This is a genomic window from Pseudomonas sediminis (assembly GCF_039555755.1).
GTDB classification, from domain to species: Bacteria; Pseudomonadota; Gammaproteobacteria; order Pseudomonadales; family Pseudomonadaceae; genus Aquipseudomonas; species Aquipseudomonas mendocina_D.
Map to the genome: position 1 here is coordinate 4,075,887 of NZ_CP154631.1, position 110,924 is coordinate 4,186,810.

Here is a 110,924-nt window from a genome sequence, read left to right on the forward strand (position 1 = left end):
GATACAGGTGGGTCTGCTCAGCGCCGAGCGTGATCCCGGCATGCTGTTCGAGCTGACGCGCGGCCGTCTGGAACATCAGCAGCTACCAGCCCCGGTGCTGGCCGTGCGGCTGGAGGCGCGTGAATTGCCGACCTTCGCGCCGCAGCATCAGCAACTGTTCGACGAGCGTCCACAGCAGAACCAGCCCTGGGAGCAATTACGCGAGCGGCTAAGGGCGCGCCTCGGTGATGACGCCCTGCATGGCCTCGGTGCCAGAGCCGATCACCGTCCCGAGCGTGCCTGGATGAACGACTCGACCAGCCCCTTGCTGCCTCCCAACGGCCCGCGGCCGGGCTGGCTGTTGAGCGAACCCCAGCCGTTGCGCGAAGGCTCACTGCGCATCCTCTCCGGCCCGGAGCGCATCGAGTCCGGCTGGTGGGATGGCGAGGATGTGCGCCGCGACTATTACGTGGTGCAGACCCGTGCTGGGCAGCGCGGCTGGGCGTATCGGCCAGTCGGCAGTGATGGGCCGTTGCTGCTGCACGGCTGGTTCGCATGAGCGATTACGCCGAGCTGCATTGCCTGTCGAACTTCAGCTTCCAGCGCGGCGCGTCCAGTGCGCAGGAATTGTTCGAGCGTGCGGCAAGGCTGAACTATCGCGCCTTGGCGATCACCGATGAATGCACCCTGGCCGGTATCGTGCGCGCCTGGGAGGCATCGAAGAAAACCGGGGTAAAGCTGATAGTGGGCAGCGAAGTGCAGATCGAGAAAGGCCCGAAGCTGGTGCTGCTGGCCGAGAGCCTGGTGGGCTATCAGGCGCTATGCGGCCTGATCACCCGGGCGCGACGCAGGGCGACAAAGGGCACCTATCGGCTGTTGCACGAGGATTTCGTGGTACCGCTCGATGGTCTTTTGGCCATCTGGCTCAGCGAAGGCGAAGCCACCGCCCTGCCCTGGCTTCGCTCGGTGTTCCCCGAGCGGCTGTGGCTGGGCGTCGAGCTGCATCGCGGTGCGGACGATAGCGCGCGTCTGCAGCGCCTGCTCGAACTGGCCGCCGTCCATGACTTGCCGGCGGTGGCCTGTGGCGATGTACACATGCATGCCCGTGGCCGCCGCGCCCTGCAGGACTGCATGACCGCCATCCGTCATCATCTACCCGTGGCCGAGGCCGGTGCCCATCTATTCGCCAATGGCGAGCGGCATCTACGCCGGCTTGAGGAACTGGGCGAGCTGTATCCGCCCGAGCTGCTTGCGCAATCGCTGTGCATCGCCGAGCGCTGCAGTTTCGATCTCAGCCAACTGAATTATCACTACCCGCACGAGCTGGTGCCTGCAGAGCATAATCCCACCTCCTGGCTACGCGTTCTGGTGGAGCGCGGCGCTGACGAGCGCTGGCCTGATGGAGTGCCGGATAGGGCCCGCACACAGATCGAGCACGAGCTGGCGCTGATCGCCGAGCTGGAATACGAAAGCTACTTTCTGACCGTTCACGACATCGTCCGCTTCGCCCGCGAGCAGCACATCCTCTGCCAGGGCCGGGGTTCGGCGGCCAACTCCAGCGTCTGCTTCGCGCTCGGCATCACCGAGCTAGACCCTACCGAAAGCAGGCTGTTGTTCGAGCGCTTTCTCTCCCGCGAGCGCAACGAGCCGCCGGATATCGACGTCGATTTCGAGCACGAACGGCGCGAGGAAGTCATCCAGTACGTGTTTCGTCGCTACGGTCGAACGCGTGCGGCGCTCACCGCCGTGGTCAACACCTATCACGGCGCCGGGGCGATACGTGATGTCGCCAAGGCCCTTGGCTTGCCGCCGGATCAGGTCAATGCGCTGGCCGATTGCTGTGGCCGCTGGAGCAGTGGCCCACCAACGCCGGAACGCCTACAGGAGGCGGGTTTCGATCCGGAGAATCCGCTGCTCAGACGCGTGCTGATCCTGACCGGCGAGCTGATCGGTTTCCCCCGGCACCTGTCGCAGCATCCGGGCGGCTTCGTCATTTCCGAGCACGCGCTCGACACCCTGGTGCCGGTGGAGAACGCGACCATGGCCGAGCGCACCGTCATCCAGTGGGACAAGGACGATCTGGACAGGGTCGGCCTGCTCAAGGTCGACGTCCTGGCCCTGGGCATGCTCAGCGCCCTGCGCCGTTGTTTCGGCCTGATCGAGCGCTACCGCGGCACGCAGTGGACGCTGGCCACTTTGCCCAAGGAAGACCCGGCCACCTACGCCATGATCAGCCGCGCAGATACCATCGGCGCCTTCCAGATCGAGTCACGCGCGCAGATGGCAATGCTGCCGCGCCTGCGCCCAAACACTTTCTACGACCTGGTGATTCAGGTGGCCATCGTCCGTCCGGGGCCGATCCAGGGTGACATGGTGCACCCGTACCTGCGTCGGCGAAACGGCGAAGAACCCATCGACTATCCCTCGGATGAACTCAAGCCGGTCTTCGCGCGCACGCTCGGCGTGCCGCTGTTTCAGGAGCAGGTCATGGAGCTGGCCATCGTCGCCGCCGACTACACGCCCGGCGAGGCGGATGAACTACGCCGCAGCATGGCTGCCTGGAAACGTCATGGCGGGCTCGAACCACATCGTCAGCGACTCACTTCGCGCATGCTGGAAAAGGGTTACACGCAGGCGTTCACCGAGCGGATCTTCCGCCAGATCGAGGGCTTCGGTAGTTACGGTTTTCCCGAGTCGCACGCAGCCAGCTTCGCCCTGCTCGCCTATGCCAGTTGCTGGCTGAAGTGCCACGAGCCCGCTGCCTATGCCTGCGCTCTGGTCAACAGCTGGCCGATGGGCTTCTACAGCCCCGATCAGGTGTTGCAGGACGCACGGAGGCATGATGTCGAGGTGCGCCCCGTGGACGTACGCTACAGCGACTGGGATTGCAGCCTGGAGCCCGATGAACATGGCGAGCCGGCCATCCGCCTGGGCCTGAGGATGATTCGTGGCATGCGCGAAGACGACGCGCGCCGTATCGAACAGTCGCGCCAGTGCGGCGCATTCCGAGATGTCGAAGACCTCAGCATACGTGCAAGCCTGGATGTATCGGCGCGCGAGCGCCTGGCCGATGCAGGCGCACTCGGCGGCCTGGTTGGCCACCGCTATCAGGCGCGCTGGGCGATGGCTGGCGTCGAGGAACAATTACCGCTGTTCGCCGGTGTATCTACGCCGAATGAAGCCGCTCCGGGCCTGCCTGCCCCATCGCAGGGGGAAGATCTGTTGACCGACTATGCGACGCTCGGCACCACCCTCGGCCCGCACCCTCTGGCCCTGCTGCGCCAAACTCTACGGGCACGGCGCTGCCGGAGCTCGCGTGAATTGCAGACCGTCGAGCATGGCCGTCCTGTCAGCGTGGCCGGTCTGGTGATAGGCAGGCAAAGGCCGCAAACCGCCAGCGGGGTCATTTTCGTCACGCTCGAAGATGAGTTCGGCCTGGTCAATGTGGTCGTCTGGCATGACCTGGCCGAGCGCCAGCGGCGAGTCTTGGTGCAGTCGCAGATGCTGCGCATCGACGGTCATCTGGAGGCGGAAGATGGCGTCCGCCATGTGATCGCGGGGCGTCTGACGGATATGACGGAGCTGCTGACCGGGTTGGACATACGCAGCCGCGACTTTCATTGAATCACTCGTCTGGCCAGCACTCACCGCAGGCCAAGAAGATAAAAAAAAGGCCGCACTGGATCACCAGGCGGCCACAAGTCGTCTTAACCAAAGGAGATGAAGTGGAGCCAAGGCGACGGCTTTCGGGAGTGATGCAAAACCGCCGCCCCTGGAATCTTCATCGGGGTGAAGCCTATCGTCGATCGACTGCAACAGCGCATCGAAGTCATTGATAGTGATCATCAATCAGCTCGAATAGTGCATCGGCAGACGGGGTGATAACTCTAAGCGCGCCCTCTGGGCCGGGCCTTACCTCGCTGTGAGGCGCGTTTAGAACAGCACACAACACCGGGAGCACCCATGCACAAGAAGCACTGTCTCGCGCTGGCTTGCAGCCTCGCGTTGGGCGGGCAGTTGGCGCACGCCAGCAGCCAGTCCGAGTCCAACGGTTTCGTCGAAGACGCCAGCCTCAATCTGTTGCTGCGCAACGCCTACTTCAACCGTGATTACAAAGACAATACCAACGACGCCAAGACCTGGGGTCAGGGCTTCATCGCCACCTTCGAGTCCGGTTTTACCCAAGGTACCGTCGGCTTCGGCGTCGATGCCTTCGGTCTGCTCGGGGTCAAGCTCGACAGCGGCCGCGGCCGCAACTATCGCGCCTTCTTCGACACCGATAGCGAAGGCCGTCCGGTGGACGACCTGTCCCAGGCCGGCGGCGCGGTGAAGCTGCGCGTCTCCAATACCGTGATCAAGTACGGCAACCAGTTCCCTTCCCTGCCGGTTCTGGCCCATGACGACAGCCGTCTGCTGCCACAGACCTTCACCGGCACGCTGGTTACCAGCAACGAGATCGAAGGCCTGGAGCTGAACGCCGGTCGTTTCACCGCTGACAGCCCGATGGGCGACTCGGCGCGCGATCCTAATCGCCTCAAGAGTATCGACGTGCTCGGCGGCAGCTACGCCGTCAGCGATGACCTGAGCCTGGCGATGTATCACGCCGATCTCGAGGACATGTACAAACGCTACTACGCCAACGTCAATTACAACCTGGCGCTGGCGGCCGATCAGGCGCTGAACTTCGACTTCAACATCTACCGCACCAAGTACGACACCGGCTCGGTGGCCGCAATCGATCTCGGCGGTGACGGCCAGGGTGATCGCAACACCATCTGGAGTCTGGCGGCCAAGTACAGCATCGGCGCTCATGCCTTCATCGTCGCGCATCAGCGCAACAGCGGCGATGCCGGCTTCGCCTATGACTACGGCGATGGCGGTTCCAGTATCTACCTGGCCAACTCCTACTACTCGGACTTCAACTTGAAGGACGAGCGCTCCTGGCAGGCCAGCTACGAGCTGGATTTCACCGAGTATGGCGTGCCGGGTCTGCGTTACAAGTTCGCTTATGTACGCGGTGACAACATCGATACCGGCAACGACAACAACGGCACCGAGCGCGAGATCTTCAACCAGATCGGCTACACCATCCAGAGTGGGGCCGCCAAGGATCTGCACCTGCGCTTGCGTAACTCCATCTACCGTTCCAGCACCGATGTTGGGCCAGATCTCAACGAGATTCGCGCTTTCGTCGAATACCCGCTGAGCATCCTCTGATGGTCGCTGCCCCGGCCTTGGCCGGGGCAGTTCTCAACCACGCAGAGCTTGCGCAACGGCCCTCGCGGCATCCTCGATAGCCCGTTCCTCATAGGGCGCAAACCCCATTACCAGTCCCGGCCATCGCGGATTGACGCAGTAACTCGCCAGTGGCTGCGCGTCGATACCGGCAGCCTGCAAACGCGCGATTGCGCGCCAACTGGGCCAACCCGCCCTGCAACTCACCGGGTTTGTTGCGAAACCCCGTCAGCGATATGCCACCGTAACGGCCAATACCTCCAATCGTGCTCATGCTGTGCTCCTTGACTGAGTTGCAATTGCCAGGCGCACTTAACCAATTGAAGGTATTGAATATTTAGATAGATAAGGATGACGAGGCAAGCCCTTGCCGCTGGTGGCAAGGGCTTGCAGGGGCAGGCTTAGTGCTGACCGCTCATTTGCCGGAAGGCATCGAGCAGTGCCTGACTGAGATCGACCGAGGAGAACTTGGTCAGCACCGCGTTGGCACCGACCGAGCGTGCTTTCTCGGTATTCATGGTGCTGTCCAGCGAGGTGTGTAGTAGCACGTAGGTATCGGCGATATCGGGGCTGCGACGAATTTCCTGAACCAGGCTGTAGCCGTCCATCTCCGGCATCTCGATGTCCGAGACCAGCAGCTCGAATGGCATGCCGGCCTGATGGTATTCATGCAGTTGTTGCAGGGCAGCCTGGGCGCTGCGCACTGCGGTGCAGTCGAGCCCCAGTTGGCGCAGCACGTTAAGGGTCTGTTGCAGCGCAACTTGCGAGTCGTCGACCAACAGCACGCGGCGGCCTTGTAACAAGCGCGCGTCCTGGCCATCGAGCAGTTGCCCAACTGGCGCCTCTTCCAGTGCTGGGGCGATATCGTGCAGCACCTTCTCGATATCGAGAATCTGCACGATGGCGCCATCGATCTGGGTCACGCCAGTGATGAAGGCCCGATTACCGGCCCCGGCAGGTGGAGGACGCACGTCGCGGGTGGAGCACTGCACGATACGCTCCACACTTTTCACATGCAGGCCCTGACGCGAGCGACTCAGCTCGGTAACAATCAGGCAGCCGTCGTCTTCGTCAGCCGCACCGCGCTCGCCGATGGCGCGCGCCAGGTCGATCACCGTCATCGCGGCGCCGCGCAAAGTGGCGATGCCGCGAACATTGGGGTGACGATTAGGCAGTTTGGTCAAGGCCGGACAGGGAATGATCTCATTGACCTTGAGCAGGTTGATCCCCAGCAGGCGGCCGCTATGCAAACGAAACAACAACAGCGATAGCGCGTCGCCGATGACCATACTCATGCCACTTTCCTTGAAAGAACGATTAGACCTACCGGATATAGCGACCGGGTGGCCACGGACTTTAATCCGTGGCCAGTTTCAGGGCCACTCGCCCGCGATTAGGGCAGGTTTCCATGTAGCGATGCGCTTCGACGAAGTCTTCGAAATCGAACACCTTATCGATCACCGGCGTCAGCAAACGGTCCGCCGTCATCTGGTTGATGTGCGTAAGTGCGCGCTGCACAGCATCATTGTTCGGCTCGATCCCCAGTTCCGGGCAGCCAGTGAAATCCAGCACGCAGTGACGGAAAAACTGCAGGTGCTTCTTGAAGGCTGCGCAGGCAGGAAATGCCGTGTCGTTGCCGCCATTAATACCGTACAGGATCAACTTGCCGCGCGGTGCAGCGATATCACCCAGTAGCTTCATCTGCGGGCCGGCACACTGGTCGAGAATCACCTCGACACCCTTGCCCTCGGTGTAGCGCTCGACTTCCAGGACCAGGTCCTGCTCTTCGGTCGCGATCACCTTGTCCGCACCCAGGCCACGCAGGAACTCGCGATCCTCCGAGGAACTGGTGGAGGCGATGACCTTGGCACCCAGTGCCTTGGCCAGTTGCACGGTTTGCGGCGCCATGCAGTGGCTAGCCTCGGTGATCAGTACATGCTGGCCGGGCTTCAGATGCGCGAGGTCGATCAGCGCCAGATAGCCGAACAGCAGGCTGGTGTAATGCACGCTGGCCTCGACCGGGCTGAGCACGTCGGGATAACGGGTCAGGGCGTGGCTGGGCATCAGCACCAGATCGCCCCAGGTCGGATAACGATTCGGCGTGCCCGCCGGGAAGCCGGCAACGGCGGCGCCGACGTCGAAGTTGCTCACGCCGTCACCCAGCGCGGCCACTGTACCGGCCAATTCAAAACCGGTGCCGGCCGGGAGCTTGGCCTGTTCGGACGCCAGGTTCTGCCGCCACAGCACGTCCTTCCAGCCCAGGCCGACTGCCTGCACACGCACCAAGACTTCGCCAGGGCCGGGCACAGGGGTCGGAACCTCTTCGTACTGGAGCACATCGGCATCGCCGAACTTATGAAAACGGATCATGCGGGACATCGCTTACCTCGAGCTTGATCGCGGATTAACACTTCAATGACTGTGGACTCTATCCGCTGTGCGGCGGCGACACTATCAGACTCTATCGATAGTCTTCATGCCTGTCAGTGATTCAGCAGCTTTCAATCCGCTGCACACTGCCCGTACTATTGCCTGGGCAAAGGCTCTCATTTGCAGCGCCGCGCTGACAAGGCCCGTATCCCTCGAATGGTACCCGGATGAACCGCAACGACCTGCGCCGCCTCGATCTGAACCTGTTGATTGTCTTCGAGACCTTGATGCACGAGCGCAGCGTGACGCGAGCAGCGGAGAAGCTGTTTCTCGGCCAGCCCGCCATCAGTGCGGCGCTGGCTCGTCTGCGTACCCTGTTCGATGACCCACTGTTCGTGCGTACCGGGCGCAGCATGGAACCGACACCGCGCGCGCAGGAGATCTTCGCCCTGCTCTCGCCGGCGCTGGACTCGATCTCCACTGCTGTCAGCCGCGCCGCCGACTTCGATCCTGCCACCAGCAAAGCGATATTTCGCATCGGCCTGTCCGATGACGTCGAGTTCGCCCTGCTGCCCGCCCTCCTGCGCCGTCTGCGCGCTGAAGCCCCCGGCGTGGTGCTGGTGATTCGCCGCACCAACTACCTGATGATGCCGGGGCTGTTGGCTTCAGGCGAAATCTCGGTGGGCGTCGCCTACACCGAGGAACTTCCGGCCAACGCCAAGCGCAAGATTCTCCGCCGCAGCAAGGCCAAACTGCTGCGTGCCGACACCGTACCCGGTGCGCTCAGCCTTGATGATTATTGCGCGCGCCCGCATGCGCTGGTGTCCTTCGCCGGCGACCTCACCGGCTTCATCGACGATGAACTGGCCAAGGTCGGGCGTGAGCGCCACATCGTACTGGCCGTTCCGCAGTTCAACGGTCTGGCCACCCTGCTGGCGGAAACCGATATCGTCGCCAGCGTGCCGGATTACACCGCCGCTGCCTTGACCGCAGCCGGCGGCCTGCGCGCCGAGGATCTGCCGCTGGAAACGCAGACCTTCGAGCTGCACATGGCCTGGCGCGGCGCCCAAGACAATGACCCGGCCGAGCGCTGGCTACGTTCGCGTATTCAGATGTTCTGCGGCGACCCGGATAGCCTTTGATAAATATCTGGAAACGCACCATCCAAGTGTCTCCAGGAACCTTGGTGCACCCTCATAGATCAAAATTGATATAAGTCCGTCTTTATCATTCCCGATGATGTTCAAATTCATGGCATTCGATTCGTAGCCCTCCAAGTCTCGTCGCAGACTCCGCCAATCCACAAATCCGACTGGCGGAGTCACCCATGGAACAGCAGCACAAGTACATCTGGATATTCCCCCTGGCCCTCGCCGGCGTCCTCGCACTCAGCGGCTGCGAACAGGCTGAGCAGAGTCAGGCGCAAATGCCCGCACCCAAGGTCAGCGTTGCCGAAGTGATCGAGCAGCCGATCAACGAATGGGACGAGTTCACCGGGCGCCTCGAAGCACCGCAGTCCGTCGAAATCCGCCCACGCGTCTCCGGTTACATCGACAAGGTCGCCTTCGACGAAGGCACGCTGGTGAAGAAAGGCAATCTGCTGTTCCAGATCGACCCGCGTCCGTTCCAGGCCGAGGTCAAACGCCTCGAAGCCCAACTGCAACAGGCCCGCGCCAGCCAGGCCCGTGCCGCCAACGAAGCCCGCCGCGGCGAACGCCTGCGCCAGAGCAACGCCATCTCCGCAGAATTGGCCGATGCTCGCGCCAGCGCCGCCACCGAAGCTCAGGCTCAGGTCGCCGCAATCGCCGCCGAGTTGGAAAACGCCCGCCTCAACCTCAGTTTCACCCGCATCACTGCGCCCATCGACGGTCGCGTAAGCCGCGCCGAAATCACCGAAGGCAACCTGGTCGGTGCCGGCGAGAGCCTGCTGACCTCGGTGGTCTCCACCGACAAGGTCTACGCCTACTTCGATGCCGATGAGCGCGCCTTCCTCAAGTATGTCGAGCTGGCCCGTCAGTCCGGCTCCGACGCCCGTGGTGCCAGCCCGGTATACCTCGGTCTGTCCGATGAAGCCGGCCACCCGCATCTGGGCCAGCTGGACTTTCTCGACAACCAGGTCAACCCGCGTACCGGCACCATTCGTGGTCGCGCCGTATTCGACAATCAGGACGGCCGTTTTACCCCGGGCCTGTACGCGCGCCTGAAGCTGGTGGGCAGCAAGCCCTACGCCGCCACTCTGATCAAGGACGAAGCCGTCGGCACCGACCTGGGCAAGAAGTACGTGTTGGTGCTGGGCGACAATAACGCCGTGGCCTATCGCACCATCGAGCTGGGTTCGAAGCTCGAAGGCCTGCGCATCGTCCGCAGCGGCCTGAGCAAGGGCGAGAAGATCGTGGTCAACGGTCTGCAGCGCGCCATGCCCGGCGCCACCGTCGACCCGCAACCCGTGGCCATGGCCGATGACAGCACCCTCGAGCAACTGGCGCGCCTGCGTCAGGCCGTCGATGCAAGCCAGGCCCCGCGTATCGCCGCCGACCACATCGACGCTCGCGCGCCGCGCGGCTGATAACGCCTGCGCGACTTGAGGAACCCCCATGAATTTCTCGCAATTCTTTATCCAGCGGCCGATCTTCGCCGCCGTGCTGTCGCTGCTGATCCTGATTGGCGGCGCCATCTCGCTGTTTCAACTGCCGATAAGTGAATACCCGGAGGTGGTGCCGCCGACCGTGGTGGTGCGTGCCGACTTCCCCGGTGCCAACCCCAAGGTGATCGGTGAAACTGTTGCCTCGCCGCTGGAACAGGCCATCGTCGGCGTCGAGGGCATGCTCTACATGTCGTCACAATCGACCATCGATGGCCGCCTGACGCTGACCGTGACCTTCGCTCTGGGTACCGATCTGGACAACGCCCAGGTGCAGGTACAGAACCGCGTCACCCGCACCATGCCGACCCTGCCTACCGAGGTGCAGCGTCTCGGTGTGACCGTGGATAAGGCCTCCCCGGACCTGACCATGGTGGTGCACCTGACCTCACCGGATCAGCGCTACGACATGCTCTACCTGTCCAACTACGCCGCGCTCAACGTCAAGGACGAGCTGGCGCGCCTGGATGGTGTGGGCGACGTGCAGCTGTTCGGCATGGGCAACTACTCGCTGCGCGTCTGGCTGGATCCGAACAAGGTGGCCTCGCGTGGCCTGACCGCTACCGATGTGGTCACCGCCATTCGTGAGCAGAACCGCCAGGTCGCCGCTGGTGCCCTCGGCGCGCCGCCTTCCGATGCCGGCAACAGCTTCCAGCTGTCGATCAACGCCCAAGGCCGCCTGGTCAGCGAGGAAGAGTTCGAGAACATCATCATCCGCGTCGGTGACAACGGCGAGATTACCCGTCTGCGCGACATTGCCCGCGTCGAGCTGGGCTCCAACCAGTACGCCCTGCGCTCGTTGCTGGACAACCAGCCGGCGGTCGCCATCCCGGTGTTCCAACGTCCCGGCTCCAACGCCATCGATATTTCCGACTCGGTGCGCGAACGCATGGCCGAGCTGAAACAAAGCTTTCCGCAGGGCATGGACTACGAGATCGTCTACGACCCGACCATCTTCGTGCGTGGTTCCATCGAAGCGGTGGTGCATACCCTGCTCGAAGCCATCGTGCTGGTGGTGCTGGTGGTGATCCTGTTCCTGCAAACCTGGCGCGCTTCGATCATCCCGCTGGCCGCCGTGCCGGTCTCGCTGATCGGCACCTTCGCGGTGATGCACCTGTTCGGCTTCTCGCTCAACGCCCTGTCACTGTTCGGTCTGGTGCTGGCCATCGGCATCGTGGTGGACGATGCCATCGTCGTGGTGGAGAACGTCGAACGCAATATCGCCCTGGGCAAGTCGCCGGTAGACGCTACCCGGCAGGCGATGAAGGAGGTGACCGGCCCTATCGTCGCCACCGCCCTGGTGCTGTGCGCCGTGTTCATCCCGACGGCCTTCATTTCCGGCCTTACCGGGCAGTTCTACCAGCAGTTCGCGCTGACCATCGCCATTTCCACGGTGATCTCGGCAATCAACTCGCTGACCCTGTCGCCAGCACTCGCTGCCATCCTGCTCAAGGATCACCACGCGCCGAAAGATGCCTTCTCGCGTGGGCTCGACAACCTATTCGGTGGTTGGCTGTTCGCCCCGTTCAACCGCATGTTCGAGCGCGCCAGCAACCGTTACGTCGGCACCGTGCGTCGCGTGCTGCGTGGTAGCAGCATCGCCATGCTGATTTATGGTGGCCTGCTGGTACTCGGCTACCTGGGTTTCTCCAGCACTCCGGCCGGCTTCGTGCCGCAGCAGGACAAGCAGTACCTGGTGGCCTTCGCCCAACTGCCGGACGCCGCGACGCTGGATCGCACCGAAACAGTCATCAAGCGCATGAGCGAGATCGCCGGCCAGCATCCGGGGGTGGAAAACACCGTGGCTTTCCCTGGCCTGTCGATCAACGGCTTCACCAACAGCCCCAACAGCGGCATCGTTTTCACCCCGCTCAAGCCTTTTGATGAACGCACCGATCCGTCGTTGAGCGCCACGGCTATCGCCGCCGAACTCAATGCGCAGTTCGCCGATATTCAGGACGCCTACATCGCCATCTTCCCGCCGCCACCGGTACAGGGGCTGGGCACCATCGGCGGCTTCCGCCTGCAGATTCAGGATCGCGGCAACCTGGGCTACGAAGAGCTGTATACGCAGACCCAGAACATCCTCAACAAGGCCCGGCAGTTGCCGGAGCTGAACCCGATGTCGGTGTTCACCAGCTATCAGGTCAACGTGCCGCCGGTCGATGCCGCCATCGACCGGGAGAAGGCCAAGACCCATGGCGTGGCCATCAGCGACATCTTCGACACCTTGCAGGTGTACCTGGGCTCGCTGTATGCCAACGACTTCAACCGCTTCGGCCGTACCTACCAGGTCAACGTCCAGGCTGACCAGCAGTTCCGCCTGGAGCCGGAGCAGATCGGCCAGCTCAAGGTGCGCAACAACCGTGGCGAGATGGTGCCGCTGTCGACCTTCGTCAAGGTCGATGACAGCGCAGGCCCGGATCGGGTGATGCACTACAACGGCTTCCTCACTGCCGAGATCAACGGTGCCGCCGCGCCGGGCTACAGCTCGGGCCAGGCCGAGGCGGCCATAGCCAAATTGCTGGAAGAAGAACTGCCAATCGGCATGACCTTCGAGTGGACCGATCTGACCTACCAGCAGATTCTCGCCGGCAATACCGCGATCTTCATCTTCCCGCTCTGCGTGCTGCTGGCGTTCCTGGTGCTGGCGGCTCAGTACGAAAGCTGGAGTCTGCCGCTGGCGGTGATCCTGATCGTACCGACCGTACTGCTCGCCGCCATCACCGGCGTAATTATGGCCGGCATCGACAACAACATCTTCACCCAGATCGGCCTGATCGTGCTGGTGGGCCTGGCCTGCAAGAACGCCATTCTGCTGGTGGAGTTCGCCAAGGACAAACAGGAAGAAGGCATGGATCGCGTCGCTGCCGTGCTGGAAGCCTGCCGCCTGCGTCTGCGCCCGATCCTGATGACCTCCATCGCCTTCATCATGGGCGTGGTGCCACTGGTTCTCTCCTCCGGTGCCGGAGCCGAGATGCGCCATGCCATGGGCGTGGCGGTGTTCAGCGGGATGATCGGCGTGACCTTCTTCGGCCTGCTGCTGACGCCGGTGTTCTATGTCCTGATCCGTGGTTTCGTGGAAAAACGCGCAGCCCGCAAAGCCGTCAGCCTGCGGGAGTCGCATGCATGAAAGCCTTTGCCCCCGCTCTGCTGACCCTGGCGCTATCGGCCTGCGCCGTCGGCCCTGACTACCGGGCACCTGCTACCGAGCCCGCGCGCTTCAAGGCGCTGGAGGCGGCCGAGTACGACCGCAGCCGCTTCGAAGCCACCTGGTGGCAGCAGTTCGACGACCCGACGCTGAACCAACTGGTGCAGCGCTCGCTTGCGGACAACCGCGAGTTGCGCGTGGCGTTCAACCGCCTGCGTGCAGCGCGGGCGATTCGTGATGACGTGGCCAACGACCGCCTGCCCACCGTTACCAGCCGCGCCAGTGGTGAGTTCGGCAAGGCCCAGCAGCCCCCGACCACGGACGAGCGCGTTCGTCAGGAACGCTACGACCTGGGCCTGGACATGGCCTGGGAAGTGGATCTGTTCGGTCGCATCCAGCGCCAGTTGGAAGCCAGCGAGGCGCGCCTCGAAGTGGCCGAAGCCGACTATTACCAGTTGCAGGTCAGCCTGATCGCCGAGTTGGTCGATGCCTACGGCACCCTGCGCGGTGCGCAACTGCGCGAGCGCATCGCCCGCGACAACCTGAAGAACCAGCAGCACTCACGCGCCATCACCGAGCAGTTGCGCGATGCCGGGGTCGGCACCGAGCTCGATGTGCTACGTGCCGACGCACGCCTGGCCGACACCGAGGCCAGCCTGCCGCAACTGCAGGCGCAACAGGTACGGGCGCAGAACCGTATCGCCACCCTGCTCGGCCAACGCCCGGAGCAATTGCAGATCGATCTGTCGCCCAAACCGCTACCGGTGATTGCCAAGGCGTTGCCCATCGGCAACCCGGGCGAACTGTTGCGCCGCCGCCCGGATATCCAGGCGGCTGAACGACAGCTGGCAGCGGCGACCGCTGAGGTGGGTGTGGCGACGGCAGACCTGTTCCCGCGGGTCAGCCTCTCCGGCTTTCTAGGCTTCACCGCTGGTCGTGGCTCGCTACTGGGCGCCTCGGCGGCGCGGGCCTGGGGCGTAGCGCCGAGCATCAGCTGGGCGGCGTTCGATCTGGGCAGCGTGCGCGCCCGTCTGCGGGGAGCCGAAGCCGAAGCCGACGGTGCTCTGGCGCAATACGAGCAGCAGGTACTGCTGGCCCTGGAAGAATCGGAAAACGCCTTCAGCGATTACGGTAAACGCCAGCAACGTCTGATCGCCCTGGTTCGCCAGGCTGAAGCCAGCCGTGCGGCAGCGGATCAGGCCGCGATTCGCTATCGCGAAGGCACAACGGATTTTCTCGTGTTGCTAGATGCCGAACGCGAACGCCTGGCTGCCGAAGATGCCCAGGCAGTGGCCGAAGTCGAGCTGTACAGCGGCATCGTCGCTATCTACAAGGCGCTCGGCGGTGGCTGGCAACCGCCGGCCTGAACCCTCTCTCCAGGGAGCGGCCCAGCTCCGCTGCTCCTTTAGCCCTGGTCGCGCCTGGCGTGTCCGGGGCTTTTTTATGCGACGCCGTGAAGCCCTTTCACGCGCTCTGGTCGCACTCGACGCGGTTACGTCCACCTTGTTTGGCCCGGTACAGGGCTGCATCGGCCCGTTGCAGAAGCTGCTGCGGATCCCCTCCCGCAGTGGTCTGCATCGCGGCCACGCCAATGCTCAGGGTGACGCGAGCGTAGGGCGAGCCGCTATGGGCAAGGTTCAGACTAGCCATGGCGGCGATCAGTTTTTCGGCCCGTTGCAGCGCGCCGGCCAACGCGGTGCCCGGCGCCAGGAAGACGAACTCCTCCCCTCCGTAGCGGGCAACGAAATCCGTCGAGCGCGCCAGCGTCGCCGCCAGTGTCTGCGCGTTCTGACGCAAACAAGCATCGCCTGCCGGGTGCCCGTAGAGGTCGTTGTAGGCCTTGAACCAATCCACATCCATGATGGCCAGCGCCCGCGGCGCAGCATTGCGTTGCCCCTGTCACCATTGTCGCGTGAGTTCGGCATCGAACTGCCGGCGGTTGCCGATATTCGTCAATGCGTCGGTCACGCTGAGATTTTCCAGGCGTTGATTGAGTCGCTGCAGTTCCTGCGTGCGTTCCTGCACACGCTGCCCCAGTTCACGCTCGGAGCGCTGCAGGGTCTCTACCAGTTGTGCCTGGGTTTGCAGCAGTTGCGCCTGGGTGCGCGTCTTTTCCTGACGCATGACGTTGATGCGGTCGGCCAGGGCAAAGGCCAGCAGGAGCATCTCCAGCGATGAGCCCAACTGCAGACCATCGACGGTGAATACGTTGTTCGGTAGCACGCCCATGACACGCAGCGTGGTGGTGGCGCCACCGAGTATCAGCAGGCCAAAGGCTGCAAGGAAAAAATAGGCGCTGCGCTGACGAGTGCGATGGCGAATATCGCCAACGCCGTGAGCAGGTTGAACATTCGGGTGTTTTCCGTGGCCGGCAACAAGATGTTCGCCATTATCGATTCACTCGGTGAGGGGCTGGCCTTCAAGGTCGATGCTGACCTGTTTCTCGGCTATATCGACCGCCCCGGCATCCGCCCTGCCCCTTACCTGGCTCGCGCTCGCTGGATCAGCATGAATGCGCGGCAATTGCCGCTCGGCGACGACGAGCTGCGCCAACTGCTGACGCGCTCGCATCAACTGGTGGTTCGCAAACTGCCAAAACGTCTGCAGCCGGGGTTGCTGCTATAAGGGCGCAGCCATTTGCAGATGGATCACGCGGCGCTGCTGCAGGCTGATCGGTGGCTCGAAAATCTGGCGATAGTGTTCTCTGGCCAGGCGGCGTATCAGCCCACTGCGCTGCGCCTGTGGCAGCAGCGTCTGCAGCAGGCTGTGCAGCTCAGGGTATGCCGGCGAGACGTAGAGGACATGATCCTGTGGGTAGCTGAACAGCAGGTGGCGCTCCACCTCCAGATCGGTATGCTGCGTCCACTCATGCGCCATTTCATGGGCGCCACGGGGCAGGTAATCGATCAGGCGCGTCGTCGAGGCCACCATGCGGTACAGTCGTTTCCAGTCGCCCTCGATGGTCTCCACCGGCAGATCATTGGCCACCCAGATGGCCCTATCCGCCCAGGCCGCTCCCATGCCAGCCACCTGCTGCAGGCGGCGAAAGTCCTCCAGGCTGTGCACGTTGTCATACAAGGCCTGCCTGCCCTTGGGGATGAACAAAATGCGCTGGTTGACCAGGTTGTCGGTCATGCCCACCCGCACCGGCAAGAACCTGCGCTCACGCGCCTGCGTCGGGCCAAGGATCAGGGCGCTGATATCCCCACGCTGCAGCATGACCTCCAGGCGCGTCATGGGAGGGTTGCCACGCTCGCGTACCGTGACGCCATGGCCTCCGAGAGCCAGAGTCTGCTCGAGCACTTGTCGGATATAGGCAACTGACTCAGGCGTCCCGCCCAGCGTCAGCTGCACCTCGGTAGAGGCGTACACGGGCCCAAGCAGGCAACACAGCAGCCACAGACCCGCTACCCGAATACGGGGCCTCAGATGCGGTGCAGCAGCGGGTTTGCCGGTTCTTTTCATTCTTGTTGTCATAGCCACGTTGTGCTCGCCAGGCAGGCGGGGTCCCTCTCTGGCAGGCTTGGAGCGCCAACATAGCCGCTTGGCACACTGCAATGCCAGTTCCGCAGCAAGCTGTCCCTAGCGCACCAATGAGGGCAGGTGGTGTAGTACGTAGGCGCCATCGAACAGCAGCAGGTCGATCCAGAGTAGCTGGTGCAAGCCGACGATCAGCCAGAAAACCGTCTGATAGGAGGCCTTGCGCGTCTTGTGACGGAAGACTTGTTGAGCGATTAGCGCGCCTGGCCAGCCACCAAGCAGTTCGACCAGATGCAGGGTGTTCTCCGGCGTACGCTGAGCACCGATCTGGGCGTTGCGTTTGTCCAGCCAGTACTGCACGAAGCTCAGCAGGCTGGCCGACAGGTACAGCGGCGCCAGCCACCAGAGCCCCTTGCCGAACAGCTGCAGGGCAGCGAGCACTGGCAATACGCAGAGCAAGGCAAACAGGACGATCTTGCTGCCTGGACTGTGGGTGCCTCCCGACTGTGTCGCCGCTCTGCGTGCAGGTTTGGCAGCGGGTTTTGGCCGCGCCGGCGCAGCATTGTCCGGCGTTTTCGGCTTGCGCCGGATGGCCTGACGGTCGAGGCTCAGTTCGCCGGCCAGACGCAGGTGCGCGGCACGTGGCCGACCACGCTCGTCGCGCCCTTCGATGAACAGCACATCGTCCCCTGGCTGCGGGCGGCGATCACCGCGCATGACGGAAATGTGCGCGAAAACGTCAGCACCGCCGTTTGCCGGCTGGATGAAGCCAAAGCCCTTGGCGTCATCCCAGCTTTTCAGGCGTCCCTTGCGCTCGTTGTCCATCACGGCTGAGCGGTGCTCCAGTCGATCAGGTGCAACTGCCAGGTCGCCAGAATCACCAGGCCGAAGGCAATGCGATACCAAGCGAATACCGCATAGCTGTGGTTGGTGATGAACTTGAGCAAGGCACGCACGGTGATCATCGCCACGATGAAGGTGCTGACGAAGCCAATGGCGAAGATTGGCAAGTCGCTCATCTGCAGAATGTCGCGGTACTTGAACAGCGAATAGACCGTGGCCGCCACCATAGTCGGCATGGCAAGGAAGAAGGAAAACTCGGTCGCGGCCTTGCGCGACAACCCGAAGACCAGGCCGCCGATGATGGTAGCGCCCGAACGCGACGTACCTGGAATCAGCGCCAGGCACTGGGCGAAACCGACCTTCAGGGCCAGCTTCCAGTCCATGTCGTCGACCGTTTCGGCCTGGATGGTATGATCGCGTTTCTCTGCCCAGAGCATGATGATGCCGCCGATGATCAGCGCCATGGCCACGGTAATGGGGTTGAACAGCCAGTGCTCGATGAGATCGGCGAAGGCCAGGCCGAAGATCACGGCCGGAATGAACGCCAACAGCAGATTGAAGGTGAAACGCTGGGCCTTGGGCTCATTGGGCAGCCCGACCACCACACCGAGCACCTTGGCCCGGAACTCCCAGATCACCGCCAGAATGGCGCCAAGCTGGATAATGATCTTAAACGCGGTTGCCGTTTGGCCATTGAAACCTAGCAAGTCTCCGACCACGATCAGGTGTCCGGTACTGGAAATCGGCAGGAACTCGGTCAGGCCTTCCACAATGCCCAGAATCAGAGCCTGAAAGGCCATCCAGATATCCATCAACTCCCCCAAAGCACGACGACTTCGCCGTGCGTAAACTCGAATATGCAATACAGCCCGCCGTGGGACATAAACACGCTACGCAGGTTCCTGCGCGTGCGTCCCGGCAGAAACAGCGCCTGGCTCGCCAATCACTCAGGTTTTGCGCCTGGCGGCCGAAATGCTATCAGACAACTGGCGTGAATAATGCTCCGATGCGACAGTATCGCCAGTACTGCTCGGGGTTGCCCTGACGCTGACAATTACAACAATCCGGTATTCGCCCATGAACCATTTACGCAGTCTCCCCATCAGCCGTCGCCTGTGGTTGATTCTGGCGCTTGCCCTCCTGACGCTGATCCTCCAGGGCGCTTATATGTTGCGCCAGATACACAGCGATCTTTACCTCGCCAAATCGGAAAAAACCGAGCATGTGGTGCAGAGCGTGGCGGGCATCCTCAAGTATTTCCATGATCTGGAAAGCGCCGGCAGCCTTGACCGTGAACAGGCCCAGAAACAGGCGATGGAGGTCATACGCGGGCTGCGTTATGCCGGCCAGGAGTATTTCTGGATCAATGACCAGACGCCGGTGATGGTCATGCACCCGACCAATCCCAAGCTCGAAGGTCAGAACCTGTCCAGCTTCAAGGATCCGGACGGCAAGGCGCTGTTCAACGAGATGGTCGCCATCACCCGCAGCCAGGGTGCCGGCCAGGTCGATTACCGCTGGCCGAAGCCAGGCGCCAGTGACCCGGTACCGAAGATTTCCTATGTCGAGCTGTTCCAGCCCTGGGGCTGGATCATTGGCTCCGGTGTCTATGTCGATGATGTACAGACAGAGTTCAAGGCTCAGGCACTGAAAGCCATCACCATCGGCTTTCTGATCGCCGTGCTGCTGACGGGGCTGGTGGTCGTCATTACCCGCAGTATCGTGCAACCGCTGCAGGCAGCGGTCGACGCCATGGCCAACATCGCCAGCGGCGAAGGCGACCTGACCCGTAATCTCGATACTCATGGCCGCGATGAACTCACCGCACTGGCCGCCCACTTCAATGCCTTCACCGACAAGCTGCGGCACGTTATCCGTCAGATGCTCGAGTCGGCCGGCTCGCTGGATCAGGCCGCGGGCAATCTCGGCGATATTTCCAGCGAAGCTCAGCACCATAGCCAGCAGCAGGCCCAGCAGATGGAGCTGGTCGCGACCGCCGTCAACGAGGTGACCTACGGTGTGCAGGACGTGGCGAAGAACGCCGAGCACGCCTCCAGCGAGATGCACACCGCCGAGGACCAGGCCAGACAAGGCCAGCAGAACATCGAAGCGAGCCTGCGCCAGATCGATCAGTTGTCGGGCACCATCGACAAGGCCGTCGAGGTGATCCAGTCACTGGCCAGCGAGAGCACGCAGATAGGCAGCGTGCTGGAGGTGATCCGCTCCATCGCCGAGCAAACCAACCTGCTCGCCCTCAACGCTGCCATCGAGGCTGCCCGCGCTGGTGAGCAGGGTCGCGGTTTCGCTGTGGTTGCCGACGAAGTGAGGCTGCTGGCGCAACGCACGCAAACCTCCACCGCAGAAATTCAGGGCATGATCGAGCGTCTTCAGGGCAACTCCGAGGCCGCGGTCAAGGTGATCAACGAAAGCAGTCGCGCCTCCCAACTGACTGTGGAACAAGCCAGCCAGGCCGGCGAAAGCCTCGCCCAGATCGCCCAGTCGCTACGCAACCTGACCGGGCTCAATGCCTCGATCGCCAGCGCCACCCTGCAGCAATCCCACGTGGTGGAGGACATCAATCAGAACGTCACGCAGACGGCAGCGCTGGCCCACAACACCGCCGAGGCTGCCGAGCAGTCGAGCGCGGCCAGCCAGCACCTGAAACAGCTGGCCGACCAGCTCAGTCGTCTGCTTGGGCAATTCCGCGTATGAGTCGACCATGAGCAGCATGCAGCATCAGGAGGTCGATTTCAGTCGACCACAGAACCAGGACCTGATCTGGGACCTGGACAGCATGGCCCGCCGCGAGCTGGCCGAGCGTTTCATCAAGCTGTTCGAGAACCGCTTGTGCGTCTATTCCGAGTCGGTGGGGCAGTTATACACCAACTACAGCCTGCACTTCCCCACCGACCTCGGGCGCAAGATGGTGGTGCTGCCCAATCCCTACGCCTTCCACGACACCCTGCACGGCATCGATAGCCAGGCCATCCGCAAGACGGGCCTGTGCGTGTTGCCGGGCAAGGTTCTGGGTAAGCCGGGGCTGCTGCTCAGTACCCAGATCAAGGATGGCGGGCCGGCGCCCAAGACCATGCCCTTTAAACCGGCCCTGGCGCAGATCATCAGCAACCAGAAGAAAATCGGTGATCTGTTCCTGCCGGTGCTGATGAAGGGCGACCTGCGCGAGTTCGACCAGCAGATGCCCTATATCCACCTGCATCGCCTGCAGCTGGCACGTCTGGAGCGACTGTCGAGCTTCGAGCGTGACGACATCCAGCAAACCATCACCCGCAAGCTGCTGATGCTCTATCGACAAGCCGACAGCCTGGTGTGCTGAGCCGCCTGCATCAGTACAATCGCCACCCTTTCCTGATTTGAGGGCGCCAGATGTCCTGGCTCGAACTCGTTGCTGCCGGGCTCGGCATCGTCGCGGTGTGGCTGACGGTCAGACAGAACCTCTGGTGCTGGCCCATCGGCCTGATCATGGTGCTGCTCTACGCCTGGCTGTTCTATGACTGGCGGCTGTATTCCAACTTGCTCTTGCAACTGTTGTTCGCCGCGCTGCAGCTCTACGGTTGGTGGCAGTGGACCCGTGGTGGAGACCGCCACAATGGGCGCAAGGTCAGCCGCCTGGGTGTGGTCGCAGTTCTGAGCGGATTGCTGATCGGTGCGCTCGGTGCCGGGTTGCTCGGCTACCTTATGGCCACTTACACCGATGCCAGCTCGCCCTGGCTGGATTCGGCACTGACCGCCTTCAGCCTAGTGGCGCAGCTGTGGATGGCGCAGAAACGCCTGCAGTGCTGGGCGCTCTGGGTAATGGTCGATATCTGCTACGTGGCCTTCTTCCTGTATAGCGAGCTGTACCTGACTGCAGGTCTCTACGCGGCCTTCACCGCCCTGGCCATAAATGGCTGGCTCACCTGGCGCCGTGACCCGGCGTTGCAGCACGTGTCATGAAAGTCCTGGTGCTGACCGGTCCCGAGTCCAGCGGCAAGAGCTGGCTGGCAGCGCAAATACAGGCGCGCTTCGGTGGCGTGGTGGTGGGCGAGTACGTGCGCCACTTCATCGACGAACAACAGCGCGATACCTGCTATGCCGACATCGCCGAGATCGCGCGCGGCCAATTGGCCTGGGAGGATGCCGCACGAGCAACCAGGCCGCCGCTACTGATTCTCGACACGCACCTGCTGAGCAACATGCTCTGGAGCCAATTCCTGTTCGGCGATTGTCCGCACTGGTTGGAGGCCGAGTTGCTGGCGCGTCACTACGACCAGCATCTGTTACTCGACCCCGCAGGCGTACCCTGGGTCGAAGACGGCCAGCGTTGCCAGCCTCAGTTGGTCGAGCGTCAGGCCTTTCATCAGGCCTGTCGGGATTGGCTGCTGGGTAACGGGCAGCGTTTCTGCGAACTGTCAGGTGGCTGGGATGAGCGGCGCCAGGCTGCGCTGGCGCAGGTCGCGACGCTGCTCGGCTTAGCGAATCAACACGCTGGCCCAGGCCACTAGCAGGCTCAGGCAGACCACCAGGGTCAGCGGCGTACGCAGGGCCGGATACCATTGCGGCGCCAGCCCTACGCGTACCGCGTGCATGTCTGCCAGGTACAGGCCGATAAAGGCAAAAAGGAAAATCGGCAGGGACAAGCCAATCGGCAGTCCACCTGCCAATGCGGCCCAGCCCAGCAAGGGCGGAATTACCGACAGCCCCAGTTGCAGCTTGGCCTTTTCATCGGTTTCCTCCGCCCGCATCGCCAAACCCCAGTGAATGGCGCCCATAAAGGCCAGAATCACTGCAGCAAAATCCAGCAGCGCGTCCAGCACGAAAGGCCGCCAGCCCAGGGGAATCACCCAGATTCCCAATGCACCACCAACGAATGGCACCAGCCCGGCATAACCCAGCAACACGGCCAGTTTCGGTGGCTTCGCGGCGTCGAACGGGTGCATGAAAATCTCCTTGTCGATAGGTTCGACGGGCACCTTAGCAGTGTTTCTCGAGCGTTACAGCATGCGTCTCAGCGCAGACGATGCTTGTGCAGCAAGCGATAGAAGGTTGGCCGCGAAATCCCGAGCGTGCGCGCGGCCTGGCTCATGTTGTTGGCGTAGCGGCCCAGCACGTCGTTGAGCGCCTGGCGTTCGGCCCGCCGTATGTAGTCCTCCAGCGTGACCGGAGCATCGATGTTCGCTTGTGCCGGGCGCAAACCAAGATCGGCTGCAAGAATCTGCCTACCTTGAGCCAACACCAGGGCGCGTACCACGTGATTGCGCAGCTCACGCACATTGCCCGGCCAAGGATGGCTGATCATTGCATCCATCGCTTCCTCGCTGAAATGCCGATGATGCCGTCCGATCACCGCCCCGTGTTGTTTGGCAAAGTGCTCGGCCAGCAGCACCAGATCACCAGGATGTTCGCGTAGATTCGGCGTTTGCAGTTGCTGCGCCGCTAATAGATGAAACAGATCCGATCTGAAGCGCCCCTGCTGCAGGGCCTGTACCAGCTCGCCTCGGTCCAGGGTCAACAGATGTGCTCGAGGATTACACTGCAGGTAGTCCAACAACTTTTGCTGGTCGACCGCAGAGAGCCGAGATGCGTTTTCGAGCCGCACGTTGGTGAAGCTCGACACTGCGAGAGACTCGGCGTCGAGAGACTCGTTGCAATCGATAGCGCGCATGGCCTGCGCAGCAAAAGATGAACGCTGGTGGAGCAAGCGCGCCAGCAGATGCTTGCCACTACCGCGCTCCCCACTGATAAACAGCGGACCATCGATACGGCTGAGGCGATCCAGCCGCCGTCGCAGGCTACGCGCTGCGGCACAGTTGCCGAGAAACTGCGGTGCCTGTCGTGCGCTTTTTAATCTGCGCAAGCGGGTGCCTGTCTGCGCCTGTTGCAAGGTTTCCAGTAACTGGGGCAATTCCACCGGCAATGTCAGCGCGGCGAAGCACCATTCGCCGACCAACTCTTCGCTATTGATCTGCTGCACTCGCTCGGCATCCATCAGCACGATGCAACCAAGCCCTGTCAGTTGCAGTTGCCTGAGCAGCGCATGACTAGGCTGCTGATTGAGGTAAAGCAGGAGTGCATCACCTGCATGGCCGTTGAGCGTTTGTGGCGTGCAGCGCTGCACGCTCCAGCCAGCAGCCTGCAATGGCTGAAACAGCGCTTCACACGCCTCGAATGGATCGAGCACCAGTAGTTGCCGGGGTGCGACGGAAACAGCCTCCAACATACTCCATCCTTGGCGCCATTATTTTGTAACCCCAATAAAAACAACAATTTGGCGCTCGCAAACGTAAAGCTAGCAAGAACTTTGACGCTTAATGGATCATTTCGCTATATGCGTCGTTCCTGCTGGTTATTGCAGCGTTTTCATAACTACCGCGATGGCATCTTGCCAACTGCCTGCAGTGTTGGCATAACAGGCCGGCTAATAAGAACGCTACAAGGAAGTCTCTGATGCGTCTGCTCCGCCGCACCTTGAAACTCGTCATATTGCTGGCACTGATCGGTCTGGCGGTGGTGCTGTACTACATCGCCAACCCCAATCTTCCCACCTATCAGCAGCCCAGCGACTTGCACTACCTGGACCAGTGGAGCGAAGAGCAGCGCCAGACTTATTACTACACGCCGCAGGGCACGACGGTAAAAGGCCTGCGTTATGACTGGGTCAGCGCGCTGGAGATGCCGTTCGGCACCGAGAAATTCGCCCGCCTCGATTATCTGGCCCGCTTCGGCTTTCTTACTGACCCCAAGCAGCAGCCAAGCGCTCTGAACCCGGCCAATCTGCCGGTCGGCTTTACCCGCCATCAGGACAGCGAAAGCGGCGAGCATTTTCTCGATATCAGTTGCGCCGCCTGCCATACCGGCGAACTGCGCTACAAAGGCCAGGCCGTGCGAATCGATGGCGGTGCCGCCCTGCACTCCCTCGCCTCTACCGTACCGACCTTGCGCGGTGGCGGCTTCGGCCAGGCGCTGGGCATGAGCATGGCCTTCACCTATTACAACCCGCTGAAATTCCGTCGCTTTGCCCAGGAGGTCCTGGGCGACCAGTACCCGCAAGGTCGCGACCAACTGCGCGAGGATTTCAAGCAAGTGCTCGACCGGCTGCTGGCGACTGCCTTCAACGACTGGCACCGTGGCCTGTATCCGACCGAAGAAGGCTTTGGCCGTACCGATGCATTCGGTCGTATCGCCAATACCGTATTCGGCGATGTTCTCGATGACGCCAACTACCGCGTCGCCAATGCCCCGGTCAGCTACCCGCAACTCTGGGACATCTGGAAATTCGACTGGGTGCAATGGAATGGCTCGGCCATGCAGCCGATGGCGCGCAACGTTGGCGAAGCCCTTGGCGTAGGCGCCAGCCTGCATCTGCTCGACGAACACGGCAAAGGCGTCGCCGAGGCTGATCGCTACGCCTCCAGCGTGCGCTTGCATGATCTCTACACCCTCGAGGAAACCCTGAAACAACTGCAGCCACCCAAGTGGCCAGAAGCCGTATTCGGCAAGGTGGACCTACCCCTGGCAAGCCGTGGCAAAGCGCTCTACACCGAGAATTGCGCCTATTGCCATGCCCCCGATCCCAAGCCGCGTGATCAGCGCATGGCGCCGTCGCGCGATCCTGAATGGAAGATGCGCGTGGTACCGATCAGCATCGTCGGCACCGACCCAGCCACCGCCGACAACATCGCTGACCACCGTTTCGACATCAGTCGCCTGGGCTGGACCAAAGCAGAGCTATCCAAGCTGGACGTGCGTCTGTACGGCGGGGTTCTACCCCGTTAACACGGACACTTTCGAGTAAGCTCATATTGAGCAGAAGGAGTGTTCATGAAACGCAAGAAATACAGTCCCGAATTCAAGCGGGAAGCCGTTGAACTGGCTCGTCGTTCAGAGACCAGTTGCCGCCAAATTGCCCAAGAGATTGGAGTGGCCCCGAGCTTGCTAAACCGCTGGGTTCGGGAAGCACAACCGGGTATGGAGAAAGCCTTCCCAGGAACGGGAAGTCCGCGGGATGAGGAGCTTGCCCGCCTCAAGCGCGAGCTGGCCCGAGTGACCAAGGAACGTGATTTTTTAAGAGACGCGGCAGCGTACTTTGCCAGGGAGTCATCGAGCGGTACACGGTGATCCAGCGCTGCCGCAACGAGTACCCGGTACGCCTGATGTGCCGTTGCCTTAAGGTTTCTGCCAGTGGCTATTACGCCTGGCAGGATCGTGATCCAAGCCCCCGCGCTCGAGAGAATGCGCGCTTGGTGAAGCGCATTCGAGAGATTCACGAGGACAGTCGTGGTGTGATCGGAGCGCCACGTATGCACGAGGATCTGCTCGACGAGGGCGAAACTGTGAGCCTGAACCGCGTTGCTCGCCTGATGGCGGCTGAGCGAATTCAAGGCTGGCCACGCCGGAAGAGGCGTGGGTTTGGAAGAGCCGCCAGCGGCCGTCCAGCAGGTGTGAAAAATCTGCTGGAGCGCGATTTCACTGCGCAGGAGCCGGAGCGCAAGTGGGTCACGGACATCACGGAAATAGCCACACTGGAAGGCAAACTCTTCCTATGCGTGGTGCTCGACTTGTACAGCAAGCTGGTGATCGGTTGGTCGATGCACCACCGCCAAGATCGGCTGATGGTGATTCGAGCGGTGGAGATGGCGATCTGGCAGCGCCAAGGTGACTGGTCAGTGATCCTGCATTCGGATCGCGGTAGCCAATTCACCAGTGCGGACTATCAGCGCTTTTTGAATCGCAACACGCTGATCTGCAGCATGAGTGCCGTCGGTCATTGCGGCGACAACGCCGCCTGTGAGGGCTTCTTCGGTCAGCTCAAACGGGAGCGTGTTGCTCACCAGTCGTATCGGACTCGCGATGAGGCCCGGGCGGATTTATTCGATTACATCGAGCGGTTTCATAACCCACGTATGCGTCGTAGAGTCGCCCGGCAAGATCTGAAGTTTTCAGCCCTTTTCAAGCCGTCCGTGGAAATGGGGTAGAACCCACTCCGCCCTTCCTGCACAACGGTTCGGTGCCCAACCTGTTCGAGTTGCTCTCTCCCGCATACGAGCGGCAGGCCCAGTTCTGGGTCGGTAACTTCGAATTCGATCCGGAACGCGTGGGTTATCGCAGCGACAAGTTCCCAGGCGGCTTCCTGCTCGATACCCGTGTGACCGGCAACGGCAATGGCGGTCATGAGTTCCGCGATGGTTGCCGTCAGGAGGGCGTCATAGGCCGTGCCCTGTCGCCGGACGAGCGCCTGGCACTGATCGAATACCTGAAAGTGCTGGGTAACGCTGATCTGGAAACTCAGCTCACTGACGTGCCGGTACAAGCCTGGACGCCCGGCCCGAACTGCGAAGGCTGATTTCAACCGATACCTAGAACAAGGATTGCAACGATGTTGAAGCGCTTCTGGCTCTGGCTCGGTCGCCTGCTCGGCAAACTGCTGCTCACCGTCGCCCTTGTAGGCCTGGTTGGCTGGGGCCTGGGCGAAGCCTATTACGCCTGGAAATTCTCCGGCCCGGTCTCTACGCAAGAACAGATCGAGCCGGATGAGGCCGCGCTCACCAGGCTGATCATCGAAGACGCTGTACGCATCGTCGAGCAACACCGCGATAACACCCGCGTACTGCGTGACGCCCACGCCAAGGCCCACGGCTGCGTGAAAGCCGAAGTACAGGTGCTGGATACGCTGGATGAGTCACTGCGCCATGGCGTCTTCAGCGAACCCGGGCATACCTGGCAGGCCTGGATGCGCCTGTCCAACGGCAATGCCTACCCGCAGTTTGATCGTGCCCGCGATGCACGTGGTATGGCCATAAAGCTGCTCGACGTACCGGGCGAGAAACTCATGAAGAGCCCTGCGCATGCTGGCGAGCAGGACTTCGTGATGTTCAACCATCCGGCTTTCTTCGTTCGCGACGTGGCCGAGTACCGCACCAATTTCGCAGCTCAGGCAGATGGCAAGAAGGTCCAGGCCTTCTTCCCCAGCTTGGACCCGCGCACCTGGGAGGTGCGTCATCTGGTCATCGCCCTGAAAACGCTGGCTCCGGCACCAGAAAGCCCCGTGGCCACCACCTACAACTCCATTGCACCGTTCAAGCTCGGCGAGTCGAACATCAAATACCGCGTGGTACCGGCACCGCAGAATTGCCCGCCCTACGAATTGCCGGAACAAAATAACGCCCTACCCAACTTCCTGCGCAATGCGCTTTACCAGCAGCTGTCACTGGACCGTGCGCCGGCGTGCTTTGAATTGCAGGTACAAAAACAGAACGCGCAGTACTACATGCCCATCGAAGATCCGAGTGTCGAGTGGAGCGAAAAGATATCGCCCTTCGAAAGCGTTGCCCGTATTACCGTGCAGCCTCAGGACTTCGATAGCCGGGAACAAAACCTGTTCTGCGACAATTTGTCCTTCAACCCTTGGCATGCACTTCCCGAACACCGCCCTATCGGCGGTATAAACCGTTTGCGCAAGTCGGTATATGAGGCAGTAAGTGCCTATCGCCATCAGCGAAACGCTCCAGCCCCCGCTAGCGTTGCGCCGCAGCCGACCCAGCAGGAAACAGAGGCGGAACTTTCGCAGTAGAAAGTTGTTGCCGGCGAGACGCCAGAAGTTATCATCAGGGCACACTGTGCCAGTAATAAAACTTTTTTCAGCCATGTGTGACTTATGGATCTACTGAGTTCATCAACACTATTGAAAGGCCGACACCAATAACCTGTTGGCCGCAATTAATTGTTGGGATCAACTCGGAGAAACCGACCCCATGAACACACCGCTGCGTTTCAACGAAGCCCTGCTGATTGCCGATCGCGCCTTCCGCCCGTTTCAGTGCGTAGCCTGGGCTCCGCAGGACGGCACCGGCGTCGTCAGCATCAGCGTTATCGACCGTACCAACACTCGCCTGCTCGGCCGCCAGCTTTCCAGCGCCACTTACAGCGACCCGCAACAACTGGAAGACGCGCTGCAGCGTTCCCGTGATGAGCTGAGCAGCCAAGGTTTCGACCTGGCCCCGTGGAGCATGCCGGAGTAAATCCTGTCGGGGCGCCTTGCGCGCCCCAGGATGTGCCCGTTGCGCCTGGCCTGCGGCGACTGCAGACTACTGCGATCGCCACTGAGCCGAGCCTAGCGCCATGCTTGAACTGCGCCCTAATTGCGAGAACTGCGACTGCGACCTGCCTGCCGCCAGTAGCGACGCCTTGATCTGCTCCTTCGAGTGCACCTTCTGCCGGTCCTGCGCCGAATCCGTGCTGGCGCTACGCTGCCCGAACTGCAGCGGCGAATTGGTGAAGCGCCCCATTCGCCCGGCCGAGAAGCTCGAACGCTTCCCCGCTTCCAGCAAACGCGTGCTCAAAGCCTGAAATGAAAACGGGGCGACCTGGTCGCCCCGTTTTCCTGTGCGCTGCGCCTGTCAGTAATAGGCGTTCTCGCGATTGCTGTGGTCAGTCACGTCGCGCACACCCTTGAGCTCCGGAATGCGCTCGAGCAGGGTTTTCTCGATGCCTTCCTTGAGGGTGTAATCGGCTTGGCCACAACCCTGGCAGCCGCCACCGAACTGCAGGACAGCGATGCCCTCTTCGACCACGTCGATCAGTGTCACCTGGCCGCCGTGGCTGGCCAGGCCGGGGTTGATCTCGGTCTGCAGGTAGTAATTGATGCGCTCGTTCAGCGGGCTGTCTTCGTTGACCATCGGCACCTTGGCGTTCGGTGCCTTGATGGTCAGCTGGCCGCCCATACGATCAGTGGCGTAGTCGACGACAGCGTCATCCAGGAAAGGCTCGCTGACGCCATCGATCCAGGCGGTGAAGCTGGCCAGGCCAACGGCGGTGTCTTCAGGTTTTTGCTCACCCGGTTTGCAGTAGGCAATGCAGGTTTCCGCATAAGGCGTACCTGGCTGGGTGATGAAAACGCGGATGCCAATACCCGGTGTGTCCTGCTTGCTCAGCAGCTCGGCCAGGTAGTCTTCGGCAGCTTGAGTAATGATGATAGCGCTCATGGCAACTCCTCACGGTCATGCGGCGAATTGTACGCCAAGTGGCGGCCTGAATATAGTCCTACTAATTTACTCAGGATAACGACTGCAGCTTTCCCGAGTCGGTTCGCTGCCCTATCCAGAGCTTGGCGCGCACGAAAAAGCGCTTTTCGATCAACTCGTAGCTGCCCCAGGCGGCCAACGCGATCACCGGTATGCAGGCAGCGATGACCAGGGCCGGGGCAAGCCCCAGACGGGCCTGCAGGTACCAGCCCAGTGACAGCACGATCACGTGCAGCAGATACACCGAATAGGAGCAATCGCCCATATGACTGAGCAGGCGATTGCCCCGGAAACAAGGCTCCATCGCAATGCAGGCGGCTACGATCAGCGCACTCGGCACGCCCCAGTGCAGCAGGCGCATGGAGTTGTCGAAGTGGTAGATGGTCAGCAGCGATGCGGCGATGACCAACAGTGGCAACCAGAAGCCCTGACGAATCCAGCCACGTGTGTAGATCACGCCCAGTCCTATGCCGAAGACGAACTCATAGACGATGCTGTTGCGGTAGAAGTCGCTCATCCATGGCTGCGTGGCCAGCAGGCCGAACACCGTCAGACTGAGGACGATGAACACCAGGCGCAAGCGCTCGGTGAAGATGAAAGTCAGGGCGAATAGCAGGTAGAAAAACATCTCGTAATTCAACGTCCAGCCGACATTGAGCGTGGGATAGAGACCGAACCCTCCCGGGTTCTCGGCGGGAATGAAGAACAGCGAGAGCAGCAGATGATGCAGGTCGAATTCCTGCACCGGCATCACCGGGTTGGCAAAGGCGATGATCAGCGCAGCCATCAGCGAGTAGAGCCAATAGGCGGGGACGATACGCAGTGCGCGATTGAGCATGAAGCGCCAGGGCGTGATGCGCTTGCCTTGAGTGGAGAGATAGATCACCAGGCCGCTGATGACGAAGAAGATGTCGACACCAACGGCGCCCCGCTCAGCAAACAGACGACCGACGAAGCTGTCGGCCTGAAAATCGAAGAACACCTGCATGACATGATGAAAAACCACAACCCAGGCTGCCAGCGCCCGTAAAGCCTGTACTGAAACCAGCATGGAACCGCTATTCCCCCCTGTCGCCAAGATCGAAACCGAGCGGCCTGGAATCAGGCAGCCTCAGCGTCCGACCGCAGCGGCATGCGAAAGGTCGATGGCACCTAACCGGGATCGACGGGCGGGCCCTAAGCAGCGCCGCAGAGAGATCAACCCTTGCCGCGCCTGGCTTTCGGGGCGCGACTAGAAGTTCTGGTAGCGATTCATGTCCAGCACCCCGGCCTCCAGCGGCTGGGTTTCGCGGATGTGCTCGGCCAGGTCATGGAAATAGCGCCAGAACTCCGGATGGCTACGCCGCACACCCCAGCGCTCGACGATACGCTCGAAGGATTTTGCGTCGCTGACACCTTCCATCTGCTTGACGAAGGCATCCACTTCACTCGCTTTGACCGTGAACAGGAAATTCGGATAGCTGCTGAGCACTTCCGGGTAGATGGTCAGGGTGTCCAGGCGTGGCTGATAACGCAGCTCCTCTCCCAACATGAACGCCACGTTGCTGTGCGCACGGTTGCGCAGCAGGCTGTAGATCTCACGCGAGCCGTCGCTCAGCTCCACCCGCAGCATGGTCGCTTCCGGCAGTTGATCGATCACCCGCAAACCACCAGCTGGGCGACTGGCCAGGCGCGCCAACGACTGTTCGGCATGTTGCAACTCCTTGGGCAAACCGTCGCGATAACAATGTGCACCTGTACAGCGGTTGATTGGGTCAGGGCGTGCATTGAGCTTGGCGTAGCGCTGCAGTAGCTGCTCGGCGAACTGCTTCTTCGGATCATTGCCGCTCAGGCCAATGGCGCTCGGCGAACGATGGTCGACCGAGGTGTAGTCCAGCAGCATCTTCAACTTGCCGCTGTTCTGATACCAGTCATCCAGGTAAGCCTCACGCGAGCGTGCCGGCAGCAGACGCAGGAAGTTCACTTCGGCGCCATTGCGGATCAGATCGAAGTACAACCGAGTCTGCGCCTGGTGCGAGACGTTGCCGAACACGTCGAAATTGACCACCAACTGGTAGTAGGTGCGCTCCAGCAGCGGATAGTCCAGCCACCAGAGGGTTTGCGGAATCTCTCCGAGCAGGCCTTTGCGTACCGAAGCGCTGTCGTGTTGACGGAAGATCGACAGCAACGCGTTGTCGTTGCCGCTCCAGATATGCGCCCAATCGGCAGCAGGCGCGTCGGCGTAGGCATCCTTGCGCAGGTCCTCGTAATCATTGCGCTTGTTGCGGTAGTCGCGCCAAAGGCCCAGCAGATCGCCGACATCATCGAACTGACCCGGCATGGCCAATAGCGGCGTGGCCTCGCGCTGGTACTCGGCATCGGTGATGTAGAGATCGTGCTCCGGCGCCTGGAACACGGCCCAGAAGTTGTCGCGAATCACGTCAGTAGCGATCTGCCCGCGGCACACAGGGCCGCGGATGAAGGTGCGCACGAAGTACTCGGCGTTATCCAGCATGAACTGATAGCGCGCGCGCGCCGGAATCGCGGCGAAGGTTTCGAAGGGGTTGGCGCGGCGTTGTGCGCCATAACCGGGGACAGCATCCAGCGTCCAGTCCTCACCGAAGAACATCTCCTTCACCCGCGCCAGCTTGGCGTCGCCCAGCGGATAGGTGATGTGCGTCTTGTGCACGATCACACCCTGGATCGGCCATAGCCGGTAATAGAACTCGGTGCCCGGATCATCATTGGGACGGCGCGTGGCGATGGGGTCGATAGGCTTGCCGCTGGGGGTACGCGAACGCACCATCTGGAAGAAATGCCCCGGCTCACCGCCCTCGAAATGCAGGTGGGCAAGGAACAGGTGCTCGTACAACCAGCGCGAAACCAGGTCCTCACGGGCCCCCGGAGCGTTGAAGAAGTTCTCCCACTGCTCGACCTGATGCAACTCGGTGGCGCTGGGTTTCAGGGGCTGCTCGGCGACCGGTGCACCCTGCGCCAGCCACTGTTCAAGGGTGGCGTATTCAGCATCGTCTAGGCCCGTCACAGCGAACGGCATGCCGCCATGGGGATTCTTCTGCGCGTAGGCGGCGAACTCACCCGGCAATGGGCAGCTGTTGCTGCGGGTGATGGCGATATCGAGCGTGTCTGGGAGCTTGGCATTGGGCTCCAATGGCTGACTGCGGCCCAGTTCCAGCATGCGCTTGATCAGTGCTGCCTGGCCGTTCTCGCCATCGAGCACCGAATGAAAGTCGCGCTTACGCCAGGCCGCCTCGCCCTGCGCGTCCAGATAAAGTCGGGTAGTCGCTTGCGCCTGGCTGCGCGTGCCATCGTAGACCGGCTGTTTACTGGCACCGCGCAGGATGCCTTCAGCACTGCCGAGATTGAGCTGGCAGGGCGCGTCGTAGCAGGTGTGGCAGGCTACGCACTTGTGGGTGAGGATCGGCTGAACATCGTCGATATAGGAAATCGCTTCCGCGCGGGCTAGGCCGGCTGCGAAAGAAAGGAGAAACAGAGCAGCGGGCTTGAGCATGGCCACGTCCTTGATTGCAATGCTGGCAATTCTAACGAGACGGCCAGCCTAGCAACATGAATGAAATTCATGGAAAGCCCGCTGACGCTCCAAAACCCTGCAGCTTTGCTATCATCGTGCACCTTTGTTTCCGCTTTGCTCAGGTAGTTCTCATGTCCGATCGCAGCGCCCGCCTCCAAGCCCTCCAGCAAGCCCTGAAGGAGCGCATCCTGATCCTCGACGGCGGCATGGGCACCATGATCCAGAGCTACAAGCTGGAAGAGGCCGACTACCGTGGCGAGCGCTTTGCCGACTGGCCGAGCGACGTCAAGGGCAACAACGACCTGCTGCTGCTCAGTCAGCCGCAGATCATTGCCGCCATCGAGAAGGCTTATCTGGATGCCGGCGCCGACATTCTGGAAACCAATACCTTCAACGCCACCCAGGTGTCGCAGGCCGATTACGGCATGGAGTCGTTGGCCTATGAGCTGAACCTGGCCGGTGCCCGCGTGGCCCGTGAAGTGGCCGACGCCAAGACCCTGGAAACCCCGGATCGCCCACGCTTCGTCGCCGGCGTCCTGGGCCCGACCAGCCGTACCTGCTCGATCTCCCCGGACGTCAACGATCCTGGCTACCGCAACGTCACCTTCGATGAACTGGTGGAAAACTACACCGAGGCCACTCGCGGCCTGATCGCTGGCGGCGCCGACCTGATCCTGATCGAAACCATCTTCGACACCCTAAACGCCAAGGCAGCGATCTTCGCCGTGCAGCAGGTGTTCGATGAAGACGCCGTCGAGTTGCCGATCATGATCTCCGGCACCATCACCGATGCCTCTGGCCGCACCCTGTCTGGCCAGACCACCGAAGCGTTCTGGAACTCGGTACGCCACGCCAACCCTATCTCCGTCGGCCTGAACTGCGCGCTTGGCGCCAAAGACCTGCGCCCGTACCTGGAAGAGTTGTCGAACAAGGCCGACACCCATGTGTCCGCCCACCCCAACGCCGGCCTGCCCAACGCTTTCGGTGAATACGACGAGAGCCCGGCCGAAATGGCCGCAGTGGTCGAAGAGTTCGCCGCCAGCGGCTTTCTCAACATCATCGGCGGTTGCTGCGGCACCACCCCGGCGCATATCCAGGCGATTGCCGAAGCCGTGGCCAAGTACCAGCCCCGCGCCATTCCAGAGATTCCCAAGGCCTGCCGTCTGTCGGGCCTGGAGCCCTTCACCATCGACCGCAAGTCGCTGTTCGTGAACGTCGGTGAACGCACCAACATCACCGGCTCGGCCAAGTTCGCCCGCCTGATCCGCGAGGAGAACTACACCGAGGCCCTGGAAGTCGCCCTGCAGCAGGTGGAAGCCGGCGCCCAGGTGATCGACATCAACATGGACGAGGGCATGCTCGATTCCAAGGCGGCCATGGTTCGCTTCCTCAACCTGATCGCCGGAGAGCCGGACATCTCGCGCGTGCCAATCATGATCGACTCCTCCAAGTGGGAAGTGATCGAGGCGGGCCTGAAGTGCATTCAGGGCAAGGGCATCGTCAACTCGATTTCCATGAAGGAAGGCGTCGAGCAGTTCAAGCACCACGCCAAGCTCTGCAAGCGCTACGGCGCCGCCGTGGTGGTGATGGCCTTCGACGAAGTCGGCCAGGCCGACACCGCCGCGCGCAAGAAGGAAATCTGCCAGCGCAGCTACGACATTCTGGTCAATGAAGTGGGCTTCCCGCCGGAAGACATCATTTTCGACCCGAACATCTTCGCCGTCGCTACCGGCATCGAGGAACACAACAACTACGCCGTCGACTTCATCGAAGCCTGCGCCTTCATTCGCGACAACCTGCCCTACGCCTTGAGCTCAGGCGGCGTGTCCAACGTGTCGTTCTCCTTCCGTGGCAACAACCCGGTGCGCGAGGCGATCCACTCAGTGTTCCTCTACTACGCGATCCAGAACGGCCTGACCATGGGCATCGTCAACGCCGGCCAGTTGGAAATCTACGACGAGATTCCCAAGGAGCTGCGCGACCGCGTCGAGGATGTGGTGCTCAACCGCACGCCAGGCGGTACCGACGCCCTGCTGGCCATCGCCGACAATTACCGTGGCGGCGGCGCGACCAAGGAAGTCGAGAACGAAGAGTGGCGCACGCTGCCAGTCGACAAGCGTCTGGAGCACGCGCTGGTAAAAGGCATCACCGCCTTTATCGTCGAAGACACCGAGGAGTGCCGCCAGCAGTGCGCGCGGCCCATCGAGGTTATCGAAGGGCCACTGATGAGCGGCATGAACGTGGTCGGCGACCTGTTCGGCTCGGGCAAGATGTTCCTGCCCCAAGTAGTCAAATCTGCGCGAGTGATGAAGCAAGCAGTTGCGCACCTGATCCCGTTCATCGAAGCCGAAAAAGGCGATAAGCCGGAAGCCAAGGGCAAGATCCTGATGGCCACCGTGAAAGGCGACGTGCACGACATCGGCAAGAACATCGTCGGCGTGGTGCTGGGCTGTAACGGCTACGACATCGTCGACCTCGGCGTGATGGTGCCAGCGGAGAAAATCCTGCAGACCGCCATCGCCGAGAAGTGCGACATCATTGGCCTGTCTGGGCTGATCACCCCGTCGCTGGACGAGATGGTCCACGTCGCCAAGGAAATGCAGCGCCAGGGCTTTACCCTGCCCCTGATGATCGGCGGCGCGACCACCTCCAAGGCCCACACCGCGGTGAAGATCGACCCTCAATACAGCAACGATGCCGTGGTCTACGTCACCGACGCCTCGCGCGCCGTGGGCGTGGCCACCCAGCTGCTGTCCAAGGAGTTGAAGGCCGATTTCGTGCAGAAGACCCGCGACGAGTATGTAGTGGTACGTGAGCGCACCGCCGCCCGCGCGACCCGCACCGAGCGCTTGAGCTACGAAAACGCCGTCGCCAACAAGCCGACGTTCGACTGGACCGGTTATAGCGCACCGAAACCGAGCTTCACCGGCGTCAAGGTGCTCGACGATATCGACCTCAACGTACTGGCCGAGTACATCGACTGGACGCCGTTCTTCATCTCCTGGGACCTGGCCGGAAAATACCCGCGCATTCTCACCGACGAAGTGGTCGGCGAAGCAGCCACCACCTTGTTTGCCGATGCCCAGGAACTGCTGAAAAAACTGATCGACGAGAAGCTGATCAAGGCCCGCGCGGTGCTGGGCTTCTGGCCTGCCAATCAGGTGCGTGACGACGATATCGAGGTTTACGGCGACAACGGCGAACAGCTCGCCACCCTGCACCACTTGCGCCAGCAGACCATCAAGCCGGACGGCAAGCCGAACCTGTCCCTAGCCGACTTCGTTGCGCCGAAAAGCAGCGGCGTGACGGACTACGTGGGCGGCTTTATCACCACCGCTGGCATCGGCGCCGAGGAAGTAGCCAAGGCCTACGAGGCAAAGGGCGACGACTACAACGCAATCATGGTCAAGGCCCTGGCCGACCGTCTGGCCGAAGCCTGCGCCGAATGGCTGCACGAACAGGTGCGTAAAGAGCACTGGGGCTATCAGCCGGACGAGCACCTGAGTAACGAGGAGCTGATCAAGGAAGCCTACAAGGGCATCCGCCCTGCGCCTGGCTACCCGGCCTGCCCGGACCACACCGAGAAAGGCACGCTGTTCAAGCTGCTCGATCCCGAGGCGGACTACAACAAGGCCGGCCGTAGCGGCGTGTTCCTCACCGAGCACTACGCCATGTTCCCAGCAGCAGCGGTCAGCGGCTGGTACTTCGCCCACCCTGAGGCGCAGTACTTCGCTGTCGGCAAGGTCGACAAGGACCAGATCGAAAGCTATAGCGAGCGTAAGGCGCAGGACATCAGTGTCAGCGAACGCTGGTTGATGCCCAACCTGGGCTACGACGACTGACGCAAAAGAGCCCGCAATCGCGGGCTCTTTTCATTCATACGGCAGCGAACGCGAGTCGACTCGCGCCGATTGTCAAAAAACACGAACTCCCAAGCCCGATCAATGCTCCAAGACTTACCGAGCAACTTTGGCTCGTTCGACGGAGCGATGACATGTACAAGCACAGCCTTGCAGTACTGGCAGTGGCAGCCGTGATGAGCGGTTGCTCGACTATCGAGAACCCAGCCGATTACGTGACCTTTCGTAATGAGCCACTGGTCAAGCAGGTCGACCATGGCATGACTCAGGAGCAGGTACTCACTCTCGGCGGGCCACCCTCTTCGGACGTGCGCAATAGCGTCACAGGCGGCACCTGCAACAACTATGTGCTGAATGTCGACGGCCTGGAGCAGCCCTATTACGTGGACTTCGACGTCAACGGCCGGGTCGACAGCAAGGGCTTCATGACCTGCGAACAGCACCAGGGCAACCTGCGCAAGCGGCTCTGAATACGATCAGCCCCGCTGCGCGCAGCGGGGCTGACAACTGCCTAGAAGATCAGTGAGAGCAATCCCACCACACGATCAGGCCGATGATGAAAATGATACCGACGGTGCCTCCGAGAAACTTCAGCATGCTGACTCTCCTTCTTGTCGGTTCATCAGCTCTGACCTCTTCCGGCTTGGCCGCGTTTAGTCTTTTTCTTCAGCGTCTCGCCTGACATGAGGTGCGCATCGGAATCAGGCGCCCGGGCGACGGACAATCTTGATGCTGTATTCCATCTGCGGCTTGCGCGTCACGCTCACCGCACGACGGCTGACGGTATCCAGCGTGATGTTCCAGAAACCACCGGAGGGTACGCGGATTTTCGCTGGGAACTTGATAAAGGCGCCGCCGTGATAACTGTGACGGCCACGGTTTCTGAACGCGCGGAAGTTGGTATCGTTCATCAGGCGGATGTTGCAGGGTTGCGAACACTGGATGACCACCAGATCGCCCTCTTCCAGATGCTCACGTTGATGGATGAATTTCATCGTTTTCGGACTCGGTGGTGAAACGGGGGCGCAATAGTGCCGCAAGCGGCCCGGCACCGCCAGCGCAGCTGACGACTCGCTTGCAGCCAAGGCTCGGGCTACCTAGGATGCGCGCCCAACACAGCCATTTGCTACTGCCATGAAAGTCGTACTTGACCGCATCCCCATGCTGATCGCCCTGCTGCGCCGTTACCCAGGCCTGGTCGCCCTGTTCGGCTTCTGCTCGGGCGTGGCCAGTTTTCTTCTGGTGGACCGCCAGGCGCATCTGGCCAAGGTGCTCGGTGTGGTATTGCTGGTCAGTTGGGTCTGGCTGATTCTCGAGAACCTGCTGCGCGAACGCATTGCCCGGCGCTTCGGCTTCGAGCTACCGTTGCCGCTGCTGCGCTACGGCACGCAGATGATCCACCAGGAAAGTCTGTTCTTCGTCTTGCCGTTCTTCTTCATCACCACCACCTGGAACAGCGGGCAGTTGCTGTTCAGCGGACTGCTGGCGGTCGCCGCACTGGCCTCGATCACCGACCCGATCTATTACCGCTGGCTGGCGCCGCGGCGCTGGCTGCTGCTGATCCTTCACAGCCTGGCGCTGTTCGCGGTGCTGCTTACCGCGCTGCCGATCATCTTTCACCTCAGCACACCGCAGAGCTACCGGATCGCCCTGGCGGTTGCCACGGTACTGGCACTACCAAGTTTGCCCGGCTTGATCGGGTTCGCTGGTTGGCGACGCATTGTGTTGCTGGCTGCCCTGCCTCTGGCGATGGCCAGCGCCGGCTGGATGGCGCGAGTCTGGGTGCCGCCGGCAACGCTGTGGCTGACCGAGGTAGCGATCAGCGATCACTTCGATGGCGCGCAGCGCACGCCAGGCGAAAGCCTGCGGCAGATCAGCCCTGAGCAATTGCTCAATGATGGGCTCTACGCCTACACCTCGATCAATGCTCCACGTGGCCTCAACGAGCGCATCTACCACGTCTGGCAGCACAACGGTCAGGAAGTCGACCGCATTGCGTTGGATATCAACGGCGGGCGCAAGGAGGGCTATCGCGCCTGGACGCACAAACTCAACTTCCCCGCTTCGCCGGAAGGCCGCTGGCAGGTGCGGGTCGTCACCGAAGCCGGGCAGATGATCGGCACGCTGCGCTTCGACGTGGTCGCCCTCACGGCCAAGTGATAGCATGCGCGCCCCATGCAGCTCACCGAACTCAACCAACGCCTCGCCGACCTTGGCGCCAAACCCCAGCATATCGGGCGGATTATCCGTGCCTGGCTGCAGGGCAAGCCGTTGGACACCGGCACCAAGCATCAGAAGACCGAAAACTTCCTGCCGCTGACGGTGCGTGAAGGGCTGCCAGCTATCGCCAGCGAACTGGACGCACTGGCCCGCCTGCGTTCCGAACACCCTGGCACCGACGGCTCGGCCCGCTTGCTGGTGGAGCTGGCGGATAAACAGATGGTGGAAAGCGTACTGCTGCCGCGCGATGGCCTGTGCATCTCCAGCCAGGTCGGCTGCGCCGTGGCCTGTGTGTTCTGCATGACGGGCAAGAGCGGCCTGCTGCGCCAGCTCAGCAGCGCCGAGATGGTCGCTCAGGTCGCCCTGGGTCGACGCTTTCGTCCAGTGAAGAAAGTGGTGTTCATGGGCATGGGCGAGCCGGCGCACAACCTCGACAACGTGCTTGAGGCCATCGATCTGCTCGGCACCGAGGGCGGTATCGGTCAGCGCAACCTGGTGTTTTCCACCGTAGGCGACCCGCGGGTATTCGAGCGCCTGCCCAAGCAACGCGTGCGCCCTGCCCTGGCGCTGTCGCTACACACCACTGATGCCGAACTGCGCCAGCGCCTGCTGCCCAAGGCGCCGCGCATCGATCCTGAAGAGCTGGTAGAGCTGGGCGAGGCCTATGCCCGCACCATCGACTACCCGATTCAGTATCAGTGGACGCTGCTCAAAGGCATCAACGACAGCCAGGAAGAAATGGATAACATCCTGCGCCTGTTCAAGGGCAAGTTCGCCGTGCTCAACCTGATCCCCTACAACAGCCTGGAAGCCGACGACTACCAGCGCCCCGACGGCGAGCGCATCGTCGAGATGGTGCGCTACCTGCACAGCCGTGGCGTGCTGACCAAAGTGCGCAACTCGGCTGGCCAGGATGTCGACGGTGGCTGCGGCCAACTGCGCGCTCGCGCGGTGGATGTGATCAACACCAGCCGCCTGCACAGAAAGCTTCAGAACGGCACCTGAGCGCCGATACAAAAACGTACAGAGAGACCACGCGTCCCGCTGGCGAAAAGCCGGCACTGTATTTGCTCGTAGACAACTGCCTTGCATGGATGCAGCCCCGTCGTCTGGGTGCCTAGCAGCCCATTCATGAAAATCGCCCACAAGGTCGGTATCGCGGCCGCTATCGTGCTGTTCCTTACCACCAGCCTGCTGTCGCTATCCCAGGTCAGCCAGGTTCGCGACACCTTGCGCAATCAGATTCAGTCTGGTGGTGCTGGGTCTGCTGATGAACAGCCTGCTCAAGCCGCTGAGCCTGCTGAGCACCTCGCTGCGTGAGATCAACAGCGGCGAAGGTAACCTGACGCGCCGCCTGACGATCACCAGCGATGACGAGATCGGCGAGCTATCGCAGGAATTCAACCGCTTCCTGCAAACCCTGCAGGAACGGCTGGCATTCACTCAGCCCATCAGGCTTTCCATACGCGCCGCAACCGCTTGCGCCAGACGCCGGCGCCAGGCCGGGCTGCGCGGGTTGGCGAGGACTTCGTCCTCATGCACGAAGCTGCGGATGATCGCGTTGTAACCGAGCCAGCGGCAGGGTTCGGGCTCCCAGCGCCTCAGGCTGGAAATCGGGCTGTCGCTCAATACCCAGGGCTGGCGCAGCAATTCGCTGTCACGCCCGAGAATCAGGTCGGCCAGGGTGCGCCCGCCGAGGTTGGTGGCACCCACGCCCTCGCCGCCATAACCGCCAGACAGCGCGATGCGGCTGCGCGTGTCGCGCAACATGTGCGGCTGGAAACGCCGCGCCATGCCCAGATTGCCGCCCCAGGAATGGGTAAAACGCACATTGCGCAACTGCGGGAAGATTTCCCCCATCAGGTAGCGACGCAGACCCAGTTCGTCGTCGGTAAGGTTGAAATCGCTGCGCAGGCGCCCGCCAAAGCGGTAGCCACCGCGCGCACCGAAGATCAGACGGTCATCGAGGCTGCGCTGGCCGTAGGTGACCTGGCGGCTGAATTCGCTGAAGGCCTGTCCTCGCTCCAGTCCGATACTGGCCCAGACATCCGCCGGCAGTGGCTCGGTGGCAACGATCAGGCTCTGCACCGGCAACTGGTGAGTGCCCAACGGCGGCAAAGTGGCGGCGTAGCCCTCGATGGCCGGCACCACCCAATCAGCCGTGACCCGGCCTTGAACCGTACGCACCAGGCCGGGCTGCCAGTCGATCACCGGGCTGCGCTCGTAGAGTTCGACGCCCAGACCCTCGACGCAACGTGCCAGGCCCCGCACCAGCTTGGCCGGCTGGATCGTCGCGCAATGCGGGCTATACAGCGCGCCGTAGGCATTGGCCAGGCGCAGCTGCGTAGCCAGTTCGCTCGGCGGCAGCCAGCGGTAGTCGTCCTCGTTCAGGCCCAGTGCACGCAGTTCCTTGAGATAGTCCCGTAGGCGCAACTCCTGCTCCGGATAACGCGCTGCGCAATACAGCACCCCACCCTTGCGCAGGTCGCAATCGATCCCCTCACGGGCGACGACCTCAGCCACTTCATCGGGAATGGCGTGCAGCAGTTCGAACGAGGCCTTGCGGACGGTCGCCGGCAAGCCGGCCAGCAACCGGTCTTCGCCAAGCAGGTTGCCCATCAGCCAGCCACCATTGCGACCGGAGGCACCGAAGCCGGCGGTCTCGGCCTCCACGATCACCACCCGCAGCTGCGGCGCCTGGCGCTTGAGGTAATAGGCCGTCCACAAGCCGGTATAGCCGGCGCCGATGATGGCCACGTCCGCCTGAATATCGTGCTGCAGGCTGGGCCGCGCCTGCAGCGGATCATCGAGCTGATCCATCCACAGACTGATGTTGCGCCAGTGATTCATCCACGCCTCCGTCATCAATCGATGGCCCAAGGCTAGTCGTGGCGATCAGTGATTGTCTTGTGTGCGTGCCCGCGCGGAAATCTGCTTGAGGTAGGCCGTTGGCGACAGCCCGGTGTGGCGTTTGAAGCAGCTATAGAACGCCGACAAGGAATTGAAACCCGAGGCAAAGGCCAACTCGTCGATGCGCTTCAGGTCACTGCCGGCCTGCATGCCGTCGAGCAGGTACTGCAGACGCGCGCGATTGACGTAGCGATAGAAGCTTTCGCCAAGCACCTGGTTGAGCAGGTGGGAAATCTGGTTGCGACTGTAACCGGTCGCCGCGGCCACCTGCTGCAGGTCCAGCTCCGGGTCCAGAAAAGGCTGGCTGCGCTGGAAATAATCCTGAAGATCCTGCGCCAACTGCCCGAGCTGACGCGTCGACAACCCCAGGCGACTGATCGCCGGGCGTGAAGTGGCGGTTGCGCCAGCTCCACGAATCTCGTGCACCAAGGTGGCGTACTCGTTGATGCGCCAGATCAGCCCGTCACGCACGGTGATGGCCTCGCCGGTGCGAAACGACACCAGCCCTTCCCCGCCCTGCAGGCTGGTGCGGTACTGGATGAAGGCGGTATGACCATCGATGCGAATACGATCGACGTGCTCCAGCAACTCGCCTGGGCGGCGCGGCAGGTTGGCCTCGACATACTCACGCAACTCGGCCAGGCCCATGCAACGTTGCTGATAGAAATCGTTGTATTCGATATCGGGGTGATACAGCGCCAGCACCGCTTCGAGGTCGCCATACTTCCAACTCAGGTGGTAGCGCAAGATGGTTTCGCGAGTGCGCTCGGTCTGCGCGGCATCGTCGGCAAAAAGGTCGTCAGGCATGGCTAGCATCGTTGGTCAGGCACGGGCAGATTGCCTGATTCGCCGAAGCCGGCCTAGCCCCTCGTGCCGCCTCGCCGGTTGCGGACTATGCTTGCAGGACCGAAGGAGAGACCGACCATGACTGATCAGGACAAAGACCCCCAGGCCCCTCTGACGCTGCGCGAGATGCTACAGAGCGTGCTGGCGGCGGCGCTGGGGGTACAGAGCGGCAAGAACCGCAGTCGCGACTTCAGCCGCGGCAAGCCCACTCACTTTATTCTGCTCGGGGTACTGTTCACTGCCCTGTTCGTGGTCGTATTGCTGGGCGCGGTGAAACTGATCCTGCACTTGGCGGCCGGCTGAATCAGTCCAGCAGCGATGCGATCGAGCAGTCGTAGCCTTGCCGTTGTGGCTGCGAGACAGCGCTGAACCGGCGGAAGTCCATTTCCAGATCCGCCTGACCAAGACGCCTGAGCAACTGTTGCGATTGGCGGCCATCGACCGTACGCAACAATCGCGCAATCTGGTCCTTGCCGCCTCGCTCGATGAAGTCCAGGCCGCGTGCGTGATCACCAAGCATCACCATCGCGCAGGCCCCCAGGAGAAAATGCCCGCTCACCAGGACCTCGATCTGCCCGTCCATTCGCGCTTGCAGCACACGGGCCGAGTTGTTCACGGCGGAATAGTGCAACTTTCGATTCTGTTCGGCCGCCACCTGCATGACACCGAACGCCATGGCGTCGTTGGCGGACCAGACCAGGCTGACCTCCGGGTAGCGCGGCAACAGACTAACGGCCTGCTCATAGGCGCGTTGTTCCAGCCATTCACCATGCACCGCCTGCACCAGGCGCACGTGCGGCGCCTCGTTCAGCGCGCGTTGCAGGCCGGCCAGGCGTAATACTGAAGAAGGTGTTTGCTTGACTCCGGCGAACGCCAGCAAGTCGGCCGGCTTGCCGTGGCTGAGCGCGATAAGCTCGCGGCCCATCAGGTAGCCGGCCTCTTCGTCATTGGGTACCAGGCTGCCCAGCCAATTGCGATACCGTTCACGGCTGCCTCCGATCAGGGCCTGCTGCTCCTCGGTGAGCGTGCTGTGCAGGGCGAAAAGACCAACCTGAGTGCCTTCGAACAAACGCAGCAGCACCGGCCCCTGGAACTGCTCGTTGGTGAAGATCAGGTAATCGGGATGTTCGCCTTCCAGAACCTGCCGGGCATTGCTCAACATACGCGTCAGGTCACGCTCGCCATAGAGCACCGTCAGCTCGATACCGAGATCGCCTGCGGCGTCCTGCATGTAGCGGTAGTAGTCGATCCAGAACGGTTCGTCGGAAAAACCGGGATTGAGAAACACCACCGAAGGCGCACGCGATTGCGCTGCCGCCAGCGCGCAGCACATCAGTATCCCGACGCCCAACACCCACCTGATCACGACGCCCCTCCCCGATTGACGGGGCGCAGTATAGGGTGCAAACGGAAAAAGGCCGACCGCTAATGCGCGTCGACCCTTGCGTTCACTGCCCGCTGACCCAGAAAACCGCCGTGCCCACTGCAATCAGGATCAGGCAGAAGATCGCCCAGGCGTCGATAACGCTGTCGGAATTGTCCATATCGGTGTGTTCGCTCATGGCTCCCCCTCTTCTTGTGATTGTGGGTGACGCACACTGTATTTAAGACCAGCCTCGGCATTGGCTCAAACCATCTGGTTATGCTTTAGAGCGGTCTTATTCCTTAAAGCTAGGTTTATATATTCAAACATCACTTTTACGCATAAACCTGAGCTGGTATCGTGCCCCGGCTCCTCGGGGAGTGCGCGGCCGTGCGCGCTGATTGGCAGTAAGTAGCCTGAAAACAGGACCCTTCATGTACGTATATGACCAGTACGATAAACAGATCGTCGAGGATCGCGTCAAGCAGTTCCGCGATCAAACCCGCCGCTATCTCGCCGGAGAGCTGAGCGGCGAGGAATTCCGTCCGCTGCGCCTGCAGAACGGTCTGTATATCCAGCGCTACGCGCCCATGCTGCGCGTCGCCGTGCCTTATGGCCTGCTGTCGTCCACCCAGGTGCGCATGCTGGCGAAGATCGCCCGCGACTACGACAAGGGTTACGCGCACATCAGTACCCGGCAGAACGTGCAGTTCAACTGGCCGGACCTGGAAGACGTGCCGGAGATCCTTGCCGAGCTGGCCACCGTGCAGATGCACGCCATCCAGACCAGCGGCAACTGCATCCGCAACACCACCACCGACCAGTTCGCCGGCGTGGCCAAGGACGAGATCGTCGATCCGCGCCCCTGGTGCGAGATCATCCGCCAGTGGTCGACCTTCCACCCCGAATTTTCGCACCTGCCGCGCAAGTTCAAGATCGCCGTCAACGGCGCCGTGAGCGATCGCGCCGCCATCGAAGTGCATGACATCGGCCTGGAAGCGGTGAAGACAGCCGGCGAGCTGGGCTTCCGCGTTTCCGTCGGCGGCGGCCTGGGCCGTACCCCGATCGTCGGCAGCTTCATCAACGAATTCCTGCCCTGGCAGCACCTGATCAGCTACCTCGACGCCATCCTGCGTGTGTACAACCGCTATGGCCGTCGCGACAACAAGTACAAGGCGCGCATCAAGATCCTGGTCAAGGCGCTGACCCCTGAGGTATTCGCCGAGCGCGTCAACGCCGAGTGGGCGCACCTCAAGGATGGGCCAACCACCCTCACCGAAGCCGAAGTCGCCCGCGTTGCCGCACATTTCGTCGACCCGGCCTATCTGGCCCTGGAGGACGAAGACGCCCTGCTCGCCCAGCAGGACGCCGAGCACCCGGGCTTTGCCCGCTGGCGCCAGCGCAACACCTTCGCCCACAAGAAGCCTGGCTACGTCGCCGTGACCCTGTCGCTCAAGCCGACTGGCGTAGCGCCGGGGGACGTCACCGACAAGCAGCTCGATGCCATCGCCGACCTGGCTGATCGCTACGCCTTCGGTGAAGTGCGCAACAGCCACAATCAGAACATCATCCTCGCCGACGTCGAACAGCGTCAGCTGCTGACCCTGTGGGGCGAGCTGCGTGAGCAAGGCTTCGCCACGCCGAACGTGGGCCTGCTGACCGACATCATCTGCTGCCCGGGCGGTGATTTCTGCTCGCTGGCCAATGCCAAGTCGATTCCGGTGGCCGAAGCCATCCAGCGTCGTTTCGACGATCTCGACTACCTGTTCGACATCGGCGACATCGACCTGAACATTTCCGGCTGCATGAACGCCTGCGGTCACCATCACGTCGGCCATATCGGCATCCTCGGCGTCGACAAGAAGGGCCAGGAGTTCTATCAGGTCTCGCTGGGCGGCAGCGCCGGTCGCGAAGCCAGCCTGGCGCAGATTCTCGGCCCGTCCTTCGCTCAGGACGACATGCCGGACGTGATCGACAAGATCATCAACGTCTACGTCGAACAACGCACCGAAGAAGAAAGCTTCCTCGATACCTACCGCCGCATCGGTATCGACCCGTTCAAGGAGCGCGTCTATGCAGCGAATCATTAAGAACGGTCAGGTGGTCGACGAAACCTGGCACCTGCTGGCCAAGGACGTGACCCTGGACGTCATTCCCAACTGCGATGACATCATCGTGCCGCTGGCCCTGTGGCGCGAGCATGCTCATGCCCTCAAGGCCCGCGATGGCGGCCTCGGCGTGTGGCTGGAAGCCGGCGACGAGATCGAGGAAATCGCCGATGACCTGGCGCATTTCCAGGTCATCGCCCTGGAGTTTCCTGCCTTCACCGACGGCCGCCACTCTTCCACCGCCTACCTGCTGCGTACCCGCTACGGCTACAAAGGTGAAGTCCGCGCCATCGGCGACGTCCTGCGCGACCAGCTGTTCGCCCTGCGCCGCGTCGGCTTCGACGCCTTCGCCGTGCGTGCCGACAAGGACCCGTACGATGCGCTGAAGGCCTTCGAGGACTACAGCGAGGTTTACCAGGCTTCGGCCGACCAGCCGCAACCGCTGTTCCGTCGCCGCGCCTGATCACCGCAACTGAAACACCCAAAACGCCCCGACTGCTTCGGGGCGTTTTGCTTTGTGCATCTGCGCTCGATCAATTCAGGTCGAACCGCGGCCCGTCTCTGGAGTCGGACCCTATAAGTCCATCGCATAGGGAGAGACAGCCATGAAGCATGATTGGGACCTGATCGAACGCCTGCTGCATGAGGCGCAAAATTCCGCTGGCAAGCCATTCGCCCCGCGTCGCTACGCCGAAGACCTGGCTGCGGAACAAGAGAATGCGGGCGACCCCGTGCAGGACCTCGATCACCTGCGCGCGGAGGCCGCTCGCTACGAAGCACGGCTGCTGGAAAACGGCTTTATCGAGCCGCGCCCAGAAGATAAAGGCGGCAACGGCGAAAACTTCGTGCTGACCGCGCGAGGCGCGCAACTGCTGAGCATGCTCGATAGCAGCATCCCCGGTAGCGAGCACCCGCGTGAAGTGCTCGACGAAGCCGGCGAAGCGGCGTTGACGCCCGAGGTTTTCGAGCGCCTGGCGGCCAAGGCAAATCTTAGTGAAACCAGCTAACCAGTCATCGCGCAAATAAAAACGCCGCACCCTGTAAAGGGCGCGGCGTTTTGCTGATCCTGTGACAAGGCATCAAGCCTGGCGGATCAATCCTCGCGGTAGCGACGCAGTTTCAGCGCCTTGCCAGCAACGCGGGTGTCTTTCAGCTTGCCCAGCAGACGGTCCAGACCGTCTTCCGGCAGCTCGACCAGGCTGAAGGTTTCGCGGATCTGGATACGACCGATCGCTTCGCGAGCCAAGCCACCTTCGTTGAGGATGGCGCCGAGCAGGTTCTTCGCAGCGATACCGTCGCGAGTACCCAGCGCAGTACGGCAACGCACGCGACCTTCGGTCAGCGGTACCGGCGCACGGCGCTCGCGGTATTCGCCGCGCTCACCACCACGCTCGCCGTCACGCTCACGACGCTCACGCGGAGCACCACCAACGCCCGGCACGAGCGGCTGCTCGCGCTCGACGGTAGCCAGATCCAGAGCCTGACCATTGGTGGCCTTCTTCAGCAGCGCAGCGGCCAAAGCGCGCGGGCTGCAACCGATGTCGGCAGTCAGACGGTCGAGCAGATCACCATGACTGGCTTCGGCATCGGCCACCAGCGGCGCCAGGCTGCTGGTCAGTTTCTTGATACGGGCATCGAGCACTTGCTGGGCGTTCGGCAGCTTGACCTCACCGACCTTCTGCCCGGTGACACGCTCGATCACCTGCAGCATGCGACGCTCACGCGGGGTGACCAGCAGCAGCGCACGACCATCGCGACCGGCGCGGCCGGTACGGCCGATACGGTGCACGTAGGATTCCGGGTCGTACGGCATGTCGACGTTGAACACGTGGGTGATGCGCGGCACGTCGATACCACGAGCAGCAACGTCAGTCGCGACGACGATGTCCAGACGGCCATCCTTGAGCGACTCGATCACGCGCTCACGCTGGTTCTGGGCGATGTCGCCGTTCAGCGCAGCGGCCTTGAAGCCTTTGGCTTCCAGGGCAGCAGCCAGATCCAGAGTGGCCTGCTTGGTGCGTACGAAAGCGATCAGTGCGTCAAAGTCTTCGACTTCCAGCAGGCGCAACACGGCGTTGGTCTTCTGATCGGCGTGGATCATCAGGTGCGCCTGCTCGATACGCGAGACGGTCTGGGTCTTGGCAGCGATCTTGACGTGTTGCGGCTCGCGCAGGTGCTTTTCGGCGATGGCACGGATCGAGTGCGGCAGCGTGGCGGAGAACAGCACGCTCTGGCGGCTTTCCGGCATGGCTTCGAAGATCACTTCGAGGTCATCCATGAAGCCCAGCTTGAGCATTTCGTCAGCTTCGTCGAGTACCAGATGCTGAATGGTGGACAGCACTTTCTCGTCACGACGCAGGTGGTCGACCAGACGACCAGGCGTGGCAACGATTACCTGCGCGCCCTGGCGAATGGCCTTGAGCTGCGGGCCCATGGGCGCGCCGCCGTATACGGCAACGACGTTCAGGCCAGGCATCTGTTTGGAGTAGGTTTCGAAGGCGGTGGCAACCTGCAGGGCCAGCTCACGAGTCGGCGCCAGAATCAGCACCTGCGGCTCGCGCTTGGCCGGGTCGATCTTCGACAGCAGCGGCAGCGCGAAGGCTGCGGTTTTACCGGTACCGGTCTGCGCCTGACCGATCATGTCGTGGCCGGCGAGAATCACCGGAATGGCCTGCGACTGGATCGGAGACGGCTCTTCGTAACCAACGGCGGTCAGAGCGGCGAGAATATTGGGGTGAAGTCCGAGCGCGGCGAAGCCGCCGATTTCCTGGGTCATGGGTCTGCCTCAAGTGCATCCGCAAAGACCCATGTTCCAAAGCTGCGCATGCCGTGTAAGACCTTTTGGGTCACCCTGGCAGCCTGGTCGGCGGGGATTTGCGAAAACGTGATGAAAGTGAATCGTCAAGGATAGTCCGCTGGGGACTGGCTGCCGGGTTTAATTTCCCGGGCGAGTTGCGCTACCTGAACGTGGCCAGAAAATTGGCCGGCGCGCATCATACCGGAAATTCCTGACCAAGGTGCTGTTTTTTATCCTTACATGTCACCCGGCAGGGGCTTTTCTAGAGCTTTGCGCAGTTTTTACGCCGGGCGGCGCATCAGGTAGCCGGGCGCAAGGCCGTGATCAGCGGCTGCAGCGAATAACCCAGACGCGGTGCCAGCTCGCCGGCACGCATCTGCAGGCGTCCCAGGTCGAGCCTCTGCTCGAGGTCGGCCGGGATCAGCAGCACCACGTTGCCCTCCTTCACCGGGCACTCCCAATAGTGGCGATGGTAGAGACCGCGCAGCAGCGCCGCGCCAAGCGGCTTGCCGTCGTTGCCTGCCCATTGGTTGATGATCAGCCAGCCACCCGGGTTGAGTTTTTCGCGGCAGCGCTCGAGAAAGCGCCAGGCCAGATGCCCGGCGCCCGGCCCCTGGTCGGTGTACAGGTCGAGAAAGATCAGGTCGGCGGTTTCTACGCTGTCGAGCAGCTCGGTAGCATCGCCGATGCGAATGGTCAGCCGTGGGTCGTCGTCGAGCCCGAGAAACTCCATGGCCAGGCGCGGCACGTCCGGTCGTAGCTCGATGGCCTCGACATCCTCCAGCGGCAGGAACTTCAGGCAGGCCTGGGTCAGGTTGCCGGCACCCAGCCCCAGGAACAGCGCGGTTTCCGGCTCATCGTGGCACAGCGCGCCCAGCAGCATGGCGCGGGTGTAGTCGTACTCCAGCCAACTGGGATCGCCCTGGAACACGCAGCTCTGCTCGATGGCATCGCCGAACTCGAGAAAGCGATAGGCGCCAATCTGCACCACACGGATCACCCCGAAGGCATCACGCACTTCGGCCAGCAGAACCTCGTCCTGCAGTTGCAACTCGTCGTCCGGCGGCAACCCTGGCATCGAAATCTCCCCACAGTGACATCCCGTACCACAACAACCGGGCTAAAGGCGCCGATTGTCATTGAAGCAACCGCCCCCGGTCACGCAATAATTCCAACACTTGCGCTGCACTCATAACAATAACGAGGTTCGCCATGTACGCCATCATAGGTGCCGGCCCCATGGGCCTGTGCACGGCACGGCAATTGAAGAAGTACGGCATCGATTTCGTCGGCTTCGGGCTGCACAGCGACGTTGGCGGGCTGTGACCCGCAAAGCAGCATGTACCAATCGGCGTACCTGATCTCCTCCAAGGGCACCACCGAATTTCGTGAATTCCCCATGCGCGCCGAGGTGGCGCCCTACCCGCACCACAGCAAAATGCGCCGCTACTTTCGCGACTACGCCAGACAGTTTCGTCTCTACGAGCATTACCAGTTCGACACCCGTGTGCTGCAGGTGCAGCGCGAGCGGCATGGCTGGAAGCTGATCAGCGAGCGCAACGGCGAGCAGGGCGAATGGCAGCAGATCAACCGCCACCTGCTGCTTGGCACCCTGTTGCCCGGCATGCTCATCGGCACGTTACTCGGCTATTGGCTGCTGCCTTATCTGGACACCCAGGCGCTGAAGGTCGGCTTCGGTGCGCTGATCATCTGGTTCGCCGGTCGCGAACTATGGCGCCTGCGCCGGGCGAGCGCACTGCCGCAACGCCCGAGCAGGCTGACGCGCGTCATTACCATCGCCGCCAGCCTCAGTCATGGCCTGTTCGCCTCGGGTGGTCCGCTGCTGGTGTACGGCCTGGCTGGCACTCAACTGGACAAGACGCGGCTGCGCGCCACCTTGGTCACTGTGTGGTTCACCCTCAACAGCCTGCTTACCCTCGCCTTTCTGCTCGACGGCCGCCTGCTGCCGGCGCTGCCTCAGGCGCTCACCTACGCCCCGCTTCTACTGCTCGGCGTGTGGCTGGGCGAACGCCTGCACCGACGCTTCGACGAGCGTCATTTCCGCCTCGCCATCTACATCCTGCTGTTGGTCACCGGCATCCTGCTGCTGGCGCCCTGGAGGCTGCCATGAGCTACGACATCATCATCAACAGCGGCCTGTACTTTGATGGCACCGGCGCGCCGGGCGCAATCCGCCATATCGGTATCCGTGAGGGCAAGGTCGAGGCACTCAGCCTCAGCCCACTGGACGAGGCCAGTTGCCCTGAGGTGATCGATGCCAAGGGCCAGTGGCTTACCTCCGGCTTCCTGGAGATCCACTCGCACTACGATGCCGAGGTGATCGCCGCCCCCGGCACTGAAGGAGTCGGTGCGCCACGGCGTCACCAGCGTGACCATCGGCTCCTGCTCCATAAGCATGGTGCTGGCCGACGCCGAGGACTGCTCCGACCTGTTCACCCGCGTCGAAGCGGTGCCGCGCGAGTACGTGCTGCCGATCCTCAAGGAAAAGAAAACCTGGCGCGACGCCGCCGGTTATCGCGCCTTCTACGACCAGTTGCCGCTGGGGCCGAACGTCAATTCCTTCCTCGGCCATTCCGAACTGCGTGTGGCGGTGATGGGCCTGGAGCGCGCCGCCAACCGGGTGACTCCGAGCGACGCCGAACTTACGCGCATGGAGCAACTGCTCGAAGAAGCGCTGGACGCTGGCTGTATCGGCCTGTCGGTGATGACCACGCGGCTGGACAAGATGGACGGCGACCGCGCCTGGTCCAGCCCGTTGCCGTCGACCTTCGCCAGTTGGAGGGAGTTCTCTCGCCTGTTCTGCTGCGGCGGCGCGGCGCGGTGCTACAGGGCGCGCCAAACGCGGTGACCAAGGTCAACGGCCGCATCTACTACCGACGCGGCCAGGAATACCCGGATGACCTGGGCAAGGCGCAGCGCTACGGACGCTTCCTGCCAGCGCGTGATGTATCGCCGCGCACGCTACCTGAGCGGACATTCGAACCGGCACCGGCGTCATGAGCCAATACACGTAGGGGCCGCGGGGCTTATCGGTTACCATGCGCCTCCGCCTGATCAACCGCTAGAGACGCAGCATGTCCAACGCCTGGAGCCCCGAAAGCTGGAGGGCCAAGCCCATCCAGCAGCAGCCTGAATACCCTGATGCCGCGCACCTGACCCGCGTCGAGCAAACCCTGGCTGGCTACCCGCCGCTGGTATTCGCTGGCGAGGCGCGCGAGCTGCGCCGCCAGTTCGCCGAGGTCACCCAAGGCCGCGCATTCCTGCTGCAGGGCGGCGACTGCGCCGAGAGCTTCGCCGAATTTTCCGCCGCGAAAATCCGCGACACCTTCAAGGTGCTGCTGCAGATGGCTATCGTCATGACCTTCGCCGCGGGCTGTCCGGTGGTCAAGGTCGGGCGCATGGCCGGCCAGTTCGCCAAGCCGCGCTCGTCTGGCAGCGAAACGATCGATGGCGTCACCCTGCCCGCTTACCGTGGCGACATCGTCAACGGCATCGGTTTCGACGTCGCCAGTCGCGTACCCGATCCGGAACGCCTGATGCAGGCCTACCACCAGGCCACCGCCAGCCTCAACCTGCTGCGCGCCTTCGCCCAGGGCGGCTTCGCCGATCTGCACCAGGTGCACCAGTGGAACCTCGACTTCATCGCCAACTCGGCGCTGGCCGAGAAATACCACCAGCTCGCCGGTCGCATCGACGAAACCCTGGCCTTCATGCGCGCCGTGGGCATGGACAGCGCCCCGCAACTGCGCGAAACCAGCTTCTTCACCGCCCACGAAGCGTTGCTGCTGAACTACGAAGAAGCCTTCGTCCGTCGCGACAGTCTCACCGGCCGCTGGTACGACTGCTCCGCGCACATGCTGTGGATCGGCGACCGTACCCGTCAGTTGGACGGCGCCCACGTCGAGTTCATGCGCGGCATCGAGAACCCCATCGGCGTCAAGGTCGGCCCGAGCATGGACCCGGACGACCTTATCCGCCTGATCGACACCCTCAACCCGGACAACGATCCGGGTCGCCTCAACCTGATCGTGCGCATGGGCGCGGACAAGGTCGAAGCACACTTCCCGCGCCTGCTACGCAAGGTCAAGGAAGAGGGTCGCCAGGTGCTATGGAGCTCCGACCCGATGCACGGCAACACCATCAAGGCCAGCAGTGGCTACAAAACCCGCGATTTCGCGCAGATTCTCAGCGAAGTGCGGCAGTTTTTCGCCGTGCACCAGGCCGAAGGCACCTACGCCGGCGGCATCCATATCGAGATGACCGGGCAGAACGTCACCGAGTGCATCGGCGGCTCACGCCCGATAACCGAGGACGGCCTGTCCGACCGTTACCACACGCACTGTGACCCGCGCATGAATGCCGACCAGTCCCTGGAACTGGCCTTCATGATCGCCGAAACGCTGAAGCAGGTACGCCGCTGACCCTCAGCGCCCTGGCCACTGGCCAGGGCGCTAACCGGCTCGCACATCTTCTGTGCGCTATCCGGCATAATGCCGCCCCAACGCGAGCACCGTGCAGGTGCCAAAGATGCTACCCAGCCGGAAAGGACTCGCGGCCAACACCCCCCAACAAGGACGATGAACCATACAACTGCGCACCACCCTCTCCGCTCTCGCCCTGTCCAGCGCCGCTCTGCTGACTGGCTGCCAGAACATGTCTCCCGACGCCATGCTGCAATCGGGCCTGATGGCCGTACAGGCCGCGACTCTCAGTGACGCCGAAGTACGCAGCATGTCCGACCAGGGCTGCGCCGAAATGGATGCCGAAGCCACTATCGCTGGCCCGAACAGCCCATACAGCAAGCGTCTGGACAAGATCGCCAACAACCTCGGCCATCAGATCAACGGCACGCCGATCACCTACAAGGTGTACCAGGCCGACGAGGTCAACGCCTGGGCCATGGCCAACGGTTGCGTACGTGTCTACAGCGGCCTGATGGACCTGATGACCGACAACGAAGTGGAAGGCGTGCTCGGCCGCGAGATTGGCCGCGTCGCCCTTGGCCACAGCAAGAAGGCCATGCAGAACGCCTACGCCACCACCGCCGCACGCAATGCTGCAGCCGCTTCGGGCAATGCCTCCGTCGCCGCCCTGTCCGCCTCGCAGCTCGGCGCCCTGGGTGAGCAGCTGGTTAACGCGCAGTTCTCGCAAAGCCAGGAAAACGCCGCCGACAACTTTTCCTTCGACCTGCTGACCCAGCGCAACATCCCGCACGACGGCCTGGTCACCGCGTTCGAGAAGCTGGCCAAGCTGGGCGGCGGCGAAAGCAGCATGTTCTCCTCGCACCCGGGCTTCAGCGACCGCGCCGCCAACATGCGCACCCGCTTGGCGGCCAAGTAAAGATCAGGTTCAGGGGCTGCAGTGCAGCCCCTGTCTCATTGGAAGATTGCCATGTCGATACTGCGTAAAGGCCTCCTGCCGCTTACTCTGCTGCTGCCGCTCGGCGCCTGGGGTGATTACGACAAGCAGTACCAGGCCTGCCTGGACGCCAGCGGAATGATCAACAACGCCAGCGTCGCCGGCTGCGCCGAAGGTGTATCGGAAACGGTGAAGAAGGAAATGAACCGCGTCTACCAGCAGCTGTTCCTCAAGCTGCAGGAAAGCCAGCCAGCGGACGCCGAACAATTGGAAACGGCGCAGAAGGCCTGGCTGGTCTACCGCAACGGCCAGTGCGATCTGCAGGGCAAGCACATTGGCTCGCCGATGTACTACACCTGCCCGATGGAGCTGAATATCCAGCGCGTCGGAGAACTGAAGTTCCTGCTGGAAAACGGGGGCTAATCGAGCAAGTTCCGCAGATTGACGCTCGGCGCCAGCCACACCTCTTCCAGGCCCAGCCAATGCGCCAGCGCGCGCAGCGAATCGGCCAGCGCCAGACGCGCCTCCTCACTCAACACTGCTTCCTCCAGGTGCACAGCATGCACTGCCAGGCGCCCGGAAGCGCGCTCGCTGCGCAGATCCACCCGCGCCAGCAGGCGTTCGTGGTGCAGAAACGGCAGCACGTAGTAGCCATACACGCGCTTGGCTTGCGGAGTGTAGATCTCCAGCCGATAGCGAAAGCCGAACAGCCGCTCGGTGCGCTCGCGTTCCCAGATCAGAGAATGGAACGGCGACAGCAACGCACTATGGCGAATACGCCGGGGAATGCGCGGGTCGCCCCGGCAATAGGCCGCCTGCCGCCACTCCAGCACCGTGACGGGCAACAGCTCGCCCGCCTCCACCAGTTCAGCGATACGTCGCTTGCTGTCACTGACGTCCAACCGGTAGTAGTCGCGCAAATCGCGCTCGGTCGCCACGCCCAGTGCATCGGCCGAACGCAGCAACAGGCGGCGCTGCGCTTCGGCCTCATCCAGGTCCGGGTGGTTCAGCACCTCCACAGGAATGACCCGCTCCGACAGGTCGTACAACCGCTCGAAGCCACGCCGCCCAGCCACAGTCACCTCACCTGCGGCGAACAGCCACTCCAGCGCCGTCTTCTCCGCGCTCCAATCCCACCAGGGGCCGGCCTTCTCGGTACGCGAGGACAGGCTGCCGGCGCCCAATGCACCGCGCTCGCGCACGGCCTGAAGCACGCTATCTAAAACGTCGCGCCGCTCGACACCGAACTTCGCCAACTCGCGATAGATGCCCTGCCCATCCGCGGCTCGGCGCATACGCCAGCGCAGCAGCGGGTAAAGCTCAAGCGGCAACAATGACGCCTCATGCCCCCAGTACTCGAACAAACGCCGGCGCCGCGCGCGGCCCCAGGACAGTTCATCGAGGTGCTCGGCTGGTAATGGCCGAGGCGGGAAAAAGCCGGCAAGTAGTGGGAGCGCACCAGGGCATTGACCGAATCGATCTGCAACACGCCCAAACGCTCGACCTGCGCCTGCAGGTGCTTGTGGCCAACGGCGCCGCGTGGCGTACGGCCGAAACCCTGGGCAGTCAGGGCCAGACGGCGCGCTTCAGCGAGAGAAAGAGAAAGGGTCATGGCGACTCAGCCTATCAGGCTGGCGCCGCGAACGCATGACGGAAGGTAAAGGCCTGCGCCGTCGCGCCATGCTCGCGCAGATGAGCCAGGCGTTCGGCAGCCTCGGTCACGCTTGGTCGATGCCCCGCCGGCACCCACCACAGCACCTGATGCGCCTGCTCGACGCGCTCGAACCATTCGCGACGGCGCTTGAGCATCTCGGTATGCGCCGATTTGTAGACGTAGTCACTGAGCGACTGCACATCCTGCCAAAGCGACATGTTCACCAACACCTCGTCACCGAACGGACGAATCGCCGTGGCATCGCCCGCCTCGTCCTGCAAACGCCAGACATAGCCGGGCGAACCCTCTGCCAGCGCATTGATACGCTCCAGATTGGCGACGAAGTCAGCCATATCCGGAGACTCCAGCGGCGCCTTCATCCAGGCGATGTTCAGTTGAGCCAAGTGATAAGCGGGCAATTTCAGCCTCCTTGCGTCAGGGTTGTTGCGGCAGGCCACGCCAACCGGCCAGGCGACGGCGCAACCAGGCCTCGCTACTGACCAGGGTGATGCCCGACAGCACCAGCGCCGCGCCGATGATGAAGTTCAGAGTCAGCGGTTCGTCCAGCACCAGCACGCCGAAGGTGACGCCAAACAGCGGGGTCATGAAGGAGAACACTGCCATGTTCGAAGCCAGGTAGCGGCGCAGCAGCCAGAACCAGGTCAGGTAGGTGAAGAACGACACCACCACGCCCTGCAGCAGAATGCTGGCGATGGCCACAGGCGTCCAACGCAGCTGGGACAGGTCCACCACCATCAGTGCATAGGCCAGCAGCAACACGAACGCCACTGCCAACTGATAGAACAGGGTCAACCCGGCCGGCGCTTCGGACAGGCGCGAACCCCGCACGACGACCGTGGTCGCGCCCCAGGCCATGCCAGCGCACAGCCCCAACGCATCACCCAGTAACATACCGGCATCGACCTCAGCCCAATTGCCACCGACACCAAATGCCATCACTACCCCGCCGAAACACAAGGTGATACCCAGCCACTGCAGGCGTCGCAAGCGCTCGCTGGGCAACAGAAAGTGCAGCCCAAGCGCCGAGAAGATCGGTGCGGTATAAAGAAATACCGCCATATGCGAAGCCGTGGTGTAGCGCAGGCCAAGGGCGATGAAGAAGAACTCCAGTGCGAACAACACGCCTGCCAGCAGTCCAGCCAGCCACGTCGAGCTGACCCATTCGCGCCATCCGCGCAGCCACAGCAAGAGCAAGCCGACCAGCACGGCGGCGATGCCGGAGCGCAAGGCCACCTGCAGCATGGGCGCGATATCGTCCGCGGCCAGCTTGATCGCCACCTGCTGACTGCCCCAGATGGCGCATAACAACATCATCAGCTGGAACAGGAAAAAATCAGAACCCTTGCGCACCGCGGTCATTCAACAACTCCTGTCATGTACTACTCACTTTTTCAGCGGGTCATCCCAGAACGGCCGCTCGGCCTCCTGCAACACATCAGCTCGGGACAGTCCCAGGTCCTTCAATGCAGCATCATTCAGTTGCGCCAGCTGTGCCCGCTCGCGAGCCAATTGACGCCAGCGCCGCAGCACATGCCATACACCGCCAAGCGACGGCAACCGTTCGAAGTGGATGGCCTGAGCCAACGCATAACCTTTCTGACCTTTCATCTTTTCGCCCTCCCTGTGGGGTTGGCGTCAGTGTCGGGCTCAGCTTAAGATCAATCCAACGAATGTTTCTTATGGCATCCATCTCGAGGATTGATGAATGGCCTTCCACCCCAGTATTGATACCGAATTGCTGCGCAGCTTCGTTGCCATCGCCGACACCGGCGGTTTCACCCGCGCCGCAGAAACGGTCAATCGCACCCAGTCAGCCGTGAGCATGCAGATGAAACGGCTGGAGGAAGACGTGGTGCAACGCCCGTTGTTCGAACGCGATGGCCGCCAGGTGCGGCTGACGCCCGAGGGCCAGGTGCTGCTGGGTTATGCGCGGCGCATTCTCAAGCTGCATGGCGAGGTACTCAACACCCTGCGCGAACCGCATATGGTGGGTGCCGTGCGCATCGGTACGCCGGACGACTACGTGATGCGCTTTCTGCCGGAGATTCTCTCGCGCTTCGCTCAGGCCTATCCGCTGGTGCAAGTAGAGGTGCATTGCGAGCCGTCGGGACAACTGCTGCTGCGCCAGGATCTGGACCTGACCATCGTCACCCGTCAACCCGGTAAGGAGATCGGCCAACTGCTGCGCCAGGAGCGCTTTGCCTGGGCCGTGGCCCAGGGCTTCTGCCCGCACGAGCAGAATCCCATGCCGCTAGCCATGTTCAATGCCGACTGCTTCTGCCGCGAATGGGCCTGCAACGCGCTGGACACGATGGGGCGCCCCTATCGCATCGCCTACACCAGCCCCAGCCTGTCGGCGATCTTCGCCGTGGTGCGCGCTGGCCTGGCCGTTACCGCGCAGCTTCAAAGCCTGATCACCCCCGACCTGCGCATGCTCGGCGAAGCCGAAAGCCTGCCGCTGCTGCCACTGACCAGCATCGTGCTGCTGCGCAACGAAAGTAGCCAGTCACCCGTGACCGAGTGCCTGGCCGATCACATCGTCGAAGGTTTTCGCTTATAGGCTGCCGCTCGACTCCAGCGCCAACATCAGCGCACAGAGCAGCAGGAAGCCGCAGAACAGGGTGCGCAGCAGGCGCTCCGGCAGCGAATGCGCCAGGCGCACGCCCCAACTGATGCTGAGCAGGCCACCGACGGCCAGCGGCACGCCCATCCACCAGTTGACTTGGTGGTGCGCGGCGTAGGTGAGTAGGGTCACCCCAGTACTGGGTAGTGCCAACGACAGCGAAAGTCCCTGCGCCACTACCTGCGTGGTGCCGAACACACTGGTCAACACCGGTGTCGCCACCACGGCGCCACCCACCCCGAACAGACCGCCCATGGCACCGGACACGCCGCCCAGCACACCCAGCCATCCCCAGGGATAACGTAGCTCAGCCCTGGCTGGCACCTGAGCCATCAGCATACGCAGCAGGTTGTAGGCCGCCAAAGCCAATAGAAAACCGACGAAGGCCCAGCGCATGGTGCGCGAATCCACCTCCACCGCATACAGTGAGGCCAGCCAGGCGCAGAAGAAACTGGTAACGCCGAGCAGCAGGGCATAGCGCAGATCGATGCGATTGCGTTGATGGTAACGCCAGATCGCCAGCATCACGTTCGGCACTACCATGACCAGCGCAGTCCCTTGAGCAAGCTGCTGATCCAGCCCAAAGACAATGCCCAGCACCGGAATGGCGATCAACCCACCGCCGATGCCGAACAAGCCGCCCAATGTTCCCAGGCCCAGACCCAGCAATAGATTCAGCAACAGGTCGAACAGATTCATGACACCTCCAGATAGAGGACGCATGTTAGCCAGTCACGGCTAGCGCGGAAACGCACAGCAACGCACAATGGCTTTGCTTAATACGCACAAGCAGGCTGCCATGAACCCCGATACCCTGACCGACCAACTGGAACTCTTTCTCGACGTGCTGGAGACCGGTAGCTTCTCCGCAGCCGCCAGACGTCACCCTCTCACACCCTCGGCGGTGGCACGGCGCATCGACGCCCTGGAGCGCGCCATGGGCAGCAACCTGTTCAATCGCAACACCCATGCAGTGCGCGTCACACCGGCGGGTCTGGCGTTCGCCGAACGTGCCCGGCGCATCCTCGCCGAGCTACACCTTGCGCGCGCCGAAGCGGTCTCCTTGAGCAGCGCACCCGAAGGCATGATCCGTATCGATGCCCCCTCGCCTTTCGGCAGACGCCACCTGGCCCCGGCGATTGCCGAGTTCCTACGCGCCAACCCCGGCCTGGACGTGCAACTGCGGCTGATCGACAGCTTCATCGACCTGCAGGGCGAGCACCTGGGCGAGGTGGATATCGTCGTGCGCATCGGCCCGCTACCGGACAGCCGACTGGTCGCCACGCCCCTGGCATCGATGACCCGCATCGTTTGCGCCAGCCCGGACTACCTGCGTCGACGCGGCATCCCACGCAGCCCGCTGGAGCTGGAGCAACACGACGGCCTCGACTGGGACAGCCTCGCCCCACCCTACGCCTGGCGCTTCGAAGTCGACGGCAAATTGCAGCTGTGCAAACCCAAGCGTTTGCGTCAGACCAGCAACAATGCTGAGACCTTGCTGTTCAGCGCCCTCGCTGGCCTTGGCGTGGCACACCTGCCCACCTGGATGAGCAGCGATCATCTACAGCGCGGCGAGCTGATCCCGCTGTTCTGCGAACAGGGCTTGCCGCCCGTCGAGCCGGTTAGCATTTACGCCCTGCGCCTGGAACGCGAAGCCAGCCCACGGACGCGGCTGCTGCTGAGCTTTCTGAAGCAGCGCTTCGGCTTTCCACCGCCCTGGGATCAGGCGCTGCAAGCCAGCCTGGCCATGCCGCAGCAGTAAGGCTTGTGTGGGAACGGCTTCAGCCGCGATAGCGCCCTGAAAATCAGGCACAAAAAACCCGGCACCTGGGCCGGGTTTCTCGTGCAGCTTACGCTCAGGCCGGAGCCTGGGTGCGGCCCTTGTAGGAGCCGTCACGGGTATCGATCTCGATCCAGTCGTCGATGTCGACGAACTCGGCAACCTTGATCTCGGTACCGTTGCGCAGCTTGGCAGGCTTCATCACCTTACCGGAGGTGTCGCCACGAGCAGCGTTCTCGGTGTAGACAACCTGACGCACGATGGTGGTCGGCAGGTCAACGGAGATCACTTTGCCTTCGAAGAACACGGCTTCGCAGACGTCGCTCATGCCTTCTTCGATGAACGGCAGAACGCTTTCCAGATCTTCGGAACGCAGCTCGTAAGAGTTGTATTCCGGATCCATGAACACGTAGTCCTCACCGCTGATGTAGGACAGGTTCACTTCCTTGCGCTCGAGAATCACCGGCTCCATCTTGTCGTCGGCTTTGTAGACGGTCTCGGTCTTGGAACCGTTGAGCAGGTTCTTCAGCTTCATCTTGACGATGGCGCTGTTACGACCGGACTTGGTGAACTCGGCCTTCTGGATCAGCCACGGCTGGCCATCGATCAGGGCCACGCTGTTGACTCTCATTTCTTGTGCAGTTTTCATGCGGATATCCGAAATATGCGGGAGGTACAGAAATCTAGGCCGCGTATGATAGCCAATTTAAGTAAAACTGTTCCAGCGCCGTGGCAAGATCCGACCGAGCGGCCTGCTGATCGCACCACTGCTCGGCGTGTCGCTGCAGTGTCGGCAATACCGCGAGAAGCGCAGGCCAGGCCGCTTCCATCCCCTCGCCGGCGTTCCACGCACGCCAGAATCCAGCCTGAGCGGCGGCAGCTTCCGGCATCAGATCGGCGCTGTATATCGCCAGAAACGCCTCAAGTTTGTCCCAGTGCGCCCTCTCCTCTTGCGGGTAAATGTGCCAGAGCAGCGGCCGACCGGCCCATTGCGCACGAATGAAGGAGTCCTCGCCGCGCACCGCATTCAAATCGCAGCACCACAATAGGCGGTCGTAGTCGTCCTGGGCCACGAAAGGCAGTACATGAATCAGCAGATTACCGCGCCTGCTGTGATCGCCTGGCGTCAACGGCGCTTCACCTAGCCAGGTCTGCAAATCGGCAAGAATCTTGCCCTGCGGCACCAGCAAATGCGTCGGCTGCGGATCGGCTGCCAGTGCATCCAGCCATCCTGCCAGGCCTGCGTTCTCATAGGCGAATAGGGAAATCAGCCGCACCCCGGGCTCACGCACCACGCCGAGTGACAGCAGGAACGCCTGCTGCGCCTGCGCATCAGCCTGAAAGGCACGCCGCCGCGCCAGCAAATCGGCTTCGCGCAGCAAACCGCCCGTGCCCTCCACGAATCCAGGGAAGAAAAAGAACTTCTGCAAGCCTCCAGGCTGCGGCGATGGCAGGCCATGGCAGCCCGCGACCCAGTCCTCGGCGCTGAGATACTCAAGATTCAGCCACAAACGGCGCGTGCCGCTGACAGCAATCGCCTCGATATAAGACGCAGGCAACTGGCAGGCGAAGGCCTCGATCACCACTTGCGCGGGCTCAACCACTGGGAACGGCTCCGCCCACTGGCGCACCTCGACACCACTCCAATGCTGACATTGAGCATCAAGGCTGGCCTCGGGGCACAAGCGCACGAACGCCCCCAACTCGTCGACCCACAGACGCACCGCATGCCCCTGCTCGGCCGCCAGTTGCCGAGCCAGCCGCCAAGTCACGCCGATATCACCGTAGTTGTCGACCACGCTGCAGAAGATGTCCCACCTGGCCACACTGCGCCCCTTCGGAAAATGATCGCCATTCTAACCGGCGAACAAGAAAAAGCCCGCCAGAGGCGGGCCAAGGGGAGCGCTGGAGCGCGCGCGGGGTAAAACAGTGAATCAGGCCAGCAGCGAATCGCCCTCACGACGAATAGCGCTGCTGAGCATCCAGACCGCCTGGCAAGCCAACGCAGCCTCGCGAGAAGCGAAGGGACCGGCTTTGGGCTGGCCGTCCACCATCACCAGCCAGCACGCCATATGACCGTCGGAGCGGAGCTCAGCCGGCACGGCACTACCAACCAGGGAAACCACATCGATACGGGACATCATGACCTCCAATCCAACTCAAGCTCTGTTGGGCTCAACATTAGGCCTATGTCTCGTCAGACAGAAATCAGTGCTCTCGATAGTCACCATGGATATTGCCAATGGCAGCAGCGCAGGCGCCGACACAAGCTGCGCCATGCACCTGACAGGCAAGAGTGGCTACGCAAAGAACGAAGCCCTCAAGGCCGAAACCTTGAGGGCTCAGAAGCACGTCTAGATGCATGCGGGAACATACGGGCACAAAAAAACCGGCTAAAGAGGCCGGTTTAATTGGGTTTCAGGTCCACTAGGGAATATCTGAAATCATGTCAATGGCGCCGAAGCCGGACTAGAACACAGCACTTGCAAGCACCGTAAACACTGAAAACAGAACAATAAGAAAGCGATTCGTACCCCTAAACGTACCCCTAAACCCGAAAGTACCCCCTAAAACCGGCCTTGGCCTTCGTGTTTTCAAAACCGTTATTTTGGGGAAACAGAAAAGCGGCTCCCCCGTCGTTCGGGCGCCTCATGCGTCTGGACTTTTGGCCACCCCTCCCCCTACTCCTTGTTGGTGTATCAAGGCTCGGCAAGCCTTCTCATGCTTGCGTTCGGCTCGAATGACGAAACAACAACCAACCACGGGAAAACGCTCACACATAGCAAACGGGCGGGGTTCGAATTACCCGCGACGGTGCCGGGGCGGGGGGAGAACCTAACGGGGGTGGGGTAGCGCCGTCCGTGGCGCCATCGATCAAACCACGCGCAGCACGGGCGGCAGCTTCGGCCCGAAAGGTGCGCCGGGTGCGAACGGATCGGGTAGTGCTCCCTCTGGTGCGTTGCGGATAAAGTCAGCCATAGCCAGCAGGCAGGCTTGATACAAAGGCCCGCCATTGTCCCAGGCTGCGCCGTGCCCCGTTGCGCTGTCCTCCAGGCAGGCAATAAAGACCAGCGCCGTAATGTTGGTGTCGCCGTCGCGGATCGCTTGTGCTCGATGCGCTGGGTTCACGCTAAGCAGATCGCACAGCCGATCAAATCCAAGTGCCGCCGTGGTACTGGTGCTTTGCAGGATGACGGCCCGGCCTATCCCGATCAGCGCCCGGTTCATTCCCTCCAGCGATTCGGCTTCGTGCTCCCTGGCTTGCTGCTCCAGGTCGGCAACGGCTGCGGCAGTGAATGGCAGAAAGGCTTTCAGCTTGGCGGCTTTGCGTCGCAATGTGCGGCGCTCTTGGTGGATCGTTGCGCGCTCATGACAAAAAAGGCGACATATACGGCGCGTGGCGATTAGTTGCGTGTTAACGCTGGCGCCTGGCTTGTCGGCTATGTTGGCGAGCGCTCGAATCTGGCTGGCTTTCATGGGTTCGGCTCCTTTGGTGCGCCGTCTAGTTCGGCATCAGCCCAGCGCCAGCGAGCGGCGGCCAGGGCTTCGGAATAGGTCATTGGCTGGCCGACCATGTAGCCAATCGGCTGGCCTGCTCGGGTGATCCTCCAGGCGGCGCGCTTCGGATCGCTGGTGGCCTCTGGCGTCCGTAGCGGCTCCGGCGCGGCCCGCGCGTCATTGGCCGCGTTAAGTTCGGCCAGCAGCTCGGCACGGTGGTCGCGCACGAAATGGCGCACGGCATCGGTGATGCGATCAGCGGGACGCAGGCGCAAGCGGTCGCCGTTGGCTTCGACGGCCAAGCCAGCCCGGCGCAGGTAGTCCAGGGCGGCCACGGTCAAACGTCCTCCCAGTCGTCTTCCCCGGCCTGTACCCCTTTTTGATCCGCTACAACGCTACAAGCCCCGTGGCTGCTGGGTTTCAGCCTGTTTTGATCCGCAACAGCGGCGGCCTGTGTAGCGTTCAAAAAATCGCTGTAAGCCCCGTGGTTGTTGGGCTGTAGCGATGTAGCGCATCTGTCGGGGGTGCCAGCGGGAAGGTAGCGTTTCCACGCCTCGTCAAAGTCGCCACGCTCGAAGCCCTTTTTCACGCCAAGCCCGATACGCACGTCTTTGGACTTGATACCGAACCCCTCTAGCCTGGCGGTTAGCTGGCGCCGGGTCATGGGGCGGCCACGGTTCCAGGTTGCCCACGGCGCTTCCTCGTCAGCCAGCAGGGCGGCTAGAAGGTCCTCGCCAAAAAGTTTGCTTGCGTGCTTGTCGGTGAAGGCCGTTCGAATGTCGGCCAGCAGCTCAGCATCCGCGCTCGGGGATTCTTCCTCCAAGCCGTGAAGGGTCGCGGCAGCGATGCGGGCAAGACGCGGCCAGTTCCCGCCAGCTACTTCCGCAACAGCTAGCAGCGGCTCCCAGCAGTCATTGGCGCGATCATTCAGCCCTTCCACCTCGGCAGGTCTGGCCGTGCGGATGGCTTCCCGGTTGTCGATAGCGAAGCGCGCCAGCTTGCCTACCAGCTCGGCAAAGGCGGCGGGGTCGGCGTGGCGAATCTTTGTCGTGCGCTCTCCCGCCAGCTTGCGGCGCAGCCGTAGGGGGATACTGCGGTCGGCCAGGGTGTCGGCAATCTTGCCGATACCGCACAGCGCCTTGGCACCCCATACGTTGAACCGGGTGGGCATGTGGTCATCGCCCACGCAGCGAATCACGAAAGCCGTATCACGGGTGAAGCCCGCATTCAGGATGCCGCGTGCTTCGTCGTGCTCGGCCAGGAAGGCGTCCACCTCGTCAATCAACAGGGTCGGCGTCCACAGCTCCAGGGCACGGAACAGCGCAGCCGGGGCGATGTTGGAGACGGCCAGCGGACGGCAGGCCAGACGCGCCAGCACGCCCAGCATTACCGTTTTCCCGCAACGCTTCTCCGGGGCGGTGATGTTGGCAATGGGCGCCACGTTCACCACGTCCACAAACCATGTGAAGGCAGCCCACAGGGCGGCAGCGTGAACGGTCGCCGGGTCGGCTATCACATGGCGGCGGATGATGCCGGCCAGGTCTTCCAGCAGGTCGGCCCCATCCACAGGGTCAGGCCATAGCACCACTTCGGGGAATAGCTCATCGGTGCCGGCTGCGGCCTCGCTGGCGCTACTGGTCAGCTTGTCCAGATCGGCCAGGCTTACCGTCTTCGCTTCCTTGATGCCATGGCGAATGCGTGCCCAACGGGCCGGGTCGGTTTCCCGTACTTGGCGCAGCAGCGCCAGCGCCTCGGGTTCGAAGATGGCGCCGGGGTCTTCCTTGATCTTTGCGAGTGCGTCCGCGATGGGGTCGGGCGCCGGTATTGCCTCGGGGATCAACTCGGCAAGGTTGCTCATTGGTTCGCCTCCCGCCATTGGCGCAGGTCGTTGAAGTCGGAAAGCTCGATAGGTGCGCCAGCGGGGAAGGGCGGCAGCACCAGCCCACAGCCCAGGGCAGCGGCTGCCTTGATGGCGCTGGTGCGGCCTGGGTTGCCCTCGGTCTGGCGGTCATCGTCGCCGGCCACGATCAGCGGGTTTTCCGGGTAGGCGCGGCGCAGGTAGTCGCCGGCTTCCAGCAGGTTGCCGGCATTCATGGCGCAGGCCACGGCAGCGCCCTTGGCTTCGTGGATGGTGGCGCCGGTTGCCCAGCCCTCGCAGACGTAGAGCGGTTGCCCAGGCTCCAGGCGGCCAATGGGCGAATAGCATCCCTTTACCCTCCCGCCCGGCATGAATCGCTTGGTGCTGTCTGGGTAGATTCGTTGCAGGTTCACCAACTGGCGCCCTAGGTACAGCGGGATCAGCAGCACGCCACCCAACTGGCGCAGGCCGTGCGGCTGGCAGCCCTTGGCGATCAGGTAGGGGGGACGCGGATCAGCCGGCGCGCTGGCGTCCCACTGCCGTTGCGCCTCGATGGCGGCGGCTTGCTGGCGCTGGTGCTGCTCGGCTTCCCGCTGGCGCCGGGCCTGCTCGATGCGCTGGCGCACCTGCTCGGCCTCCAGCGGGTTGGCCGGCTCCCGGCTGCTCCAGGTGTGCGAGCCGCCAGCCTTCCAGCTCCCGAAGGCACCAGACGCGATGCCGTCCAGGTGTAGGACATACCAGCCATTGAGCGTACCGGCCTTGTCGCCTGGGACGTGGAAGCGGCGAATGGTGCCGTCTGCTACTGGCAGCCAATCCAGCGGGCCATAGCTGGCTTGCAGGGCGTCACGAAAGGCGCTTACGCAGTCCATAGCAGCACCTCCAGTCCGGTCAGTAGCACCAGGTCGGCGCCAGCCGGTTGCAGCGCCAGCAGCAGGGCGCGGGCTTTTTTCAGGCAAGCCGAACCCATCGGCGCATGGGCGCCGTTTTTCGTATGCATGGTGGTTACTCCTGCTTGGCGGTTGGCCAGAAGCCGGTGGCGGCCAGGAAAGCGTGGCCGGGATGCTCGGCTTCGCGCGCCTCGATCACCTGGCGCTTGATGGCGTGCGTTTGCTGCTCGGCCTGCTCGAGATCAGTCGGGCGCAGACCGACACGAACTATGCAGACCAGGGCGTCGGGCAGTGCGTCGCGGATCATGCCGGCCAGCTCAAGCGCCAGACCCCCGATTGTCAGCGGGGGCAGTTCGCGGCGTCGCCCGGTACCGGAATGGCAGACGGTGACCACATGGCCCAGGGTGGTGCTGTTTGGCATGGTGCTCATGTCCATTGCTCCCGGTCTAACGCGGCATAGCCCCACGCCTCGTTGGCAGTGGCGAAGATCATGGCGCCCATCGCTGCGACCGCATGAGCAAGGCCCATCTGGTCATCGGCGGTCAGGTGATGCTCTGAGGCGTCAGCGCCCATCAGGTTGCCGATGGCTTCCAGCCCCTTGCCGGCGTTGGCCAGTATCTCGACACGCTGCTGGATCAGATCGAATGCTTGGCGATCAGTTAGATGGCTCATTGGGCACCCCCTGCTGCTTCTTGTCCGCTTGGCGTGCGGACAGATTGCGGACGCTCAGCTACCTCCTGGGCGTAATCGAGCTGGGCGGCCAGCTCGCTGGCTTGCTCGGCCAGGTATTCGCGCCAGTCGGTCGCAGCGCCTATCCCGAGGTAGGACAAGTGCCGGGTATCCATCAGGCCGGTGCGAATGCTGTCGCTCAGCTCAGCGAATGCAGCCGGGTATGCGGCGTTAATGGCGCGCAGGGTGGCGGCGAGCATGTCCATCTGCTCGCAGGTGGCCGTCAGCAGATCGATGGCATCCTGTGCCACGTTGGCGGCGGTTGGGGCTTGGCTCATTGCACACCCCCTACGGCTTCCAGGGCAGCCAGGCTCTGGCAGGCAGCGCGGTAGCTGGCAGCGAAGGCCAGCACGGCGTCACCTTGGCAAACGCGCCACATGCCGCCAGCAGGGCGAATCTGCAAGGCGTCGGCATTAGCACGGGCCTCGATTTCACGGGCACGGGCCATCGCTGCGTTGTAGCGAGCCAGGCGAACGGACAGGGAACAGTCGGCGCGCAGGGCGGCCAGGGCGCGGGCCTTCCAGGCGGCGGCATGGGTGGACGGATTGCGGGTAGGTTGCATGGGTGGTGCTCCGTGTGTGTTGTCGGAGCCATCACCGCCAGCGGCCAAGCTGGGAATGGTGACGGCTGTACGCGGGTTGGCCGACCGGGACACACGGAACCCGGCACACCCGAAGGTGTCCCACGCACAGCCGCCATGACGCAGCATTGCGGGCACAAAAAAAGCGCCTGCAATGGTCATCGGGGCGCTTGTGCGCCGTGTGGTGTTCGACCGGCCAAGGTCGGCCACGGGATTGACCGTGACGGGCGAACGATAGCGCCAGGGCTGGTGCTGTGCAAGGGCGATCATGCTGCCACCTTCCCCACCGGATCGGCGCTCAGGTAGTAGGTGGCCACGTTCGGATGGGCGCGGCCTTGGTCATCCGCCAGCGTGGCCAGGTGGGTGCGGATGTCGTGGCCCTGGGCGCGCAATTCAGCGATGCGGGCACCAGGGCGCAAGATATTCAGCAGACGGATAGCCTCGAAGGTGTTTATCGAACCATGCTGGCGCAGGTAGGCCAGCAGGCGGGCACGCTGGGCATTGCCGCTGGTATCATCAAGGCGCGAACCATTCCCGAGCCTGCCCTTAGCGGTGGGCTTCTTTTTGTCCATGATTAAGCGGCCTCCACGCGGGCGGCCAGCTTGCCAGCCAAATAGGCTTCCACTTCCTGGCGCACGAAATAGACCCGGCTGCGGCGGTTGTCGCCATCCTTGAGCGGCTTCGGGAAGCTCGGGTCGCGGGCGCACAGCTTGTCCAGGCCGGAAGGGGTGCGCTTCATGTAGCTGGCGGTTTCAGCTTTCGTCCACAGATCGGAGAGGCTGACAGCAGCAGTGTTATACGGGATTACTTGGGGCATGACGTGTTCTCCTGGGTTGGTATGGAAAACACGGTAAAACGGGGGGGTGGGATGACAGCTAGGGGTGACATAGTGTCAGCGCATACTGTCATACCGCACTGTCAGGCGTCTGGAAGGGTGTCCGGCTTGATGGCTGACGCCAGGACAATAGCTTTGCGCGCTGGGTCGCCGTTGCCTTGTCGCGGTAGCCCAAGCAGCTCTCCCAAGGTAAAGGCAACAGCCTTTTGCGTCGGCTGGCGCTTGTCTAGGGTGTAGCCTTCCCAGTGCTCAGCAATAGCTGCGCGCATGGCCTCCAACTCTTTGGTCGCATAGGGAAAGGTGAGGCCGGCGACTACGGTTTCAGTGTTAGCGGCGGGCTTCTGGCCTGAAAGCTCGCGCAGCTGCCTAGCCATTTCCATGGATAGTTTGTCGGAAACTCGTTTTTCCTCAGCCAAATGAGTCAACTGTTGATCCAGTGCAGCCAGTAACCGTTCAGCATTTTCCGCACGCTCTTGCATAGCTGCGAACTCTTTTGGCGTATGCGACAGCATTTGGCGCATATTCTCTAGACCATCACTCCCATCCTTTGCGCGTCGCTCGCGTAACTCAGACTCAATAACCTTCCGTGCGTCCCTTTCGCATTTCAACTCCTGGCGCAGTCCCTCTATTTCTGTAGCCCGTGCATCCTCTCCGTTCATCTTGGCTGCCAACGCCTCAACTTCTAACGGCTTGAAGAAGGGTACTCGCCTCCCCTTGAGATTGAATCGCTTTGCAATATGAAGGTCAGGGCCGCTGTCCTGTGAGCTGTACACCCCCCAAGCGTCGCACTCTACAGTCGCAGTATGTACATATGGCTGGCCAAATTCAGATACCCCCCAATCAGCTCGCCCAGTAACTCGGGCATCAGTGGAGCAAAGTTCAAGGTCAATCCCTCTCTCTGGGTCGGTTATGTTCGTCCCTGTTACGTCAAGGTAAACAAAGCAGTGTCCCGCGTTGCACAACCCCATGAGCCCATCAAAATCTAGGCCGGCTCCTGTCAGTTGCGTCAGCCACTCAATGGCTTGCTCGGGGCTTAAGCGATCCAATAGCCGGTAAACCTTATCCATCCTCACGCCCTCCCAGGCGCTCCCACGACTTGAATAGGTCGGCCAGCCAGGCAGGTGGGAAATCTGCTTTTCGCCCCGTCGGGCTAGGCTGGCCGTTGCTCTGCGGGGAAAGGTTCCCCCGGTTCCCCTTGGTTCCCTCAGTGGGGGAACCGCTCAAAGCCCCGTGGCTCTAAGCGGTTCCCCCGGTTCCCTCGGTTCCCCCTGAAAAATACAAAATCCAGAATCAGTGTAGAAAAAGCCCGCATTTGCTGGTGCTGTCCAGGTAGGGTCGCCCGCGACTTACACTTTCGAGCGTTTTGGGGGAACCGAGGGAACTGGTCATGCCTTGCGATTGATGGCCACCACGTTGGCGCTCTCGTGTCCCTCAGGGTGGGCAAATTCGTAGGGCGTAACGTGCCGCTCCCGGTTGGCGTCCAGGTAGTCGGCCCACCACTGCACCATTAGCCGGCGTTCCTCGATGTGCTCGGCCTTGTGAATATAGGCAGCCCGCACGCTGTTACGCTCTTGGTGGCTCATCTGACGCTCTACTGCCTCCCTGCTCCACAGCCCCGACTCAACCAAGGCAGAACAGGCCATTGCCCGAAAGCCGTGGCCACAAACCTCCGACTTGGTGTCATACCCCATGCGGCGAAGGGCAGCGTTAACCGTGTTCTCGCTCATGGGCTTGTAGTGGTAGTGGTCGCCAGGAAATACCAGATCGTAACGACCGGACAGCATATGCAACTGCCCCAGCAGCCCCAGCGCCTGGCGACTCAGGGGGACAAGGTGCGGGGTGCGCATCTTGGCCCCGCGCTCGGAGTGCTTCACGTCCTCGATTGCCTCACGCTCGCCGGGGATCGTCCAGAGGCTGCGCGGCATATCAATCTCGCCCCAGCGGGCAAAACGCAGCTCACTGGAGCGGATGAACACATACAGGGTCAGCTCAACCGCTAGACGGGTCAGGGTGCGGCCCTTGTATGCGCCAAGGCGCTGCATCAACTCGGGCAATTGCTCCAGGGGCAGCGCCGGCCTGTGCTGCGCCTTACGCGTTGCCGTAGCCCCGGCCAGGTCGCGGGCTGGGTTGCTCTCGATGTAGCCATGCTGCACGGCGTAGCGCATGACCCCGGTGGTGTACTGACGCAGGCGGCTGGCCAGCTCCAAGGTATCGCGCTGCTCTGCCGCCTTGAGTGGGGCCAGCAGGTCACGGACTTTGAGCTTATCAACCGGGCGATGACCAAGCGGCGGGAACAGGTATAACTCCATGCGGCGCATTACCTTGGCGGCATGGTCTGGCGTCCAGTTCTTGGTTTTGCCGGTCGCGGCGTGCCAATCCAATGCAATGGCTTGGAAGGTGTTACGGGCTGCCGCCTTAGCCGCCTCCTGCTGGTGCCGCTCATGCTCGATTGGGTCGATACCCTCGGCCAGCAGTTCCAGGGCAGCGGCCTTCTTATCCCGCGCTGATTTCAGCCCCAGCGCCGGATAGTTGCCAAACGTGGCCAGCCCTTCCCTGCCATCGGGGCGGGTGAACTTGAAGCGCCAGGTTTTAACGCCAGAGGATTTAACCAGCAGGAACAGCCCTTGGCCGTCAAAAAGCTTGTAATCCTTGTCACGGGCCTTGGCGGCTTCGCATTTGGGGTCTGTCAGCGGGGTAACGGTACGCGCCATTGGGGTACGCCCTCCAAAATTGGCAAAACGTACCCCTAAACGTACCCCTAAACGGCGGGGTTATCCAGGTTAAAACGGGGGAACACAGGGGAAGCAGAACAAGAAAAACCGGCTCAGAGGCCGGTCTTTACTGGGCTAACGGGTTAATGCGGGGTAACTCGTTAGCATACTAATGGTGCCCGAAGCCGGACTCGAACCGGCACGCCATTACTGGCGAGAGATTTTAAGTCTCCTGCGTCTACCGATTTCGCCATTCGGGCGGTAGCGCTGTGCGAAGGACCGGACTATATACAGCCCTCCCTGTCCTCGCAAGGTATGCCAAAGCACATCAGGGATAATGAAAAAGGCCTCGTAAATCATGGATCTACGAGGCCTTTTAAATTGGAGGCTGAGGTCGGAATCGAACCGGCGTTCACGGATTTGCAATCCGGTGCATAACCACTCTGCAACTCAGCCATGAAACAAACGAGCCGCCTTGGCGACTCGTGTAAAACTGGAGCGGGAAACGAGACTCGAACTCGCGACCCCGACCTTGGCAAGGTCGTGCTCTACCAACTGAGCTATTCCCGCTTGTCTTGTCGACGGGCGCCATTCTATAGAATCGAATCGCGCCGTCAACCCTTTGATTCAAAAATACTTATTTCTTATCAGAGGTGGTGCTGAGGTGCGGCCAGGCGGCCAACAGGTACTGCAGCATCGACCACAATGTCAGCACGGCTGCGACCACCAGAAGGATGTATCCGAGTACAACCCAGAAGGTGAAGACCGGCGGATTGCCCAGCAGAATGACCAACGCCAGCATCTGCGCTGCGGTTTTCCATTTGGCGAGATTGGATACAGCGACGTGTGCACGAGCACCGAGTTCGGCCATCCACTCACGCAGTGCAGACACGACGATCTCGCGGCCGATGATGGTTGCCGCGGCCAGTGTCAGCCAGAGATTGGCGTGCTCGGCAACCAGCAGCACCAATGCCACCGCCACCATCAATTTATCCGCTACCGGATCGAGGAAAGCACCGAAGGGCGTGCCCTGCTCCCAGCGACGGGCCAGATAACCATCAAGCCAGTCGGTCACGGCAGCAATCGCAAACACGCCGCTGGCAGCCCAATAGCTCCAGGAGAACGGTAGATAGAACAACAGGATGAAGACCGGGATCAGCGCGACCCGGAGCACGGTAAGCAAGTTGGGGATGTTCATCGGCACAACTAGGCTGCGAGGTGAGCGGGCATTCTACTCGCTGTGCAGAGTGTCATAAATCAACTCGGCGAGCTTTTTACTGATTCCGGGCGCTTTTGCAATTTCTTCGGCGCTGGCGCGGGACAATTCCTGCAGCCCGCCAAAGTGATTGAGCAGTTCACGCCGCCGCTTGGGGCCGATCCCTGCTACTTCCTCCAGCGTCGAGGTGCGTCGTGCTTTGCCACGGCGCGCACGGTGCCCGGTAATTGCGAAGCGGTGCGACTCGTCACGGATCTGCTGGATCAGGTGCAGCACCGGCGAATTGCCAGGCAAGGTGAACTCATGCTCGGCGTCGTTCAGGTAGAGCACTTCCAAGCCTGGTTTGCGCGTCGTGCCCTTGGCCACGCCAAGCAGGATCAGATCCGGTACGGCCAGTTCCTGCAGCACCTCGCGCGCCATGGCCAACTGCCCCTTGCCACCGTCGACCAACAGCACATCGGGCAACTTGCCTTCGCCATCCTTAATCTTGCTGAAGCGCCGAGTCAGCGCCTGGCGCATCGCAGCGTAGTCGTCGCCTGCAGTGACGCCCTCGATATTGAAGCGGCGATAGTCAGATTTCAGCGGGCCTTCGGGGCCGAATACCACGCAGGAGGCGACTGTCGCCTCACCACTGGAATGGCTGATATCGAAGCATTCCATGCGCTGCGGCGATTCGTCCATTTCCAGCACGGTAGCCAGCGCCTCGAAACGCTCGGCCAAATGCTGTCGGTTGGCCAGGCGGGCGGCCAGCGCCTGTTCGGCGTTGGTCACGGCGAGTTGCTGCCAGCGGGCTCGCGTGCCGCGCACGCGCAAACTGATGCTGAGGCTGCGACCGCGCAGTGACTCGATGGCTTCGATCAGCGTGGCGAAATCCTCGTGCTGCACGTTAACGATCAGCTCGCTGGGCAGGTCGCGCTCGGCATTACCCAGGTAGTACTGGGCGAGGAAGGCCATCAGCACGTCACCGCCCTCCTCTTCGATCGCCACCTGCGGGAAGAAATTCTTGCTGCCCAGTACGCGACCGCCACGCACGCTGATCAGGTGCACACAAGCGCCCCCGGGGGTGAGCATCACAGCGACCACGTCGACGTCGCCAGTACCGCCCTCCATGCTTTGCTGGTCCTGCACGCGGCGCAGCATGGAAATCTGGTCACGCAGCTCGGCGGCGCGCTCGAACTCCAGGGCCATTGAAGCCTTTTCCATGCTGGCAGAGAGTTCTTCGCTCAGCGCATTGCTACGGCCATCGAGAAACATCACTGAGTGGCGCACATCCTCGGCGTACTCCTCCGGGCTGACCAAGCCGACACAGGGGCCTTTGCAACGCTTGATCTGGTACTGCAGACAGGGGCGCGTGCGGTTTCTGTAGTAACTGTCCTCGCACTGGCGAACCAGGAAGGTCTTCTGCAGCAGGCTCAGGCTCTCGCGAATGGCCAATGCGCTGGGATAAGGGCCGAAATAGCGCCCCTTGGCCTTCTTCGCGCCCCGGTGAATGCCAAGGCGCGGAAAATCGCCGTCGGAGAGAAATACGTAGGGATAGGATTTATCGTCGCGCAGCAGAATGTTGTAAGGCGGCCGCCATTCCTTGATCAGAGTCTGCTCCAGCAGCAGAGCCTCGGTCTCGTTGGCAGTTATGGTGGTTTCGATCTGCGCGATACGCGCCACCAGAGCGGCGGTCTTGGGCGCCTGGCCGGTCTTGCGGAAATAACTGGAGAGACGCTTCTTGAGGTTCTTCGCCTTGCCGACGTAAAGCAGGCGGGCCTCGCTATCGAACATGCGATAGACGCCTGGGCGCCCACTGCAGGTCGCCAGGAAGGCACTCGAATCGAACGGAACGGACATTATCAGCTGACGGCGTCGACCATGCCGTGGCGAACCGCGAGCAGAGCCAGCTCGACATCGCTGGTGATGGAGAGCTTTTCGAAGATGCGGTAACGGTAGGTGTTGACCGTCTTCGGCGACAGGCACAGCTTGTCCGAGATGTTCTGCACCTTGTGGCAGTTGGCGATCATCAGGGCGATCTGGATCTCGCGCTCGGACAGCAGATCGAATGGCGAGCCACTGTTTTGCGGCTGGAAGGACTTCAGCGCCAGTTGCTGGGCGATTTGCGGATCGATATAACGCTGGCCGGCGAATACCAGGCGAATGGCCTGCACCATCTCATCCAGCGCGGCACCCTTGGTCAGGTATCCGGCAGCGCCGGCCTGCAGCAAACGTGTCGGGAACGGATCTTCCTCGCACACGGTAACGGCGACCACCTTGATATCAGGGTGACTGCGCATCAGCTTGCGAGTGGCTTCCAGGCCGCCGATGCCAGGCATCTTGACGTCCATCAGGACAACATCGGGCTTGAGTTCGCGAACCTTTAGCAGGGCTTCTTCGCCAGTGCAGGCTTGCCCTACCACTTGCAGTCCGTCGATATCGGCCAGCATACGGGTGATGCCCGTGCGAACCAGATCGTGATCGTCGACAACCAGGACCCTAATCAATCGCCACCTCGTTGCACCTTGTCAGCCACCGCGCAACGACGGTGAGATTGAACTTGCAGGTCACCTTAACAAAAAGCCAGGGCCTGACCTAGCTTGGCGCACGGGAGTCAAAAAGCAAGCGCCAAATTAGGATCAGCAATTGCGTCGTAGCAATCTGGAGATTTGGCGGAAGCGGTGAGATTCGAACTCACGGATAGTTGCCCATCGACGGTTTTCAAGACCGTTGCCTTAAACCGCTCGGCCACGCTTCCGGATACTGAGTGCAGAGGCCAAGACTTTCGCCTCCGCAGTAGTGCGGGCGGCAATCTTACCGGAACGCAACACACTGTCAAACTCTAAGTCTTGGCAGGCAACCCTGCTCTGTTATGATCCAGAGCATTCGTATTTGAAAGCCTCGTACTACAGGAGCGTCGCCATGCAAGAGCGAGATTACGCACTCAACCATTCTCAGGTTGAGCAACAGGAAGTCAGCAGCGTTCTGCGCAACACCTATGGTCTACTGGCTATCACTCTGGCCTTCAGCGGCCTGGTTGCCTTCATCTCGCAGCGCGCAAACGTTCCTTATCCGAACATTTTCGTCGTGCTGATTGGCTTCTACGGCCTGTTCTTCCTCACCGCCAAACTGCGCAACTCTTCATGGGGCCTGCTTTCCACCCTCGCGCTGACCGGTTTCATGGGTTACACCCTGGGCCCTATCCTGAACCGCTACCTCGGCACGGCGAACGGCGCTGAAATCATCAGTTCTGCCTTTACCATGACTGCGCTGGTGTTCTTCGGTCTGTCTGCCTACGTGCTGACCACTCGCAAGGACATGAGCTTCCTCAGCGGCTTCATCACCGCCGGTTTCTTCGTTCTGCTGGGCGCCATTGTTGCCAGCTTCTTCTTCCAGATCAGCGGCCTGCAACTGGCGATCAGCGCTGGCTTCGTGCTGTTCTCCTCGGTGTGTATCCTGTTCCAGACCAGCGCCATCATCCATGGCGGTGAGCGTAACTACATCATGGCCACCATCAGCCTGTACGTCTCGATCTACAACCTGTTCATCAGCCTGCTGCAGATCTTCGGCATCATGGGCGGCGACGACTGATAGCATTACGTCTCCCCGAAAGCCCGCTTCGGCGGGCTTTTTCTTGCGTGTCTGTTTCGTGATTCTTTGTTTGCCAGGCACCCTGGCCTTATCATTGGCCCAGTTTTGCCTCGCCGGACGCCCCATGAAGTTTGCCATCGCCCTGTTCGCCGCCCCCCACCAGCCCGCGTCGCGTCGCGCATTGCGCTTCGCCCAGGCGACATTGGCCGGCGGCCACGAAATCGTTCGCCTGTTCTTCTATCAGGACGGCGTGCACAGCGCCGCCAGCAATGTGGTCAGCCCACAGGACGAGCTGGATCTGCCTAGAGAATGGCGCGAGTTCGTTACCGCCAACAGGCTCGACGCGGTGGTCTGCATCGCCGCTGCCCTGCGCCGTGGTGTACTCAACGCCGAAGAAGCGCAGCGCTACGCCAGGCCGGCTGCCAACCTGGAGGGACCATGGGAGCTGTCCGGCCTGGGCCAGCTGCATGAGGCCGCGCAACAGGCCGACCGCCTGGTCTGCTTCGGAGGTCAGTGAATGAGCAAGTCGCTGTTGATCATAAGCCGCCAGGCACCCTGGAGCGGCCCTGGTGCGCGTGAGGCGCTGGATATCGCCCTGGCCGGCGGCGCCTTCGATCTGCCCATCGGCATGCTGTTTCTCGATGACGGCGTGTTTCAGCTCAGCGCTGGACAGCAACCCGGCCAGCTGCAACAGAAAGACCTCGGCGCCAACCTGCAGGCGCTACCGATGTTCGGTGTCGAGGCGCTGTACGCCAGCCAGCGCAGCCTGAGCGAGCGCGGCCTTGGCGACAGCGAACTGAATCTGGCAGTACAGCGACTCGACGACAGCGCGCTGACTGCCCTTCTCGACCGCTACGATCAGGTGATCACCCTCTGATGGCCACCCTGCACATTCTTTCCCATTCGCCATTCACCGATAGCCGCCTGGCCAGTTGCCTGCGCTTGCTGGGCGCAGGCGATGCCCTGCTGCTCACTGGCGACGCGGTCTATGCATTGCAGCCCGGCACGACCAATCTGCAAGCGTTGCAGCTGATGCCTGCCAGTGTCTCGCTCTACGCCCTGGACGAAGACCTGGCCGCCCGCGCGCTACAGGCGCCCGAACGCGCTCAGGCCGTCGACTATCCAGAATTCGTCGAGCTGTGCACCCGCTACACCAAGGTCAACAGCTGGCTATGAGCACGCTTAACGTCGGCGGACGTGACATCGCCCTGGACAAGGACGGCTACCTGATCGACCTGCAGGATTGGTCACGCCCCGTAGCCGAGGCGCTAGCCGCAGCGGAAGAGTTGCAGCTGAGTGACGATCACTGGGAAATTCTCGACCTGCTGCGCGCCTTCTACGCGGAGTTTCAGCTGTCGCCGGCCAACCGTCCGCTGATCAAATATGCCGCTCTGAAGCTCGGTACGGACAAAGGCAACAGCCTGCACCTAAATCGCCTGTTCAAGGGCACTCCCGCCAAACTCGCCGCCAAGCTCGCTGGCCTGCCGAAACCGACCAATTGCCTATGAACCTGATCACCCCCGCCGAACATCCCTTCGCCCAGTTCGTGCGTATTCTCGGCAAGGGCAAGCGCGGCGCCCGCGGCCTGACGCGCGAGGAGGCCCGCGAAGCCATGGGCCTGCTGCTCGATGGCAAGGTCGAGGACACCCAGCTCGGCGCCTTCCTGATGCTGCTGCGGCACAAGGAAGAAAGCGCCGAAGAGCTCGCCGGCTTCGTCGAAGCCATTCGCCCACGGCTCGCCGCCCCGAACATCCAGGTCGACCTGGACTGGCCCAGCTATGCCGGCAAGAAACGTCACCTGCCGTGGTACCTGCTTGCAGCCAAGGCGCTGGCTGCCAGTGGCGTACGCATCTTCATGCATGGCGGTGGTGCGCATACCGCAGGGCGCATGTATACCGAACAATTGCTGGAACAACTGGACATCCCCTGCTGCCAAGACTGGCAAGCAGTGGAGGCGGCGCTCGACCAACACAACTTGGCCTACAGCTACCTGGGCGACTGGATGCCGGCGCTCCAGCGCATGATCGATCTGCGCAACACCCTGGGCCTGCGCTCGCCTATCCATTCCCTGGCCCGCGTGATCAACCCGCTCGCTGCCCGCTGCGGGCTGCAGAGTATCTTCCATCCCGGTTACCAGGCTGTGCATCGCGAAGCCAGTCGGCTGCTGGGTGATCACGCCATCGTGATCAAGGGCGAAGGCGGTGAGATCGAGGTCAACCCGGACGGCACCTGCCACCTGCATGGCACGCTCGATGGCGAAGATTGGGACGAAGAATGGCCGGCGCTGTCAGCGCAGCGCCATGTCAAACCCGAGCGACTCGACCCGGCCGTGCTAGACGCCTTCTGGCGCGGCGAGCACGATGATGCTTACGGTCGCCTGGCGGTCATCGCCACCATGGCCGTCGCACTGCGCGGGCTGGGCCTGGATCGTGAAGCAGCATTCCTGCAGGCCCAGCAGTGCTGGGATACACGGTTTCAATCTAATCAGTCGATTACTTAAGCCAGATTTTTCCACCTTTCAATCGAGTTCATCACGTTAGACTCCAGATTCATTCAAAACGGAGGCACACGTTATGGGCTTGTTGATCGACGGCCGCTGGCATGACCAATGGTACGACACCGGCGACAGTGGCCGCTTCCAGCGCGAAAGCGCACAACGCCGTAACTGGGTAACCGCCGACGGTAGCGCAGGGCCGAGCGGCAGCGGCGGTTTCAAGGCCGAGGCCGGGCGTTATCACCTCTATGTATCGCTGGCCTGCCCCTGGGCTCATCGCACCCTGATCCTGCGCAAGCTCAAAGGCCTCGAATCGCTGATCGATGTCTCCGTGGTGAGCTGGCTGATGCGCGAACAGGGCTGGACCTTCGACCGCGAGTTCGGCTCCAGCGGCGACCGCCTCGACAACCTGAGCTACATGCATCAGCGCTACACCGCCGATGACAGCCATTACACCGGCCGCGTTACCGTACCCGTGCTGTGGGACAAACAGACCGGTGGCATCGTCAGTAACGAGTCGGCTGAAATCATCCGCATGTTCAACAGCGCGTTCGACGGCCTGACCGGCAACGGCCTGGACTTCTACCCCGAACCGCTACGTGAGCGCATCGACCAGCTCAACGAGCGCATCTACCCGGCCGTGAACAACGGCGTTTACCGGGCAGGCTTCGCCACCACACAGGAAGCCTACGAAGAGGCCTTCGACGAACTGTTCGCCATGCTTGACGAGCTGGAAGCACTGCTGGACGAGAAGCGTTACCTGGCCGGTGAATACCTGACCGAGGCGGACATTCGCCTGTTCACCACGCTGATTCGCTTCGATGCGGTCTATCACGGGCATTTCAAGTGCAACCTGCGACGCATCGAGGACTACCCGAACCTGTCCAACTGGCTACGCGAGCTGTACCAGTGGCCAGGTATCGCCGAGACGGTGGACTTCACCCACATCAAGTCGCACTACTACGCCAGCCACGCCACCATCAACCCGACTGGCGTGATACCCAAAGGGCCGCAGCAAGATTTCACGCGCGCACATGATCGCCAGCTCCTGCCGGGCAGAGGTGTGTTCCAGCGTTAGAAACGCGATGACTGGTGACGGAAGCCTCGACAACGAGGCTTCCGTCGCTGGGCGTCAGATGCTGTTCTGAGCGCCTTCGAACCAGGCCAGCTTGTCACGCAGGGTGACCACTTCCCCAACTATCACCAGCGTGGGGGCGTGTACTTCGTGTTCGGCGACTAGCTCCGGCAGGGTTTCCAGCGTGCCAGTGAAGACTCGCTGATTCCGCGTGGTGCCCTGCTGCACCAATGCCGCAGGCGTGGCGCCCGAACGGCCGTGTGCGATCAGTTGCTCGCAGATACCCGGCAAGCCGACCAAGCCCATGTAGAACACCAGGGTTTGCCCCGGCGCGACCAGGTCCTGCCACGGCAAGTTGCTGCTGCCATCCTTGAGATGCCCAGTGACGAAACGCACCGACTGCGCATGGTCACGATGGGTCAGCGGGATGCCGGCATAGGCCGCGCAGCCCGAAGCCGCGGTGATGCCCGGGACGACCTGGAAGGGAATGTCCTCGGCAGCCAGTTGCTCGATCTCCTCACCACCACGACCGAAGATGAACGGATCGCCGCCTTTCAGACGCAGCACGCGCTTGCCTTGACGAGCCAGGTCGATCAGCAACTGGTTGATCTGCTCCTGCGGCACCGCGTGATCGGCGCGACGCTTGCCGACATAGATGCGCTCGGCATCACGCCGGCACAGCTCGATGATGGCGGGCGCCACCAGGCGGTCATACAGCACGACGTCGGCTTGCTGCATCAGGCGCAGGGCGCGGAAGGTCAGGAGATCGGGATCGCCCGGCCCGGCGCCGACCAGATACACCTCGCCCAGGGCGCGCGGCGCTGCACCGGCCACGCGTGCCTCGAGCAGACGCTCGGCCTCCTCCGGCTTGCCGGCAAACACGCTCTCGGCGATCTGCCCTTGAAACACGTCCTCCCAGAACACGCGGCGCTGCTGCACGTCGGGGAACAGCTGTTTGACCCGCTCACGGAAACGCTTGCCCAGGTTAGCCAACTGGCCGTAGGTGGCCGGAATCCAGGTCTCGATCTTGGCGCGGATCAGCCGCGCCAGCACCGGTGCATCGCCGCCACTGCTGACCGCAACGATCAGCGGCGAGCGATCGACGATGGCGGGAAAGATCACGCTGCACAGCGCCGGCGCATCCACCACGTTGACGGGAATACCCAACGCCTGAGCATCGGCTGAAATCTGCGCATTCAGCGGCACGTCATCGGTGGCGGCGATGACCAGGGCAACACCCTGCAGATCACTGCTCGCATAGCCGCGCAGGAAGATGCCGTCTGCGCCGGCCAGCGTCTGCAACTCGCTACGAATCTCCGGGGCGACCACACGCAGGCGAGCGCCGGCGTCGCTCAACAGGCGCGCCTTGCGCAGCGCAACCTCACCACCGCCGATCACCAGTACCGGGCGATCCTGCAGCTTGTGGAACAGCGGAAGGAATTGCATCAGATCAGCCTCATCAGAGGTCGGTCGTAGGGTGCGCTGCGCGCACCAAACTACGGTGTAAGGCTCTGGTGCGCATGGCGCACCTTACCTCCATTGAAACGGGGCAGTTGCTAACGCCCCGTTTTTTTGCGTTGTGATGGCCTATCAGCTGATCACTTCGATGCCGCCCATATAGGGCTTCAGCACCTCGGGAACACGAATGCTGCCGTCGGCCTGCTGGTAATTCTCCAGCACTGCCACCAGGGTGCGACCGACCGCCAGGCCAGAGCCATTGAGCGTGTGCAGCAGCTCCGGTTTGTTGGTTTCCGGGTTGCGGTAGCGTGCTTGCATGCGGCGCGCCTGGAAGTCGCCGCAGTTGGAGCAGGAAGAAATCTCGCGGTACTTGTCCTGGCTCGGCACCCATACTTCCAGGTCATAGGTCTTCACCGCAGAGAAGCCCATGTCGCCGGTACACAGGGCCAGCTTGCGATACGGCAGCTCCAGCAGTTGCAGCACACGCTCGGCGTTGGCAGTCATGCCTTCAAGCGCTTCGAAGGACTTGGACGGTTCGACGATTTGCACCATCTCAACCTTATCGAACTGATGCTGGCGAATCATCCCGCGCGTATCACGCCCGGATGCGCCCGCCTCGCTGCGGAAGCACGGTGTGTGGGCGACGAACTTCAGCGGCAACTGTTTGGCATCGAGAATTTCGCCCGCGACGATATTGGTCAGCGACACTTCGGCAGTCGGGATCAGGTACAGATCAGCCTGGTCTTCACGGGCGATCTTGAACAGGTCTTCCTCGAACTTCGGCAGTTGACCTGTGCCCTGCAGCGCCGGGGCTTGCACCAGGTAAGGCGTGTAAGCCTCTTCATAACCGTGCTCGCCGGTATGCAGGTTGATCATGAACTGCGCCAGGGCGCGATGCAGGCGCGCGATGGGACCGCGCAGCAAGGCGAAACGCGCGCCGGAGAGCTTGGCAGCGGCCTCGAAGTCCAGCCAGCCGTGCTGCTCGCCGAGGGCAACGTGATCCTTGATCTCGAAATCGAAGCTACGCGGCGTACCCCAGCGTGCCACCTCGACGTTGCCGTCTTCATCGGCGCCCACCGGCACGGACTCGTGCGGCAGATTGGGGATGTTCAGCAGCAGGTTGTCCAGCTCGTTCTGGATAGCGTCCAGCTCACGCTTGCCGGCTTCCAGGTCGCTGCCCATCTGGTCGACTTCCGCCAGCAGCGGCGCAATATCTTCGCCACGGGCCTTGGCCTGGCCGATGGACTTGGAACGGCTGTTGCGCTCGGCCTGCAGTTGCTCGGTGCGCACCTGCACCGACTTGCGCTGACTCTCCAGGGCCTCGAAACGGGCGACGTCGAGGGCGAAGCCACGAGTGGCGAGGCGCTCGGCGATTTCGGTGAGTTGCGTGCGGACAAGTTTGGAATCGAGCATGTTCAGGTCTCAATACATCGACGAAAAAAGGTTGCGGCCACCAGCGTGACGCGGGTTGCCGAGTGTAAAGCTTTAACGGGTCAGGATGCCAATCGAGCCAGGCTCAGACCGGCCCAGGCGGCCAGCAGACCGCCAATGATACTGAATGCCAGGTAACCGAAGGCCTCGGGCGCGCGACCGCCCTCCATCAGTTTCATGATTTCCAGGCTGAAAGACGAAAAAGTGGTGAAGCCACCCAGAACGCCAGTAATCAGTCCGGTACGCAGCTCCAGCGGCAGATCGGTACGGGTCAGGAACAAGCCTGACAGCAAACCAATCAGCAGACAGCCGACGACGTTTACCGCAAAGGTGCCCAGGTAGAAATGCCGGGGCCAGTTGCCCGCTACCCAACTGGCAACCAGAAAGCGCATGACCGACCCAGCCGCGCCCCCAACAGCGACGGCAAGTGCTACACGAATCATCATTTTCTCCTCTGCCTCGGACTATTGGCGTCCTGACTGCGCAGATGTTGCAGCTTGTCGCGAATCTTCAACTCCAGGCCGCGTGGCACCGGGTCGTAATACTGGCGCGGCTGCAGATTTTCGGGGAAGTAATCCTCGCCCGCCGCATAGGCATCGGGCTCGTCATGGGCATAGCGGTACTCATCGCCGTAGCCGAGTTGCTTCATCAGCTTGGTAGGCGCATTGCGCAGGTGCAGCGGCACCTCCTGCGAACCCTGCTCGGCGGCATCACGCATGGCCGCTTTGAAAGCCGTATAGACCGCATTACTCTTGGGCGCACAGGCCAGATAAACGATGGCCTGGGCCACGGCCAGCTCGCCTTCCGGGCTGCCCAGGCGCTCCTGCACGTCCCAGGCATTGAGGCACAGAGTCAGCGCGCGCGGGTCGGCGTTGCCGATATCCTCACTGGCCATGCGCACCACGCGACGGGCGATGTACAGCGGGTCGCAGCCGCCGTCGAGCATACGCGCGTACCAGTACAGCGCACCGTCCGGGCTGGAGCCACGCACTGACTTGTGCAGCGCTGAAATCTGGTCGTAGAAGGCTTCGCCGCCCTTGTCGAAACGGCGCCGGCTGTCGCCCAGCAGGTTCTGCAGCAGTTCGACGCCGATCTCGCCGTCGTCTTCCGCCAGATCGGCAGCATTCTCGAGAAAGTTGAGCAGGCGGCGACCATCGCCATCGGCAGCGGCCAGAAGAATCTGAAAGGCCTCGTCCGGCAGGCTGAGATGGCGATCACCGAGGCCTTTTGGATCGCTCAACGCACGGTTGACCAGCTTGCGCATCGCCGCCTCGTCGAGGCTCTTGAGCACATAGACGCGTGCACGCGACAGCAGCGCATTGTTCAGCTCGAACGAGGGGTTCTCGGTGGTGGCACCGATGAAGATCAGCGTGCCATCTTCCACATAGGGCAGGAACGCATCCTGCTGGCTCTTGTTGAAGCGGTGCACTTCATCGACGAAGAGGATGGTACGACGGCCGTACTGCGCAGCGTGCTGTTGAGCCACCTCGACGGCCTGGCGGATCTCCTTGACCCCGGACAGCACCGCGGAGATGGTCTCGAAATGGGCGTCGGTAACCTTGGCGAGCAGGCGCGCCAGGGTGGTTTTGCCCACCCCTGGCGGCCCCCAGAAGATCATCGAGTGCAAAGCGCCCTGCTCCAGCGCCTCACGCAGCGGCTTGCCCGGCGCCAGCACATGCTCCTGCCCGACATATTCGTCCAGGCTGGTTGCACGCAAACGCGCAGCCAAGGGCTGCGCGACGGGTTGGCGGCCGAACAGATCCACGCCTTACTCCTGGATGACGTCCACGCCTTGCGGAATGTCGAAGGTGAACTGGGCGTTATCGACCGGCTCGTTCATCTTCACATTGAGGAACAGGATGTTGGTGCGCTGGCCGATGCTGTCGATCAACTGCATGTCGTTGAGCACACGATTACGGAACGACAGGCGCAGGCTGTCGAACAGGCTGTCCTTGGCCTTGGGCTTAAGAATGAAGTCGACCACGCTACCGCCTTCCTTGTAGTCGATCTCGAAGTTCTCGCGAATCTGCGACACATCACCGGACAGCAGCAATGCCGGGGTGTGAGTCAGGCGCTGATCGAGGGTCTGAATGGTGACCTGCTCAAGATCCGGGTCATACAGCCAGACTTTTTCACCGTTGGACACCAGCAGTTGCTCCATCGGCTGGTCGGTGTGCCAGCGGAACATACCCGGACGTTTGAGCAGCATTTCCCCGGCGGTTTCCTGCAACTGGGTGCCGCTGGCGTCGAGGGTCAGCTGAGAAAAGCGTGCACTGATGGTCTGCGCCTGGCTGAGCAGGTCGCTCAGGCGCTTGGTGGCGGCCTCTTCATCAGCCTGGGCAGTCAGCAGGGTAAAGCTCAGAGCAGCCAGCATCAGCAGGCGAATAACACGCATATAAACCCCTTGAGTCCGTATGAGAATGGCGAGGCGACTCCGCACCTCGCATTGCTCGGCAGCGCTTGGCTGCCGTGAAGTCTTGTAGACCGCTAATTCAGTGGTTTGTCCGCGAGACGCAACACTCAGTCACGAGATGAACCGGGCGCGAGCACCTCGCGTGATCCGTTGGTATTCATCGAGCTGACCACGCCGGCCATCTCCATCGCCTCGATCATTCGCGCGGCGCGGTTGTAGCCGATCTTCAGCTTGCGCTGCACCGCGGAAATCGACGCGCGGCGGCTTTCCAGAACGAAGTTGACGGCTTCGTCGTACAGCGGATCTTCCTCGCTGCCCTCGCCACCTTCACCACCGCTGCTGCCCTCGAAGCCGCTGCCACCCTCTTCGGCACCGGCGAGGATGTCTTCGTTGTAATCCGGCGCGCCACGCAGCTTCCAGGCCTCGACCACGCGATGCACTTCATCGTCAGAGACGAAGGCACCGTGAACACGAATAGGCAAGCTGGTGCCAGGCGGCATGTAGAGCATGTCACCGTGACCCAACAGCTGCTCGGCGCCACCCTGGTCGATGATGGTGCGCGAATCGATCTTGCTGGAGACCTGGAACGCCATACGGGTCGGGATGTTGGCTTTGATCAGGCCGGTGATCACGTCCACCGAGGGGCGCTGGGTGGCGAGAATCAGGTGAATACCGGCCGCACGTGCCTTCTGAGCGATACGCGCAATCAGCTCTTCGACCTTCTTGCCGACGATCATCATCATGTCGGCGAATTCGTCGACCACCACCACGATGGTCGGCAGGGGTTTGAGCAGCGGTGCCTCGTCTTCCATGCTTTCGCGACGGAACAGTGGGTCAGCCAATGGCTCGCCAGCCTCGATGGCATCCTTGACCTTGCGGTTGAAGCCCGCCAGGTTGCGCACACCCATCTTCGACATCAGCTTGTAGCGGCGCTCCATCTCGGCAACGCTCCAACGCAGGGCGTTGGCCGCCTCCTTCATGTCGGTGACCACCGGGCAAAGCAGGTGCGGAATACCCTCGTAGATCGACAACTCGAGCATTTTCGGGTCGATCATGATCAGTTTGGCGTCTTCCGGGCTCGACTTGAACAAAATCGACAGGATCATCGCGTTCACGCCCACCGACTTACCGGAACCAGTGGTACCGGCCACCAGCAGGTGCGGCATCTTGGCCAGATCGGTGATCACCGGCTTACCGCCGATGTCATGCCCCAGCGCCAGAGTGACCGGCGACTTGGCATCATCGTATTCGGGCGTCGACAGCACTTCGGAGAAACGCACGATCTGACGATTCTCGTTGGGAATCTCGATACCGACGGTGGTCTTGCCGGGAATGACTTCCACCACCCGCACGCTGGTCACGGCCAGCGAACGCGCCAGGTCCTTGGCCAGGTTGGCGATGCGACTGACCTTGACCCCGGCAGCCGGCTGGATTTCGTAGCGGGTGATCACCGGGCCTGGATGGATCGAATCCACCGCGACTTCGACACCGAACTCCTTGAGCTTGATTTCCAGCAGATGGCCGACGCCCTTGAGCGATTCCGGCGAGTACTCGACCTTCTTGGCTTCCGCCGGATCGAGTAGAGAAATCGGCGGCAAGGTGCCTTCCACCGCGCTGTCGACGAACAGCGGAGCCTGCTTTTCCTTCTGCACGCGCTTGCTCGGTTCTGGCGCCTTGGCCACGGGCGGAGGCGCGATCACCGGCGCAGGGCGCTTCTCGCGCTCGCTCATGTGTTTGCTCAGCGACTCCTCGCGCTCGAGCAGGCGCTCCTTGACCTTGGCTTGCTCACGACGGTCCGACACCACTGGCGCAGCCACCTCGGTGACCCGCTCGTCCAGCTCGCGCAGTTGAATCTTCATCTGCTTGCGCTCGCTACGGGCGTTCCACCAGCCGGTGATGACGCCGTGAATCAGCTCGATCAGGTCGAGGGTGATCTTGCCGGTAAGGTCCATTACGCGGAACCAGGACAGATCGGTGAACACGGTCAAACCGAACAGGAACAACGCCAGAAATACCAGCGTGCTGCCCTGCACGTTCAGCGCATGCACGGACAGATCACCCAGGCTGGCGCCGAGCATGCCGCCACCCGAGCCCTGCATGCCAGCGGCCGCTGCGAAATGAATGTCACCCAGCGCCGCGCCGGAAAGAATCAGGAAGACCAGGCCAATGCTGTGCCAGGAAAATAGCCAGCCGTTCCAGTGCCAGGGCTGATTACGCGTGCGGAACACCTGCCAGGTCTTGGCTGCCAGCAGGAGTGGGAAGATATAGGCAAAGTAGCCCAGTGCGCCGAACAGTGCACTGGAGAGCCAGGCGCCAATGCTGCCGCCGGCGTTGATGATGCGCTCGACCTGCACACTGTTGTCCCACGCCGGATCGGCGGCGTTATAGGTCAACAGTGCCATCAGCAGGTACAGGCACATCGCGCCCAGGGCGATCAATGCGCCTTCCTTCAGTCGATACTGAAGCTTCTGACGCCAGTCGATAATCTGGGTGGTGGAATTCTTCAAAACAGCCATTTCCTGCGCCCTTGGCGCGTCCATCTGATGGTTAACCGCAGAAGCGGCCTATTGTAGGGCCAGCCTGACGCCGAGGCCAATTGCCAAGCTCCCGCACCCACCCCGCTTCGGTGTAGCATAGCCGCCAGCAGCTTCCATGCGGCTCAATTGGAGCACGCATTCTCTTTTGTGACAAAGGCTTATGGGGTTTTTTTATGAGCGAAGTCAAGCATTCCCGCCTGATCATCCTGGGTTCCGGCCCTGCCGGTTACAGCGCCGCCGTTTATGCCGCGCGCGCCAACCTCAAGCCCGTGGTCATCACCGGCATCCAGCCTGGCGGTCAGCTCACCACCACCACCGAAGTGGACAACTGGCCGGGTGACGTCGAAGGCCTCACCGGCCCGGCGCTGATGGAACGCATGCAAAAGCACGCCGAGCGTTTCGACACCGAGATCGTTTACGACCACATCCACACCGCCGAGTTGCAGAGCCGCCCCTTCGTGCTCAAGGGTGACAGCGGCACCTATAGCTGCGATGCCCTGATCATCGCCACCGGCGCCAGCGCCCAGTACCTTGGCCTGCCGTCGGAAGAAGCATTCGCCGGCAAGGGCGTTTCCGCCTGCGCGACCTGCGACGGTTTCTTCTACCGCAATCAGGTAGTTGCTGTGATCGGCGGCGGCAACACCGCCGTGGAAGAAGCGCTTTACCTGTCCAACATCGCCAAGGAAGTGCACCTGGTGCACCGCCGCGACAAACTGCGCTCGGAGAAGATCCTGCAGGACAAGCTGTTCGACAAGGTCGAGAACGGCAATATGCGCCTGCACTGGAACCACACCCTGGACGAAGTACTGGGCGACCAGACCGGCGTGACCGGCGTACGCCTGAAAAGCACCGCCGATGGCAGCAGCAAAGAGCTGGCACTGGCCGGCGTGTTCATCGCCATCGGCCACAAGCCCAATACCGAGCTGTTTGTCGGCCAGCTGGACATGCATGACGGCTACCTGAAGATCAAAGGCGGCAGCGAAGGCAATGCCACCGCCACCAGCATCGAGGGTGTATTCGCCGCTGGCGACGTGGCCGATCACGTCTACCGCCAGGCCATCACCTCGGCCGGCGCAGGCTGCATGGCAGCACTGGATGTCGAGAAATTCCTCGACGGCAACTGATGGCACAAGGGCGAGCACCATCGCTCGCCCTCCCCTCCTCCGCTGGACAAGCGCACATGCTGACCTGGCTGCAACGTGACTCACTGCAGTTCCCGCCACTGGCAAAAGCCATGCGCGAACCCAATGGCCTGCTCGCCGCTGGCGGCGACCTGAGTGCCGACCGACTGATCAGCGCCTACCGCCACGGCTGCTTCCCCTGGTTCGACGATGGCCAGCCGATCCTCTGGTGGTCACCTGATCCGCGCACGGTGCTGTTCCCCGAAGAGCTGCACGTTTCTCGCAGCCTGGCCAAGCTGCTGAGACAAAATCGCTACCGCGTCACCTTCGACCAGGATTTTGCGGCCGTGATAAAAGCTTGCGCCGAGCCACGCGCCTACGCCGATGGCACCTGGATCACTCGCGGCATGCAGGACGCCTACCTGCAACTGCATCAGCGCGGCATTGCCCACTCCGTGGAAGTCTGGAGCAAGGGTGAGCTGGTTGGCGGGCTCTACGGCCTGGCCATGGGCCAGCTGTTCTTCGGCGAATCCATGTTCAGCCGCGCAGACAACGCCTCCAAGATCGGTTTCGCCACCCTCGTCGGCAAGCTGCGCGCATGGGGCTTCGTACTCATCGACTGCCAGATGCCCACGCAGCACCTGCACAGCTTCGGCGCAAGAGCCATACCTCGCGCGACATTCGCCGAGTACCTGCAGCACCACATCGATCTGCCAGCTACAGCGGACTGGCTCGCCTAGTCGAGCGGCCAAGCCTGGCATACACTCTTAGTCAGGCTTTTGCGAGACGACGCCATGACCGAGCTGGCCCGCCTGAAGTTCTATGCCACTCAACCTCATCCATGCAGCTATCTGCCGGAAGAACAGGCCACCACCCTGTTTCTCGACCCCAGCCAGCCCATGGACGTGCAGGTCTATGCCGAGCTGTCGGAACTGGGTTTTCGCCGCAGCGGCGACCACCTCTATCGCCCCCACTGCCAGCAGTGCACAGCCTGCATCCCGGCACGCATCCCGGCCGCGCGCTTTACGGCAAATCGCCAGCAGCGGCGCATCATCAAGCGCAATCAAGACATCGTCGTTCGTTGTGTGCGCCCGGTATTCACCGAAGAGTATTACGCGCTCTATGTGCGCTACATCGAGCAGCGCCACGCCGATGGCGACATGTACCCGCCGAGCCGCGAGCAGTTCTCGACCTTTCTGATTCGCGATCTGCCCTTTTCACGCTTCTATGAGTTCCGCCTGCAAGACAAGCTGCTCGCCATTGCTGTCACCGACGTTCTGCCGAATGGCCTGTCGGCCGTCTACACCTTCTACGATCCGGCTGAAGAGCGCCGCAGCCTTGGCCGATTCGCCATCCTCTGGCAAATCGGCGAAACCTCGCGCCTGGGGCTGGAGGCCGTCTATCTCGGCTACTGGATCAAGAACTGCCGTAAGATGAACTACAAGACCCAGTACCGCCCCATCGAACTTTTCGTCAATCAGCGCTGGACGCTGCTTACCTAGCCGCTTTACCACCCACCCAGACGCTCGACAATCCAAGCCACTTGGCGCAGCCCCCTGTTTTCGGGCACAATGCACGCCGCTTTTGCCTGGCGCCAGTTGCACCGGGCCATTTCCTGGATACCGAGGGCTTTACTGCATGTCGAAAGAAGACAGCTTCGAAATGGAAGGCACTGTCGTCGACACCCTGCCCAACACCATGTTCCGCGTGGAGTTGGAAAACGGGCACGTCGTTACCGCGCACATCTCCGGCAAGATGCGCAAGAACTACATCCGCATTCTCACTGGTGACAAGGTGCGTGTTGAGCTGACACCTTATGACTTGAGCAAAGGCCGCATCACCTACCGCGCCCGTTAAGCCAAGCACCAAACGAAAACGCCCGGCTTATGCCGGGCGTTTTCGTTGGCTCAGCGAAAGCCGCCAGGGCTTTCGCTGAGCGTGAGGCCATTCGATCAGGCGACCTCTGCCGCCGTCTCGAACTCGAAGCTTGGCTCGCCATCCTTTATGTCGACGTGTACCACGCCGCCATGCTCGGCCAGCTCGCCGAAGAGGATTTCCTCTGCCAGCGGACGCTTGATCTTGTCCTGGATCAAACGCGCCATCGGCCGCGCGCCCATCATCACATCGTAACCGCGCTCGGCCAGCCAGCTGCGCGCCGCATCGCTGACTTCCAGCGTGACACGCTTGTCTTCCAGCTGCGCCTGCAGTTCGGTGAGGAACTTGTCGACGATGCTCTTGATGGTCTCGTGGCTCAGGCGACCGAACTGGATGATGGTATCCAGGCGGTTCCTGAACTCCGGCGTGAAGCTCTTCTTGATGACTTCCATGGCATCGGTGGAGTGATCCTGCTGGGTGAAACCGATCGAGGCACGCGAGGCGGTTTCCGCACCGGCGTTGGTGGTCATGATCAGGATCACGTTGCGGAAATCCGCCTTGCGCCCGTTGTTGTCGGTCAGCGTGCCGTGATCCATCACCTGCAGCAGCAGGTTGAAGACTTCCGGATGCGCCTTCTCGATCTCATCGAGCAACAGCACGCAGTGCGGCTGCTTGGTGATCGCCTCGGTGAGCAGGCCACCTTGGTCGAAACCGACATAACCGGGCGGCGCACCGATCAAACGCGACACGGTGTGGCGCTCCATGTACTCGGACATGTCGAAACGCACCAGCTCGATGCCCATGGCCTTGGCCAGTTGCCGCGCTGCTTCGGTCTTGCCCACGCCAGTGGGGCCGGCGAACAGGAAGGAGCCGACCGGCTTGTCCGGCGCCTTGAGGCCGGCACGCGACAGCTTGATGGCGGTCGAGAGCGAATCGATGGCGGCGTCCTGACCGAAAACGGTCAGCTTCAGATCGCGCTCCAGATTACGCAGCAGCTCCTTGTCGGAGCTCGATACATGTTTTGGCGGAATCCGCGCGATCTTGGCGACGATGTCTTCGACCTGGGCGACCTCGATACGCGACACCCGCTTGTCTTCCGGCTGCAGACGCTGGTAGGCACCCGCCTCGTCGATCACGTCGATGGCCTTGTCCGGCATATGCCGGTCATTGATGTAGCGCGCAGCCAGCTCGGCCGCTGCGCGCAGGGCCTCGTCGCTGTACTCGATGTGGTGATGCTGCTCGAAGCGCGCCTTGAGCCCCTTGAGAATACCTACGGTGTCCTCTACCGAAGGCTCGACCACGTCGACCTTCTGGAAGCGTCGCGCCAGCGCGCGGTCCTTCTCGAAGATGCCGCGAAATTCCTGGAAGGTGGTGGAGCCGATGCAGCGAATCTCACCCGACGACAGCACTGGTTTGAGCAGGTTGGACGCATCCATGACCCCACCCGACGCCGCGCCCGCACCGATGATGGTGTGGATCTCGTCGATGAAAAGGATAGCATGTGGACGCTTGCGCAGCTCATTGAGTAGCGCCTTGAAGCGCTTCTCGAAGTCGCCGCGATACTTGGTGCCGGCCAGCAACGCACCGAGATCCAGCGAATACACCACGCTGTCGGCCAGCAGATCAGGCACCTGCTCGTCAACGATACGCTTGGCCAGACCTTCGGCGATGGCGGTCTTGCCGACACCGGCCTCGCCCACCAGCAGCGGGTTGTTCTTGCGCCGACGCGCGAGAATCTGCGCAACGCGCTCGACTTCATGCTCACGCCCGACCAACGGGTCGATACGCCCCTGGCGAGCCAGCTCATTGAGATTGCTGGCGTAGGCATCCAGTGGATTGCTGGAGGTAGAGGACTCGCCGCCCTCCTCATCCTGCATCTCCTGATCGTTCTCGTGGTGGTCGCCGTGCCCCGGCACCTTGGAGATGCCATGGGCGATGTAGTTGACCACATCGATGCGGGCCACACTCTGCTGCTTGAGCAGGAACACGGCCTGGCTTTCCTGCTCGCTGAAGATCGCGACCAGCACGTTGGCGCCGGTCACTTCACGCTTGCCGGAACTCTGCACGTGGAAGACCGCGCGCTGCAGAACACGCTGGAAACCTAGCGTTGGCTGGGTTTCGCGGTCTTCATCGTGCTGAGGAATCAATGGCGTAGTGGAGTCAATGAACTCCTGCAAATCGTGGCGTAGCTTGTCGAGGTTGGCCCCACAGGCCCGCAACACACTGGCGGCTGCCTCGTTGTCCAGCAAGGCGAGCAGCAGATGCTCGACCGTCATGAACTCATGACGCTTGGCACGGGCCTCCTTGAAAGCCAGATTGAGGGTGACTTCGAGCTCTCGATTCAACATAGCTTCACCTCATACCCAAGTGGCCGGCGTTAACCGTCCTTCTCTATTTCACAGAGTAGCGGATGCTGGCTCTCTCGCGCGTACTGGTTGACCTGCATTGCTTTGGTCTCCGCAATATCGCGGGTGTACACACCACATACCGCACGCCCTTCTGTATGGACGGCGAGCATGATCTTGGTTGCCAGCTCCCGGTTCATGCCGAAAAACGTTTCGAGCACTTCGACGACAAAATCCATCGGGGTGTAGTCGTCATTGAATAAGACCACCTTGTACATCGGTGGTGCCTGCAATGCTGGCTTGGATTCCTGAACAGCAATGCCAGAGGAGTCATCCTCATGCTCTGCCGGGTGATCCTGATTGAATGTTAGTCGAATCTGGCTACTTGCATGCATGCTGAAATCAGAGGTTCAGGGCTGGGCGAACGGGGATGCTAGAGGGAGTTTGACTGAGTTCTCAGCCATCCGCCGTATAGCCTTGACTAACGGCAAAAGGGTGTTACAACAAATGAATACCCACTGGTGGGTATCAGGGATTCCACGCCTTCGCCCAGCCTGGTCGGTTATCGCGCGGAATGAAGTGGATGATACTCCAGAGATGGAGTCCTTTGCAGAGGGATATCAGCATGCTCAGCGGTAAGGTCAAGTGGTTCAACAACGCCAAAGGCTATGGATTCATCCTGGCCGACGGCCGAGATGAGGACCTGTTCGCCCACTACTCGGCCATCCAGATGGACGGTTACAAGACACTCAAGGCCGGTCAGCCGGTCCGCTTCGAGATCGTGCAAGGCCCCAAAGGACTGCATGCGGTCAATATCAGCGCAGCCAGCGCCACTCAGGATGCCCCCGTGGCAGCCACCCAGACGCAGAGTATCGCGAGTACTGCCGAAGCCTGAGCATCCTGACCCACAGCTTCATCGAATACGAAGCACATGGATGTGCTGAACACGAAAAGGCCGGTCATTGGACCGGCCTTTTTTCACACCTTAATCAGCCTACATATGGCTGATCATCGCATCGCCGAACTCGGAGCACGACATCAGCTTCGCACCCTCCATCAGACGTTCGAAGTCATAGGTCACGGTCTTCGCAGCGATGGCGCCGTTGGTGCCCCTGATGATCAGATCGGCCGCCTCGGCCCAACCCATGTGACGCAACATCATCTCTGCAGAGAGAATCACCGAGCCAGGGTTGACCTTGTCCTGGCCGGCGTATTTCGGCGCCGTGCCGTGAGTCGCCTCGAACATCGCCACGGAGTCGGACAGGTTGGCACCCGGCGCGATACCGATGCCACCGACTTCGGCCGCCAGGGCGTCGGACAGATAGTCGCCATTGAGGTTGAGCGTGGCGATCACGTCATATTCGGCCGGACGCAGCAGGATCTGCTGCAGCATGGCGTCGGCAATCACGTCCTTGACCACGATATTCTTGCCGGTACGCGGGTTCTTGAACTGCATCCAAGGGCCGCCATCGAGCAGCTCGGCACCGAATTCGTCACATGCGATTTCGTAACCCCACTCTTTGAAGGCACCTTCGGTGAACTTCATGATGTTGCCTTTGTGCACCAGGGTTACCGAACTGCGATCGTTGTCCACGGCGTACTGCAGCGCCTTGCGCACAAGGCGCTTGGTGCCAGCTTCGGAAACCGGCTTGATGCCGATGCCGCACATGTCGGTGAAGCGGATCTTCTTGACGCCCATTTCCTCGGTGAGGAACTTGATGACCTTCTCCGCTTCGGGGCTGCCAGCCTTCCACTCGACACCGGCGTAGATGTCCTCGGAGTTCTCGCGGAAGATCACCATATCCACGTCACCTGGTTTCTTGACCGGACTGGGCACGCCCTCGAACCAGCGTACCGGGCGCAGGCAGACATAAAGGTCGAGTTCCTGGCGCAGGGCCACGTTGAGCGAACGAATGCCACCACCAACGGGCGTGGTCAGCGGGCCTTTGATCGAGACCACGTAATCACGCACGGCCTCGAGGGTTTCTTTCGGCAGCCAGGTGTCCTGATCGTAAACCTGAGTGGCTTTCTCGCCGGCATAAACCTCCATCCAGGAGATCTTGCGGGCGCCGCCGTAGGCCTTCGCCACCGCAGCGTCGACCACCTTGATCATCACCGGGGAAATATCGACACCAATACCATCACCCTCGATGAACGGGATGACCGGATTGTCTGGAACATTCAGCGACATATCGGCGTTGACGGTGATTTTGTCACCGCTGGCTGGCACCTGGATCTTTTGGTATCCCATGCTGGACTCCATCTTGTGGTTAGACAGTGTGCACTCCCGAGAGTAGCGCAAACCACGAACCACAGACACATGTGCAAAGGTCTTATTCAACTGGGCATTCTGCGGCGAGGTGCCGCAGTGGTATACTGCTTAGGTGACTAACGAGTCATAAGGGGTGACCTGCCTGGAACCAGGCAGCAACCTCTTGAAACCGGTAAACGGCAACCACTGTCTGCCGGCTCGAACTGCTCGACACTCTACGGGTGCATCCAACATCACCGCGGCGAGTCCTCGACCCGGCCCCGCCACCATGGGGCCCAGGCGCCTACCAGTGCAGGTCGAGTTTCTATGCGCGCTCAGCAAAGAAGAGAGTTAACCCTAAATGTCCACCCCTTCGAAGATCATCTACACCTTCACCGACGAAGCCCCGGCCCTTGCTACCTATTCGCTTCTGCCCATTGTAGAAGCCTTTGCCGCATCGGCTGACATCTCCGTTGAAACCCGCGACATCTCTCTTGCTGGACGGATCCTGGCAAGCTTTGCCGACCGCCTGGACGCCGACAAACGCATCGATGACGACCTGGCCAAACTGGCCGAACTGACTCTGCAAGCCGATGCCAACATCATCAAGCTGCCGAACATCAGCGCCTCCGTACCTCAGCTCAAGGCCGCCATCGCCGAGCTGCAGGCTCAGGGCTACGGCATTCCCGATTTCCCGGAAGACCCGCAAAGCGAAGAAGACAAGGAAGTTCGCGCTCGCTACGCCAAGATCCTGGGTAGCGCCGTCAACCCGGTTCTGCGCGAAGGCAACTCCGACCGCCGTGCTCCAGCCGCGGTAAAAGCCTATGCCCGCAAGCACCCGCACAGCATGGGCAAGTGGAGCATGGCCTCGCAGTCCCACGCCGACTACATGCGCGGCGGCGACTTCTTCTCCAGCGAGCAGTCGATCACCATGGCCAAGGCCGGTGATGTGCGCATCGAATTTGTCGGTAAGGACGGCAAGGTCGAAGTGAAGAAACAGCTCGCCCTGCAAGAAGGCGAAGTGTTCGACAGCATGTTCATGAGCTGCCGCAAGCTGCGTGACTTCTTCGAGAAGACTCTGCAGGACTGCAAGGAAACCGGCGTGATGTGGTCCCTGCACGTCAAGGCGACCATGATGAAGGTCTCCCACCCGATCGTCTTCGGCCACGCCGTCAGCGTTTACTACAAGGACGTGTTCGACAAGTACGGCGACCTGTTCAAGGAACTGGGCGTCAACCCGAACAACGGTATCAGCAGCGTCTACGACAAGATCAAGTCGCTGCCAGCCTCGCAGCAGGAAGAAATCCTGCATGACATCCACGAAGTCTACGCTCATCGCCCTGAAATGGCCATGGTCGATTCGGTCAAGGGCATTACCAACCTGCACATCCCGAGCGACGTCATCGTCGACGCCTCTATGCCTGCGATGATCCGCAACTCCGGCCAGATGTGGGGCAAGGATGGTAAGCAGAAAGACACCAAGGCTGTCATGCCTGAGAGCACCTACGCTCGCATCTATCAGGAAATGATCAACTTCTGCAAAACCAACGGTGCGTTCGACCCGACCACCATGGGCAGCGTGCCGAACGTTGGCCTGATGGCGCAGAAAGCCGAAGAATACGGCTCCCACGACAAGACCTTCGAAATGACCGCCGACGGCACCATGCGCGTCGTAGCTGCCGATGGCACCGTGCTGATGCAGCACGAAGTCGAAGCGGGCGATATCTGGCGCGCCTGCCAGACCAAGGACGCCCCGATCCGCGACTGGGTCAAGCTGGCCGTTACCCGTGCCCGTCAATCCGATACCCCGGCCATCTTCTGGCTGGACCCGGAGCGCGCCCATGATCGCGAGCTGCAGAAGAAAGTCGAGCTGTACCTCAAGGACCACGACCTGACTGGTCTGGACATCCGCATGATGGGCTACAACGAGGCCATCCGCGTCTCCATGGAGCGCATGATCCGCGGCCAGGACACCATCTCGGTGACTGGTAACGTGCTGCGTGACTACCTGACCGACCTGTTCCCGATCATGGAACTGGGCACCTCGGCCAAGATGCTGTCCATCGTTCCGCTGATGGCCGGCGGCGGCATGTACGAAACCGGCGCTGGCGGCTCGGCTCCCAAGCACGTACAACAGCTGGTCGAAGAGAACTACCTGCGCTGGGATTCCCTGGGCGAGTTCCTGGCCCTGGCCGTATCGCTGGAAGAAACCGGTATCAAGACCAACAACGCCAAGGCCAAGGTACTGGGCAAGACCCTGGACCAGGCTACCGGCAAGCTGCTGGACAACAACAAGTCCCCGGCGCGCAAGGTCGGCGAGATCGACAACCGTGGCAGCCACTTCTACCTGGCGCTGTACTGGGCTCAAGCCCTGGCCGAGCAGAACGACGATGCCGAGCTGAAGGCTCACTTCGCGCCGCTGGCCAAGCAATTGACCGAGCAGGAAGCGACCATCGTTGCCGAACTGGCTGCCGTGCAAGGCAAACCGGCTGAGATCGGTGGCTACTACCGTTCCAACCCCAAGCTGACAAGCAAGGTGATGCGCCCCAGCGCTACCTTCAACGCCGCTCTGGCTGCACTGAATGCCTGATAAGGTTTGAGTGCAAAAAGAACCCCGGCCTGGTGCCGGGGTTCTTTATTTATAGATCTGGAAAATCTTTGTAGGAGCGAGCTCTGCTCGCGAAGCCGTTTTTCGCGAGCAGAGCTCGCTCCCACAGAATCCTGCACGCTGATCGTTTTTTGGAGCACCGAAAATGGACTGGCAACCCCATATCACCGTGGCCACGGTGATCGAAGATGATGGCCGTTTCCTCTTCGTCGAAGAATTCAAAGCCGGCCGCATGGTGCTGAACCAGCCAGCCGGACACCTGGAGGCCAACGAGTCGCTGCGTGAAGCCGCAGTGCGGGAAACACTCGAGGAGACCGGATGGAACGTGGAGCTGACCGCCCTGCTCGGCATCTATCTCTACACCGCACCGAGCAACGGCGTGACCTATCAACGCGTGTGCTTCAGCGCCCGCCCCGTAAGCCATGACCCCGAGCGCGAGCTGGATAGCGACATCAGCAGCATCACCTGGCTGACCCGTGACGAGCTGGCCGCACAACCCGAGCGCTGGCGCAGTGAGCTGGTTTTGCAGTGTGTTGACGATTATTTGGCCGGTATCAGCGGGCCACTGGAACTGGTGCGCAACTAAAGTCTGGCCCGGATGAAATCCGGGGTTGTCGTGCTCGCCGCGTCCAGATAATGAAGAGCGGAACGCTGGCCGCTCGTAGCCAAGCGGACAGTCCATCGCTGTAAAGCGCCACAAACACCCTACGGCATACTGCTTCGCGACGACTGCATGGATGCAGGAGGTAGAGCGACGCAGGAAGCCAAAGCCGAGTACGCCCTACGGGCGGCAGGCTTTCTGGTAGACTCGACAGTTTTTCAGGCTTCACTCGCAGACTCCCATGCAAGCACCTAGCACCCAACGCGTGATCGTCGGCATGTCCGGCGGCGTCGACTCGTCCGTTTCCGCCCTGCTGCTGATGGAGCAGGGTTACCAGGTCGAAGGCCTGTTCATGAAGAACTGGGACGAAGACGACGGCACCGAATACTGCACCGCCATGGATGACCTGGCCGACGCCCAGGCCGTATGCGACCGCATCGGCATCAAGCTGCACACCGCCAACTTCGCCGCAGAATACTGGGACAACGTGTTCGAGCACTTCCTGGCCGAATACAAGGCCGGCCGTACGCCGAACCCGGACATCCTGTGCAACCGTGAAATCAAGTTTAAAGCCTTCCTCGACTATGCCCTGTCGCTCGGTGCCGACCTGATCGCCACCGGTCACTACGTGCGTCGCCGCGATATCGATGGCCGCACCGAGCTGCTCAAGGGCCTGGACCCAAACAAGGACCAGAGCTATTTCCTGCACGCCGTCGGCGGCGAGCAGATCGCCAAGACCCTGTTCCCGGTTGGCGAGCTGGAAAAGCCGCAGGTACGCGCCATCGCCGAGAAGTACGAGCTGGCCACGGCGAAGAAGAAGGACTCCACCGGCATCTGCTTCATCGGTGAGCGTCGCTTCAGTGATTTTCTCAAGCAGTACCTGCCGGCTCAGCCAGGTGACATCGAGACCACCGAGGGCCAGATCATCGGTCGTCATCATGGCCTGATGTACCACACCATCGGCCAGCGCCAGGGTCTTGGCATCGGCGGTCTAAAGGACGCCAGCGATGATCCCTGGTACGTGCTGCGCAAGGACCTGGCGCGTAACGTACTGATCGTCGGCCAGGGCAACGAACACCCCTGGCTGTTCTCACGCGCCCTGCTCGCCTCCGATATCTACTGGGTCAACCCAGTGGACCTGAGCGCTCCGCGCCGCCTGACTGCCAAGGTGCGCTATCGCCAGAGTGACCAGCACTGCACCCTGGAGAAGACCGAGACCGGCTATCGCGCCGTGTTCGACGAACCGCAACGCGCCGTCACTCCGGGTCAGTCCGTGGTGTTCTATGACGGCGAGGTGTGCCTGGGTGGTGGCGTGATCGAAACCGCAGAAGCCTGGTACGAGGACGCCCAATGAGTCCGCTGCAGGAGCAACTGGTCGCCCTCGGCGCCGTATTCGAGGCAGCAGTGCTGGCCGACAAGATCGCCCGCACCGGCCAGGTCAGCGAAGCCTCGATGGGCTGCATGCTCGGCAGCCTGCTGGTACGCGATCCGAAAAGCACGCTGGACGTCTACGGCGGCGACGACCTCAATCTGCGCGACGGTTATCGCGCACTGATCAGCTCGCTGGAGCGCAATCCATCCGCCCTGCAGCGCGAGCCGCTGCGCTATGCACTGGCGATGGTCGGTCTGGAGCGCCAGCTGGACAAGCGTGGCGACATGCTGCAGGTGATGGGCAGTCGCCTCGACCAGATCCAGCAACAGGTCGAGCATTTCGGCCTAGTCCATGACAACGTCATCGCAGCGTGCGGCGGCCTGTACCAGGACACCATCAGCACCTTCCGTCAGCGTATCCAGGTGCATGGCGACATGCGCTTCCTGCAGCAACCGAACAACGCCGCAAAGATCCGTGCCTTGCTGCTGGCCGGCATTCGCTCGGCGCGCCTCTGGCGCCAGCTCGGCGGCCACCGCTGGCAGTTGGTGTTCAGCCGCAGCAAACTGCTCAAAGAACTCTACGACATGACGCGAAACTGACCATGGAGCCCGCCAGCCGCAGCGTCAAACCCCTTCAGGGTGCCCTGCTGCTGGCGCTCTCGGCGCTGCTGTTCGCTTTTACCGGCGTCGGCATCCGCGAGATATCCAGCAGCGTCAACAACGAGTCGGTGGTGTTCTTCCGCAACCTGGTCGGCGTGTTGTTCTTCCTGCCTTTGCTGCTGGTGCGTGGCGTTCGCCCGCTACGCACGACACGCCTGAAATCCCATCTGTGGCGCACCACCTACGGCCTGGCGGCGATGTACTGCTTCTTCTACGCCATCGCCCACCTGCCATTGGCCGACGCCATGCTGTTCACCTACTCGGCGCCGGTGTTCACCCCGCTGATCGCGCATATATGGCTGAAGGAGCCGCTGACTCGACGCATGCTGGTCAGCAGCCTGATCGGTTTGTGCGGCGTGCTGCTGGTGGCCAAACCCAGCACCGCCCTGTTCGAGGGGCCGGCCCTGTTTGGCCTGGCCGCCAGCCTGCTGGCGGCCTTCGCCTTCGTCTCCATCCGTGAAATGAGCGATAGCGAACCAGCAACGCGCATCGTTTTCTATTTCTCGCTGTTCAGCGCGCTGTTCTCCGCCATCCCCCTGACCTGGAGCTGGCAACCACTGGATACCACCCAACTGAGCTGGCTGCTGGGCATCGGCCTGCTGGCCACCGCCAGCCAGGTGATCATGTCGCGCGCCTACGGCCTCGCGCCGCCGGGGCTGATCGGCCCGGTCGCCTACCTGGCCATCGTCTTCGCCGGCATCATCGCCTGGCTGCTCTGGGGCGAGACGCCAGACACCCTGTCACTGCTCGGCGCAGCGCTGATCTTTGCCGCCAGTCTGTTATCGGTCGCACGACGCAGGACATAGGCGGTCACGCGCCGGTTTTCATGTATGATATGCGCCCTTTTCGCCAGAGGTCGTCCAGGCACCTGAGCTAGCGCCCGCTTCACTGAAGCTGGCACGACGCGCAGCGACCCCGGATGGCTTTTCAGCCCGACAGCTCGAGAACGCCTACATGCAGCTTTCCTCGCTCACCGCGGTTTCCCCCGTCGACGGCCGCTACGCCGGCAAAACCAGCGCCCTGCGCCCTATCTTCAGCGAATACGGTCTGATCCGTAGCCGCGTACTGGTCGAAGTGCGCTGGCTGCAGCGCCTGGCCGCCCACGAGGGCATCCCGGAAGTCGCACCTTTCTCCGCAGAAGCCAACGCCCTGCTCAACGAGCTGGCCGAGAACTTCGCCGTCGAGCACGCCGAGCGCGTCAAGGAAATCGAGCGTACCACCAACCACGACGTCAAGGCCGTGGAGTACCTGCTCAAGGAACAGGCTGCCAAGCTGCCAGAGCTGGACAAGGTCAGCGAGTTCATCCACTTCGCCTGCACCAGCGAGGACATCAACAACCTGTCCCACGCCCTGATGCTGCGTGAAGGCCGTGACAGCGTGCTGCTGCCGCTGATGAAGCAACTGGCAGGCGCCATTCGTGAACTGGCAGTGAAGTTCGCTGACGTGCCGATGCTCTCGCGCACCCACGGCCAGCCGGCTTCGCCGACCACCCTGGGCAAGGAACTGGCCAACGTCGTCCACCGTCTGGAGCGCCAGATCGCTCAGGTGGCGGCCGTGCCGCTGCTGGGCAAGATCAACGGCGCCGTGGGCAACTACAACGCCCACCTGTCGGCCTACCCGAGCATCGACTGGGAAGCCAACGCGCGTCAGTTCATCGAAGGTGACCTGGGCCTGACCTGGAACCCCTACACCACCCAGATCGAGCCGCACGACTACATCGCCGAGCTGTTCGACGCCATCGCTCGCTTCAACACCATCCTGATCGACTTCGACCGCGACGTCTGGGGCTACATCTCCCTCGGTTACTTCAAGCAGAAGACCGTGGCCGGCGAGATCGGCTCCTCGACCATGCCGCACAAGGTCAACCCGATCGACTTCGAAAACTCCGAAGGCAACCTGGGCATCGCCAACGCAATCTTCCAGCACCTGGCCAGCAAGCTGCCGATCTCCCGCTGGCAGCGTGACCTGACCGACTCCACTGTGCTGCGTAATCTGGGTGTCGGCTTCGCTCACAGCGTCATCGCTTACGAAGCCAGTCTCAAGGGAATCAGTAAGTTGGAGCTCAATGCTCAGAAAATTGCTGAAGACTTGGACGCGTGCTGGGAGGTGCTCGCCGAGCCGATCCAGACCGTCATGCGTCGCTACGCCATCGAGAACCCGTACGAGAAGCTCAAGGAGCTGACCCGCGGCAAGGGCATCAGCCCCGAGGCCCTGCTGGCCTTCATCGACGGCCTGGACATGCCGACCGCCGCCAAGGAAGAGCTCAAGCAACTGACTCCGGCGCGCTACATCGGTAACGCCGTGGCCCAGGCCAAGCGGATCTAAGCGCGATCAGCCTCGAGGACGCCCGGCTGAGCCGGGCGTTTTTGTTTTAAGGTTTTTATCTATTTCAAGGGCTTACTGATGAATCCTGATACTCCGCTGCAATTGCTGGGTGGCCTCACAGCCCGTGAATTCCTGCGTGACTACTGGCAGAAGAAGCCGCTGCTGGTGCGTCAGGCGATCCCGGACTTCGAAAGCCCGATCAGCCCCGACGAACTGGCCGGCCTGGCGCTGGAAGAAGAAGTCGAGTCACGCCTGGTGATCGAGCACGGCGAGCGCCCCTGGGAGCTGCAGCGCGGCCCGTTCAATGAGGACACCTTCCAGGACCTCCCCGAGCGCGACTGGACGCTGCTGGTGCAGGCCGTCGACCAGTTCGTGCCGGAAGTGGCCGAGCTGCTGGAAGACTTCAAATTCCTGCCCAAGTGGCGCATCGACGATCTGATGATCAGCTTCGCTGCTCCCGGCGGCGGCGTCGGCCCGCATTTCGACAACTACGACGTATTCCTGCTGCAGGCGCACGGTCATCGCCGCTGGCAAGTTGGCCAGATGTGCGACTCCGACAGCCCGCTGCTCCCCCACGCCGATCTGAAGATCCTGGCTCAATTCGAACCAACCGATGAATGGGTGCTGGCACCCGGCGACATGCTCTACCTGCCGCCACGCCTCGCCCACTGTGGCACCGCTGAGGATGATTGCATGACCTATTCCGTGGGCTTCCGCGCGCCGAGCGCCGCTGAAGTACTGACCCATTTCACTGATTTCCTCGGCCAGTTCCTGCCCGACGAAGAGCGTTACAGCGATGCCGACATCCAGCCGAGCGAGGATCCCAACCAGATCCAGCGCGACGCCCTGGAACGCCTCAAGGCGCTGCTCAACGAGCACATGAGTGACGAACGCCTGCTGATGACCTGGTTCGGCCAGTTCATGACCGAGCCCAAGTATCCCGAGCTGGTCGCCGGCATCGAGATCGAGGAAGAAGACTTCCTCGGCGCCCTGGAAGATGGCGCGATTCTGATCCGCAATCCCAGCGCACGCATGGCCTGGTCGGAAGTCGGTGAAGACCTGGTGCTGTTCGCCAGCGGCCAGAGCCGCCTGGTTTCGGCCCGCCTGCGTGAGCTGCTGAAGCTGATCTGCAGCGCCGATGCGTTACATGTGGAAAACCTCGGCGCCTGGCTGGCCGACGACGAGGGGCGTACTCTGCTCTGGGAACTGGTCAAACAAGGCAGCCTGGGATTTGCCGATGAGTGAGATCACTGTCCGTGTCGCGGACTGGCATAGGGACAATGCCGAGCTTCGTCGTATCCGCGACAGCGTTTTCGTCGCCGAGCAATCGGTGCCGCCGGAACTGGAGTGGGACGCCGAAGATACCGACGCCGTGCATTTTCTCGCCGAGGAAGGCGATTACCCGGTTGGCACCGCACGTCTGCTGCCCGATGGCCATATCGGTCGCGTGTCGGTGCTCAAGGACTGGCGCGGCCTCAAGGTCGGCGAGAAACTGATGCAGGCAGTGATCGCCGAAGCGGAAAAACGCGGCCTGCATCAGCAAATGCTCACCGCTCAGGTGCACGCGACGCCGTTCTATGAAAGGCTAGGCTTCAGGATTGTCAGCGACGAGTACCTCGACGCCGGCATTCCGCACGTGGATATGGTGCGCACCAGCCAGTAGAGGCCGAAATGAACGACAAAGACGCCCCGGTCGAACTGATCGATACGCCAGACTCCACTGAACTGGCGGCCATCGAATTCGAGTCGCCGGGGCGTTTTGCCGTGCATAACCCCGACCCCATCACGCCAGATGCGGCACAGTGGGAGCCGGCCCCGTTCATGCTCGGTCAGCACGAGCGCCTGGAGCGCTTCAGCCAGCCGCAGCAGGCTCGCGCCCACATCCTGGCGTTGATCCAACAGGCCCAGCGCAGCCTGTGCCTGTACAGCGACGACCTGGAGCCCTGGCTCTATCACCACAGCAGTGTGCAGCAGGCCTGCACGCGGTTCTTGCTGAGCAGCCCACGAGCGCGTCTGCGTATCCTGCTACGCGACCCGACTCGCGCCGTGAAGGAAGGCCATCGCCTGCTCGCTCTGTCACGCCGACTGTCGTCCAACCTGCATATCCGCAAGCTTCATCCGGACTACGCCAACGAGGAGCTGGCCTACCTGATTGCCGATGACAGAGGCATGTTCCTGCGGCCTGAACTCGATCAACAATCCGGCTACGCCCTGTACAACGACCCGGCGCGCGTGCGCCAACGCCAGGCCCAGTTCGACCAGGCCTGGGACACCAGCATCACCGACCCTGACCTGCGGAGCTTTCTGCTATGACCCTGCGCTCGCTGTTCGCCGCCCTGCTTCTCGGCCTGTGCCTGCCACTGCAAGCGGCCACCGAGGTAATCCCGCTGAATTACCGCACCGCCGACGACGTACTCGGCGTGGTGCAATCGATGCTCGGCAACGAGGGCAAGGTCAGCGCTTATGGCAACCAACTGATCATCAATGCATCACCGGTCAAGATCGGCGAGGTGCGCGTGCTGCTGCAGCAACTCGACACCCGCCCGCGGCGCCTGCTGATCACCGTCGAAAGCGCTGACAGCAATTACCAGAACGACCGCGGCTATCGCGTCGACGGCACCCTCAGCGCCGGCAATGCCGAGGTTCAGGTCGGCCGCGGCGAAGTCAACGGTCGCGACCAGGTGCGCATCATCCGCCGCAGCACCGACAGCCGTGGTGGCGGCACCCAGCAGGTACAGGCAACCGAAGGCTATCCGGCACTGATTCAGGTCGGCCAGAGTGTGCCGCTGACCACCACCAGTACCGGCCCGTACGGCCAGGTTTACCAGGACACCCAGTATCGCGACGTGACGCGGGGTTTCTACGTGACAGCCAGCCTCTCTGGCGAACTCGTCCACGTTGCCATCAGCAGCCAGCGCGATCGCGTCAGCAACAGCCGCCCCGGCGTGATCGACGTGCAAAGCACCGACACGCGCGTCAGCGGTCGTCTCGGCGAGTGGATTATCCTGGGCGGCGTCAGCGAGGAAACCAGTTCCAGCGGCCGTGACGTGTTGCGTCGACACGCCACCCAGGGCCGCGAGGATATGTCGCTGCGCCTGAAGGTCGAAGCGATCGACTGACACCCCCGACCAAAGTCGCATCCCTTTCCCTCGCAAGAACCATGGACAACTCACGCAACCCGCGAGATGCCTGAAACGCCCACCTTATGGGCCGCACAGCGTGACCAGGAAGTCGCCGACTGAATATGTAGTAGTTTTAAAAAACCACTACAAAACGTTTGACGAAGCATTTTCCCAGAGGCATGATGGCCTCGCTCCCGCTAGCCAGGGGTCCTGAAAAGGATCTCCAGACCGCCCGCGAAGTACTTCGCGACGGTCCGTGTCCCAACAGCCCACAAGGCCGTACGACGAGGTTGCGACTGGAACGAAGTTGTCCTGAGGGACGGGGAAGCGTTTAGCGTCAGACAGATCGAAAACCCAGCAGGTGCCCAAGGTTTCCACGAGCCAACCGGCGAACGCGACGTTCTCGAAATGCTCGCCACATCCCCCTCCTCGCGGTCAATCCTCGCCCCAGCCGTATTCTCGCCGTCAAAGTGGAAGCCTCCCGCAGCCGCTGCATCCGTGCACGCATTGCGTGGGTAGTCGGTGCTCAACCAACACATTTTTTGAAGGATTGACCATGTCCGCATATCAAAACGACATCAAGGCTGTAGCCGCTCTGAAAGAGAAGTTCGGCAGCAGCTGGAGCGCTATCAACCCCGAGTCCGTAGCCCGTATGCGCGCTCAGAACCGCTTCAAGACCGGTCTGGAAATCGCTCAGTACACTGCTGACATCATGCGCAAGGACATGGAAGAGTACGACGCCGACTCCTCCGTCTACACCCAGTCCCTGGGCTGCTGGCACGGCTTCATCGGTCAGCAGAAGCTGATCTCGATCAAGAAGCATCTGAAGACCACCAACAAGCGCTACCTCTACCTGTCCGGCTGGATGGTTGCGGCTCTGCGCTCTGACTTCGGCCCGCTGCCGGATCAGTCTATGCACGAGAAGACTGCCGTCTCCGACCTGATCGAAGAGCTGTACACCTTCCTGCGTCAGGCCGACAGCCGCGAACTGGACCTGCTGTTCACCGCACTGGACGCCGCTCGTGATGCTGGCGACCACGCCAAGGCTGCCGAGATCCAGAACCAGATCGACAACTACGAAACGCACATTGTCCCGATCATCGCCGACATCGATGCCGGTTTCGGTAACCCGGAAGCCACCTACCTGCTGGCCAAGCGCATGATCGAAGCCGGTGCCTGCTGCATCCAGATCGAGAACCAGGTTTCCGACGAGAAGCAGTGCGGCCACCAGGACGGTAAAGTGACCGTCCCTCATGCCGACTTCCTCGCCAAGATCGCTGCCGTTCGCTACGCCTTCCTCGAACTGGGCATCGACAATGGCGTGATCGTCGCTCGTACCGACTCCCTGGGTGCCGGCCTGACCAAGCAGATCGCCGTGACCAAAGAGCCGGGCGACCTGGGCGACCTGTACAACAGCTTCCTCGATTGCGAAGAAGTGTCCGCTGCCGACCTGGGCAATGGCGATGTCGTGATCAACCGCGGCGGCAAGCTGCTGCGTCCGAAGCGTCTGCCGTCTAACCTGTTCCAGTTCCGTGCTGGCACCGGCGAAGCGCGCTGCGTACTGGACTGCATCACCAGCCTGCAGAACGGTGCCGACCTGCTGTGGATCGAAACCGAGAAGCCGCACGTTGGCCAGATCGCGGCCATGGTCAACGAAATCCGTAAGACCATCCCGAATGCCAAGCTGGTTTACAACAACAGCCCGTCCTTCAACTGGACCCTGAACTTCCGTCAGCAGGTGTTCGATGCCATGGTCGCCGAAGGTAAGGACGTTTCCGCCTACGACCGCGCCAAACTGATGAGCGTCGAGTACGACGAAACTGAACTGGCCCAGATTGCCGACGAGAAGATCCGTACCTTCCAGCGCGACGGTTCGGCTCAGGCTGGCATCTTCCACCACCTGATCACCCTGCCGACCTACCACACCGCAGCTCTGTCGACTGACAACCTGGCTAAAGGCTACTTCGCCGACCAGGGCATGCTGGCCTACGTGAAAGGTGTCCAGCGTCAGGAACTGCGTCAGGGTATCGCCTGCGTCAAACACCAGAACATGGCTGGCTCCGACATCGGCGACAACCACAAAGAGTACTTCGCTGGCGAAGCTGCTCTGAAGGCGAGCGGTAAAGACAACACCATGAACCAGTTCCACTAAGTACGGTTCACCTACTGCGGACCACGCATCCGCAGCAGCCTGTTTGCCTAATCTACCCCGGCTTGCCGGGGCTTTTTTCGTCTGCGTTTATTGTCCAGGCAAACCGGTCTTTCAGCTCCTAAGCTCAAATGACGCCTCCCGGAACCTGCCTATGCCCTCACCTCGTTACGCCCTGCTATTGGGCAGCTGGCGACACCTCAAGCCGCGCAAGCCAGCCCGACGCCTGCATCGTCGCCCCTCAGCACGGAGTAGCTGCAACTGCTGGCCCGCCCGGAAATCCAGCAACAGGAACAACGCCTGGGAGTTCATCAGCGCTATAGAGACTTCATCGAGCACGCCAAACAGCTCGACGCAGAAAAGCGCGAAGCATAGGCAGAGGATCTGAGCAAAGGGCTCGATGCGATGGAGCAGCGAGGCGAGCTTGCATTGAGCGAGACCCTGCTGCTGCAGATTGCCCTGATCAAGGCCGTCAGCAAGGACGAAGCCGAGCAGAAAACACGCGCCGAAGCACTGATCAAACGCTATCAGCTCATCAGCGCAGAGCGCGAAGCTAGGCTGGAGCAGCAGCCTGACCCCAACTTCGAGCGCTACAGGCCGAGGAATAACGCATCGTCGAGGAGGTGCTCGAACTGCAGAACATCCCCGATGGACTCACACGCGACCAATATCTACGACAACGCCTGCAAGAGGCCCGCGAGCTCAATTACCGACAAGCACCCAATGGCTGAACGCGGCGACAACCCCAGTTGTCGCCGCGCTGGTTCCACCCCTGTTCAGAGCATCTGGTCCAGCAGGTAATAAAGCAGATTGAAGGGTTTGTTGCGGTCAGCCAATTCCGCGCTGGCAGGCGCGCTCAGGACCAGCAGGAGAATGGCTGGAATGGCGCGTAGCAAGGCGCGGACGACAGGCATGGCAAACCCCTCATGTTGTTATGCATGCGAAGGATCGGCATACCCAGGCAGGGGCGACTGCGCAGATCCAGCGGATGGCGGGTACTGCTCAATCAGAAAGGCATCGCCCACGGCGATTCATGCACGCCAGTACAAGATCCAGTGTGCGGCACCCCAGCATGAATAACATTTGGTGATATGTAAGCCTGTTAATTATGTGCTGTAGGAATTTAACGGCACGCTCTGCTGCTTTGGCCTTAACACCAAAGTGGCAGCGAATTGCTCATCTCGCCGAGAGCAATCACGCTGCGAAATGAGGCAAATTAGCCGGATGAATGCGCCTTGAAATTGCCAGAGCAGAGTCATCAGCTATAGTCCTGAAACGCCAGCCCACATGGCTCGCTTCAGAATTACACCGATGCGACAAATCAATCAGAAATGATCGAATTTTAGGAATAATTTTCTCTGAAAAATTTACTTACAATAGGCCTGCACATAGTATTGTATACACACTTCGCGCCAACGCCCTCGACGGTGTCTGGTCGCTAAATAGATTAAAAGCCGTTCCTTAGTTCAAGGAGTACCGGCATGCCTGATGCGGTAACGACCATGTCCCACAACTGGGCTTTCGCTGTTTTCTTGCTGGGTGTCTTCGGGCTCATCGCCTTCATGCTCGGCGTTTCCAGTCTGCTCGGTAGCAAAGCCTGGGGACGCAGTAAGAACGAACCGTTCGAGTCGGGCATGCTTCCTACCGGCAGCGCGCGCCTGCGCCTGTCAGCCAAATTTTATCTGGTCGCGATGCTCTTCGTGATCTTCGACGTTGAAGCCCTCTATCTCTTCGCTTGGGCAGTCTCGGTGCGCGAAAGCGGCTGGGAGGGCCTGATCGAAGCTACAGTTTTCATAGCAATTCTGTTGGCAGGTCTTGTCTATCTTTGGCGTATCGGCGCGCTCGATTGGGCACCGCAGGGACGTCGTGAACGGCAGGCGAAGCTAAAACAATGAGGCTTTGGCGATGCAATACAAACTTACTCGGGTCGACCCGAATGCGCCCAATGAGGCGTATCCGATCGGCCAGCGGGAGGTCGTCTCCGACCCGCTGCTAGAGGATCAGGTTCACAAGAACATCTACATGGGCAAGCTCTCGGACGTGCTTAACGGCGCGGTCAACTGGGGGCGCAAGAATTCCTTGTGGCCGTACAACTTCGGTCTGTCCTGCTGCTATGTGGAAATGACCACCGCCTTCACCGCCCCGCATGATGTGGCGCGCTTCGGTGCGGAAGTCATTCGCGCATCACCCCGCCAGGCCGACTTCATGGTCATCGCCGGCACCTGCTTCATCAAGATGGCGCCGGTCATCCAGCGCCTCTATGAGCAGATGCTGGAGCCCAAGTGGGTCATCTCCATGGGTTCATGCGCCAACTCCGGCGGCATGTACGACATCTACTCGGTCGTTCAGGGCGTGGACAAGTTCCTCCCCGTGGACGTCTACATTCCCGGCTGCCCGC

General features: G+C 61.8%; 113 protein-coding genes, 4 tRNA genes and 4 pseudogenes (2 of these 121 cut by a window edge). 64 read left to right on the forward strand and 57 right to left on the reverse strand.

Annotation, left to right across the window (positions count from 1 at the left end):
• Positions 1-538, forward strand: the 3' end of a protein-coding gene (locus AAEQ75_RS19170) for a Y-family DNA polymerase (protein WP_343350116.1). Its footprint begins 872 nt before the window's first position; only the last 538 of its 1,410 coding nucleotides appear in the window; the start codon falls outside the window, past its left edge; its stop codon occupies positions 536-538.
• Complete coding sequence (locus tag AAEQ75_RS19175) at positions 535-3,603, forward strand: error-prone DNA polymerase (protein ID WP_343350117.1); 3,069 nt, start codon at positions 535-537, stop codon at positions 3,601-3,603. Before AAEQ75_RS19170 ends, AAEQ75_RS19175 begins: the two co-directional genes overlap by 4 nt.
• 60 nt (positions 3,604-3,663) lie before the next feature.
• On the opposite strand, the gene AAEQ75_RS19180 is transcribed toward AAEQ75_RS19175, so the two are convergent.
• Entirely contained in the window at positions 3,664-3,825 is a 162-nt protein-coding gene (locus tag AAEQ75_RS19180; protein WP_179576512.1) for a hypothetical protein, read from the reverse strand.
• Between the two features lie 117 nt (positions 3,826-3,942).
• Between AAEQ75_RS19180 and AAEQ75_RS19185 the strand changes: the two genes are divergently transcribed.
• Positions 3,943-5,196, forward strand: coding sequence for an OprD family porin (locus AAEQ75_RS19185; RefSeq protein ID WP_343350118.1), 1,254 nt, complete (start codon positions 3,943-3,945; stop codon positions 5,194-5,196).
• Between the two features lie 419 nt (positions 5,197-5,615).
• Here AAEQ75_RS19185 and AAEQ75_RS19190 read toward each other — a convergent pair whose 3' ends face one another.
• Both AAEQ75_RS19190 and AAEQ75_RS19195 read right to left on the reverse strand, forming a co-directional pair.
• On the reverse strand, positions 5,616-6,509 hold the full coding sequence (locus AAEQ75_RS19190; protein WP_099524109.1) for a chemotaxis protein CheV: 894 nt from the start codon (positions 6,507-6,509) through the stop codon (positions 5,616-5,618).
• 61 nt (positions 6,510-6,570) lie between these two features.
• The gene (locus tag AAEQ75_RS19195; RefSeq protein WP_343350119.1) at positions 6,571-7,593 is read right to left on the reverse strand and encodes a zinc-dependent alcohol dehydrogenase family protein; all 1,023 of its coding nucleotides are present in this window, start codon (positions 7,591-7,593) and stop codon (positions 6,571-6,573) included.
• Positions 7,594-7,811: 218 nt separating this feature from the next.
• On the opposite strand from AAEQ75_RS19195, the gene AAEQ75_RS19200 reads away from it, so the two are divergent.
• From AAEQ75_RS19200 to AAEQ75_RS19215, 4 genes are all read left to right on the forward strand, one after another.
• The gene (locus AAEQ75_RS19200; protein WP_143507429.1) at positions 7,812-8,726 is read left to right on the forward strand and encodes a LysR family transcriptional regulator; all 915 of its coding nucleotides are present in this window, start codon (positions 7,812-7,814) and stop codon (positions 8,724-8,726) included.
• Positions 8,727-8,911: 185 nt separating this feature from the next.
• The gene (gene mexE, locus AAEQ75_RS19205; protein WP_343350120.1) at positions 8,912-10,150 is read left to right on the forward strand and encodes a multidrug efflux RND transporter periplasmic adaptor subunit MexE; all 1,239 of its coding nucleotides are present in this window, start codon (positions 8,912-8,914) and stop codon (positions 10,148-10,150) included.
• 28 nt (positions 10,151-10,178) lie between these two features.
• On the forward strand, positions 10,179-13,358 hold the full coding sequence (locus AAEQ75_RS19210; protein WP_343350121.1) for an efflux RND transporter permease subunit: 3,180 nt from the start codon (positions 10,179-10,181) through the stop codon (positions 13,356-13,358).
• Positions 13,355-14,743 carry a TolC family protein gene (locus AAEQ75_RS19215; RefSeq protein WP_343350122.1) on the forward strand — a complete coding sequence of 463 codons (1,389 nt, stop codon included), beginning with the start codon at positions 13,355-13,357 and terminating at the stop codon, positions 14,741-14,743. The genes AAEQ75_RS19210 and AAEQ75_RS19215 overlap by 4 nt, the downstream gene beginning before the upstream one ends.
• 97 nt (positions 14,744-14,840) lie before the next feature.
• Here AAEQ75_RS19215 and AAEQ75_RS19220 read toward each other — a convergent pair whose 3' ends face one another.
• Together AAEQ75_RS19220 and AAEQ75_RS19225 are read right to left on the reverse strand one after the other, a co-directional pair.
• Positions 14,841-15,236 (reverse strand): GGDEF domain-containing protein, encoded by a 396-nt coding sequence (locus AAEQ75_RS19220; RefSeq protein WP_343350123.1) that lies wholly within the window; start codon positions 15,234-15,236, stop codon positions 14,841-14,843.
• Positions 15,237-15,275: 39 nt separating this feature from the next.
• Positions 15,276-15,773, reverse strand: coding sequence for a 7TM diverse intracellular signaling domain-containing protein (locus AAEQ75_RS19225; RefSeq protein ID WP_343352434.1), 498 nt, complete (start codon positions 15,771-15,773; stop codon positions 15,276-15,278).
• Here AAEQ75_RS19225 and AAEQ75_RS19230 point away from each other — a divergent pair.
• Positions 15,690-16,001, forward strand: a complete 312-nt coding sequence (locus AAEQ75_RS19230) for an MmcQ/YjbR family DNA-binding protein (RefSeq protein ID WP_179576518.1) — start codon at positions 15,690-15,692, stop codon at positions 15,999-16,001. The genes AAEQ75_RS19225 and AAEQ75_RS19230 overlap by 84 nt on opposite strands.
• Here the strand turns inward: AAEQ75_RS19230 and AAEQ75_RS19235 are convergent.
• The 3 genes from AAEQ75_RS19235 to AAEQ75_RS19245 form a co-directional block, all read right to left on the reverse strand.
• Positions 15,996-16,613 carry a hypothetical protein gene (locus AAEQ75_RS19235; protein WP_343350124.1) on the reverse strand — a complete coding sequence of 206 codons (618 nt, stop codon included), beginning with the start codon at positions 16,611-16,613 and terminating at the stop codon, positions 15,996-15,998. The genes AAEQ75_RS19230 and AAEQ75_RS19235 overlap by 6 nt on opposite strands.
• Before the next feature lie 345 nt (positions 16,614-16,958).
• Entirely contained in the window at positions 16,959-17,684 is a 726-nt protein-coding gene (locus tag AAEQ75_RS19240; protein WP_343350125.1) for a DUF1294 domain-containing protein, read from the reverse strand.
• Positions 17,681-18,511, reverse strand: coding sequence for an undecaprenyl-diphosphate phosphatase (locus AAEQ75_RS19245; RefSeq protein ID WP_003460188.1), 831 nt, complete (start codon positions 18,509-18,511; stop codon positions 17,681-17,683). The genes AAEQ75_RS19240 and AAEQ75_RS19245 overlap by 4 nt, the downstream gene beginning before the upstream one ends.
• A gap of 265 nt (positions 18,512-18,776) precedes the next feature.
• Here AAEQ75_RS19245 and AAEQ75_RS19250 point away from each other — a divergent pair, with 265 nt between their 5' ends.
• The 4 genes from AAEQ75_RS19250 to AAEQ75_RS19265 are packed head-to-tail and all read left to right on the forward strand — an operon-like array spanning position 18,777 to position 22,201.
• Complete coding sequence (locus AAEQ75_RS19250; protein WP_343350126.1) at positions 18,777-20,411, forward strand: methyl-accepting chemotaxis protein; 1,635 nt, start codon at positions 18,777-18,779, stop codon at positions 20,409-20,411.
• A 7-nt stretch (positions 20,412-20,418) separates the two neighbouring features.
• Complete coding sequence (locus AAEQ75_RS19255; RefSeq protein ID WP_003460192.1) at positions 20,419-21,033, forward strand: hypothetical protein; 615 nt, start codon at positions 20,419-20,421, stop codon at positions 21,031-21,033.
• Positions 21,034-21,083: 50 nt separating this feature from the next.
• Positions 21,084-21,653 (forward strand): nicotinamide riboside transporter PnuC, encoded by a 570-nt coding sequence (pnuC, locus tag AAEQ75_RS19260; RefSeq protein WP_343350127.1) that lies wholly within the window; start codon positions 21,084-21,086, stop codon positions 21,651-21,653.
• Positions 21,650-22,201 carry an AAA family ATPase gene (locus AAEQ75_RS19265; protein WP_343350128.1) on the forward strand — a complete coding sequence of 184 codons (552 nt, stop codon included), beginning with the start codon at positions 21,650-21,652 and terminating at the stop codon, positions 22,199-22,201. Before pnuC ends, AAEQ75_RS19265 begins: the two co-directional genes overlap by 4 nt.
• On the opposite strand, the gene AAEQ75_RS19270 is transcribed toward AAEQ75_RS19265, so the two are convergent.
• Entirely contained in the window at positions 22,169-22,636 is a 468-nt protein-coding gene (locus AAEQ75_RS19270; protein ID WP_084341441.1) for a DUF3429 domain-containing protein, read from the reverse strand. The genes AAEQ75_RS19265 and AAEQ75_RS19270 overlap by 33 nt on opposite strands.
• Before the next feature lie 68 nt (positions 22,637-22,704).
• Positions 22,705-23,916, reverse strand: a complete 1,212-nt coding sequence (locus tag AAEQ75_RS19275; protein WP_343350129.1) for a sigma-54-dependent transcriptional regulator — start codon at positions 23,914-23,916, stop codon at positions 22,705-22,707.
• A gap of 227 nt (positions 23,917-24,143) precedes the next feature.
• Between AAEQ75_RS19275 and AAEQ75_RS19280 the strand changes: the two are divergent.
• The 6 genes and pseudogenes from AAEQ75_RS19280 to AAEQ75_RS19305 form a co-directional block, all read left to right on the forward strand.
• Positions 24,144-25,454 (forward strand): annotated as a pseudogene (locus tag AAEQ75_RS19280) (di-heme-cytochrome C peroxidase); the annotation flags it as partial.
• 63 nt (positions 25,455-25,517) lie between these two features.
• Positions 25,518-26,671 (forward strand): IS3 family transposase gene (locus AAEQ75_RS19285; RefSeq protein WP_256382191.1). Its coding sequence is split into 2 segments (ribosomal slippage): positions 25,518-25,764 and positions 25,764-26,671, totalling 1,155 coding nucleotides; the frame shifts between segments, so codons are not numbered across the junction.
• Positions 26,662-27,039, forward strand: a pseudogene (locus AAEQ75_RS19290) (hypothetical protein); the annotation flags it as partial. The gene AAEQ75_RS19285 and the pseudogene AAEQ75_RS19290, both read left to right, overlap by 10 nt.
• A 33-nt stretch (positions 27,040-27,072) precedes the next feature.
• Positions 27,073-28,266: a catalase family protein gene (locus AAEQ75_RS19295; RefSeq protein WP_343350131.1), complete on the forward strand. Its 1,194-nt coding sequence runs from the start codon at positions 27,073-27,075 to the stop codon at positions 28,264-28,266.
• A gap of 181 nt (positions 28,267-28,447) precedes the next feature.
• A complete protein-coding gene (locus AAEQ75_RS19300) occupies positions 28,448-28,714 on the forward strand; it encodes a hypothetical protein (protein ID WP_099524068.1) in 267 nt (88 codons plus the stop codon).
• A gap of 100 nt (positions 28,715-28,814) precedes the next feature.
• A complete protein-coding gene (locus AAEQ75_RS19305) occupies positions 28,815-29,042 on the forward strand; it encodes a DUF1272 domain-containing protein (RefSeq protein WP_099524066.1) in 228 nt (75 codons plus the stop codon).
• Positions 29,043-29,092: 50 nt separating this feature from the next.
• On the opposite strand, the gene nfuA is transcribed toward AAEQ75_RS19305, so the two are convergent.
• The 3 genes from nfuA to AAEQ75_RS19320 form a co-directional block, all read right to left on the reverse strand.
• Positions 29,093-29,677 carry a Fe-S biogenesis protein NfuA gene (gene nfuA / locus AAEQ75_RS19310; RefSeq protein WP_099524064.1) on the reverse strand — a complete coding sequence of 195 codons (585 nt, stop codon included), beginning with the start codon at positions 29,675-29,677 and terminating at the stop codon, positions 29,093-29,095.
• 70 nt (positions 29,678-29,747) lie between these two features.
• Positions 29,748-30,767, reverse strand: coding sequence for an acyltransferase family protein (locus AAEQ75_RS19315; protein WP_343350134.1), 1,020 nt, complete (start codon positions 30,765-30,767; stop codon positions 29,748-29,750).
• A gap of 180 nt (positions 30,768-30,947) precedes the next feature.
• The gene (locus AAEQ75_RS19320) at positions 30,948-33,224 is read right to left on the reverse strand and encodes a fatty acid cis/trans isomerase (protein ID WP_343350135.1); all 2,277 of its coding nucleotides are present in this window, start codon (positions 33,222-33,224) and stop codon (positions 30,948-30,950) included.
• 152 nt (positions 33,225-33,376) lie between these two features.
• Here AAEQ75_RS19320 and metH point away from each other — a divergent pair, with 152 nt between their 5' ends.
• Both metH and osmE read left to right on the forward strand, forming a co-directional pair.
• Positions 33,377-37,087 carry a methionine synthase gene (metH, locus tag AAEQ75_RS19325; protein WP_343350136.1) on the forward strand — a complete coding sequence of 1,237 codons (3,711 nt, stop codon included), beginning with the start codon at positions 33,377-33,379 and terminating at the stop codon, positions 37,085-37,087.
• 152 nt (positions 37,088-37,239) lie between these two features.
• Positions 37,240-37,575 carry an osmotically-inducible lipoprotein OsmE gene (osmE, locus tag AAEQ75_RS19330; protein ID WP_179576532.1) on the forward strand — a complete coding sequence of 112 codons (336 nt, stop codon included), beginning with the start codon at positions 37,240-37,242 and terminating at the stop codon, positions 37,573-37,575.
• 231 nt (positions 37,576-37,806) lie between these two features.
• On the opposite strand, the gene AAEQ75_RS19335 is transcribed toward osmE, so the two are convergent.
• Positions 37,807-38,100, reverse strand: a complete 294-nt coding sequence (locus AAEQ75_RS19335) for a DUF1883 domain-containing protein (protein WP_343350137.1) — start codon at positions 38,098-38,100, stop codon at positions 37,807-37,809.
• Between the two features lie 139 nt (positions 38,101-38,239).
• Between AAEQ75_RS19335 and AAEQ75_RS19340 the strand changes: the two genes are divergently transcribed.
• The 4 genes and pseudogenes from AAEQ75_RS19340 to AAEQ75_RS19355 all read left to right on the forward strand — a co-directional run.
• Positions 38,240-39,265, forward strand: a complete 1,026-nt coding sequence (locus AAEQ75_RS19340; RefSeq protein ID WP_343350138.1) for a DUF5924 family protein — start codon at positions 38,240-38,242, stop codon at positions 39,263-39,265.
• Between the two features lie 15 nt (positions 39,266-39,280).
• The gene (locus AAEQ75_RS19345; RefSeq protein ID WP_343350139.1) at positions 39,281-40,330 is read left to right on the forward strand and encodes an RNA methyltransferase; all 1,050 of its coding nucleotides are present in this window, start codon (positions 39,281-39,283) and stop codon (positions 40,328-40,330) included.
• Positions 40,331-40,456: 126 nt separating this feature from the next.
• Positions 40,457-40,645, forward strand: a complete 189-nt coding sequence (locus AAEQ75_RS19350) for a hypothetical protein (protein ID WP_256835676.1) — start codon at positions 40,457-40,459, stop codon at positions 40,643-40,645.
• Between the two features lies 1 nt (position 40,646).
• Positions 40,647-40,694 (forward strand): annotated as a pseudogene (locus AAEQ75_RS19355) (hypothetical protein); the annotation flags it as partial.
• Positions 40,695-40,768: 74 nt separating this feature from the next.
• Here the strand turns inward: AAEQ75_RS19355 and AAEQ75_RS19360 are convergent.
• Together AAEQ75_RS19360 and AAEQ75_RS19365 are read right to left on the reverse strand one after the other, a co-directional pair.
• Positions 40,769-42,175, reverse strand: coding sequence for an NAD(P)/FAD-dependent oxidoreductase (locus AAEQ75_RS19360; RefSeq protein WP_343350140.1), 1,407 nt, complete (start codon positions 42,173-42,175; stop codon positions 40,769-40,771).
• A 45-nt stretch (positions 42,176-42,220) separates the two neighbouring features.
• A complete protein-coding gene (locus AAEQ75_RS19365) occupies positions 42,221-43,042 on the reverse strand; it encodes an AraC family transcriptional regulator (protein ID WP_343350142.1) in 822 nt (273 codons plus the stop codon).
• 117 nt (positions 43,043-43,159) lie between these two features.
• Here AAEQ75_RS19365 and AAEQ75_RS19370 point away from each other — a divergent pair, with 117 nt between their 5' ends.
• Positions 43,160-43,384, forward strand: a complete 225-nt coding sequence (locus AAEQ75_RS19370) for a DUF2970 domain-containing protein (RefSeq protein WP_343350143.1) — start codon at positions 43,160-43,162, stop codon at positions 43,382-43,384.
• 1 nt (position 43,385) lies between these two features.
• Here the strand turns inward: AAEQ75_RS19370 and AAEQ75_RS19375 are convergent, their stop codons facing one another.
• The gene (locus tag AAEQ75_RS19375; RefSeq protein ID WP_343352437.1) at positions 43,386-44,414 is read right to left on the reverse strand and encodes an ABC transporter substrate-binding protein; all 1,029 of its coding nucleotides are present in this window, start codon (positions 44,412-44,414) and stop codon (positions 43,386-43,388) included.
• 464 nt (positions 44,415-44,878) lie between these two features.
• Between AAEQ75_RS19375 and AAEQ75_RS19380 the strand changes: the two genes are divergently transcribed.
• From AAEQ75_RS19380 to AAEQ75_RS19390, 3 genes are all read left to right on the forward strand, one after another.
• The gene (locus tag AAEQ75_RS19380; protein ID WP_343350144.1) at positions 44,879-46,534 is read left to right on the forward strand and encodes a nitrite/sulfite reductase; all 1,656 of its coding nucleotides are present in this window, start codon (positions 44,879-44,881) and stop codon (positions 46,532-46,534) included.
• Positions 46,518-47,015 (forward strand): DUF934 domain-containing protein, encoded by a 498-nt coding sequence (locus AAEQ75_RS19385; protein WP_013715681.1) that lies wholly within the window; start codon positions 46,518-46,520, stop codon positions 47,013-47,015. Before AAEQ75_RS19380 ends, AAEQ75_RS19385 begins: the two co-directional genes overlap by 17 nt.
• Before the next feature lie 142 nt (positions 47,016-47,157).
• The gene (locus AAEQ75_RS19390) at positions 47,158-47,559 is read left to right on the forward strand and encodes a transcriptional regulator (protein ID WP_343350146.1); all 402 of its coding nucleotides are present in this window, start codon (positions 47,158-47,160) and stop codon (positions 47,557-47,559) included.
• Between the two features lie 86 nt (positions 47,560-47,645).
• Here the strand turns inward: AAEQ75_RS19390 and AAEQ75_RS19395 are convergent, their stop codons facing one another.
• On the reverse strand, positions 47,646-49,328 hold the full coding sequence (locus AAEQ75_RS19395) for a DEAD/DEAH box helicase (RefSeq protein WP_125835072.1): 1,683 nt from the start codon (positions 49,326-49,328) through the stop codon (positions 47,646-47,648).
• Positions 49,329-49,647: 319 nt separating this feature from the next.
• Entirely contained in the window at positions 49,648-50,427 is a 780-nt protein-coding gene (locus tag AAEQ75_RS19400) for a spermidine synthase (protein ID WP_343350149.1), read from the reverse strand.
• A 134-nt stretch (positions 50,428-50,561) separates the two neighbouring features.
• On the opposite strand from AAEQ75_RS19400, the gene AAEQ75_RS19405 reads away from it, so the two are divergent.
• The 7 genes from AAEQ75_RS19405 to AAEQ75_RS19435 all read left to right on the forward strand — a co-directional run bounded on the left by AAEQ75_RS19405 (position 50,562) and on the right by AAEQ75_RS19435 (position 55,151).
• On the forward strand, positions 50,562-50,675 hold the full coding sequence (locus tag AAEQ75_RS19405; protein WP_343350150.1) for an NAD(P)-binding protein: 114 nt from the start codon (positions 50,562-50,564) through the stop codon (positions 50,673-50,675).
• A 13-nt stretch (positions 50,676-50,688) separates the two neighbouring features.
• Entirely contained in the window at positions 50,689-51,480 is a 792-nt protein-coding gene (locus AAEQ75_RS19410) for a sulfite exporter TauE/SafE family protein (protein ID WP_343350151.1), read from the forward strand.
• Between the two features lie 237 nt (positions 51,481-51,717).
• The gene (locus tag AAEQ75_RS19415; protein ID WP_430523426.1) at positions 51,718-52,218 is read left to right on the forward strand and encodes a hypothetical protein; all 501 of its coding nucleotides are present in this window, start codon (positions 51,718-51,720) and stop codon (positions 52,216-52,218) included.
• A complete protein-coding gene (locus AAEQ75_RS19420) occupies positions 52,215-52,370 on the forward strand; it encodes a hypothetical protein (RefSeq protein WP_343352500.1) in 156 nt (51 codons plus the stop codon). The genes AAEQ75_RS19415 and AAEQ75_RS19420 overlap by 4 nt, the downstream gene beginning before the upstream one ends.
• Before the next feature lie 74 nt (positions 52,371-52,444).
• The gene (locus AAEQ75_RS19425; RefSeq protein WP_279922381.1) at positions 52,445-53,791 is read left to right on the forward strand and encodes a class II 3-deoxy-7-phosphoheptulonate synthase; all 1,347 of its coding nucleotides are present in this window, start codon (positions 52,445-52,447) and stop codon (positions 53,789-53,791) included.
• Between the two features lie 163 nt (positions 53,792-53,954).
• Complete coding sequence (locus tag AAEQ75_RS19430; protein ID WP_343352439.1) at positions 53,955-54,710, forward strand: M48 family metalloprotease; 756 nt, start codon at positions 53,955-53,957, stop codon at positions 54,708-54,710.
• 51 nt (positions 54,711-54,761) lie between these two features.
• Positions 54,762-55,151 carry a lysozyme inhibitor LprI family protein gene (locus AAEQ75_RS19435; RefSeq protein ID WP_343350152.1) on the forward strand — a complete coding sequence of 130 codons (390 nt, stop codon included), beginning with the start codon at positions 54,762-54,764 and terminating at the stop codon, positions 55,149-55,151.
• Here AAEQ75_RS19435 and AAEQ75_RS19440 read toward each other — a convergent pair.
• The 4 genes and pseudogenes from AAEQ75_RS19440 to AAEQ75_RS19455 all read right to left on the reverse strand — a co-directional run bounded on the left by AAEQ75_RS19440 (position 55,148) and on the right by AAEQ75_RS19455 (position 58,011).
• Positions 55,148-56,340, reverse strand: a pseudogene (locus AAEQ75_RS19440) (winged helix-turn-helix domain-containing protein). The gene AAEQ75_RS19435 and the pseudogene AAEQ75_RS19440 overlap by 4 nt on opposite strands.
• A 14-nt stretch (positions 56,341-56,354) precedes the next feature.
• The gene (locus AAEQ75_RS19445; RefSeq protein ID WP_343350153.1) at positions 56,355-56,801 is read right to left on the reverse strand and encodes a DUF3291 domain-containing protein; all 447 of its coding nucleotides are present in this window, start codon (positions 56,799-56,801) and stop codon (positions 56,355-56,357) included.
• 16 nt (positions 56,802-56,817) lie between these two features.
• A complete protein-coding gene (locus tag AAEQ75_RS19450) occupies positions 56,818-57,762 on the reverse strand; it encodes a DMT family transporter (protein ID WP_343350154.1) in 945 nt (314 codons plus the stop codon).
• A 24-nt stretch (positions 57,763-57,786) separates the two neighbouring features.
• On the reverse strand, positions 57,787-58,011 hold the full coding sequence (locus AAEQ75_RS19455; RefSeq protein ID WP_343350155.1) for a DUF1127 domain-containing protein: 225 nt from the start codon (positions 58,009-58,011) through the stop codon (positions 57,787-57,789).
• A 97-nt stretch (positions 58,012-58,108) separates the two neighbouring features.
• Between AAEQ75_RS19455 and AAEQ75_RS19460 the strand changes: the two genes are divergently transcribed.
• A complete protein-coding gene (locus AAEQ75_RS19460) occupies positions 58,109-58,963 on the forward strand; it encodes a LysR substrate-binding domain-containing protein (RefSeq protein WP_343350156.1) in 855 nt (284 codons plus the stop codon).
• On the opposite strand, the gene AAEQ75_RS19465 is transcribed toward AAEQ75_RS19460, so the two are convergent.
• Positions 58,958-59,725 carry a sulfite exporter TauE/SafE family protein gene (locus tag AAEQ75_RS19465; protein WP_343350157.1) on the reverse strand — a complete coding sequence of 256 codons (768 nt, stop codon included), beginning with the start codon at positions 59,723-59,725 and terminating at the stop codon, positions 58,958-58,960. The two genes, AAEQ75_RS19460 and AAEQ75_RS19465, sit on opposite strands and share 6 nt — an antisense overlap.
• A gap of 100 nt (positions 59,726-59,825) precedes the next feature.
• Here AAEQ75_RS19465 and AAEQ75_RS19470 point away from each other — a divergent pair, with 100 nt between their 5' ends.
• Entirely contained in the window at positions 59,826-60,788 is a 963-nt protein-coding gene (locus AAEQ75_RS19470; RefSeq protein ID WP_143507397.1) for a LysR family transcriptional regulator, read from the forward strand.
• 94 nt (positions 60,789-60,882) lie between these two features.
• Here AAEQ75_RS19470 and efp read toward each other — a convergent pair whose 3' ends face one another.
• The 3 genes from efp to AAEQ75_RS19485 all read right to left on the reverse strand — a co-directional run bounded on the left by efp (position 60,883) and on the right by AAEQ75_RS19485 (position 62,947).
• On the reverse strand, positions 60,883-61,455 hold the full coding sequence (efp, locus tag AAEQ75_RS19475; RefSeq protein WP_003460252.1) for an elongation factor P: 573 nt from the start codon (positions 61,453-61,455) through the stop codon (positions 60,883-60,885).
• 34 nt (positions 61,456-61,489) lie between these two features.
• On the reverse strand, positions 61,490-62,632 hold the full coding sequence (gene earP, locus AAEQ75_RS19480) for an elongation factor P maturation arginine rhamnosyltransferase EarP (protein ID WP_343350158.1): 1,143 nt from the start codon (positions 62,630-62,632) through the stop codon (positions 61,490-61,492).
• Positions 62,633-62,740: 108 nt separating this feature from the next.
• Positions 62,741-62,947 carry a hypothetical protein gene (locus tag AAEQ75_RS19485; protein ID WP_099523996.1) on the reverse strand — a complete coding sequence of 69 codons (207 nt, stop codon included), beginning with the start codon at positions 62,945-62,947 and terminating at the stop codon, positions 62,741-62,743.
• Between the two features lie 88 nt (positions 62,948-63,035).
• Here AAEQ75_RS19485 and AAEQ75_RS19490 point away from each other — a divergent pair, with 88 nt between their 5' ends.
• Complete coding sequence (locus AAEQ75_RS19490) at positions 63,036-63,164, forward strand: hypothetical protein (RefSeq protein WP_343350159.1); 129 nt, start codon at positions 63,036-63,038, stop codon at positions 63,162-63,164.
• A gap of 516 nt (positions 63,165-63,680) precedes the next feature.
• Here the strand turns inward: AAEQ75_RS19490 and AAEQ75_RS19495 are convergent.
• The 20 genes from AAEQ75_RS19495 to AAEQ75_RS19590 all read right to left on the reverse strand — a co-directional run bounded on the left by AAEQ75_RS19495 (position 63,681) and on the right by AAEQ75_RS19590 (position 75,857).
• Positions 63,681-64,283, reverse strand: a complete 603-nt coding sequence (locus AAEQ75_RS19495; RefSeq protein ID WP_343350160.1) for a hypothetical protein — start codon at positions 64,281-64,283, stop codon at positions 63,681-63,683.
• Positions 64,280-64,639 (reverse strand): hypothetical protein, encoded by a 360-nt coding sequence (locus AAEQ75_RS19500; RefSeq protein WP_343350161.1) that lies wholly within the window; start codon positions 64,637-64,639, stop codon positions 64,280-64,282. Before AAEQ75_RS19500 ends, AAEQ75_RS19495 begins: the two co-directional genes overlap by 4 nt.
• Before the next feature lie 2 nt (positions 64,640-64,641).
• Entirely contained in the window at positions 64,642-66,162 is a 1,521-nt protein-coding gene (locus AAEQ75_RS19505) for a DUF3631 domain-containing protein (protein ID WP_343350163.1), read from the reverse strand.
• Complete coding sequence (locus AAEQ75_RS19510; RefSeq protein ID WP_430523427.1) at positions 66,159-67,031, reverse strand: toprim domain-containing protein; 873 nt, start codon at positions 67,029-67,031, stop codon at positions 66,159-66,161. Before AAEQ75_RS19510 ends, AAEQ75_RS19505 begins: the two co-directional genes overlap by 4 nt.
• Positions 67,019-67,159, reverse strand: a complete 141-nt coding sequence (locus AAEQ75_RS19515; RefSeq protein WP_209450359.1) for a hypothetical protein — start codon at positions 67,157-67,159, stop codon at positions 67,019-67,021. Before AAEQ75_RS19515 ends, AAEQ75_RS19510 begins: the two co-directional genes overlap by 13 nt.
• Before the next feature lie 5 nt (positions 67,160-67,164).
• The gene (locus AAEQ75_RS19520; RefSeq protein WP_317525876.1) at positions 67,165-67,479 is read right to left on the reverse strand and encodes a hypothetical protein; all 315 of its coding nucleotides are present in this window, start codon (positions 67,477-67,479) and stop codon (positions 67,165-67,167) included.
• Positions 67,476-67,721: a hypothetical protein gene (locus tag AAEQ75_RS19525; RefSeq protein WP_296271199.1), complete on the reverse strand. Its 246-nt coding sequence runs from the start codon at positions 67,719-67,721 to the stop codon at positions 67,476-67,478. Before AAEQ75_RS19525 ends, AAEQ75_RS19520 begins: the two co-directional genes overlap by 4 nt.
• On the reverse strand, positions 67,718-68,056 hold the full coding sequence (locus tag AAEQ75_RS19530) for a hypothetical protein (RefSeq protein WP_317525877.1): 339 nt from the start codon (positions 68,054-68,056) through the stop codon (positions 67,718-67,720). Before AAEQ75_RS19530 ends, AAEQ75_RS19525 begins: the two co-directional genes overlap by 4 nt.
• A complete protein-coding gene (locus tag AAEQ75_RS19535) occupies positions 68,053-68,340 on the reverse strand; it encodes a hypothetical protein (protein ID WP_343350164.1) in 288 nt (95 codons plus the stop codon). Before AAEQ75_RS19535 ends, AAEQ75_RS19530 begins: the two co-directional genes overlap by 4 nt.
• 284 nt (positions 68,341-68,624) lie before the next feature.
• Positions 68,625-68,930, reverse strand: a complete 306-nt coding sequence (locus AAEQ75_RS19540; protein WP_343350166.1) for a helix-turn-helix domain-containing protein — start codon at positions 68,928-68,930, stop codon at positions 68,625-68,627.
• A gap of 2 nt (positions 68,931-68,932) precedes the next feature.
• The gene (locus AAEQ75_RS19545; RefSeq protein ID WP_343350168.1) at positions 68,933-69,175 is read right to left on the reverse strand and encodes a transcriptional regulator; all 243 of its coding nucleotides are present in this window, start codon (positions 69,173-69,175) and stop codon (positions 68,933-68,935) included.
• 101 nt (positions 69,176-69,276) lie between these two features.
• The gene (locus AAEQ75_RS19550) at positions 69,277-70,260 is read right to left on the reverse strand and encodes a hypothetical protein (protein ID WP_343350169.1); all 984 of its coding nucleotides are present in this window, start codon (positions 70,258-70,260) and stop codon (positions 69,277-69,279) included.
• Positions 70,261-70,578: 318 nt separating this feature from the next.
• The gene (locus AAEQ75_RS19555) at positions 70,579-71,904 is read right to left on the reverse strand and encodes a tyrosine-type recombinase/integrase (RefSeq protein WP_343350170.1); all 1,326 of its coding nucleotides are present in this window, start codon (positions 71,902-71,904) and stop codon (positions 70,579-70,581) included.
• Positions 71,905-72,077: 173 nt separating this feature from the next.
• Positions 72,078-72,164, reverse strand: a tRNA-Leu gene (locus AAEQ75_RS19560).
• Between the two features lie 122 nt (positions 72,165-72,286).
• Positions 72,287-72,360: transfer RNA gene (locus tag AAEQ75_RS19565), tRNA-Cys, on the reverse strand.
• Positions 72,361-72,398: 38 nt separating this feature from the next.
• Positions 72,399-72,474: transfer RNA gene (locus AAEQ75_RS19570), tRNA-Gly, on the reverse strand.
• 67 nt (positions 72,475-72,541) lie between these two features.
• The gene (gene pgsA / locus AAEQ75_RS19575) at positions 72,542-73,102 is read right to left on the reverse strand and encodes a CDP-diacylglycerol--glycerol-3-phosphate 3-phosphatidyltransferase (RefSeq protein WP_177429606.1); all 561 of its coding nucleotides are present in this window, start codon (positions 73,100-73,102) and stop codon (positions 72,542-72,544) included.
• 33 nt (positions 73,103-73,135) lie between these two features.
• Complete coding sequence (uvrC, locus tag AAEQ75_RS19580) at positions 73,136-74,959, reverse strand: excinuclease ABC subunit UvrC (RefSeq protein WP_343350171.1); 1,824 nt, start codon at positions 74,957-74,959, stop codon at positions 73,136-73,138.
• A gap of 2 nt (positions 74,960-74,961) precedes the next feature.
• Positions 74,962-75,606, reverse strand: coding sequence for a response regulator transcription factor GacA (gene gacA, locus AAEQ75_RS19585; RefSeq protein ID WP_099523985.1), 645 nt, complete (start codon positions 75,604-75,606; stop codon positions 74,962-74,964).
• A 163-nt stretch (positions 75,607-75,769) separates the two neighbouring features.
• Positions 75,770-75,857: transfer RNA gene (locus AAEQ75_RS19590), tRNA-Ser, on the reverse strand.
• 164 nt (positions 75,858-76,021) lie between these two features.
• Between AAEQ75_RS19590 and AAEQ75_RS19595 the strand changes: the two genes are divergently transcribed.
• From AAEQ75_RS19595 to AAEQ75_RS19625, 7 genes are all read left to right on the forward strand, one after another.
• Positions 76,022-76,690 carry a Bax inhibitor-1/YccA family protein gene (locus AAEQ75_RS19595; RefSeq protein WP_106732229.1) on the forward strand — a complete coding sequence of 223 codons (669 nt, stop codon included), beginning with the start codon at positions 76,022-76,024 and terminating at the stop codon, positions 76,688-76,690.
• 124 nt (positions 76,691-76,814) lie between these two features.
• Entirely contained in the window at positions 76,815-77,207 is a 393-nt protein-coding gene (gene tusD / locus AAEQ75_RS19600; protein WP_273257734.1) for a sulfurtransferase complex subunit TusD, read from the forward strand.
• Positions 77,208-77,567 (forward strand): sulfurtransferase complex subunit TusC, encoded by a 360-nt coding sequence (tusC, locus tag AAEQ75_RS19605; protein WP_280084863.1) that lies wholly within the window; start codon positions 77,208-77,210, stop codon positions 77,565-77,567.
• Positions 77,567-77,866, forward strand: a complete 300-nt coding sequence (gene tusB / locus AAEQ75_RS19610) for a sulfurtransferase complex subunit TusB (RefSeq protein WP_279922370.1) — start codon at positions 77,567-77,569, stop codon at positions 77,864-77,866. Before tusC ends, tusB begins: the two co-directional genes overlap by 1 nt.
• A complete protein-coding gene (locus AAEQ75_RS19615; RefSeq protein ID WP_273257730.1) occupies positions 77,863-78,198 on the forward strand; it encodes a TusE/DsrC/DsvC family sulfur relay protein in 336 nt (111 codons plus the stop codon). The genes tusB and AAEQ75_RS19615 overlap by 4 nt, the downstream gene beginning before the upstream one ends.
• Positions 78,195-79,190 (forward strand): glycosyl transferase family protein, encoded by a 996-nt coding sequence (locus tag AAEQ75_RS19620; RefSeq protein WP_343350177.1) that lies wholly within the window; start codon positions 78,195-78,197, stop codon positions 79,188-79,190. Before AAEQ75_RS19615 ends, AAEQ75_RS19620 begins: the two co-directional genes overlap by 4 nt.
• Positions 79,191-79,263: 73 nt before the next feature.
• Positions 79,264-80,262 carry a glutathione S-transferase family protein gene (locus AAEQ75_RS19625; protein ID WP_343350178.1) on the forward strand — a complete coding sequence of 333 codons (999 nt, stop codon included), beginning with the start codon at positions 79,264-79,266 and terminating at the stop codon, positions 80,260-80,262.
• A 54-nt stretch (positions 80,263-80,316) separates the two neighbouring features.
• Here AAEQ75_RS19625 and cysG read toward each other — a convergent pair whose 3' ends face one another.
• The 6 genes from cysG to AAEQ75_RS19655 form a co-directional block, all read right to left on the reverse strand.
• Positions 80,317-81,705, reverse strand: coding sequence for a siroheme synthase CysG (cysG, locus tag AAEQ75_RS19630; RefSeq protein ID WP_343350179.1), 1,389 nt, complete (start codon positions 81,703-81,705; stop codon positions 80,317-80,319).
• 144 nt (positions 81,706-81,849) lie between these two features.
• Positions 81,850-83,130 (reverse strand): serine--tRNA ligase, encoded by a 1,281-nt coding sequence (gene serS / locus AAEQ75_RS19635; protein WP_343350180.1) that lies wholly within the window; start codon positions 83,128-83,130, stop codon positions 81,850-81,852.
• Between the two features lie 80 nt (positions 83,131-83,210).
• Positions 83,211-83,591, reverse strand: coding sequence for a fluoride efflux transporter CrcB (gene crcB / locus AAEQ75_RS19640; RefSeq protein ID WP_099523962.1), 381 nt, complete (start codon positions 83,589-83,591; stop codon positions 83,211-83,213).
• A complete protein-coding gene (locus AAEQ75_RS19645) occupies positions 83,591-84,913 on the reverse strand; it encodes a replication-associated recombination protein A (protein ID WP_099523960.1) in 1,323 nt (440 codons plus the stop codon). Before AAEQ75_RS19645 ends, crcB begins: the two co-directional genes overlap by 1 nt.
• Before the next feature lie 3 nt (positions 84,914-84,916).
• Positions 84,917-85,543, reverse strand: a complete 627-nt coding sequence (gene lolA / locus AAEQ75_RS19650) for an outer membrane lipoprotein chaperone LolA (RefSeq protein ID WP_106732219.1) — start codon at positions 85,541-85,543, stop codon at positions 84,917-84,919.
• Positions 85,544-85,668: 125 nt separating this feature from the next.
• Positions 85,669-88,077, reverse strand: coding sequence for a DNA translocase FtsK (locus AAEQ75_RS19655; RefSeq protein WP_430523428.1), 2,409 nt, complete (start codon positions 88,075-88,077; stop codon positions 85,669-85,671).
• A 194-nt stretch (positions 88,078-88,271) separates the two neighbouring features.
• Here AAEQ75_RS19655 and trxB point away from each other — a divergent pair, with 194 nt between their 5' ends.
• The 4 genes from trxB (at position 88,272) to infA (ending at position 91,076) form a co-directional block, all read left to right on the forward strand.
• Positions 88,272-89,222: a thioredoxin-disulfide reductase gene (gene trxB / locus AAEQ75_RS19660; protein ID WP_106732217.1), complete on the forward strand. Its 951-nt coding sequence runs from the start codon at positions 88,272-88,274 to the stop codon at positions 89,220-89,222.
• Between the two features lie 56 nt (positions 89,223-89,278).
• Positions 89,279-89,959 carry a leucyl/phenylalanyl-tRNA--protein transferase gene (aat, locus tag AAEQ75_RS19665; protein ID WP_343350184.1) on the forward strand — a complete coding sequence of 227 codons (681 nt, stop codon included), beginning with the start codon at positions 89,279-89,281 and terminating at the stop codon, positions 89,957-89,959.
• 54 nt (positions 89,960-90,013) lie between these two features.
• Complete coding sequence (locus AAEQ75_RS19670; protein ID WP_343350185.1) at positions 90,014-90,721, forward strand: arginyltransferase; 708 nt, start codon at positions 90,014-90,016, stop codon at positions 90,719-90,721.
• Positions 90,722-90,857: 136 nt separating this feature from the next.
• Positions 90,858-91,076, forward strand: coding sequence for a translation initiation factor IF-1 (gene infA / locus AAEQ75_RS19675; RefSeq protein ID WP_002553999.1), 219 nt, complete (start codon positions 90,858-90,860; stop codon positions 91,074-91,076).
• Positions 91,077-91,171: 95 nt separating this feature from the next.
• Here the strand turns inward: infA and clpA are convergent, their stop codons facing one another.
• Both clpA and clpS read right to left on the reverse strand, forming a co-directional pair.
• The gene (clpA, locus tag AAEQ75_RS19680; RefSeq protein WP_099523948.1) at positions 91,172-93,442 is read right to left on the reverse strand and encodes an ATP-dependent Clp protease ATP-binding subunit ClpA; all 2,271 of its coding nucleotides are present in this window, start codon (positions 93,440-93,442) and stop codon (positions 91,172-91,174) included.
• Between the two features lie 29 nt (positions 93,443-93,471).
• Positions 93,472-93,834, reverse strand: a complete 363-nt coding sequence (clpS, locus tag AAEQ75_RS19685; protein WP_003460431.1) for an ATP-dependent Clp protease adapter ClpS — start codon at positions 93,832-93,834, stop codon at positions 93,472-93,474.
• 230 nt (positions 93,835-94,064) lie between these two features.
• On the opposite strand from clpS, the gene cspD reads away from it, so the two are divergent.
• Complete coding sequence (cspD, locus tag AAEQ75_RS19690) at positions 94,065-94,334, forward strand: cold shock domain-containing protein CspD (RefSeq protein ID WP_343350186.1); 270 nt, start codon at positions 94,065-94,067, stop codon at positions 94,332-94,334.
• Positions 94,335-94,433: 99 nt separating this feature from the next.
• Here the strand turns inward: cspD and icd are convergent, their stop codons facing one another.
• Entirely contained in the window at positions 94,434-95,690 is a 1,257-nt protein-coding gene (icd, locus tag AAEQ75_RS19695) for an NADP-dependent isocitrate dehydrogenase (protein WP_343350187.1), read from the reverse strand.
• Between the two features lie 361 nt (positions 95,691-96,051).
• Here icd and AAEQ75_RS19700 point away from each other — a divergent pair, with 361 nt between their 5' ends.
• From AAEQ75_RS19700 to AAEQ75_RS19755, 12 genes are all read left to right on the forward strand, one after another.
• Entirely contained in the window at positions 96,052-98,280 is a 2,229-nt protein-coding gene (locus tag AAEQ75_RS19700; protein WP_343350188.1) for an NADP-dependent isocitrate dehydrogenase, read from the forward strand.
• A gap of 163 nt (positions 98,281-98,443) precedes the next feature.
• Positions 98,444-98,884, forward strand: coding sequence for an NUDIX hydrolase (locus tag AAEQ75_RS19705; protein WP_343350189.1), 441 nt, complete (start codon positions 98,444-98,446; stop codon positions 98,882-98,884).
• A gap of 256 nt (positions 98,885-99,140) precedes the next feature.
• Positions 99,141-100,253 (forward strand): tRNA 2-thiouridine(34) synthase MnmA, encoded by a 1,113-nt coding sequence (mnmA, locus tag AAEQ75_RS19710; protein WP_343350190.1) that lies wholly within the window; start codon positions 99,141-99,143, stop codon positions 100,251-100,253.
• Positions 100,250-100,870, forward strand: coding sequence for a high frequency lysogenization protein HflD (gene hflD, locus AAEQ75_RS19715; RefSeq protein WP_343350191.1), 621 nt, complete (start codon positions 100,250-100,252; stop codon positions 100,868-100,870). The genes mnmA and hflD overlap by 4 nt, the downstream gene beginning before the upstream one ends.
• 2 nt (positions 100,871-100,872) lie before the next feature.
• Entirely contained in the window at positions 100,873-101,736 is an 864-nt protein-coding gene (locus AAEQ75_RS19720; protein WP_179576650.1) for a DMT family transporter, read from the forward strand.
• Between the two features lie 148 nt (positions 101,737-101,884).
• Positions 101,885-103,255, forward strand: a complete 1,371-nt coding sequence (purB, locus tag AAEQ75_RS19725) for an adenylosuccinate lyase (protein WP_072424092.1) — start codon at positions 101,885-101,887, stop codon at positions 103,253-103,255.
• A gap of 78 nt (positions 103,256-103,333) precedes the next feature.
• Positions 103,334-104,500: a cupin domain-containing protein gene (locus AAEQ75_RS19730; RefSeq protein ID WP_179544941.1), complete on the forward strand. Its 1,167-nt coding sequence runs from the start codon at positions 103,334-103,336 to the stop codon at positions 104,498-104,500.
• Positions 104,493-104,918, forward strand: coding sequence for a GNAT family N-acetyltransferase (locus AAEQ75_RS19735; RefSeq protein WP_036999437.1), 426 nt, complete (start codon positions 104,493-104,495; stop codon positions 104,916-104,918). The genes AAEQ75_RS19730 and AAEQ75_RS19735 overlap by 8 nt, the downstream gene beginning before the upstream one ends.
• An 8-nt stretch (positions 104,919-104,926) precedes the next feature.
• The gene (locus tag AAEQ75_RS19740) at positions 104,927-105,568 is read left to right on the forward strand and encodes a histone acetyltransferase HPA2 (protein ID WP_343350193.1); all 642 of its coding nucleotides are present in this window, start codon (positions 104,927-104,929) and stop codon (positions 105,566-105,568) included.
• Positions 105,565-106,374 (forward strand): secretin N-terminal domain-containing protein, encoded by an 810-nt coding sequence (locus tag AAEQ75_RS19745; RefSeq protein ID WP_343350194.1) that lies wholly within the window; start codon positions 105,565-105,567, stop codon positions 106,372-106,374. The genes AAEQ75_RS19740 and AAEQ75_RS19745 overlap by 4 nt, the downstream gene beginning before the upstream one ends.
• 559 nt (positions 106,375-106,933) lie before the next feature.
• The gene (locus AAEQ75_RS19750) at positions 106,934-108,529 is read left to right on the forward strand and encodes an isocitrate lyase (protein ID WP_143503835.1); all 1,596 of its coding nucleotides are present in this window, start codon (positions 106,934-106,936) and stop codon (positions 108,527-108,529) included.
• Positions 108,530-108,955: 426 nt separating this feature from the next.
• On the forward strand, positions 108,956-109,327 hold the full coding sequence (locus AAEQ75_RS19755; protein WP_343350195.1) for a hypothetical protein: 372 nt from the start codon (positions 108,956-108,958) through the stop codon (positions 109,325-109,327).
• Here the strand turns inward: AAEQ75_RS19755 and AAEQ75_RS19760 are convergent.
• The gene (locus AAEQ75_RS19760; protein WP_177431956.1) at positions 109,303-109,440 is read right to left on the reverse strand and encodes a hypothetical protein; all 138 of its coding nucleotides are present in this window, start codon (positions 109,438-109,440) and stop codon (positions 109,303-109,305) included. The genes AAEQ75_RS19755 and AAEQ75_RS19760 overlap by 25 nt on opposite strands.
• A 567-nt stretch (positions 109,441-110,007) precedes the next feature.
• Between AAEQ75_RS19760 and AAEQ75_RS19765 the strand changes: the two genes are divergently transcribed.
• Positions 110,008-110,421, forward strand: a complete 414-nt coding sequence (locus AAEQ75_RS19765; RefSeq protein WP_343350198.1) for an NADH-quinone oxidoreductase subunit A — start codon at positions 110,008-110,010, stop codon at positions 110,419-110,421.
• A 10-nt stretch (positions 110,422-110,431) separates the two neighbouring features.
• A protein-coding gene (locus AAEQ75_RS19770) for a NuoB/complex I 20 kDa subunit family protein (RefSeq protein ID WP_013715478.1) crosses the window boundary here: on the forward strand, positions 110,432-110,924 show its 5' portion. 185 nt of this gene lie beyond the right edge of the window; the window shows 493 of its 678 coding nt (coding positions 1-493); its start codon is at positions 110,432-110,434; the stop codon falls past the right edge of the window.

Bases quoted from the DNA above. Each gene is read 5' to 3' on its own strand.
- AAEQ75_RS19175 (WP_343350117.1), top strand. From the start codon at position 535: ATGAGCGATTACGCCGAGCTGCATTGCCTGTCGAACTTCAGCTTCCAG.
- AAEQ75_RS19180 (WP_179576512.1), bottom strand. From the start codon at position 3,825: ATGATCACTATCAATGACTTCGATGCGCTGTTGCAGTCGATCGACGAT.
- AAEQ75_RS19185 (WP_343350118.1), top strand. From the start codon at position 3,943: ATGCACAAGAAGCACTGTCTCGCGCTGGCTTGCAGCCTCGCGTTGGGC.
- AAEQ75_RS19190 (WP_099524109.1), bottom strand. From the start codon at position 6,509: ATGAGTATGGTCATCGGCGACGCGCTATCGCTGTTGTTGTTTCGTTTG.
- AAEQ75_RS19195 (WP_343350119.1), bottom strand. From the start codon at position 7,593: ATGTCCCGCATGATCCGTTTTCATAAGTTCGGCGATGCCGATGTGCTC.
- AAEQ75_RS19200 (WP_143507429.1), top strand. From the start codon at position 7,812: ATGAACCGCAACGACCTGCGCCGCCTCGATCTGAACCTGTTGATTGTC.
- mexE (WP_343350120.1), top strand. From the start codon at position 8,912: ATGGAACAGCAGCACAAGTACATCTGGATATTCCCCCTGGCCCTCGCC.
- AAEQ75_RS19210 (WP_343350121.1), top strand. From the start codon at position 10,179: ATGAATTTCTCGCAATTCTTTATCCAGCGGCCGATCTTCGCCGCCGTG.
- AAEQ75_RS19215 (WP_343350122.1), top strand. From the start codon at position 13,355: ATGAAAGCCTTTGCCCCCGCTCTGCTGACCCTGGCGCTATCGGCCTGC.
- AAEQ75_RS19220 (WP_343350123.1), bottom strand. From the start codon at position 15,236: ATGGATGTGGATTGGTTCAAGGCCTACAACGACCTCTACGGGCACCCG.
- AAEQ75_RS19230 (WP_179576518.1), top strand. From the start codon at position 15,690: ATGGCGAATATCGCCAACGCCGTGAGCAGGTTGAACATTCGGGTGTTT.
- AAEQ75_RS19235 (WP_343350124.1), bottom strand. From the start codon at position 16,613: ATGACGCGCCTGGAGGTCATGCTGCAGCGTGGGGATATCAGCGCCCTG.
- AAEQ75_RS19245 (WP_003460188.1), bottom strand. From the start codon at position 18,511: ATGGATATCTGGATGGCCTTTCAGGCTCTGATTCTGGGCATTGTGGAA.
- AAEQ75_RS19250 (WP_343350126.1), top strand. From the start codon at position 18,777: ATGAACCATTTACGCAGTCTCCCCATCAGCCGTCGCCTGTGGTTGATT.
- AAEQ75_RS19255 (WP_003460192.1), top strand. From the start codon at position 20,419: ATGAGCAGCATGCAGCATCAGGAGGTCGATTTCAGTCGACCACAGAAC.
- pnuC (WP_343350127.1), top strand. From the start codon at position 21,084: ATGTCCTGGCTCGAACTCGTTGCTGCCGGGCTCGGCATCGTCGCGGTG.
- AAEQ75_RS19265 (WP_343350128.1), top strand. From the start codon at position 21,650: ATGAAAGTCCTGGTGCTGACCGGTCCCGAGTCCAGCGGCAAGAGCTGG.
- AAEQ75_RS19270 (WP_084341441.1), bottom strand. From the start codon at position 22,636: ATGCACCCGTTCGACGCCGCGAAGCCACCGAAACTGGCCGTGTTGCTG.
- AAEQ75_RS19275 (WP_343350129.1), bottom strand. From the start codon at position 23,916: ATGTTGGAGGCTGTTTCCGTCGCACCCCGGCAACTACTGGTGCTCGAT.
- AAEQ75_RS19295 (WP_343350131.1), top strand. From the start codon at position 27,073: ATGTTGAAGCGCTTCTGGCTCTGGCTCGGTCGCCTGCTCGGCAAACTG.
- AAEQ75_RS19300 (WP_099524068.1), top strand. From the start codon at position 28,448: ATGAACACACCGCTGCGTTTCAACGAAGCCCTGCTGATTGCCGATCGC.
- AAEQ75_RS19305 (WP_099524066.1), top strand. From the start codon at position 28,815: ATGCTTGAACTGCGCCCTAATTGCGAGAACTGCGACTGCGACCTGCCT.
- nfuA (WP_099524064.1), bottom strand. From the start codon at position 29,677: ATGAGCGCTATCATCATTACTCAAGCTGCCGAAGACTACCTGGCCGAG.
- AAEQ75_RS19315 (WP_343350134.1), bottom strand. From the start codon at position 30,767: ATGCTGGTTTCAGTACAGGCTTTACGGGCGCTGGCAGCCTGGGTTGTG.
- AAEQ75_RS19320 (WP_343350135.1), bottom strand. From the start codon at position 33,224: ATGCTCAAGCCCGCTGCTCTGTTTCTCCTTTCTTTCGCAGCCGGCCTA.
- metH (WP_343350136.1), top strand. From the start codon at position 33,377: ATGTCCGATCGCAGCGCCCGCCTCCAAGCCCTCCAGCAAGCCCTGAAG.
- osmE (WP_179576532.1), top strand. From the start codon at position 37,240: ATGTACAAGCACAGCCTTGCAGTACTGGCAGTGGCAGCCGTGATGAGC.
- AAEQ75_RS19335 (WP_343350137.1), bottom strand. From the start codon at position 38,100: ATGAAATTCATCCATCAACGTGAGCATCTGGAAGAGGGCGATCTGGTG.
- AAEQ75_RS19340 (WP_343350138.1), top strand. From the start codon at position 38,240: ATGAAAGTCGTACTTGACCGCATCCCCATGCTGATCGCCCTGCTGCGC.
- AAEQ75_RS19345 (WP_343350139.1), top strand. From the start codon at position 39,281: ATGCAGCTCACCGAACTCAACCAACGCCTCGCCGACCTTGGCGCCAAA.
- AAEQ75_RS19350 (WP_256835676.1), top strand. From the start codon at position 40,457: ATGAAAATCGCCCACAAGGTCGGTATCGCGGCCGCTATCGTGCTGTTC.
- AAEQ75_RS19360 (WP_343350140.1), bottom strand. From the start codon at position 42,175: ATGAATCACTGGCGCAACATCAGTCTGTGGATGGATCAGCTCGATGAT.
- AAEQ75_RS19365 (WP_343350142.1), bottom strand. From the start codon at position 43,042: ATGCCTGACGACCTTTTTGCCGACGATGCCGCGCAGACCGAGCGCACT.
- AAEQ75_RS19370 (WP_343350143.1), top strand. From the start codon at position 43,160: ATGACTGATCAGGACAAAGACCCCCAGGCCCCTCTGACGCTGCGCGAG.
- AAEQ75_RS19375 (WP_343352437.1), bottom strand. From the start codon at position 44,414: ATGTGCTGCGCGCTGGCGGCAGCGCAATCGCGTGCGCCTTCGGTGGTG.
- AAEQ75_RS19380 (WP_343350144.1), top strand. From the start codon at position 44,879: ATGTACGTATATGACCAGTACGATAAACAGATCGTCGAGGATCGCGTC.
- AAEQ75_RS19385 (WP_013715681.1), top strand. From the start codon at position 46,518: ATGCAGCGAATCATTAAGAACGGTCAGGTGGTCGACGAAACCTGGCAC.
- AAEQ75_RS19390 (WP_343350146.1), top strand. From the start codon at position 47,158: ATGAAGCATGATTGGGACCTGATCGAACGCCTGCTGCATGAGGCGCAA.
- AAEQ75_RS19395 (WP_125835072.1), bottom strand. From the start codon at position 49,328: ATGACCCAGGAAATCGGCGGCTTCGCCGCGCTCGGACTTCACCCCAAT.
- AAEQ75_RS19400 (WP_343350149.1), bottom strand. From the start codon at position 50,427: ATGCCAGGGTTGCCGCCGGACGACGAGTTGCAACTGCAGGACGAGGTT.
- AAEQ75_RS19405 (WP_343350150.1), top strand. From the start codon at position 50,562: ATGTACGCCATCATAGGTGCCGGCCCCATGGGCCTGTGCACGGCACGG.
- AAEQ75_RS19410 (WP_343350151.1), top strand. From the start codon at position 50,689: ATGTACCAATCGGCGTACCTGATCTCCTCCAAGGGCACCACCGAATTT.
- AAEQ75_RS19425 (WP_279922381.1), top strand. From the start codon at position 52,445: ATGTCCAACGCCTGGAGCCCCGAAAGCTGGAGGGCCAAGCCCATCCAG.
- AAEQ75_RS19435 (WP_343350152.1), top strand. From the start codon at position 54,762: ATGTCGATACTGCGTAAAGGCCTCCTGCCGCTTACTCTGCTGCTGCCG.
- AAEQ75_RS19450 (WP_343350154.1), bottom strand. From the start codon at position 57,762: ATGACCGCGGTGCGCAAGGGTTCTGATTTTTTCCTGTTCCAGCTGATG.
- AAEQ75_RS19455 (WP_343350155.1), bottom strand. From the start codon at position 58,011: ATGAAAGGTCAGAAAGGTTATGCGTTGGCTCAGGCCATCCACTTCGAA.
- AAEQ75_RS19460 (WP_343350156.1), top strand. From the start codon at position 58,109: ATGGCCTTCCACCCCAGTATTGATACCGAATTGCTGCGCAGCTTCGTT.
- AAEQ75_RS19465 (WP_343350157.1), bottom strand. From the start codon at position 59,725: ATGAATCTGTTCGACCTGTTGCTGAATCTATTGCTGGGTCTGGGCCTG.
- AAEQ75_RS19470 (WP_143507397.1), top strand. From the start codon at position 59,826: ATGAACCCCGATACCCTGACCGACCAACTGGAACTCTTTCTCGACGTG.
- efp (WP_003460252.1), bottom strand. From the start codon at position 61,455: ATGAAAACTGCACAAGAAATGAGAGTCAACAGCGTGGCCCTGATCGAT.
- AAEQ75_RS19485 (WP_099523996.1), bottom strand. From the start codon at position 62,947: ATGTCCCGTATCGATGTGGTTTCCCTGGTTGGTAGTGCCGTGCCGGCT.
- AAEQ75_RS19490 (WP_343350159.1), top strand. From the start codon at position 63,036: ATGGATATTGCCAATGGCAGCAGCGCAGGCGCCGACACAAGCTGCGCC.
- AAEQ75_RS19495 (WP_343350160.1), bottom strand. From the start codon at position 64,283: ATGAAAGCCAGCCAGATTCGAGCGCTCGCCAACATAGCCGACAAGCCA.
- AAEQ75_RS19505 (WP_343350163.1), bottom strand. From the start codon at position 66,162: ATGAGCAACCTTGCCGAGTTGATCCCCGAGGCAATACCGGCGCCCGAC.
- AAEQ75_RS19510 (WP_430523427.1), bottom strand. From the start codon at position 67,031: ATGGACTGCGTAAGCGCCTTTCGTGACGCCCTGCAAGCCAGCTATGGC.
- AAEQ75_RS19515 (WP_209450359.1), bottom strand. From the start codon at position 67,159: ATGCATACGAAAAACGGCGCCCATGCGCCGATGGGTTCGGCTTGCCTG.
- AAEQ75_RS19520 (WP_317525876.1), bottom strand. From the start codon at position 67,479: ATGAGCACCATGCCAAACAGCACCACCCTGGGCCATGTGGTCACCGTC.
- AAEQ75_RS19525 (WP_296271199.1), bottom strand. From the start codon at position 67,721: ATGAGCCATCTAACTGATCGCCAAGCATTCGATCTGATCCAGCAGCGT.
- AAEQ75_RS19530 (WP_317525877.1), bottom strand. From the start codon at position 68,056: ATGAGCCAAGCCCCAACCGCCGCCAACGTGGCACAGGATGCCATCGAT.
- AAEQ75_RS19535 (WP_343350164.1), bottom strand. From the start codon at position 68,340: ATGCAACCTACCCGCAATCCGTCCACCCATGCCGCCGCCTGGAAGGCC.
- AAEQ75_RS19540 (WP_343350166.1), bottom strand. From the start codon at position 68,930: ATGGACAAAAAGAAGCCCACCGCTAAGGGCAGGCTCGGGAATGGTTCG.
- AAEQ75_RS19545 (WP_343350168.1), bottom strand. From the start codon at position 69,175: ATGCCCCAAGTAATCCCGTATAACACTGCTGCTGTCAGCCTCTCCGAT.
- AAEQ75_RS19550 (WP_343350169.1), bottom strand. From the start codon at position 70,260: ATGGATAAGGTTTACCGGCTATTGGATCGCTTAAGCCCCGAGCAAGCC.
- AAEQ75_RS19555 (WP_343350170.1), bottom strand. From the start codon at position 71,904: ATGGCGCGTACCGTTACCCCGCTGACAGACCCCAAATGCGAAGCCGCC.
- pgsA (WP_177429606.1), bottom strand. From the start codon at position 73,102: ATGAACATCCCCAACTTGCTTACCGTGCTCCGGGTCGCGCTGATCCCG.
- uvrC (WP_343350171.1), bottom strand. From the start codon at position 74,959: ATGTCCGTTCCGTTCGATTCGAGTGCCTTCCTGGCGACCTGCAGTGGG.
- AAEQ75_RS19595 (WP_106732229.1), top strand. From the start codon at position 76,022: ATGCAAGAGCGAGATTACGCACTCAACCATTCTCAGGTTGAGCAACAG.
- tusD (WP_273257734.1), top strand. From the start codon at position 76,815: ATGAAGTTTGCCATCGCCCTGTTCGCCGCCCCCCACCAGCCCGCGTCG.
- tusC (WP_280084863.1), top strand. From the start codon at position 77,208: ATGAGCAAGTCGCTGTTGATCATAAGCCGCCAGGCACCCTGGAGCGGC.
- tusB (WP_279922370.1), top strand. From the start codon at position 77,567: ATGGCCACCCTGCACATTCTTTCCCATTCGCCATTCACCGATAGCCGC.
- AAEQ75_RS19615 (WP_273257730.1), top strand. From the start codon at position 77,863: ATGAGCACGCTTAACGTCGGCGGACGTGACATCGCCCTGGACAAGGAC.
- AAEQ75_RS19620 (WP_343350177.1), top strand. From the start codon at position 78,195: ATGAACCTGATCACCCCCGCCGAACATCCCTTCGCCCAGTTCGTGCGT.
- AAEQ75_RS19625 (WP_343350178.1), top strand. From the start codon at position 79,264: ATGGGCTTGTTGATCGACGGCCGCTGGCATGACCAATGGTACGACACC.
- cysG (WP_343350179.1), bottom strand. From the start codon at position 81,705: ATGCAATTCCTTCCGCTGTTCCACAAGCTGCAGGATCGCCCGGTACTG.
- serS (WP_343350180.1), bottom strand. From the start codon at position 83,130: ATGCTCGATTCCAAACTTGTCCGCACGCAACTCACCGAAATCGCCGAG.
- crcB (WP_099523962.1), bottom strand. From the start codon at position 83,591: ATGATTCGTGTAGCACTTGCCGTCGCTGTTGGGGGCGCGGCTGGGTCG.
- lolA (WP_106732219.1), bottom strand. From the start codon at position 85,543: ATGCGTGTTATTCGCCTGCTGATGCTGGCTGCTCTGAGCTTTACCCTG.
- AAEQ75_RS19655 (WP_430523428.1), bottom strand. From the start codon at position 88,077: ATGGCTGTTTTGAAGAATTCCACCACCCAGATTATCGACTGGCGTCAG.
- trxB (WP_106732217.1), top strand. From the start codon at position 88,272: ATGAGCGAAGTCAAGCATTCCCGCCTGATCATCCTGGGTTCCGGCCCT.
- aat (WP_343350184.1), top strand. From the start codon at position 89,279: ATGCTGACCTGGCTGCAACGTGACTCACTGCAGTTCCCGCCACTGGCA.
- AAEQ75_RS19670 (WP_343350185.1), top strand. From the start codon at position 90,014: ATGACCGAGCTGGCCCGCCTGAAGTTCTATGCCACTCAACCTCATCCA.
- infA (WP_002553999.1), top strand. From the start codon at position 90,858: ATGTCGAAAGAAGACAGCTTCGAAATGGAAGGCACTGTCGTCGACACC.
- clpA (WP_099523948.1), bottom strand. From the start codon at position 93,442: ATGTTGAATCGAGAGCTCGAAGTCACCCTCAATCTGGCTTTCAAGGAG.
- clpS (WP_003460431.1), bottom strand. From the start codon at position 93,834: ATGCATGCAAGTAGCCAGATTCGACTAACATTCAATCAGGATCACCCG.
- cspD (WP_343350186.1), top strand. From the start codon at position 94,065: ATGCTCAGCGGTAAGGTCAAGTGGTTCAACAACGCCAAAGGCTATGGA.
- icd (WP_343350187.1), bottom strand. From the start codon at position 95,690: ATGGGATACCAAAAGATCCAGGTGCCAGCCAGCGGTGACAAAATCACC.
- AAEQ75_RS19700 (WP_343350188.1), top strand. From the start codon at position 96,052: ATGTCCACCCCTTCGAAGATCATCTACACCTTCACCGACGAAGCCCCG.
- AAEQ75_RS19705 (WP_343350189.1), top strand. From the start codon at position 98,444: ATGGACTGGCAACCCCATATCACCGTGGCCACGGTGATCGAAGATGAT.
- mnmA (WP_343350190.1), top strand. From the start codon at position 99,141: ATGCAAGCACCTAGCACCCAACGCGTGATCGTCGGCATGTCCGGCGGC.
- hflD (WP_343350191.1), top strand. From the start codon at position 100,250: ATGAGTCCGCTGCAGGAGCAACTGGTCGCCCTCGGCGCCGTATTCGAG.
- AAEQ75_RS19720 (WP_179576650.1), top strand. From the start codon at position 100,873: ATGGAGCCCGCCAGCCGCAGCGTCAAACCCCTTCAGGGTGCCCTGCTG.
- purB (WP_072424092.1), top strand. From the start codon at position 101,885: ATGCAGCTTTCCTCGCTCACCGCGGTTTCCCCCGTCGACGGCCGCTAC.
- AAEQ75_RS19730 (WP_179544941.1), top strand. From the start codon at position 103,334: ATGAATCCTGATACTCCGCTGCAATTGCTGGGTGGCCTCACAGCCCGT.
- AAEQ75_RS19735 (WP_036999437.1), top strand. From the start codon at position 104,493: ATGAGTGAGATCACTGTCCGTGTCGCGGACTGGCATAGGGACAATGCC.
- AAEQ75_RS19740 (WP_343350193.1), top strand. From the start codon at position 104,927: ATGAACGACAAAGACGCCCCGGTCGAACTGATCGATACGCCAGACTCC.
- AAEQ75_RS19745 (WP_343350194.1), top strand. From the start codon at position 105,565: ATGACCCTGCGCTCGCTGTTCGCCGCCCTGCTTCTCGGCCTGTGCCTG.
- AAEQ75_RS19750 (WP_143503835.1), top strand. From the start codon at position 106,934: ATGTCCGCATATCAAAACGACATCAAGGCTGTAGCCGCTCTGAAAGAG.
- AAEQ75_RS19760 (WP_177431956.1), bottom strand. From the start codon at position 109,440: ATGCCTGTCGTCCGCGCCTTGCTACGCGCCATTCCAGCCATTCTCCTG.
- AAEQ75_RS19765 (WP_343350198.1), top strand. From the start codon at position 110,008: ATGCCTGATGCGGTAACGACCATGTCCCACAACTGGGCTTTCGCTGTT.